Annotated in this window: 108 protein-coding genes, 1 tRNA gene and 2 pseudogenes (2 of these 111 only partly in view); 94 read left to right on the top strand and 17 right to left on the bottom strand. The window is 38.1% G+C overall.

Annotated features, from left to right (window positions below; translation table 11 throughout):
- Both IGJ14_RS11525 and IGJ14_RS11520 read left to right on the top strand, forming a co-directional pair.
- Nucleotides 1–625 carry the 3' portion of a DUF262 domain-containing protein gene (locus IGJ14_RS11525; RefSeq protein ID WP_195273314.1) on the top strand. It extends 434 nt beyond the left edge of the window, so the window shows 625 of its 1,059 coding nt (coding positions 435–1,059); its start codon lies beyond the left edge, outside the window; the stop codon is at nt 623–625.
- A gap of 13 nt (nt 626–638) precedes the next feature.
- Nucleotides 639–1,313 (top strand): hypothetical protein, encoded by a 675-nt coding sequence (locus tag IGJ14_RS11520; protein ID WP_195273313.1) that lies wholly within the window; start codon nt 639–641, stop codon nt 1,311–1,313.
- Nucleotides 1,314–2,937: 1,624 nt separating this feature from the next.
- Here IGJ14_RS11520 and IGJ14_RS11515 read toward each other — a convergent pair.
- Complete coding sequence (locus IGJ14_RS11515) at nt 2,938–3,828, bottom strand: ArsR/SmtB family transcription factor (RefSeq protein WP_065095924.1); 891 nt, start codon at nt 3,826–3,828, stop codon at nt 2,938–2,940.
- Between the two features lie 203 nt (nt 3,829–4,031).
- Here IGJ14_RS11515 and IGJ14_RS11510 point away from each other — a divergent pair, with 203 nt between their 5' ends.
- The 9 genes from IGJ14_RS11510 (at nt 4,032) to IGJ14_RS11470 (ending at nt 14,531) form a co-directional block, all read left to right on the top strand.
- Entirely contained in the window at nt 4,032–5,537 is a 1,506-nt protein-coding gene (locus IGJ14_RS11510) for an alpha-N-arabinofuranosidase (RefSeq protein WP_065095923.1), read from the top strand.
- A 13-nt stretch (nt 5,538–5,550) separates the two neighbouring features.
- Complete coding sequence (locus IGJ14_RS11505) at nt 5,551–6,822, top strand: ABC transporter substrate-binding protein (RefSeq protein WP_195273312.1); 1,272 nt, start codon at nt 5,551–5,553, stop codon at nt 6,820–6,822.
- A gap of 214 nt (nt 6,823–7,036) precedes the next feature.
- Complete coding sequence (locus IGJ14_RS11500; RefSeq protein ID WP_010736673.1) at nt 7,037–7,933, top strand: carbohydrate ABC transporter permease; 897 nt, start codon at nt 7,037–7,039, stop codon at nt 7,931–7,933.
- Nucleotides 7,934–7,947: 14 nt separating this feature from the next.
- Complete coding sequence (locus tag IGJ14_RS11495) at nt 7,948–8,811, top strand: carbohydrate ABC transporter permease (protein ID WP_010736672.1); 864 nt, start codon at nt 7,948–7,950, stop codon at nt 8,809–8,811.
- 4 nt (nt 8,812–8,815) lie between these two features.
- Nucleotides 8,816–9,391 (top strand): DUF624 domain-containing protein, encoded by a 576-nt coding sequence (locus IGJ14_RS11490; protein WP_065095921.1) that lies wholly within the window; start codon nt 8,816–8,818, stop codon nt 9,389–9,391.
- A complete protein-coding gene (locus IGJ14_RS11485) occupies nt 9,388–10,920 on the top strand; it encodes an alpha-N-arabinofuranosidase (protein WP_195273311.1) in 1,533 nt (510 codons plus the stop codon). Before IGJ14_RS11490 ends, IGJ14_RS11485 begins: the two co-directional genes overlap by 4 nt.
- On the top strand, nt 10,917–11,882 hold the full coding sequence (locus IGJ14_RS11480) for a glycoside hydrolase family 43 protein (RefSeq protein ID WP_019723600.1): 966 nt from the start codon (nt 10,917–10,919) through the stop codon (nt 11,880–11,882). Before IGJ14_RS11485 ends, IGJ14_RS11480 begins: the two co-directional genes overlap by 4 nt.
- A gap of 265 nt (nt 11,883–12,147) precedes the next feature.
- Complete coding sequence (locus IGJ14_RS11475) at nt 12,148–14,004, top strand: LTA synthase family protein (protein ID WP_195273310.1); 1,857 nt, start codon at nt 12,148–12,150, stop codon at nt 14,002–14,004.
- A gap of 95 nt (nt 14,005–14,099) precedes the next feature.
- Nucleotides 14,100–14,531: a hypothetical protein gene (locus tag IGJ14_RS11470; protein WP_010736667.1), complete on the top strand. Its 432-nt coding sequence runs from the start codon at nt 14,100–14,102 to the stop codon at nt 14,529–14,531.
- A gap of 65 nt (nt 14,532–14,596) precedes the next feature.
- On the opposite strand, the gene IGJ14_RS11465 is transcribed toward IGJ14_RS11470, so the two are convergent.
- Together IGJ14_RS11465 and IGJ14_RS11460 are read right to left on the bottom strand one after the other, a co-directional pair.
- Nucleotides 14,597–15,748, bottom strand: coding sequence for an AI-2E family transporter (locus IGJ14_RS11465; protein ID WP_195273309.1), 1,152 nt, complete (start codon nt 15,746–15,748; stop codon nt 14,597–14,599).
- Entirely contained in the window at nt 15,748–16,110 is a 363-nt protein-coding gene (locus tag IGJ14_RS11460) for a PTS glucitol/sorbitol transporter subunit IIA (RefSeq protein WP_104775795.1), read from the bottom strand. The genes IGJ14_RS11465 and IGJ14_RS11460 overlap by 1 nt, the downstream gene beginning before the upstream one ends.
- A gap of 136 nt (nt 16,111–16,246) precedes the next feature.
- On the opposite strand from IGJ14_RS11460, the gene IGJ14_RS11455 reads away from it, so the two are divergent.
- From IGJ14_RS11455 to IGJ14_RS11440, 4 genes are all read left to right on the top strand, one after another.
- The gene (locus IGJ14_RS11455) at nt 16,247–17,266 is read left to right on the top strand and encodes a lactonase family protein (RefSeq protein WP_104775796.1); all 1,020 of its coding nucleotides are present in this window, start codon (nt 16,247–16,249) and stop codon (nt 17,264–17,266) included.
- Nucleotides 17,267–17,277: 11 nt separating this feature from the next.
- Nucleotides 17,278–17,439 carry a hypothetical protein gene (locus IGJ14_RS11450; RefSeq protein ID WP_019724465.1) on the top strand — a complete coding sequence of 54 codons (162 nt, stop codon included), beginning with the start codon at nt 17,278–17,280 and terminating at the stop codon, nt 17,437–17,439.
- Nucleotides 17,440–17,520: 81 nt separating this feature from the next.
- Complete coding sequence (locus IGJ14_RS11445; protein ID WP_181264974.1) at nt 17,521–17,691, top strand: hypothetical protein; 171 nt, start codon at nt 17,521–17,523, stop codon at nt 17,689–17,691.
- Between the two features lie 80 nt (nt 17,692–17,771).
- Nucleotides 17,772–18,065: a bacteriocin immunity protein gene (locus IGJ14_RS11440; protein WP_195273308.1), complete on the top strand. Its 294-nt coding sequence runs from the start codon at nt 17,772–17,774 to the stop codon at nt 18,063–18,065.
- A 123-nt stretch (nt 18,066–18,188) separates the two neighbouring features.
- Here the strand turns inward: IGJ14_RS11440 and IGJ14_RS11435 are convergent, their stop codons facing one another.
- On the bottom strand, nt 18,189–18,809 hold the full coding sequence (locus IGJ14_RS11435) for an NAD(P)H-dependent oxidoreductase (protein WP_034686954.1): 621 nt from the start codon (nt 18,807–18,809) through the stop codon (nt 18,189–18,191).
- Nucleotides 18,810–18,926: 117 nt separating this feature from the next.
- Nucleotides 18,927–19,235, bottom strand: a complete 309-nt coding sequence (locus IGJ14_RS11430) for a rhodanese-like domain-containing protein (protein WP_010736660.1) — start codon at nt 19,233–19,235, stop codon at nt 18,927–18,929.
- A 193-nt stretch (nt 19,236–19,428) separates the two neighbouring features.
- Here IGJ14_RS11430 and IGJ14_RS11425 point away from each other — a divergent pair, with 193 nt between their 5' ends.
- From IGJ14_RS11425 to IGJ14_RS11310, 24 genes are all read left to right on the top strand, one after another.
- The gene (locus IGJ14_RS11425) at nt 19,429–20,073 is read left to right on the top strand and encodes a TetR/AcrR family transcriptional regulator (RefSeq protein WP_010736659.1); all 645 of its coding nucleotides are present in this window, start codon (nt 19,429–19,431) and stop codon (nt 20,071–20,073) included.
- Between the two features lie 15 nt (nt 20,074–20,088).
- Nucleotides 20,089–21,816: an ABC transporter ATP-binding protein gene (locus IGJ14_RS11420; protein WP_019724005.1), complete on the top strand. Its 1,728-nt coding sequence runs from the start codon at nt 20,089–20,091 to the stop codon at nt 21,814–21,816.
- The gene (locus tag IGJ14_RS11415) at nt 21,813–23,690 is read left to right on the top strand and encodes an ABC transporter ATP-binding protein (RefSeq protein ID WP_010736657.1); all 1,878 of its coding nucleotides are present in this window, start codon (nt 21,813–21,815) and stop codon (nt 23,688–23,690) included. The genes IGJ14_RS11420 and IGJ14_RS11415 overlap by 4 nt, the downstream gene beginning before the upstream one ends.
- 244 nt (nt 23,691–23,934) lie before the next feature.
- The gene (locus IGJ14_RS11410; RefSeq protein WP_019724004.1) at nt 23,935–24,789 is read left to right on the top strand and encodes a VOC family protein; all 855 of its coding nucleotides are present in this window, start codon (nt 23,935–23,937) and stop codon (nt 24,787–24,789) included.
- Nucleotides 24,790–24,983: 194 nt separating this feature from the next.
- Nucleotides 24,984–26,003, top strand: a complete 1,020-nt coding sequence (locus tag IGJ14_RS11405) for a serine hydrolase domain-containing protein (RefSeq protein WP_108145419.1) — start codon at nt 24,984–24,986, stop codon at nt 26,001–26,003.
- 45 nt (nt 26,004–26,048) lie between these two features.
- On the top strand, nt 26,049–27,002 hold the full coding sequence (gene manA, locus IGJ14_RS11400; protein ID WP_019723010.1) for a mannose-6-phosphate isomerase, class I: 954 nt from the start codon (nt 26,049–26,051) through the stop codon (nt 27,000–27,002).
- 410 nt (nt 27,003–27,412) lie between these two features.
- Complete coding sequence (gene rbsK / locus IGJ14_RS11395; protein ID WP_019723009.1) at nt 27,413–28,321, top strand: ribokinase; 909 nt, start codon at nt 27,413–27,415, stop codon at nt 28,319–28,321.
- A gap of 22 nt (nt 28,322–28,343) precedes the next feature.
- Entirely contained in the window at nt 28,344–28,739 is a 396-nt protein-coding gene (rbsD, locus tag IGJ14_RS11390) for a D-ribose pyranase (protein WP_010736652.1), read from the top strand.
- Nucleotides 28,740–28,756: 17 nt separating this feature from the next.
- A complete protein-coding gene (rbsU, locus tag IGJ14_RS11385) occupies nt 28,757–29,644 on the top strand; it encodes a ribose/proton symporter RbsU (protein ID WP_019723008.1) in 888 nt (295 codons plus the stop codon).
- 244 nt (nt 29,645–29,888) lie between these two features.
- On the top strand, nt 29,889–31,496 hold the full coding sequence (locus IGJ14_RS11380; RefSeq protein ID WP_374952891.1) for a PTS transporter subunit EIIC: 1,608 nt from the start codon (nt 29,889–29,891) through the stop codon (nt 31,494–31,496).
- Nucleotide 31,497: 1 nt separating this feature from the next.
- Nucleotides 31,498–33,528, top strand: coding sequence for a BglG family transcription antiterminator (locus tag IGJ14_RS11375; RefSeq protein ID WP_430607816.1), 2,031 nt, complete (start codon nt 31,498–31,500; stop codon nt 33,526–33,528).
- 14 nt (nt 33,529–33,542) lie between these two features.
- Nucleotides 33,543–33,986, top strand: a complete 444-nt coding sequence (locus tag IGJ14_RS11370; protein ID WP_019723005.1) for a PTS sugar transporter subunit IIA — start codon at nt 33,543–33,545, stop codon at nt 33,984–33,986.
- A gap of 217 nt (nt 33,987–34,203) precedes the next feature.
- A complete protein-coding gene (locus tag IGJ14_RS11365; RefSeq protein WP_029594005.1) occupies nt 34,204–37,314 on the top strand; it encodes a SpaA isopeptide-forming pilin-related protein in 3,111 nt (1,036 codons plus the stop codon).
- 5 nt (nt 37,315–37,319) lie between these two features.
- Nucleotides 37,320–38,957 carry an immunoglobulin-like domain-containing protein gene (locus IGJ14_RS11360; RefSeq protein WP_019723003.1) on the top strand — a complete coding sequence of 546 codons (1,638 nt, stop codon included), beginning with the start codon at nt 37,320–37,322 and terminating at the stop codon, nt 38,955–38,957.
- Nucleotides 38,958–38,961: 4 nt separating this feature from the next.
- Nucleotides 38,962–39,171 (top strand): hypothetical protein, encoded by a 210-nt coding sequence (locus IGJ14_RS11355; protein ID WP_373865796.1) that lies wholly within the window; start codon nt 38,962–38,964, stop codon nt 39,169–39,171.
- A gap of 13 nt (nt 39,172–39,184) precedes the next feature.
- On the top strand, nt 39,185–40,018 hold the full coding sequence (locus IGJ14_RS11350) for a hypothetical protein (protein ID WP_019723002.1): 834 nt from the start codon (nt 39,185–39,187) through the stop codon (nt 40,016–40,018).
- Nucleotides 40,019–40,038: 20 nt separating this feature from the next.
- On the top strand, nt 40,039–40,422 hold the full coding sequence (locus IGJ14_RS11345) for a PrgI family protein (RefSeq protein ID WP_019723001.1): 384 nt from the start codon (nt 40,039–40,041) through the stop codon (nt 40,420–40,422).
- Nucleotides 40,406–42,808: a VirB4-like conjugal transfer ATPase, CD1110 family gene (locus IGJ14_RS11340; RefSeq protein WP_430608488.1), complete on the top strand. Its 2,403-nt coding sequence runs from the start codon at nt 40,406–40,408 to the stop codon at nt 42,806–42,808. The genes IGJ14_RS11345 and IGJ14_RS11340 overlap by 17 nt, the downstream gene beginning before the upstream one ends.
- Nucleotides 42,805–44,730: a peptidoglycan amidohydrolase family protein gene (locus IGJ14_RS11335; protein WP_195475636.1), complete on the top strand. Its 1,926-nt coding sequence runs from the start codon at nt 42,805–42,807 to the stop codon at nt 44,728–44,730. The genes IGJ14_RS11340 and IGJ14_RS11335 overlap by 4 nt, the downstream gene beginning before the upstream one ends.
- The gene (locus IGJ14_RS11330; protein ID WP_071866879.1) at nt 44,727–45,242 is read left to right on the top strand and encodes a hypothetical protein; all 516 of its coding nucleotides are present in this window, start codon (nt 44,727–44,729) and stop codon (nt 45,240–45,242) included. The genes IGJ14_RS11335 and IGJ14_RS11330 overlap by 4 nt, the downstream gene beginning before the upstream one ends.
- Nucleotides 45,243–45,302: 60 nt before the next feature.
- A complete protein-coding gene (locus IGJ14_RS11325; protein ID WP_195475638.1) occupies nt 45,303–46,316 on the top strand; it encodes a hypothetical protein in 1,014 nt (337 codons plus the stop codon).
- Between the two features lie 256 nt (nt 46,317–46,572).
- The gene (locus IGJ14_RS11320) at nt 46,573–48,345 is read left to right on the top strand and encodes a PTS mannitol-specific transporter subunit IIBC (protein WP_195475640.1); all 1,773 of its coding nucleotides are present in this window, start codon (nt 46,573–46,575) and stop codon (nt 48,343–48,345) included.
- A 12-nt stretch (nt 48,346–48,357) separates the two neighbouring features.
- Nucleotides 48,358–48,795, top strand: coding sequence for a PTS sugar transporter subunit IIA (locus IGJ14_RS11315; protein WP_019723779.1), 438 nt, complete (start codon nt 48,358–48,360; stop codon nt 48,793–48,795).
- Nucleotides 48,796–48,808: 13 nt separating this feature from the next.
- A complete protein-coding gene (locus tag IGJ14_RS11310) occupies nt 48,809–49,960 on the top strand; it encodes a mannitol-1-phosphate 5-dehydrogenase (protein ID WP_195475642.1) in 1,152 nt (383 codons plus the stop codon).
- A gap of 86 nt (nt 49,961–50,046) precedes the next feature.
- On the opposite strand, the gene IGJ14_RS11305 is transcribed toward IGJ14_RS11310, so the two are convergent.
- The 3 genes from IGJ14_RS11305 to IGJ14_RS11295 form a co-directional block, all read right to left on the bottom strand.
- On the bottom strand, nt 50,047–50,748 hold the full coding sequence (locus IGJ14_RS11305) for a type 1 glutamine amidotransferase (protein WP_066025798.1): 702 nt from the start codon (nt 50,746–50,748) through the stop codon (nt 50,047–50,049).
- Nucleotides 50,741–52,093 carry a Mur ligase family protein gene (locus tag IGJ14_RS11300; RefSeq protein WP_019723471.1) on the bottom strand — a complete coding sequence of 451 codons (1,353 nt, stop codon included), beginning with the start codon at nt 52,091–52,093 and terminating at the stop codon, nt 50,741–50,743. The genes IGJ14_RS11305 and IGJ14_RS11300 overlap by 8 nt, the downstream gene beginning before the upstream one ends.
- 199 nt (nt 52,094–52,292) lie before the next feature.
- The gene (locus tag IGJ14_RS11295; RefSeq protein WP_066025797.1) at nt 52,293–53,693 is read right to left on the bottom strand and encodes a TrkH family potassium uptake protein; all 1,401 of its coding nucleotides are present in this window, start codon (nt 53,691–53,693) and stop codon (nt 52,293–52,295) included.
- Between the two features lie 360 nt (nt 53,694–54,053).
- On the opposite strand from IGJ14_RS11295, the gene IGJ14_RS11290 reads away from it, so the two are divergent.
- The 4 genes from IGJ14_RS11290 (at nt 54,054) to IGJ14_RS11275 (ending at nt 57,281) form a co-directional block, all read left to right on the top strand.
- Entirely contained in the window at nt 54,054–54,527 is a 474-nt protein-coding gene (locus IGJ14_RS11290) for a hypothetical protein (protein ID WP_023520277.1), read from the top strand.
- Nucleotides 54,524–55,303: a DUF6681 family protein gene (locus IGJ14_RS11285; RefSeq protein ID WP_115358223.1), complete on the top strand. Its 780-nt coding sequence runs from the start codon at nt 54,524–54,526 to the stop codon at nt 55,301–55,303. The genes IGJ14_RS11290 and IGJ14_RS11285 overlap by 4 nt, the downstream gene beginning before the upstream one ends.
- 205 nt (nt 55,304–55,508) lie before the next feature.
- Entirely contained in the window at nt 55,509–56,078 is a 570-nt protein-coding gene (lepB, locus tag IGJ14_RS11280; RefSeq protein WP_010736630.1) for a signal peptidase I, read from the top strand.
- Between the two features lie 237 nt (nt 56,079–56,315).
- Entirely contained in the window at nt 56,316–57,281 is a 966-nt protein-coding gene (locus IGJ14_RS11275) for a peptidylprolyl isomerase (RefSeq protein ID WP_071866886.1), read from the top strand.
- 123 nt (nt 57,282–57,404) lie between these two features.
- On the opposite strand, the gene IGJ14_RS11270 is transcribed toward IGJ14_RS11275, so the two are convergent.
- Nucleotides 57,405–58,004, bottom strand: coding sequence for a class I SAM-dependent methyltransferase (locus IGJ14_RS11270; RefSeq protein WP_195475644.1), 600 nt, complete (start codon nt 58,002–58,004; stop codon nt 57,405–57,407).
- Nucleotides 58,005–58,182: 178 nt separating this feature from the next.
- Here IGJ14_RS11270 and IGJ14_RS11265 point away from each other — a divergent pair, with 178 nt between their 5' ends.
- The 7 genes from IGJ14_RS11265 (at nt 58,183) to upp (ending at nt 65,766) form a co-directional block, all read left to right on the top strand.
- Complete coding sequence (locus IGJ14_RS11265) at nt 58,183–58,767, top strand: thymidine kinase (RefSeq protein ID WP_010736627.1); 585 nt, start codon at nt 58,183–58,185, stop codon at nt 58,765–58,767.
- A gap of 2 nt (nt 58,768–58,769) precedes the next feature.
- Entirely contained in the window at nt 58,770–59,843 is a 1,074-nt protein-coding gene (gene prfA, locus IGJ14_RS11260) for a peptide chain release factor 1 (RefSeq protein WP_071866888.1), read from the top strand.
- On the top strand, nt 59,836–60,672 hold the full coding sequence (prmC, locus tag IGJ14_RS11255) for a peptide chain release factor N(5)-glutamine methyltransferase (RefSeq protein WP_115358220.1): 837 nt from the start codon (nt 59,836–59,838) through the stop codon (nt 60,670–60,672). Before prfA ends, prmC begins: the two co-directional genes overlap by 8 nt.
- A gap of 192 nt (nt 60,673–60,864) precedes the next feature.
- Nucleotides 60,865–61,890 carry an L-threonylcarbamoyladenylate synthase gene (locus IGJ14_RS11250; protein ID WP_161643354.1) on the top strand — a complete coding sequence of 342 codons (1,026 nt, stop codon included), beginning with the start codon at nt 60,865–60,867 and terminating at the stop codon, nt 61,888–61,890.
- Between the two features lie 189 nt (nt 61,891–62,079).
- Nucleotides 62,080–63,324 carry a serine hydroxymethyltransferase gene (gene glyA / locus IGJ14_RS11245; protein ID WP_104775824.1) on the top strand — a complete coding sequence of 415 codons (1,245 nt, stop codon included), beginning with the start codon at nt 62,080–62,082 and terminating at the stop codon, nt 63,322–63,324.
- Between the two features lie 654 nt (nt 63,325–63,978).
- A complete protein-coding gene (locus IGJ14_RS11240; RefSeq protein ID WP_066025792.1) occupies nt 63,979–64,920 on the top strand; it encodes an alpha/beta hydrolase in 942 nt (313 codons plus the stop codon).
- 216 nt (nt 64,921–65,136) lie between these two features.
- Nucleotides 65,137–65,766, top strand: a complete 630-nt coding sequence (gene upp, locus IGJ14_RS11235; RefSeq protein ID WP_010736621.1) for a uracil phosphoribosyltransferase — start codon at nt 65,137–65,139, stop codon at nt 65,764–65,766.
- Between the two features lie 99 nt (nt 65,767–65,865).
- Here the strand turns inward: upp and IGJ14_RS11230 are convergent, their stop codons facing one another.
- Complete coding sequence (locus tag IGJ14_RS11230; protein ID WP_019723878.1) at nt 65,866–66,108, bottom strand: hypothetical protein; 243 nt, start codon at nt 66,106–66,108, stop codon at nt 65,866–65,868.
- A gap of 121 nt (nt 66,109–66,229) precedes the next feature.
- On the opposite strand from IGJ14_RS11230, the gene IGJ14_RS11225 reads away from it, so the two are divergent.
- From IGJ14_RS11225 to IGJ14_RS11205, 5 genes are all read left to right on the top strand, one after another.
- Nucleotides 66,230–66,302, top strand: a tRNA-Thr gene (locus tag IGJ14_RS11225).
- A gap of 456 nt (nt 66,303–66,758) precedes the next feature.
- A complete protein-coding gene (locus tag IGJ14_RS11220; RefSeq protein WP_195475646.1) occupies nt 66,759–67,469 on the top strand; it encodes a glucosamine-6-phosphate deaminase in 711 nt (236 codons plus the stop codon).
- A 191-nt stretch (nt 67,470–67,660) separates the two neighbouring features.
- Complete coding sequence (locus IGJ14_RS11215; protein WP_195475647.1) at nt 67,661–68,452, top strand: MurR/RpiR family transcriptional regulator; 792 nt, start codon at nt 67,661–67,663, stop codon at nt 68,450–68,452.
- 90 nt (nt 68,453–68,542) lie between these two features.
- A complete protein-coding gene (malX, locus tag IGJ14_RS11210; RefSeq protein WP_108146553.1) occupies nt 68,543–70,111 on the top strand; it encodes a maltose/glucose-specific PTS transporter subunit IIBC in 1,569 nt (522 codons plus the stop codon).
- A 19-nt stretch (nt 70,112–70,130) separates the two neighbouring features.
- Nucleotides 70,131–71,291 (top strand): MalY/PatB family protein, encoded by a 1,161-nt coding sequence (locus tag IGJ14_RS11205; protein WP_430607804.1) that lies wholly within the window; start codon nt 70,131–70,133, stop codon nt 71,289–71,291.
- A 550-nt stretch (nt 71,292–71,841) separates the two neighbouring features.
- Here IGJ14_RS11205 and IGJ14_RS11200 read toward each other — a convergent pair.
- Nucleotides 71,842–72,750 (bottom strand): ArsR/SmtB family transcription factor, encoded by a 909-nt coding sequence (locus IGJ14_RS11200; protein ID WP_065097046.1) that lies wholly within the window; start codon nt 72,748–72,750, stop codon nt 71,842–71,844.
- A gap of 246 nt (nt 72,751–72,996) precedes the next feature.
- Between IGJ14_RS11200 and IGJ14_RS11195 the strand changes: the two genes are divergently transcribed.
- The 7 genes from IGJ14_RS11195 to IGJ14_RS11165 all read left to right on the top strand — a co-directional run bounded on the left by IGJ14_RS11195 (nt 72,997) and on the right by IGJ14_RS11165 (nt 81,690).
- Nucleotides 72,997–74,238 carry an ABC transporter substrate-binding protein gene (locus tag IGJ14_RS11195; protein WP_195475650.1) on the top strand — a complete coding sequence of 414 codons (1,242 nt, stop codon included), beginning with the start codon at nt 72,997–72,999 and terminating at the stop codon, nt 74,236–74,238.
- Nucleotides 74,239–74,395: 157 nt separating this feature from the next.
- Nucleotides 74,396–75,271 (top strand): carbohydrate ABC transporter permease, encoded by an 876-nt coding sequence (locus IGJ14_RS11190; protein WP_065097048.1) that lies wholly within the window; start codon nt 74,396–74,398, stop codon nt 75,269–75,271.
- An 11-nt stretch (nt 75,272–75,282) separates the two neighbouring features.
- Nucleotides 75,283–76,116, top strand: a complete 834-nt coding sequence (locus tag IGJ14_RS11185) for a carbohydrate ABC transporter permease (protein WP_065097049.1) — start codon at nt 75,283–75,285, stop codon at nt 76,114–76,116.
- Nucleotides 76,117–76,135: 19 nt separating this feature from the next.
- Nucleotides 76,136–77,929 (top strand): glycoside hydrolase family 2 protein, encoded by a 1,794-nt coding sequence (locus IGJ14_RS11180; RefSeq protein WP_065097050.1) that lies wholly within the window; start codon nt 76,136–76,138, stop codon nt 77,927–77,929.
- Nucleotides 77,930–77,959: 30 nt separating this feature from the next.
- Nucleotides 77,960–79,360 carry a glycoside hydrolase family 43 protein gene (locus tag IGJ14_RS11175; RefSeq protein ID WP_065097051.1) on the top strand — a complete coding sequence of 467 codons (1,401 nt, stop codon included), beginning with the start codon at nt 77,960–77,962 and terminating at the stop codon, nt 79,358–79,360.
- Between the two features lie 667 nt (nt 79,361–80,027).
- Complete coding sequence (locus tag IGJ14_RS11170) at nt 80,028–81,023, top strand: hypothetical protein (RefSeq protein WP_065097052.1); 996 nt, start codon at nt 80,028–80,030, stop codon at nt 81,021–81,023.
- Nucleotides 81,024–81,147: 124 nt separating this feature from the next.
- Nucleotides 81,148–81,690: a hypothetical protein gene (locus IGJ14_RS11165; RefSeq protein ID WP_065097053.1), complete on the top strand. Its 543-nt coding sequence runs from the start codon at nt 81,148–81,150 to the stop codon at nt 81,688–81,690.
- A gap of 1,630 nt (nt 81,691–83,320) precedes the next feature.
- Here the strand turns inward: IGJ14_RS11165 and IGJ14_RS11160 are convergent.
- Complete coding sequence (locus tag IGJ14_RS11160) at nt 83,321–84,274, bottom strand: glycosyltransferase family 2 protein (RefSeq protein ID WP_029594155.1); 954 nt, start codon at nt 84,272–84,274, stop codon at nt 83,321–83,323.
- A 205-nt stretch (nt 84,275–84,479) separates the two neighbouring features.
- Between IGJ14_RS11160 and IGJ14_RS11155 the strand changes: the two genes are divergently transcribed.
- The gene (locus IGJ14_RS11155) at nt 84,480–84,944 is read left to right on the top strand and encodes a methylated-DNA--[protein]-cysteine S-methyltransferase (protein WP_010734626.1); all 465 of its coding nucleotides are present in this window, start codon (nt 84,480–84,482) and stop codon (nt 84,942–84,944) included.
- An 86-nt stretch (nt 84,945–85,030) separates the two neighbouring features.
- On the opposite strand, the gene IGJ14_RS11150 is transcribed toward IGJ14_RS11155, so the two are convergent.
- Together IGJ14_RS11150 and IGJ14_RS11145 are read right to left on the bottom strand one after the other, a co-directional pair.
- Nucleotides 85,031–86,074: a YeiH family protein gene (locus tag IGJ14_RS11150; RefSeq protein WP_065097056.1), complete on the bottom strand. Its 1,044-nt coding sequence runs from the start codon at nt 86,072–86,074 to the stop codon at nt 85,031–85,033.
- Between the two features lie 122 nt (nt 86,075–86,196).
- Entirely contained in the window at nt 86,197–87,165 is a 969-nt protein-coding gene (locus IGJ14_RS11145) for a TDT family transporter (RefSeq protein WP_195273283.1), read from the bottom strand.
- Nucleotides 87,166–87,454: 289 nt separating this feature from the next.
- On the opposite strand from IGJ14_RS11145, the gene IGJ14_RS11140 reads away from it, so the two are divergent.
- From IGJ14_RS11140 to sufB, 12 genes are all read left to right on the top strand, one after another.
- Complete coding sequence (locus tag IGJ14_RS11140) at nt 87,455–88,276, top strand: LysR family transcriptional regulator (protein ID WP_071866908.1); 822 nt, start codon at nt 87,455–87,457, stop codon at nt 88,274–88,276.
- 187 nt (nt 88,277–88,463) lie between these two features.
- Nucleotides 88,464–89,651, top strand: coding sequence for an FtsW/RodA/SpoVE family cell cycle protein (locus IGJ14_RS11135; RefSeq protein WP_195475655.1), 1,188 nt, complete (start codon nt 88,464–88,466; stop codon nt 89,649–89,651).
- Nucleotides 89,652–89,657: 6 nt separating this feature from the next.
- Entirely contained in the window at nt 89,658–90,014 is a 357-nt protein-coding gene (locus IGJ14_RS11130; RefSeq protein WP_010734631.1) for an arsenate reductase family protein, read from the top strand.
- 1 nt (nt 90,015) lies between these two features.
- Nucleotides 90,016–90,354, top strand: a complete 339-nt coding sequence (locus tag IGJ14_RS11125; RefSeq protein ID WP_086335104.1) for a glycine cleavage system protein H — start codon at nt 90,016–90,018, stop codon at nt 90,352–90,354.
- Between the two features lie 384 nt (nt 90,355–90,738).
- Nucleotides 90,739–91,773, top strand: a complete 1,035-nt coding sequence (locus tag IGJ14_RS11120; RefSeq protein ID WP_019723782.1) for a methionine ABC transporter ATP-binding protein — start codon at nt 90,739–90,741, stop codon at nt 91,771–91,773.
- Entirely contained in the window at nt 91,766–92,452 is a 687-nt protein-coding gene (locus tag IGJ14_RS11115) for a methionine ABC transporter permease (RefSeq protein WP_010734634.1), read from the top strand. Before IGJ14_RS11120 ends, IGJ14_RS11115 begins: the two co-directional genes overlap by 8 nt.
- 23 nt (nt 92,453–92,475) lie before the next feature.
- On the top strand, nt 92,476–93,324 hold the full coding sequence (locus IGJ14_RS11110; protein WP_065097060.1) for a MetQ/NlpA family ABC transporter substrate-binding protein: 849 nt from the start codon (nt 92,476–92,478) through the stop codon (nt 93,322–93,324).
- A 212-nt stretch (nt 93,325–93,536) separates the two neighbouring features.
- A complete protein-coding gene (gene sufC / locus IGJ14_RS11105) occupies nt 93,537–94,310 on the top strand; it encodes a Fe-S cluster assembly ATPase SufC (protein ID WP_019724376.1) in 774 nt (257 codons plus the stop codon).
- Between the two features lie 14 nt (nt 94,311–94,324).
- Complete coding sequence (gene sufD, locus IGJ14_RS11100) at nt 94,325–95,614, top strand: Fe-S cluster assembly protein SufD (protein ID WP_019724375.1); 1,290 nt, start codon at nt 94,325–94,327, stop codon at nt 95,612–95,614.
- Complete coding sequence (locus IGJ14_RS11095; RefSeq protein ID WP_195475657.1) at nt 95,611–96,846, top strand: cysteine desulfurase; 1,236 nt, start codon at nt 95,611–95,613, stop codon at nt 96,844–96,846. The genes sufD and IGJ14_RS11095 overlap by 4 nt, the downstream gene beginning before the upstream one ends.
- The gene (gene sufU, locus IGJ14_RS11090; RefSeq protein ID WP_071866912.1) at nt 96,833–97,303 is read left to right on the top strand and encodes a Fe-S cluster assembly sulfur transfer protein SufU; all 471 of its coding nucleotides are present in this window, start codon (nt 96,833–96,835) and stop codon (nt 97,301–97,303) included. Before IGJ14_RS11095 ends, sufU begins: the two co-directional genes overlap by 14 nt.
- A 4-nt stretch (nt 97,304–97,307) precedes the next feature.
- Complete coding sequence (gene sufB, locus IGJ14_RS11085; protein WP_019723680.1) at nt 97,308–98,699, top strand: Fe-S cluster assembly protein SufB; 1,392 nt, start codon at nt 97,308–97,310, stop codon at nt 98,697–98,699.
- Between the two features lie 97 nt (nt 98,700–98,796).
- Here sufB and IGJ14_RS11080 read toward each other — a convergent pair whose 3' ends face one another.
- Nucleotides 98,797–99,939, bottom strand: coding sequence for a tyrosine-type recombinase/integrase (locus IGJ14_RS11080; protein WP_086274636.1), 1,143 nt, complete (start codon nt 99,937–99,939; stop codon nt 98,797–98,799).
- A 50-nt stretch (nt 99,940–99,989) separates the two neighbouring features.
- Nucleotides 99,990–100,772 carry a helix-turn-helix domain-containing protein gene (locus tag IGJ14_RS11075; RefSeq protein WP_086274638.1) on the bottom strand — a complete coding sequence of 261 codons (783 nt, stop codon included), beginning with the start codon at nt 100,770–100,772 and terminating at the stop codon, nt 99,990–99,992.
- 156 nt (nt 100,773–100,928) lie between these two features.
- On the opposite strand from IGJ14_RS11075, the gene IGJ14_RS11070 reads away from it, so the two are divergent.
- The 15 genes from IGJ14_RS11070 to IGJ14_RS11000 all read left to right on the top strand — a co-directional run bounded on the left by IGJ14_RS11070 (nt 100,929) and on the right by IGJ14_RS11000 (nt 111,531).
- Entirely contained in the window at nt 100,929–101,228 is a 300-nt protein-coding gene (locus IGJ14_RS11070; RefSeq protein WP_086274640.1) for a helix-turn-helix domain-containing protein, read from the top strand.
- Entirely contained in the window at nt 101,218–101,394 is a 177-nt protein-coding gene (locus IGJ14_RS11065) for a hypothetical protein (RefSeq protein WP_225582109.1), read from the top strand. The genes IGJ14_RS11070 and IGJ14_RS11065 overlap by 11 nt, the downstream gene beginning before the upstream one ends.
- A 50-nt stretch (nt 101,395–101,444) precedes the next feature.
- Nucleotides 101,445–102,227: a helix-turn-helix domain-containing protein gene (locus tag IGJ14_RS11060; RefSeq protein ID WP_086274642.1), complete on the top strand. Its 783-nt coding sequence runs from the start codon at nt 101,445–101,447 to the stop codon at nt 102,225–102,227.
- Nucleotides 102,224–102,442 carry a hypothetical protein gene (locus IGJ14_RS11055; RefSeq protein WP_033704759.1) on the top strand — a complete coding sequence of 73 codons (219 nt, stop codon included), beginning with the start codon at nt 102,224–102,226 and terminating at the stop codon, nt 102,440–102,442. Before IGJ14_RS11060 ends, IGJ14_RS11055 begins: the two co-directional genes overlap by 4 nt.
- Nucleotides 102,429–105,089, top strand: a complete 2,661-nt coding sequence (locus IGJ14_RS11050; protein WP_370569802.1) for a pLS20_p028 family conjugation system transmembrane protein — start codon at nt 102,429–102,431, stop codon at nt 105,087–105,089. The genes IGJ14_RS11055 and IGJ14_RS11050 overlap by 14 nt, the downstream gene beginning before the upstream one ends.
- 14 nt (nt 105,090–105,103) lie before the next feature.
- A complete protein-coding gene (locus IGJ14_RS11045) occupies nt 105,104–105,289 on the top strand; it encodes a hypothetical protein (RefSeq protein WP_002322420.1) in 186 nt (61 codons plus the stop codon).
- A gap of 3 nt (nt 105,290–105,292) precedes the next feature.
- A complete protein-coding gene (locus IGJ14_RS11040; RefSeq protein ID WP_002332566.1) occupies nt 105,293–105,631 on the top strand; it encodes a hypothetical protein in 339 nt (112 codons plus the stop codon).
- A 148-nt stretch (nt 105,632–105,779) separates the two neighbouring features.
- Nucleotides 105,780–106,277, top strand: coding sequence for a plasmid mobilization protein (locus IGJ14_RS11035; RefSeq protein WP_086274646.1), 498 nt, complete (start codon nt 105,780–105,782; stop codon nt 106,275–106,277).
- Nucleotides 106,262–107,599, top strand: coding sequence for a relaxase/mobilization nuclease domain-containing protein (locus tag IGJ14_RS11030; RefSeq protein ID WP_086274648.1), 1,338 nt, complete (start codon nt 106,262–106,264; stop codon nt 107,597–107,599). The genes IGJ14_RS11035 and IGJ14_RS11030 overlap by 16 nt, the downstream gene beginning before the upstream one ends.
- A 20-nt stretch (nt 107,600–107,619) precedes the next feature.
- Nucleotides 107,620–107,934: a hypothetical protein gene (locus IGJ14_RS11025; RefSeq protein WP_086274650.1), complete on the top strand. Its 315-nt coding sequence runs from the start codon at nt 107,620–107,622 to the stop codon at nt 107,932–107,934.
- Nucleotides 107,927–108,421, top strand: a complete 495-nt coding sequence (locus IGJ14_RS11020; protein ID WP_086274651.1) for a hypothetical protein — start codon at nt 107,927–107,929, stop codon at nt 108,419–108,421. Before IGJ14_RS11025 ends, IGJ14_RS11020 begins: the two co-directional genes overlap by 8 nt.
- A gap of 76 nt (nt 108,422–108,497) precedes the next feature.
- Complete coding sequence (locus tag IGJ14_RS11015) at nt 108,498–108,812, top strand: hypothetical protein (protein ID WP_086274653.1); 315 nt, start codon at nt 108,498–108,500, stop codon at nt 108,810–108,812.
- A gap of 235 nt (nt 108,813–109,047) precedes the next feature.
- Nucleotides 109,048–109,911: a phosphoribosyltransferase gene (locus IGJ14_RS11010; protein WP_143351164.1), complete on the top strand. Its 864-nt coding sequence runs from the start codon at nt 109,048–109,050 to the stop codon at nt 109,909–109,911.
- A gap of 18 nt (nt 109,912–109,929) precedes the next feature.
- The gene (locus IGJ14_RS11005; protein ID WP_086274657.1) at nt 109,930–110,241 is read left to right on the top strand and encodes a hypothetical protein; all 312 of its coding nucleotides are present in this window, start codon (nt 109,930–109,932) and stop codon (nt 110,239–110,241) included.
- Between the two features lie 243 nt (nt 110,242–110,484).
- A complete protein-coding gene (locus IGJ14_RS11000) occupies nt 110,485–111,531 on the top strand; it encodes a reverse transcriptase family protein (RefSeq protein ID WP_086274659.1) in 1,047 nt (348 codons plus the stop codon).
- A 300-nt stretch (nt 111,532–111,831) separates the two neighbouring features.
- On the opposite strand, the pseudogene IGJ14_RS10995 reads toward IGJ14_RS11000, so the two are convergent.
- Nucleotides 111,832–113,162 (bottom strand): annotated as a pseudogene (locus IGJ14_RS10995) (ISL3 family transposase).
- Between the two features lie 439 nt (nt 113,163–113,601).
- Between IGJ14_RS10995 and IGJ14_RS10990 the strand changes: the two are divergent.
- The 4 genes and pseudogenes from IGJ14_RS10990 to IGJ14_RS10975 form a co-directional block, all read left to right on the top strand.
- A complete protein-coding gene (locus tag IGJ14_RS10990; protein ID WP_195475672.1) occupies nt 113,602–113,775 on the top strand; it encodes a hypothetical protein in 174 nt (57 codons plus the stop codon).
- 140 nt (nt 113,776–113,915) lie between these two features.
- Nucleotides 113,916–114,360: pseudogene (locus tag IGJ14_RS10985) on the top strand (protein adenylyltransferase Fic).
- Nucleotides 114,361–114,758: 398 nt separating this feature from the next.
- Nucleotides 114,759–115,088: a hypothetical protein gene (locus IGJ14_RS10980; protein WP_195475673.1), complete on the top strand. Its 330-nt coding sequence runs from the start codon at nt 114,759–114,761 to the stop codon at nt 115,086–115,088.
- Nucleotides 115,089–115,119: 31 nt separating this feature from the next.
- A protein-coding gene (locus IGJ14_RS10975) for an ADP-ribosylglycohydrolase family protein (RefSeq protein ID WP_229078364.1) crosses the window boundary here: on the top strand, nt 115,120–115,343 show its 5' portion. 112 nt of this gene lie beyond the right edge of the window; the window shows 224 of its 336 coding nt (coding positions 1–224); it begins with the start codon at nt 115,120–115,122; the stop codon falls past the right edge of the window.

The raw sequence follows: 115,343 nt of genomic DNA, 5'->3' as shown, positions 1-115,343 counted from the left end.
TTTACCACTGAACCCTCAAGAATTGAGACATGCTACGTATCAAGGAGAATTTAAGTGGTTTATATTTGACTTAGTCGAAAAGTATAGCGCAATGCTAATAAATACAAAGGTACTTTCCTTAAAAGAATCTTCTAGGATGAAAGATGGAGATTTATTGACTGAGATAGTTCAGTTGAAAATCGACGGGATAGTTGCTAGGCAGAAAAATAAATTAGATAATCTATACAAAAAATATGATGAATACCTTCCGGAAGAAGTGAAAACTAGTGTTATTTCTGTGTTAGATCTAATAAATAATGAACTAACAGATATACTTTCAGAAGATTCATTTAAACAGTACCTTCTTTATTCACTCTGTAGCGCCTTATTATATAATAAAGAAGGCATAAGGATTGATGGTGCCTTATCAGAATATCAATCAGATGGAGTCTATTATAATGATATTACAGTAGTCAAACAAAATATAAGAATCTTACTAGATAGTCTAGAAAACGAGGATGACTATTATAGAGAGGGGAACTTTAAAAAATTTATAGAGGCATCCTCTTCCACTACTCATTCTTTAAATAATAGGATAATAAGGTTTGAATGGTTTTTAAAAGCTTTACAAGAGAGACTGTACTAGAACGAGGTGCTTAATGAATTACTCTATAAGAAAAAAAATTATAAAATATTACAAAAATAAAGTAGCTCTTATGGATTATCTGTCTAAAATTGAAAAAAAACAAGAGGTGACTAAAAAGGATATAACTCAAATTATTGGTCTCACAAATGAAGTATGGCAAAGCTGGAATTATATTTTTAGATCATTTTGGTTAACCTATTATTTCGGTGGAGAAACATGTATAGGTAATATACATTCAAATACATTAAATATTTCAAATTTTTTAGATAGTGATAATGAATCTATAGCTTTTGCTAAGATTGGGAAGTTCAATAAACCAAAAATGCCTTATTATGCAGAAAAAACATGGGGATCTAACGAGATGCTTGCTAAAATTTCAAGCTATTATCCAAGTTTGGCAAGAGCGAATTTGGTCGGAGCTTCATTGTCTTCATATGGCGAGTACCTAAATGACCTTCAAAAAATTAGAAATACAATGATACATTTAACTGAAGCAAGTTTTTTAGATTTAAAAAACTATTTGATAAGTAGAAACTATACTTCTCCAAAGAATTACTATTCTCATAATCATCCTTTAAATTTTTTTTATTACAAAATTGGTATAAGTCCTAACTTAGTTTATGAAGATATTTTTGAGAATTTAGATTCCATGATTGAAGCTATATTTGTATACGGTCCAGATATATGAAGTAAACATATTTTAAAAATTTTATCGAAATGCAGAAATAGTTGTGACATAATCATTAAAAAAATAGATAATAAATATTTTTGATGAACAGTTAGGGTATATTTTTTAGGATTACTTTTATGTTAATATTTCCATAAGATAAATTGTTACCACGATAAAAAATATATTGAAAACAAATCATGAGTAACAACGAAAATAGCTAAATCAAAAATAATATAACATGATGTTTAGCTTGAATTCTTTTATAAGTATCTACGTACGTAAATTTTTATAAAAACTAGAAAACTTATAAATAAAATACTAAGTTCGCGGACAATGGATGTATATATGAATTGCCACAAATAGAGAATGGTGCAAAGAAGATGTTAATCTTTATGATTTGAAGGTTATTTTACGTAATTTAAAACCTTAATGGTAAAAAAACTTTTATTCGAGTTTTCTTAAATTTTTAAAGCTACAGGAAACACGATTTAGTGTAGTGATAAGGGAGTCTTTGCTTATAAAGTAAGGATAAATCAGAACTTTATGAATATTTCTTCATTGCTTAGACGTTTTTATAGTTTCAGACGAAATTCTTTATATAATTTTTCTGCCATCTGATGTAAGAAAATGAAAAACTTTGTCACGAAAGATATCTTTTAGTTCATGGAAAATGTGTTAAATACGTTCATGTCAATATAAGCGCCTAATAAGCGATTAAAATTATAGTTTCTGTCAAGTGATACTTAGCTTAGGTACGCGAAAAATGCCGTCAATTTTTTATATTCTGTATGGTTGATTTTCTTCCGTCTTTGTGTGACTAAGCGCTAATAGCTTTTTAAGTTCCTTGGCATTGTTGTTTGATCGCCTTAGACAATCAATCAATCGTTTCATTTCACGAATACGAAAATCTTAAAACACTTGATTTATGTGTTTGAACACATAAAAACGATCAATAATCATTTTGGCTTGAGAAAACAGCATCGTTTCAATGAATAATGTATTGTTTTGATAGATGATTTCACAATATAAACTCTGAATTATTTAAAAGTAATCTGTTAATAGGAGCAGAAATAAGTTCAGATTAATTCTTGATTGATTTTGGGAAATTAATCCTTAGTAAGAAAATACGGTTACAAATACGTTGAAAATTACGATAATCATAAGCTAGTCGATTGATAAGCTTGTTTTTATTGCCTGTTCCTTCCAATGCCTGTTACAAATAGGGAATTTGGAAGGTATTTTTGATCCCTTTCTATATTTATTTAAGGAAGTGAGTTTTACGAAATTACTTAGGGAGATATGTGCCAAAGATATTCACCACTATGAAAAAGTAGGTTTATATCTTTTTATTTATAGTGACAGAGAAGGATTTAATAGGTTTTATAGGTTATATTGATTGTGGAATCATAGCTTATAGTCCATCGCCAATGACTTTTTCAGTCATCAGTCGCTTGAAGGAATAATCATAACGTATTTCTTATGATAGGTGGTCATGAACTGAATAAGTAAGATACTATAGAATATAAAATGATTGTATATACATACTCTTCTGACAACATTAAGCTGAAAAATCAAAAAATATGGAAAGCTATTTTCTGATTTCCCAGCTTACTGCTCAGGTCAAACCGCTTTTTTCACAACCTTAACTATAATACACCTTCATCTTGATATCTTGGTCGTAGTTGCCGAAGCCTTTGCCGAATAGGGTGCAGCCACCGACGTTTTTGGCGTCTTCTTTGACTTCGATGCGGAAGGTCCAGACGTCTTCGTTTCTTGGGATGTCATTTATCGTAACTTCAGATAATGGTTCGCCGTTGATATTGGTCAAATGTTTAGTGATACGGATCGTTTTCAATAGTCCGTATTGGTTTAGATTATCTGGATACCAGTCTGGGGTATGTTTTCCACGAATGTCTGCGAAATCTCCTGGGCTTGTCCAGTTACCTAATTCCACACCGTTCAGGCTGAAAGTGATATCCGATGGCCAATTGTCGTTCGAAAAGGGAAACTCGGAAGATAGTTCAACGGACAATTCCAACATTTCCAAGGTATCTTCTTCGTTTAGAAAGTTTGGTGTTTGATATTCAACAAATCCGCTAGTAAACCACAGAATCCGTGCATCCATTCGTCGTGGATCGGCAAAGTATCGTGGTTCATCGACTTTGCCGATAAAATCATGGATCGTTGCCAGACCGCATGTCGGCTCGATCGAATAGCGGGTATAATGACCGATAGGGATCGATGTTTCTTTCGTATCAAAGGCATTGAAGATTTTTTCTGGAAACGTGATGTTGATTTTATCCACACGTAAGCTGGAAATTTTTTTTTGGCCTATTTTTTCAGATTTGATGATATTTGCTTCTTCAAGTTTTTTTACATGCATTGTTGTAATCGCACTACTGATACCGAGTGCTTGGGCAAGCTCTTTGATATTCATTTTGTTTTTTGAAAGTAACTGGATGATTTTTATCCTTGTTTTACTAGCTAAAGCTTCATAAACAGGTAATGATTCTTCATTGATTTGGAGTTGCATGATTTTTCACCTCTTATTTAGGTTTTTGTTTAACTATATATTAACATAAATATTAATTTATAGGTTAATATCATTAAAATAATATATGTAATTAATATTTAAGTTAATTATAATGTAAAAATATTTTTATATTTAATAATATTATTATTGACAACGCTTTCAAAGAAAGATATGATTCATGTATAAATTAAAGGAGGGGACTTATGGAAGCTGTAATGTCAGTTAGTCGTGTGCAAAAGATAGGGGAAATCGATCGTCGTTTGTATGGCTCGTTTATTGAACATATGGGACGTGCAGTGTATGGAGGGATCTATCAACCGGATCATCCGACTGCAAATGATAAGGGATTTCGCCAAGACGTCATGGAGCTAGTCAAAGAATTATCGGTACCATTGATCCGGTATCCAGGTGGGAATTTTGTTTCTGGGTTCAATTGGGAAGATAGCGTGGGGCCTATAGCGGAGCGGCCGAAAAGATTAGACCTTGCTTGGCGATCTTTAGAAACAAATCAAGTGGGTGTGCATGAATTTGCTGCGTGGTGTCAAGAAGTGGGCGCTGAGATCAATATGGCGGTCAATCTTGGAACACGTGGCTTAGATGCTGCAAGAAATCTAGTAGAATATTGCAATTATCCTAGTGGTACTTATTGGAGTGAGCAAAGAATAGCAAATGGACAAACCGAACCTTTTGCAATCAAGACGTGGTGTTTAGGCAATGAAATGGATGGTCCTTGGCAAATCGGCCATAAGACAGCAGCGGAGTACGGACGGCTGGCAGAAGAAACAGCGAAAGCAATGAAACTTGTCGATGAATCGATTGAAGTCGTTTTATGTGGCAGCTCGAATAGTCAAATGCCGACATTCGGTGAGTGGGAATTGACTGTATTGGATCAAGCCTATGAACAAATCGATTATCTTTCATTGCATCAGTATTATGGCAATCAAACAAATGATTTGAAAAATTATTTAGCTCGTTCAGTCGATATGGATCAGTTCATCTCTGGTGTTGTTGCGATGTGTGATGCAATCAAGGCGAAAAAACACAGCAAGAAACAAATCAATCTATCTTTTGATGAATGGAATATTTGGTATCATTCGACAGAACATGATCAAACAGTCAAGCCATGGCAAGTTGCCCCACCTTTATTAGAAGATCACTATAATTTTGAGGATGCTTTAGTATTGGGCTGTTTATTGATCACTTTGTTAAAACATTCTGATCGAGTAAAAATTGCTTGTCTGGCGCAGCTAGTCAACGTAATTGCGCCGATTATGACAGAAGAAGACGGTGAAGCATGGCGTCAAACAATCTATTATCCATTTATGCAAGTCGCGACTTTAGGACAAGGTATTGCTTTACGACCTGAAATCACTGTCGATACGTATGCAACGAGTGAATTTGATACAGTTCCATATTTAGAAAGTATCGCGGTGCTGAATGAAGAAAAAAATGAGTTGGTGATCTTTGCAGTGAATCGTGGAGAAGAAGAGATGAGTTTAGATCTACAATTTTCTGACTTAAAGATTGAGGAAGTCATCGAGTTTTCAGAGATGTCTGGCTATGAAATCAAAGCGGTCAATCAAGCAGGAAATGAGCAAATCAAACCTGTGTCTTCAAAAGCCTACGAACATAAAGAAAATCAGTTGAATTGCAAATTGAAACCGTTATCTTGGAATGTGATCCGTACAAGCTTGACCCCGAACAAATAAGGAGGAGATAGAGATGCGAGGAAAAAAATTGATTATTGGTTCATTGTTGTTAGCTGTGACTGGAATATTAGGTGCTTGTGGCGGTGGTGCTTCTTCTCAAAGTAAAAATGACGGAGAAGTCACACTCTCTTTTTGGAATGGGTTTACAGCTTCTGACGGGGAAATCTTACAAGAGATCGTCAATGATTTTAATAAGAATAATGACAAAAACATCACGATTGAGATGGATGTGATGACATGGGCTAATTTGAATGAAAAATTACCAACGGCTATTTCTTCAAGAAAAGCGCCAGATTTTGTTGCACTGAACTATGCTGATTTTGCTCAATATGTGGAGAATGGGGCTGTGCAGCCTGTAGATGATTTCTGGGACTACGACGGTGTGGATAAAGGAGATTTCAAAGATACTGCGGTAGATCTAGGAATGGTGGATGATCAGCAATATTTTATTCCGATGCAAGTACAAGGGATGTATATGTATTGGAACAAAGAATTATTCAAACAAGCTGGCTTGGATGAAACAACACCACCAACTACTTGGACAGAATTAACAGAGATGGCTCCGCAACTGACCGATAGTAGTAAAAATGTCTCAGGTTTTGTCTTCAATAAAGATGGTACTGCGCCACTTTATAACTGGATGAAGGCAAATGGAGGAAAACTTGTCAGCGATGATTATACAAAATCTGAGTTCGCTTCACCAGAAAATCTTGAAACACTAACAGCCATCCAAAAAATGATCCATGTCGATAAAGCAGGACCAGAATCGATTTCAGGAGCAGAGATGGATAACTTGATGAACGCTGGGCAATTATCGATCATCATCAACGGACCGTGGTTGAATAACGGCTTGAAAGCAAACGAAATCGATTATGGTGTAACGACATTACCGCAAGCAAGTACGGACGGTGAAAAAACAGCGATTTTAGATGGTGTTGGTTATGCCATCCCAGCAAGTACAGATAGTGATAAAAAAGAGGCAATCTATGAATTCCTAAAATACTGGAACACAAGTGAAATCGGTAAAAAATGGAGTATTGAAAATGGCTTCCCTGCCTACTTATCATCAGTTGCAGAAGATGAAGAAGTGAAGAATGATCCTATCGTATCGGAACTATCCAAACAAATGGAATATGCTGAACCTTATCTACCAGGATTCACGAAAATCGCAGCAATCAATAATGATATCATCAATCCATTGATCGAAAAATTGTTGGCTGGTGAAGATCCAGAGCAACTCATGAATGATGCAGATGATCAGATCAATGATCTATTGAAGGAATAATCGAGTAACAGTTCACAATGAAATCAAAACAATGAAAGAAATAGAAGGAATCTCGTAGAAGATAAGGCGAAAGTACTATAAATTGCAAAAACATATTTATTGCTTTCGCTTTCCTTTTTCGAGAAAAACTTCTTTCCTTTCTTGGGCTGATTTTTCATCGCTTGAACTGTTCATCAAGGAATCCATCGAATAAGAAAGAGGGGAAATAGACGAAATGAAAGCATTCACCAGATACTGGAACCGACCGGATCGAGCGGCTTATTTGTTTTTAGTGCCATCCTTTTTGATTCTACTGTTATTCACAGTGGTGCCACTGATTGGTACATTTGCGATCAGTTTTACTGATTTGAACATCTTTTTTACTTCAAGAGAGTTCGTAGGCATGGATAACTTTTTGCGGATCTTTGGGGATGAACGTGCGGTCAATTCACTTTTCCATACGTTGTATTTTACCTTACTTGAAACACCAACACAGATTATCGTTGGTTTATTAGCTGCGGTGATCTTGTCAAAGAATACTCGTTTCAATCGCTTTTGTCGCTCAACTTTTTATATCCCTGTTATTTGTTCCTTAACATCCATTGCAATCATCTTTTCAATGTTGCTTGACCCAAACGTTGGGGCTATCCCTTACCTTTTCTCACAAGTAGGTTTGCCGATTCCACAATTTTTCCGTGATCCAACATTAGCAATGCCAACAGTTGCGCTGATGACGGTTTGGAAAAATTTTGGTGTCACGATGACGATCCTGATCACTGCGATTCAAGGAATCTCCCCTTCGCTTTACGAATCAGCGCAAATGGATGGAGCAACCAATCGTCAACAATTCTTTAATATCACGTTACCGCAGATCGTCCCATCTCTTGGTTTTTGTATCTTGACCAACTTGATTGGTTCCATGCAAGTGTTTGACCAAGTATATGTGGCAACGAACGGCGGACCACAATTCAAAACGGAAACAGCTGTCCAATACATTTATAGTCGCGGCTTCACCGCTCCATATGAGTTAGGCTATGCTTCCGCATTATCTTCAGTACTGTTTGTCATTGTAGCTGTGCTGGCAATTTCGACCAATTTATATATGTCAAGAAAAGAAAAACAAATGAAATAGGGGGGAGTAATAATATGCTTTCGGAAAGTTATACAGCAGTTTCAACGAATCGTCGGAAAAAGTTTGATGGAAAGAAATGGTTGCGTGTCGTCGGAATGTTACTCGTATTATTGATTATCGCTTTTCCTTTTCTATGGTTGATCATTTCCTCATTCAAATATGAAAAAGACATTATTTCTTTTCCCCCGAGAATTTTTGCAGATGAATATACCTTTGAGAATTATATCAAGGTTTGGACGACTATTCCGTTGTTAGATTACATCAAAAACACAGTAATCTTTGCAGGTGGGACAGTGATCACTTCTGTTTTCTTTGATTCTCTTGCAGGATATGCTTTTGCTCGGATGCGCTTCAAAGGGAAATCGGTGTTGTTTTACTTTGTTTTGTTAACGATGATGATCCCTTTTCAAGTCTTCATGATCCCACTGTTCATCCAAGCAAACTTTTTAGGCATGTTAGATACGTATGCCGGATTGATCATTCCTCGAATGACTACTGCTTTTGGGATATTTATGATGCGGTCGTTTTTTGTGACTTTACCAGATTCATTGGAAGAAGCCGCACGTATTGACGGGTTAGGTGAATTCAAGATTTTCTTGAAGATCATGTTGCCTTTGAGCAAGCCAACACTTCTATCACTAGCAATCTTTACGTTGATGAACAGTTGGAATGATTTATTGTATCCACTGATTTTGACAACAAGTTCGAAAATGCGGACGTTACCTGCAGGATTAGCTTTATTCACTGGACAAAATATATCATTTTATGGACCGGTGATGGCAGGAACAGTTATTTCGATGTTGCCATTGTTGATCATTTATATTTTTGCTCAAAAATACTTTGTACAAGGAACTGCAATGTCTGGCATGAAAGAGTGAGAAGATGAAATTAGTCGAAACAAAATGGTATGGTCAATTGATCCAAATTTCCGATCATATCTTATTAGGGATTTTATGGGTCGTCGTTTCTTTGCCTTTAGTCACAGTAGTACCAGCCACAACAGGGGTCTTTACAGCGTTGAATAAATGGAAGAATGGTGAATCAGGGCATGTTTGCTATTCCTTTTTGCAGGGCTTTAAGCGTAAGTTTTTCCTTCAATTAGTGATGAGTGGTGTGACCATCATCAGTTATTTTGCGATGAATCTTATTTTGCAAGAATCTGCTATTTGGTTAGTGATTTGTGGGTATGTAACAATGTTGGTTTTTACGATGTTTTTACTTTCTTGGTGTAGTTCTCTTGCCCAAAATGACGCTCTTTCCGGAAAGGAACTTTTTCAAGAAAGTACGTTGTGGGTGTTGACCAACTTTTTGAAGAATCTTGTATGTTGTGGCATATTATTAGTTTTTCTTGTGCTTGTGTTTATGTTTCCGCCGATTATTTTTGTATTAGCAGGTGGGGTTTGGTGGTTGATCAATCATTTAGTGGGAAACATAAATAGGAAAGGAGTGTGGCAATGAAAAAAGTTGAATTAAAGGTACGTCAAGGATTTTCTAAAGGAGCTATCAGTCCACGACTCTTCGGTTCTTTTGTTGAACATATGGGAAGTGTCGTGTATAACGGAATATTTGAACCAGGACATCCGACCGCGGATAAGAATGGCTTTCGACAGGACGTGCTTTCTTATGTAAAAGAACTGTCTTTAGGGGTGATCCGTTATCCTGGAGGGAATTTCACTTCAGGATATGACTGGCAAGATACGATTGGTCCAGTCACCGAGCGTCCAAAAAAAATCGATCTTGCATGGCAAGGAATCGAACCAAATACATTTGGGCTACATGAATTTTTCAAATGGTTAGACATGGTAGAAGCTGAGCCAATCATGACGGTGAATCTAGGCACAAAAGGAATCGATGATGCGCGTAATCTAGTAGAGTATTGTAATTTTCCTCAAGGAACCTCTTGGAGTGAGTTACGCAAACAAAACGGACAAGAGCAACCTTTTAACGTGAAACTTTGGTGCTTAGGAAATGAGTTAGACGGTCCTTGGCAAATTGGCGCAAAAAGTGCCTATGATTATGGCAGGTTAGCCAGTGAATCTGCCAAAGCGATGAAATTAGTCGATGAATCGATCGAAACGATTTTAGTCGGTAGTTCGACGCCACGCTTAGCGTCTTATCCTGAATGGGACCGAATCGCCTTAGAAGAAGCATATGAAAACGTAGATTATATCGCTTTGCATAATTACATCGATAAATATGACGAAGAAGATTTGACTAAACCTCCAAAAAATGAGCGAGCAGATACCAAAACTTACTTAGCTAAAGCGGAACGGTTTGATCGACAAATCGAAGAGATCATTGCGACGTGTGACTATGTGAAAGGCTATCTATGCAGTGACAAGACGATGTACTTAGCTTTTGATGAATGGAATGTTCATAGCCAACCAGAACAAACCTATCAAAAATTCCAAGAGGGGTCACCAATCGATTGGTGCCAGTTCACCATGGAAGATACATTACTGTTCGGCACGTTAGGTCTTGCGATTTTACGGCATGCAGATCGTGTCAAAATTGCTTGCCAATCGCTCTTAGTCAATACCATCCCGCTTATCCTAACAGAGAAAAATGGGATCGCATGGGTAAATCCGACCTATTATGTGATGCAACATCTGGCAAAATATGCGAAAGGCACTGTATTAGATCAACAAACGTTTTGTCCCACTTATGACTGTGATACTGGAAAAGAAGTGCCGATCATTGATAGCGTAGTTGTCGAAAATGAGCAAGAAATCGTACTGTTTCTAGTGAATCGCACAGAAGAGAAAGTGTCCATTACGACAACGCATGATTTTGAGCTGGAGACTAAAGCAGTCCAACTAGTCGTAAAAAGTGATCATTTACTAGATAAAAATACGAAAGACGCTCCGAATACGATCCAGCCGATAGAACAAGTAATCGATGTAAATGAAAAGAACAAGATCCATATGGTGCTTGAAGCATATTCTTGGAATGTCATTAGACTAAAAAAATGTGAGGAACCTTTATGAAAAAAACAACTTATGCTAATCCAATCGTCCTTGAACGAGCCGATCCTTGGATCTACAAACATACGGACGGCTACTATTATTTTACGGGTTCTCTACCTGGTTATCAGTCCATCGAATTAAGACGTGCGAAAACGATCGATGGCTTGAAGCATGCAGAAAAGTTACTGGTTTGGCATGCACCTAAAACTGGACCCATGAGTCAGTTGATCTGGGCACCAGAAATCCATTATATCCAAGGAAAGTGGTATATCTATTTTGCAGCCAGTGATCATGCAGAGATTCGTGATCGGGATCATCACCATCGGATGTTCGTTCTTGAAAACACGTCCATTGACCCAATGAATACTGATTGGGAAGAAAAAGGGCAAATCATCACTGCTACAGACACGTTTAGTTTAGACGGCACGACTTTTACACATCAAGGAAAGTTGTATTATGTTTGGGCGCAATTAGACCCGCGTATTCCGGGAAACTCCAATCTCTATTTATCAGAAATGGCAAATCCTTGGACACTGACCGGAAAACAACTATTATTAGCCATCCCAGAATTTTCTTGGGAAAAGCAAGGATTTGCAGTCAATGAAGGACCAGCCGTACTGGTTCGTAACGGGAAAATATTCATCACTTACTCAGGGAGTGCCACGGATGAAAATTATGCGATGGGTTTGCTGTGGGCAGAAGAGTCAGCGGATCTACTTGACGGTTATTCTTGGCATAAAAATCCTGAACCTGTCTTTGTCTCTTCGGAGAAAAATAAGCAGTTTGGACCAGGACATAACTCCTTTACTCTCTCAGAAGATGGCAAAGAAGATGTCTTAGTTTACCATGCACGACCAGAAAAAAATGAAGGAATCGATCCTCTGAACAATCCCAATCGTCATGCCAACGCACAAGTATTTTCGTGGGACATAGAGGGATTCCCAGTTTTTGGTGAACCAGTTGCGTATTCGGCTGATATTTGAGCATCATTTCAATCAAAGTGACATAAAGCCCTTCAAGAAATAAGCGGTAATAGCCACAATTTGTTGTTCAAAATTGTGGCTATTACCGCTTATTCTTTGCGAGCTGGAGAGACTAAGACACAGTTTCATTCCTTTTGTTTTCTATTTATTTTTTTATAAAATTGGTCGTTCAGACTACTTGTTTTTTGAACTTTACTTTCATTTGTGAAGCGACTAGAATAAAATAGGCGTTAAAGTAGTTTAGAAAAAGTGAAGGAGCGCTCTCTTGAACAAACATTTAGATAAGCTTTCAACTAAACAACAAAAAATTCTACGAATCACTACTCTGGGGGTAGTAACAGTCTTAGTGATACTTATAAGTAATTTGTATTTACAATGGTGCCAGAATAATCTTTCAGTTGATTTAGCCTTGAAATTTGCTTTTTCATGGCACACAGAAAAATTTTTACTTGCTTGTTTCGTATTACTTACTGTCTTTTTATTTATGGTCGCTTTCGCGGGTTCTTACTTATTTGGTCTGCTTTTTTATCTCGTAAGTATCGGAATATTAGGTTTTGCGAATTACTTGAAAATGAGCTATCGTCAAGAACCAATCTATCCAGATGACTTAAAGATGATCACAGAGTTCAATTTACTCAAAGACATGACCGGAACACCGATTTTTATTGGGTTGATGCTACTAGCGATCCTTGCCTTTGGTGGAGTGGTCTGGGCAATTGTCCGTAGTTTCAAAAAAGATCGAACATTCCAAATCTATCGTATCTTGACTTTAGTCATGACCGTTGCAATGATGGGTTATTTCAGTAACTTCAATAATCCCAATAATTTGTTGCGTAAAGCTTATAATCAAACGGCTTTGTGGATTCCTTATAGTCAAAAAATGAATTATTATAATACAGGATTCATTGGTGGCTTTTTGTACAATCTAAAAGTTGAACCGATGGAACGGCCAGAAGGTTATTCAAAAGAAAAAATCAATGAAATCACTGAAAAATATCAAGCAATCGCAGACAAAAAAAATCAAACGGCAAGTGATGAGCAGCCAAATATCATTTATGTGATGAGTGAAAGCTTTTCTGATCCAAGTCATCTAAATGGTGTCACGGTGACCGGTGATCCCTTAGCTGACTATCGTGAAGTGGCAAATCAAACCTATAGTGGCCGAATGCTTTCGCAAAATTATGGTGGTGGAACAGCAAATATTGAGTTTGAAGCCTTAACGGGTCTATCCATGGCACTATTCAATGGTCAAATGACCACACCATATACGATGCTCGTTCCAAAGCTGGATCAATTACCATCGCTTGTTTCCACACTTAATGCACAAAACTATCGAACAACGGCGATCCATCCTTATAATACATCGATGTATAAACGCGAAGATGTCTATCAGACGCTAGGGTTTGATTCGTTTATCAGCGAGGGAAATATGACTTACACCGATACCATTGATAATAATCCATATATTTCAGATGAGTCTGCCTATAAAGAAATTTTAGACTTATTAAAAGATGAGGAAACGCCTCAGTTTGTCCATCTAGTCACGATGCAGACCCATATGCCTTATGCAGGGAAGTATTCGCAATTGGATTTTTCTGCTACAACAGAAGATGATACTGGAACAGACACACTCAACAATTATTTGCAAGATATTGCCTATAGTAGTCAAGCATTGAAAGCATTCACTGAAGCGCTGAAAGATACGCCAAGAAGAACGCTAGTCGTTTTTTGGGGGGATCATTTACCGGGGATCTATTCGGACGAGATCAAAAATAAAAATGAGAAACAAGCCTTACATCAGACAGAGTTTCTCATGTTCGATACAGCAGGTGAGTTAGAGAAACGTGAAACCAATGATGCTGTCACTAGCCCTTTTTATTTTGCAGCGAATCTTTTAGAACAAACGAATCAAAAGACCACTGGTTTTTATCAATTACTGCTTGAAATGGAGTCGGCTATTCCCGCGTTCGAACGAGAACTATATTTTCAAAATGGCCAATGGGGAAAAGAAGCTCAGTTGAATCAGGCGCAAGAGGAAGTATACGAGGCGTATCGCTTGATCCAATATGATCTAGTTTCAGGAGAACAATATAGTTTGGATGCAGGATTTTATGAAAAATAAACGATAAAAATAACATTTTATTGATGTAATGACTTGTTTTCTACTAGAATAAACAGGTAAAATAGAGAAAGAAAAAGAAGAAAGTAGGAAAACCTATGTTACCGAATCTCGGTTATTACGTGCAGACAGTCGATAAAATCGTGAAAGAAACAGAAGCAATCGGCGAAACGATGCACCCAAAATATGAAAAAATCAGAGAAGCAATCGATCAAAAGAAAACAGCTGAACTAACGCAAGCCGAGCTTGTTGAGACGGTTGAGTTATTTGACCAAGGTACTGAAAAATATCGCAATATGCTAAAGAAAATCAGTACGTTGCGTCCACCAGCCAAAGTAATGGGTATCCATAAGAACTTTGAAAAAGCCTACAAAAATTATGTAGCTGGTTGTGAAGAAATGACTCAAAGCATCCAACCAGAAAAAGGCATCAACGCTGAACAATTTGATGCGTCAGAAGCAAAACAAGACCAAGCGACAGATGATATTTCCGCAGCGATCCAAAAAATGACTAACTTATTGATGAAATAATCAAAAAGCCGAGACGACTGAAAATAGGGTTCCTATTCTCAATCATCTCGGCTTTTCATTTATTCTTATTGCTTTTCTTCATAAAGGGAAGAAATCGTAGTGTACCATTCAAAAATGTGAGAAATCAATACTTTCGCTGCGGCATAGACAGGTATCCCTAAAATCACACCGACCACACCAAATAATTTTCCGGATGTTAATAGGACAAGTAAAATCGTCACTGGATGAATCGACAACTGATTGCCAAGTACAAGTGGCGAGATCAAACGGCCTTCGATGGTTTGCTCTAAGGCGAAAACGATCAATACTTTGACCAACATGATTGGTCCTGCAACGATGGCTAAAAATACCGCAGGGATCATCGCTAAAAATGAACCTAAGTAAGGGATCAAGTTCAAGAAACCGGCAATGATTCCTAAAGTGACAGCATAATCTAACCCGATGATTGCAAATCCGATCATGAACATCACCGCAACTGCGAAAGCCACAGTCAGCTGTCCACGAATATAAGAAGAGACTTGACTGTTCATCTCACCTAAGACTTTTAACGTAGGCACTCTCATACGAGTGGGTAAGAACTTGACCAAATAAGGTGCTAATTGTTTTCCATCTTTCAACAGATAAAATAAAATAAACGGCATCGTCAATACGGCAACAACGATCGTAGCTACAGCGCCAACAAAACTCCCTAAGCTTTGAACGGTGCTTTTTGATAGATTCTGTAAAATATCGCCAGCAGAATTCATAAACTGATCGCCTGTATTTTCCAGTTGCTCTCTAAATTGACTGAATAGTGGATCACGAAAAATCTCGGTTAATTTGTCATCGATAGTCTCGACGTATTGTGGAAAATTGCTGACAAAGCTGACAGTCTGTTCCTGGATTTTCGGGATGATCACCACACTTCCCCAGACGATCAAAGCGACTACTAGTATAAATAAACCGATGATGCTGTAAAGCCTTGGGACTTTTCTCTTTTCAAGATAGTCTACAACAGGATTCATCAGGTAATACAGAATACCTGATAGAATGATCGGTAAACCAACGATTGCTAGAAACTGCCAAATCGGTTCAAAAAGATAAGAAACTTTCGTAAATAGGAAAACGATCAGTAAGACCAAAAGAACGACTAATAAAGCCGTCACTACTTGATTATTCAAAAACCAACGCCAAAACCATGAAACAGGTTTGATTTTTCTCTTTTTATCCTCTTCCATTAGTTCACCTGCTTATAGTTGATGGTCATGCCGACAGTGATTTCTGGTAGTTGATAGGGGGACAAATAGATTCCATTGACGATTTTGTCACCTGCTGGCGGTTCTTCAAAAACCAGAGTCACATGACCAACCGTAGTCAAGTTTTCATTGGCCAACGGACCAACATGTTCGATGGTATATTCTTGCTGATCAAAAGAAATTTGATCACCTTGTTCAAGTGAAAAATTCTCTTTTGTACTAAATTCTTGAATGATCGTATAGTCACGCAACGCGGATGTTGCCGACTGATCGAATAAAATCAGCATAGGTTCCTCTGAATTGATGGCTGACCTACCAATTTCTGTTATCGTTGCTTGAGTCATCTCATTTCTCTCCTTTACTCCTAAAAAATCAATGATTCTATGGTTACAAAAACAGTATAACATATTCTCTTTGATTAACGACATGAATGGATGTATGATAGAATAAATTAGAATTCTTAATTTGAGGAGGATCAAAATGATAAAAAAAATCATTCTAGGAACATATACAAGACGAAAAAGTGAAGGGATTTATCAAATCGAATTAGATACAGACAAAGGCACTTTAGAGAATCTAACATTAGTTGCTAAAGAAAATAGCCCAACGTATGTGGCAAAAAGTCAGGCAGGCAATCTGTATTCAGTAACTAGTGTTGATGGCTTAGGTGGGGTAGCTGCATATGATGATTCTTACAATTTTTTGAATGCGGTAACAGAAGCAGGTGCACCTTTGTGTTACGTAACAGTTGATGAGAAACGCCAACTGGTTTATGGCGCAAATTATCATAAAGGGGAAGTCAATGTTTACCGTATCACTGAAGACGGTAGTTTAGAGGCGACAGACGCAGTCTTTCATCAAGAACCGACTGGTCCACACAAAAACCAAGATCATGCCCATGTCCATTACACAGACTTAACACCTGATCAACGATTGGCAGTCTGTGATTTAGGAACTGATCGTGTGTACACATATGATGTGGATGCCCATGGTAAATTAGCTGTAAAAGCTGTATTAGAAGTAGAGCCAGGAACCGGCCCACGTCATTTAGTTTTTCATCCTAATAATCAATTCGCTTATTTGTTTGGTGAGTTAGATAGTACAGTTCGTGTTCTTTCCTATGATGAAACAACAGGCGAATTCAAAGAAGTACAAAAAATCAGTACATTGCCTGAAGGATTCACCGAGGAAAATGGTGGTGCTGCCATCCGTATTTCAAACGATGGACGTTTTGTCTACGCATCAAATCGTGGACATAATTCGATTGCTGTATTCGCTGTGAATGAAGAAGGTTCACATTTAGAACACGTACAGACGATCTCAACTGAAGGAGATTTCCCAAGAGATTTCGCCTTAGATCCAGAAAATGATTACGTGGTATGTGCCAACCAGAATACGGATAATCTTACCTTGTACAAACGTGATGCTACAACTGGAGAATTGACATTGATCCAAAAAGACATCTATGCACCTGAGTGTGTCTGTGTTTACTTTGATTAAGGAGTAGTGACATGAATAAAGAAGAAGTATTAGACCGTTTACGTGAAGAATTAGAGATTCCGTTTTTTCAAGGAAAAATCGAAGACAAAGAGTATAGTGAAGAAGAATACCAAAAGATCAAAAATGATTTGATCCAGTATTTTGATGACTATGTTCGTAATGTTGAGAATTAAAGAGGCAAATATAGTTTAAAAGAAAGTGTTTTTTTCTTATCTTGAACCAACCTGACCGTATATTATAAAACTGGAGGGCATATGAAAGAGTGGAAAATGATTTTTTGCGCTTTTCTTTTAACGCTGCTCTTAAACTTTGGGCTAGCTTATCTGTTTGATAGACCATTCAAATGGTGGATTACTTTAGGTATGTTCATAGGTTTCTCCATTGCCTATTTACTTGGTTCAAGAAGGAATAGCAAAAAGAATTAGTTCTGTTAGAAACACTTTATTTTAAGTATCAAAAATTACGATATTCTTCCTTGAAAAAGTTAGATAAGGAGCATAAGTAAATGAGTAATCTAAGCTGGTTTTCTGGTGGAGACGATCGACGCAAAAAAGCAGAAGCGTTAATAAAGGAATTAATCGGTGACTTAGAGGTAGATTCGGAAAACCAATCGCTTAGAGTGGTACTAAAATCCAATCTAAGAAATCTACAAAATGAAGGAGCGTCAGTGCTATTGCTACTAAGCCGTATGAATGTAGAAATAGCGAATGCAATAAAAAAAGATGGCGTATCTTTAGATGAAGCTTATTCTAAAAAGCTACAGGAACTGATCTCTATATCAAATATTAGATACGGTTAATCGTTTTTTAGATCAATCAACTCTATCTAACCAATAAAAAAGGACTTCATGAACATTCGCAATGAATGTTCATGAAGTCTTTTTTTCTCCACAAGTTCAAGAGAAACAGTTAATCGATCGCGACTAGAAGTCTTTACCGAATGCAGTTGCTTTATCTAAGGCAGCTTGCATCAATTCTTCTGCACGATCAGGTGTATAGTCGATCCCCTCGATAAATAATTGGTCGACTTGTTCGATGCCGACAAAGTTCAAGATTGCTTTTACATATTGAGAAGCAAAATCTTGTCCATTGTAGATTCCGCCATTTGATTGGATGTGTAGTGCTTTTTTACCAGTAACTAAGCCAACAGGACCATTTTCAGTATACTTGAAAGTTTTACCAGCAACATTGACTGTATCAAACCAAGCTTTTAATTTTGTAGGAATGTTCAAATTCCATAAAGCATTGGCAATAACGATTTTATCTGCTGCTAGGAATTGCTCTGTCAATTCGTTGAAACGAGCAATTTTTTGTTGTTGGTTTTCAGATAGACTAGAGAAATCTGCACCTGCACGAAGCGCTTCCCATCCAGAAAGCAATTCTTCATCAATTTCTGGGATATCATCACGATAAAGGTCTAAAACAGTTACCTCGTCGTTTGGATGATTTTCTTTGTAGCTAGTTAAAAAACTAGTTAATGCGTTAACTGAACGTGATTCTTGTGCAGTTAGTGGATGTCCTTTGATTACTAATACTGATGCCATAATCTCTCTCCTTTAGTCGTAATTGTTAACTTTACTGCTAACAATACCAGTTTACTTGAAACAGAAAAGGCTATCAAGTATTTTTACTGATAAAAAGTAAGTTATTTTCCAGTACGATCAAAGAGGACTAGTTAATTCACGACTTTCAAATAACTTCATGTTGTCGATCACATAAGTTGCTTGCAATCCGTTTTCTATTAGGTAACTAGTGATTTCTTGTGCCGAATGGTTAGATGCTCCGACAATGTAGTACTGTTTTTTTGTATCGAGATTATTTAATTGGGCTGGCAAACTGGTAATAGGGATGGATATCGAATGACTTAGGTGTTTTTTTATATACTCATTCGTTTTTCGGACATCTAGAATTACAACATCCTTCTTTTGATAGACGAAATAGAGTTCGTGGACGGTTATTGATTTGATCATGGCGTTCATCCTTTTTATATAATGATCCTATTTTAGATGTATAGAATAGAAGAAACAAATCTTTTTACTCGATTTATTCTTTTTTTAATAATTATGAAAAAAAATGTAAATGACTTGCAAAACAATCAGATGGTGTTATAATGACAAGGTGTCATATGACAGTGTGTCATTTTTATGTGGGGAGGAATCAACGATGCCGACACAGACTTTTTTTCATCTACCTGAAGAAAAACAGCAAAGACTTTTAGAAGCTGCCAGGGTCGAATTTTCAAGAGTACCATTGAATGAAGCTTCGATTGCACAAATCGTGAAACTTGCGGGGATCTCTAGAGGTAGTTTTTATCAATATTTTGAAGATAAAGAAGATCTTTATTTTTATTATTTTGAAACCGTTCGTAGCGATAGTACAAAAAATATGATCCAACTAATCAAAGAATCGAATGGAGACTTATTTATCGGTTTTGAACTTTATTTTGGGAAAATGATTCGAGATATTCTAGAAGGTGAAAATGCCGCGTTTTATAAACATCTTTTTATGCATATGGATTACCGTGCCTCACGAAAAGTCGTGCCGCATCCACAAGGACATCGTCCATCACCACATAAAAATCATAAAAAAGCGTCCAAAGAGTTGATTGGTTTGATTGATCGTTCCAATCTTAGAGTAAAAGATGACCATGAAATGGAATTATTGTTTCAGTTAGTCATGAGTACACTATTTACAACGATTGCTCATGCCTATAAATCATTTTCAACCTCTGAGGAGTATTCTGTTGAACAAGCCATTGCAGAATTCAATCTAAAACTGTCATGGATAAAAGATGGCGCTTATAAATAGAAAGAAGGGGAACGAATGCTAAAAATTGTCAAACGAATTTCATTGACCTCAGCAATTGCTGCAACGGTCTTTATGATTATTCAAGTGTTAGCAGATCTGTATTTGCCAACGTTAACATCTAATATTATTGACAAAGGCGTAGCAAAAGGTGACGTCGACTATATTTGGCAGACGGGATTTGTCATGATCGGATTTTCTTTGATCAGTATTTTAGCCGCCATTGCCAATACGTTTTTTGCTACACGAGAATCTCAAAAGTTAGGAAAACAATTACGAACAGAAGTCTATCAAAAAGCCGAAAATTTGACGAAAGACAAATTCGACAAGTATGGAACAGCTTCATTGATCACTCGTACAACGAATGATGTGACGCAGATCCAATTGGTGATGCAAATGTTTTTACGGATGATGATCAATGCACCGATCACTCTTGTTGGGGCAAGTATCCTTGCTTATCAAAAGGACCATCAACTGACAAGAATTTTCTTAGTCGTGATTCCTGTCATGATCATTTTGATCGGTGGTATTATGTATTTTGCTGTTCCACTATTCAAGAGCATGCAAAAGAAAACAGACCGCTTAAACCTTGTTTTTCGTGAAGGATTAACCGGTGTACGTGTCATCAGAGCGTTTGACAAAACACGTTTTGAAGAAAATCGTTTTGATTTAGCGAATAAGGATTATACAAATACGGCAATCAAAGTCAACACGATTGTTGCATTGATGATGCCATTGATGACGTTGATCATGAGTGGGACGAACGTAGCGATCACATGGTTTGGTGGGCATTACATAGCGGATATGACATTAGAGGTCGGAAATCTGATTGCCTTCATGACTTATGCGATGCAAATTTTGATTAGTTTCATGATGCTATCAGCAATCTTTATCATGGTTCCTCGTGCCCAAGCTTCGGCTGATCGGATCAATGAAGTACTAGAAGAAGACGCGGGTATCGTTGATCCAGAACAACCAGAAACGGTTGCTTTAGCTGGAAAAGACGCAAGTTTGTCATTCAAACAGGTGAATTACCGTTACCACGGCGCAGAAAAACTAGCGTTGGAAGATATCAACTTTGAAGCGTCATCCGGCGATATCGTAGCTATCATTGGTGGTACAGGTTCAGGAAAAACGACTTTAGTGAATCTGATCCCACGTTTGTATGATATTGAATCGGGTGAGATCGCGATCAATGGAACGAGCATCACTGATATGACGCAATATAACTTGCGTGAATTGATGGGATTTGTTCCCCAAAAAGCTGTCCTTTTTTCTGGAACGATTCGTGAGAATATGCAATATGGGAAAGAAGACGCAACAGATGAGATGATTTGGAAAGCATTAGAGATCGCCCAAGCAAAAGACTTTGTTTCTGAAACGGAAGATGGGTTAGATAGTCATGTCGAACAAGGCGGCGGAAATTTCTCTGGTGGACAAAGACAGCGATTAGCCATTGCGCGTGCCTTAGTAAAAGAAGCCGACATCTATGTCTTTGATGATTCATTCTCAGCACTAGACTTTAAAACAGATGCGAAACTCCGTCAAGCACTAAAAGAAAATATGACAGAAAGTATCACCGTTTTAGTGGCGCAACGAGTAAGTACCGTCATGGATGCAGATACGATCTTAGTATTAGATGAAGGAAAACTTGTTGGAAAAGGAACGCATAAAGAATTACTAGCAACAAATGAAACATATAAGGAAATCGTCAACTCACAATTGAGAGAGGAGGATTTAGCATGAGTAAAGGAAACAATCGACCTCCTCAAGGACCAATGGGTGGGGGACCAGGACGTAACATTGGTGCTAAAGGAGAAAAACCAAAAAACTTTTGGGGCACTGTTCGCCGGTTATTCGGCTATATGTCTAAGCGTTTAGTAGCGATCATTGCTGTATTTGTCTTAGCGATTGCAGCTGTCGTCTTCCAAATCCAGACACCAAAAGTATTAGGGAAAGCAACCACAGAAATTTTTAACGGTGTGATGCTTGGCGCAAGACAAATGCAAGAAGGGCAACAAGTCACGAAATTCCCAATCGATTTTGACAAAATTGGTCAAATCATTGCGACAGTGATTGTCATGTACTTGATTTCTGCCGTGTTCAACTTCTTGCAACAGTTCATTATGACTCGCGTATCGCAACGTACGGTATATGAGTTAAGACATGATTTAGAGACAAAAATGAATCGTGTGCCGATCTCTTATTATGATACACATACGAATGGGGATATCATGTCTCGAGCAATCAATGATATGGATAATATCGCCAGCACGTTACAACAAAACTTGACTCAATTTGTCACAAGTGCGGTCACACTGATCGGGGTCATCGTTATGATGCTATCCATCAGCTGGCAACTGACATTAGTGGCGTTGTTGATGATTCCATTGAGCTTGATCATCGTGATGATCATTGCACCGAAATCACAAGTGTTCTTTGCGGATCAACAAAAGAGTTTAGGATTATTGAACAACCAAGTCGAAGAAACCTATGCTGGACATACGATCGTCCAAACGTTCAACCATACAGCAAAAGACCAAGCAGTTTTTGAGATTGAAAACCAAAATTTATATGCCTCTGGTTGGAAAGCACAGTTTATTTCTGCGATCATCATGCCATTGATGAATTTCGTCAAAAATCTAGGGTACGTCTTTGTGGCTGTGCTTGGTGGGATCAAAGTAGCCAATGGGAATATGGCATTAGGGGATGTACAAGCATTCTTGCAATATACGACACAATTTTCTCAACCGATCACACAATTGGCAAGCTTGATGAATACGATCCAATCAACAGTGGCTTCGGCTGAACGTGTCTTTGAAGTCCTAGATGAAGAAGAGATGACAAATGAAAAATCTGGTTTACCAGTCGAAGAAAATACACCGTACAAAGTTCGTTTTGAAAATGTGCAGTTTGGTTATACGCCAGATCACTTATTGATGAAAGATTTCAATTTGGATGTGAAGCCAGGTGAAATGGTCGCTATTGTTGGTCCGACTGGGGCTGGTAAAACGACTTTGATCAATCTATTGGAACGTTTTTATGATGTTTCAGGCGGAAGCATTCGGTATGACGGTGTCGATACGAGAGATGTTTCTCGTGATGTATTACGTGCGCAATTTTCAATGGTACTACAAGATACATGGTTATTTACTGGAACGATCTATGACAATATCAAGTATGGAAATGATGATGCAACGGATGAACAAGTGATCGAAGCTGCGAAAGCTGCCCATGTCGATGAATTTGTCCGCAAATTACCTGACGGGTATGATACGATCTTAAATGAAGATGCAAGCAATATCTCACAAGGTCAACGTCAATTGATTACGATTGCCCGAGCATTCTTAGCGAATCCAGATGTCTTGATCTTGGATGAAGCAACCTCAAGTGTCGATACTCGTACGGAGATTTTGATTCAAAAAGCGATGAACCGTTTATTGAAAAATCGTACAAGTTTTGTAGTTGCGCATCGATTATCAACGATTCGTGATGCGGATAATATTATCGTGATGAACCAAGGATCGATCGTTGAAACAGGAAACCATGATACACTCATGGAAAAAGATGGGTTCTATGCTGATCTGTATAATAGTCAGTTTACAGAAGAAGCTTCATAATAAGATAAAATAAGTTATAATAATCTTTATAGGATTATGGGAAAGCGGCGTTTAAAAAGATAAAAAAGTTTTATCAAAGATTCGCCGCTTTTCTTACATATAGAATGATTTTCCCTTCCCATTCTGATAATTAGCTAAAAAATAAGACAATCTGAGAATTAATTCAACAAAAAATAAGATATTGCTTGAAAGAAAAGAGAAGCATCGTTAAAATAAAGCTTAACGTAGAGGGGAGCAAGAAATTATGAAAGTTTTTGATTTGGGGTCTACTACTTATTTGAAAAGTATTGCGATACGTGTAAAAGACCGTGATAAAATGATCGAGTTTTATAGAGACACGATTGGTTTCGATTTAAAGAGAGAAGAAAATGAATTAGCGATTTTCGGTACAGTAGAAAATGACAGCGAGATGTTATTATTAGAGGAAAGTCCACGAGCAAATGATCACTTTGGGGAAATCAAAAAGCTCAATCGCTTTTCTTTGATCATTCCAACATTAGAAGAAATGGCAGATGTGCTGTATCGCATTCGCCAAACGAATCAAACGATCGAAGAAGCACTGGAAAGTGATGGCAGAATCGGTATTTTATTGAAAGATCCTGAAGGCAATATGTTAGAGATCTATCATGAAGAGACTCATACTTCACAAGAACAAGCGGCGGAACAATTAGACCAAGAAGCACTATTAAGACAATCAAATGAACGCTTTAAGAAATTATCTGCTGGTACTTATTTCCAAAAAGTCCACCTAAATGTACTAGATATGGAAAAGGAACGAGAATTTTTATCAGAGCTTTTAGGTCTGACTGTGCATAAAGAGGAAGAAAAAGAATTTATCTTGAATAAAGGTGATTTTCATGTAGGACTGACTCAAGCTGAGAGTCCAGTGATTGCCTTACCGACTGATGAAATCTTAGGATTAGACTTTTTGAAATTTGTTGTTGACCCAGAGAGTATGCAACGTCTGATTGCACATTTGAACACAGAAACGATCGATTTTTACATTGACAAAAAACAAAAAGTTTTGACTTTGTATGATGCAATTGGCATCGAATGGTGGTTCGTGGACGAAACAAAAGCAACTAATGTTATCCAATGAACAGTGGCTAGGATCAATCGATTGCTCGACCGTTGGAAAAAGCAGGAAAAATTCAGCTGATGCTGAAAGTTTCCTGCTTTTTTATGTCAGCCACTAAATACTGGGATAAATGAGAAAAACAATTGATTCTTATGGAAGAAAGAATTATGCTTGGGGAGCAAACAAGCATATCCATAGATGAATAAGGAGAAACTATGTACGCTAAAACGAAAGAATATATACTAAAAAAAATGAATGAGGGATATTATCCAGGGGTCGTCGCTGCTTTTATGAAAGGGGATCAGATTGAAAAAGTGATCGCAGGTGATGCGCAGATCATTCCGATAATCAGACCAATGACCGAAGATTTGCTCTTTGATGCAGCCTCCCTGACAAAAGTGATTGTAACGACAAGTCTGGTCTTGCGATTGATCGAAGACGGGAAAGTTGAGTTAGATGAACCTTTGCATACGTACTTGCCGACTTTTGAGAATCAAACGATCACGATTCGCCACTTATTGACACATACCTCAGACATCCAGACATTTATTCCTGATCGAGATCGTCTATCACAAACAGAATTGATTGAAGCTTATTTGAAACTTCAACCAGGCGATCAATTAGGAATCGAAGTTCGCTATACGGATGCAGGCACGATTCTTTTAGGATTGATGCTAGAGGAGATTTTCCAGGAAGAGGCGGTCGAGCTTTTTGAAGAGCAAGTACTAGCACCGTTAGGAATGATGAATAGCTTATTCTTACCACGTCCTTCAGAACGGATCGTTCCGACTGAACAACTTCCTTCTGGTGAGGTGATCCATGGCTTGACCCATGATCCAAAAGCACGAGTGTTAGCAGAACATGCAGGTAATGCTGGTCTATTTATTGATCTTGCGGATTGTGAGAAGTTTGTCCGGATGTATCTTCAATACGGAAAGTTAGATTCTGGTCATTTTTTGGAAGAGGCAACCATCCGTTCCTTATTGGCTGATCATACGCCAACTGGTAAAGGTGGTCGCTCACTCGGATGGGATTTAAAACAAGATAAAAAGGATGGCCATCCATTACTATTCCATACAGGCTATACAGGGACATTTCTATTGATCGACCCAATCGATCAAGAAGCGTTCATCTTTCTATCCAATCGCCTGCATCCAAACGATCATCGTGAAGAATATCTAAAATGTCGGGATGAAATCATTGAAATTTATTTACAAGAGAAAGCGTTACACTAAAAATAATGCTATAATAGCAATTGAAAATCGAGAGGAGTTTTACGTATGCAAGAACCATTATTTTTAAAACCTGTTTTTCAAGAAAAAATCTGGGGAGGCAGTCGCTTACGTACTGTTTTTGGCTTTGATATCCCAAATGATAAAATTGGGGAAGATTGGGCGATCAGTGCGCATCCTCATGGCGTGAGTGTCGTTGAAAATGGCCCATTCAAAGGCTGGAAACTAGATGATCTATGGAAAGAACATAAAGAATTATTCGGCCATCCAACAGAACCAGTTTTTCCGTTATTGATCAAAATCTTAGATGCAGAAGATGATCTATCTGTTCAAGTTCATCCAGATGATGCTTATGGTATGGCACATGAAGGAGAGCTAGGAAAAACAGAGTGCTGGTACATCATTGATGCCGAACCAGGTGCAGAGATCATCTATGGTCATCATGCAAAAACACGTGAAGAATTAGCCGAAATGATCCAAGATAGTCGCTGGGATGACTTATTGAAAAAAGTTCCTGTCAAAAAAGGTGATTTTTTCTACGTACCAAGTGGAACGATCCATGCAATTGGGAAAGGGATCATGATTTTAGAAACACAACAAAGTTCAGACACAACTTATCGTGTTTATGATTATGATCGCAAAGACGACCAAGGAAACACTCGGGAATTACACATCCAACAATCAGTCGACGTAACAACAGTCCCAGCAAAAGCTCCTGAATTACAGATCAAAGAGATCCGTCAAGGGAACTCTTCGATCGTCACCTACGTAGAAACAGAATTTTTCAACGTCTACGAGTGGGACATCAAAGGGATCACATCCTTTAAAAAACAAGCACCGTATACATTGATGACAGTTATTGATGGTGCGGGAGAATTGGTGATAGGTAACCAAGCCTACTCACTAGAAAAAGGAACAAGTGCGATCTTACCAAGCGATATCACGGAGTGGAAAGTTCAAGGAGAACTTTCGATCATCGCTTCTGAGCCAGGAAAAAAATAATAAGATAAAACTGTCGTTGCTAGGTTCAGCGATAACAATAAAGCGTACCAACCGAAAATGGACTTGCTATTTTTGGTTGGCGCTTTTTTTTTTGTCTGGGACATTAGTCCTCTTGTACCACCTAAAACCGAATAAACGGCGGGAACAGAAGTAACCTCATCGGAAATAAGGCGCCATCCACAAAAATTTGAAAAACAATTTTCGTGGATGGCGCCTTATTTCTCGAGGCTGAACACTTCTGTCCCGACCTCAGTGATATAAGAACAAAGAAGGTACCAATTACAGTTAGTTTTATCGATGAAAAGTTGCTTGTTGAAATCACTTACAAAATATGTTATATTCTTCTCGTAGAGTTAAAACGTTTTAATAGAACGTTAAAATGATTTTCTTGTTAAAGGAGAGGGAAAACGATGAATACTGTTACAGTTATCGGAAGCATCAATTTAGATCGAACCATCCGTGTGACTTATATGCCAAAACCTGGAGAAACGATCCATACGAAAGAAACTTTTTCAGCTGGTGGAGGAAAAGGAGCCAACCAAGCGGTTGCTGCTAGACGTTCGGAGGCAAAAACTTACTTTATTGGTGGAGTGGGTAAAGACGAAGCAGGAAAAACGATGACAGAATTACTTGAACAAGAAGAAATTGATTTATCTGGTGTAGCGACATTAGAAAATAAAGCGACTGGACAAGCGTATATCATTGTTGATGACCAAGGTGAAAATAGTATCATGATCCATGCTGGTGCAAACAATGCGTTTACCGTAGCACAAGTACAAGAAAATAAAACAATCATCCAAAAAAGTGATTTTATTATTGCTCAGTTTGAAAGCGCTATAGAACCGACGATCGAAGCATTCAAAATCGCTCGAGAAGCTGGCGTGAAAACGATCTTGAATCCGGCACCGGCGCTAGAAAATGTTCCTGACGAGTTATTAGCAGTAACGGATATGATCATTCCAAATGAAACAGAAACGGAGATCTTAACAGGCATTACTATTACCGATGAAAAAAGTCTAAAAGAGGCGGCACAAGTCTTTCATGGATTAGGTATTGAAGCGGTGATCATCACGATCGGAAGTAAAGGTGCTTATTATGATATTGCTGACGGCGCTAGTGGGATCGTACCAGCTTTTAAAGTGCATGCAGTGGATACAACGGCTGCTGGCGATACCTTTATTGGTGCGATGAGCAGTGTATTAGCCAAAGACTTCAGCAACCTAGAAGAAGCGATCCGTTATGGCAATAAAGCCTCTTCTGTGACTGTTCAACGTTTTGGTGCTCAACCGTCTATTCCGTATAAACATGAATTAATCTGATTGAGGAAAGGATGAACAAATAATGAAAAAAACGAAAGTAATCAATTCTGATATCTCACGAGTGATAGCACAAATGGGACATTTTGATAAATTGAGTATTGGAGATGCAGGAATGCCTGTACCTATGACCACTGAAAAAATCGATTTAGCAGTCACGCAAGGGGTTCCTAGCTTTATGGAAGTTTTACGCAATGTGTTGTCAGAATTAGAGGTGCAACGTATTTATCTAGCAGAGGAAATCAAAAAAGAGAATCCTGACATTCTTTTAGAAATCCAAAAAGAAATGCCGGAGACACCGATCACGTTTATTCCGCATAGTGAAATGAAAACTGAGTTAAACAATTGTCACGCATTTATTCGTACAGGTGAGATGACTCCTTATGCGAATATCTTGTTAGAAAGTGGCGTCGTATTCTAAAAAAGGAGATGTAATAAATGAATGCAACAGCATTATTGATCGGATTAGGACCATTACTAGGTTGGGGACTTTATCCAACGATTGCTTCGAAGATCGGTGGACGTCCTGTGAACCAGATTTTAGGATCAACAATAGGAACTTTGATATTCGCACTTATTTTTGCCCTGATCAATGGCATAGCACTGCCATCTGGAATGGATCTTGTCTTTTCTATTCTTTCCGGTGTGGGCTGGGCGACTGCTCAAATCATTACTTTTCAATCTTTCACACTGATTGGCTCGTCACGTGCAATGCCTATCACCACAGCTTTTCAATTACTTGGGGCTTCATTATGGGGCGTTTTTGCGCTAGGTAACTGGCCAGGAACGACAGCGAAGGTTCTTGGTGGATTAGCATTGATCTTGATTATTTTAGGCGCATGGATGACTGTTTGGACTGAGAAAAAAACCAAAGAAAATAGCAGTCTACTGAAAAAAGCGGTTTTATTATTAGCAGTCGGAGAAATTGGGTATTGGGCATATTCCGCAGCACCTCAAGCAACAACCATCGACGGAATGCACGCTTTCTTGCCACAAGCAATGGGGATGGTCTTAGTGGCGATCATCTACACCGCTGTATTAAGTATGAAAGGGCATGAAAAATCAGCATTTACGGAAGTTGTTTCTTATAAACAAATTTTTTCTGGCTTCTTTTTTGCCTTTGCTGCATTGACCTATTTGATTTCTGCACAACCAAATATGAATGGTTTGGCAACGGGCTTCATCTTATCGCAAACTTCTGTTGTTCTAGCAACCTTGACTGGTATCTGGTTCTTAGGACAAAAGAAAACGAAAAAAGAAATGACGGTCACGATCATTGGCTTGGTCCTTATCTTAGCTGCCGCAACGATGACTGTTTTGATATAAGATATTTTGTTAGAAGCGTTATTTTAAAAAATTGGGAAGTAACTGCGGTTACTTGCCCAATTTTTTTTGTGGAAAATAGATAACGGAAACTGTTAGAATAGAGCTATCTGAAAAAAAGCATAAGCGCAGTCTGCTGAAGTAGAAAGGGCAGGTGATCAACGTGGGGGAGAATTTGAATGCGCTTCCTGCTGATGCAGTGGCGAAATTAACCTGGTTTCGTCAATTACTACATTATTTCAAACAAATGATCATGCCAAATCTAAGTATTTTTATTGCTTGGGGTTTGTTATCGATTGTATCAAATATCGTATCAGGTGATTTGCATCAAACGCTTGCACATGTCAGTGATTGGCTGATTTATCTGTTATTGCCTATTTTGATCAGTTACTCTGGAGCAAAGATTTTTGATCAAAAAGCAGCTGTAGCAGGTGGGATTGCTGTCATCGGTATGATAGTAGTTTCTGATCTTCCACAACTATTCGGAGCGATGATCATCGGTTTGATCACGGGAGGTATTTTTCACTGGGTGGATCGTTGGTTGACGCCGAAAATCAAACCTGGCTATGAGATGTTGCTGAATAACTTGATGATCGGTCTAATCGGTGGGGTTGTCTGTCTATTAGGCATACTGGTCATACAGCCACTTGTTGAAGGTAGTTTGTCTTATGTTGGACGCTTTGTTTATTGGCTCATCGAGCAACATCTGTTACCAGTGGTCAGTTTAGTGTTGGAACCGTTAAAGGTCTTATTTTTGAATAATGTCATCAATCACGGCATCTTGACAGCTTTAGGAATGGAGATGGCACAACATGCGGGGCATTCGATCTTATTTTTGATGGAAGCCAATCCTGGGCCAGGAATAGGGATTTTAAGTGCGTTCTTGTTTGCTGCCGATCGAGAAAAAAGTGTCAAAGCAGGTGGAGCATTGATGATCCAAGCTGTCGGAGGAATCCATGAGATTTATTTTCCTTTTGTCTTGATGCAGCCCGCTCTTTTTTTTGCAGTTATGATTGGAGGAGCAACAGGAACGTTTGTGTTCCAACTGTTTGCTAGTGGGTTGAATGCTCCGGTTTCCCCAGGTTCATTGGTGATTATTTTAGGGAATACACCACCTTCACAATTAGTAGGTGTCATTTTAGGCATTCTTCTCAGTGCGCTTACTACGTTTATTTGTGCCATTTTGTTAATGAAAAAGACAAAACCTGTAACATCGATCATCCCGGAAAGGAGCCAACCGATGAATCAAGAAATAGTCAACCAAATCATCTTTGCATGCGATGCTGGGATGGGTTCTAGTGCAATGGGTGCAGCCATTTTGAAGAAAAAGTTGAACGCACAAGGGATAACAATACCTGTCAGCTATACATCGATTTACGATCTGCCGAATCACAAGAAACAATTGGTGATCGTGCAAAGCGCCTTTCAATCTTTGGCGCAAGAAAAAGCCAAAGAGAGTCAGATCATCGCTGTTGAACATTTTTTAGAAGTTGAGTCGTATCTGCCATTGATCAAGCAGCAACTTCATGAAAGAAAAATTGAACCCCAAATCAAAAAGCAACAAGAAGTTGAACAACCTAGAACCAGAGTTGTGTTTTTATACCAAGGAAATCGACGAGGCTCACAAACGATGGGAATGACGATTTTAATGAATCTAGCCAAGGAATATCAGGTCGATCTATCTGTAGAAAAAGCAGCCGTCGAAGACCTAGTACCCGAAAAAGAAGTGGTATATCTTGCGAATGAAAGTATGGCAAAGGCGTATCAACTGGAACAACAAGTGGAGCATTTGTTGATCATTGATCATTTTGTCAGTACCAAAGCCTATCTATCATTAATAAAGGAAGTGGACTAAGATGTATTTGTCACCAAGGGAAAAAGAATTATTGACAGAACTCATCAATAGTCCAGCACCTGTATCTATACAAAAAATGGTCAATGTTTTACGTGTCAGCAAACGGACTGTATACCGCGAGTTGGAGCAATTAGAACGATCGCTCGAGGAAGTAAATGCTTCGCTGAAAAAAATAGCCCGAGGGTCATTTACGATTGAAGCAACACCTGAAACAATGATACAATTGCGCCAACTATTGAACGAAAAAGAGATGGAACTATCGACAACCGAAAGGCAACATGCGATTTTATTAGAACTATTACTCACGAAAGAACCGTTGTCTTTAAGTTATTTTTTAGAAAAGTATTTGATTAGTAATACGACTTTTTATGCTGATATCAAGCAACTTGAAACCAGTATGAAACAACTGCCATTGTCGATCACGCGTAACCGTGGCTATGAAATCACTGGACCGGAAAAATACCGCAGATTGCTGGTAGCGAATATCTTAGAGTTGGAGATCAATGCGTATGAAATATTTCACTTGCTGGAATTTGATACGACAACGAATTTCTTTTTTCAATTTATCACGACAGATAGTTTATTACTGGCGCGTCAAGTGGTACGAGAAGAGTTGATCCAGCAAAAGAAAGAATTAAGTGACCGGAAACTGGAACATTTAGTTTTGATACTCAGCATTACGATCGACCGTGTCAAAAAAAATCACGTGCTGACGAATGAAACCTACACTGGACTAGTGAATAAAGAGTTATTACGTATCGCCAAAGCTTTATTTTCTAAAATCGCTAAGGAAACGCAACAACTTTATCCAGTCAATGAGATCGTCTTTTTTGCTAGTCTATTAAATGACTTCTCGAATTCCTTCGATCAGGATTTCTTTGAAGAAACATTTGATACGCAACTCGCTTATCTTGTGAAACAGTTGATCCAAGTAGTCAGTGAAGCAACAAATAATCCATTCTACCAAGATGAAACACTCTACAAAATGTTGTTGACCCATTTATCAGGAGTATTCTCTCGAGCAGTACTTCAAGAAGAACAATTAACTAATCCAATTTTAGAAAAAATCATGGTTCAGTATCAAGAGATTGCTCAAGCCATCCGTCAAGGAATCGAGCAGATTTTTCAAGAAAAGAAACTATCCGAAGAAGAAATTGCTTATATGGTTCTCCACTTTGCGAACTCGTTAGAAAAAACACCAAAGGACAGCACGATCAAAATCGCTGGTTTTTCCCCTAGTGGATTAGCTTCGACAAGTATGCTTGAGTTAAAACTAAAGAGGTACTTCCCATTTGTTCAACATATCCATTTTTATCGAATTGCTGATCTAAAGAAAATAAATTTAGAAGAAGAGTATGATCTCGTCATTTCTACTTCGATCTTGAGTGGCTATGAGGGGAAATATCTATTAGTTTCACCATTACTTCTTGAGGAAGAAATCAAACAATTAAAAGCAGAATTTGCACGTTTGACCGAACACCGAACGACAAACGTCCGGTTAGGCGATCAGCCTTCGGTTATCGAAGATACGTATGAAGAGACGGTATTGATGATGAGTAAAATCAATCGATTACTCCAACATTTTTTCATTCAAGAGCTAGACAATCCAGCAACAGTCGAAGCGACTTTAAACAGTATTTTTGACTATTTACCTACAGGATTGGTGCAAGATAAGGACAAAGTTTTTCATCGTTTAATAAAAAGATATCAACAAGCGCCAATCGGATTACCTCATACCAACATGGGGCTTTTCCATACTTCTAGTTCTGAGGTCACAGAACCCTTCTTCTGTATTTTTCAATTGAAGCAAGTATTGGAGATCGAAGGAATGGACAAAACGAAAGTCGATTTATCAAGAATGTTAGTGATGCTAGCCCCGTCTCCAATTGATGAAGCTACTGGAAAATTACTTGGGAAAATAAGTGGTGCATTGATCATGAATGATTTGAATACTGAGATTTTTCGATCAGGAAATGAGACAATCATCTATCAGTTGTTATCTAAAATTTTGATCGATGAAATAAAAAAATAAAGGGGGCTCTATTGATGCTTGAGATTCCATCTGAACATATTTGGTTGAACCAACAGTTTGGTAGCTGGGAAGAAGCCATTAACCAGATTGGTGAGCAACTACTTGAAAAAGGAGTCATCCAAAAAGAATATATCGATGCGATGGTTGCTCGCCAAGAAGCAGCAAGTGTCTATATCGGTAACTTTGTGGCACTTCCTCATGGAAAAGCAAAAGATGAACAGATCGTTGAAGAGGGTATTTTTTTGTTCCAAGTACCTGATGGCGTTGACTTTGGTATCGACGAAGAAAAGAAAATCGCAACGATTTTATTTGCAGTGATCATGCGAGAAAACCAACAACTAACAAGTTTACAAGAACTCGCCTTTTTTTGTTCCGATGTCGATCAAGTAATGGCATTGAGCGATGCCCAAACAGTAGAGGAAATCCAAAAAATCTTAAAACAAGCTGAGGAGTTTTGACGTAAAATACGCAACGACCAATCAATTGATTGGTCGTTTTTTTTCTATTTTTTTTTGGGAGAATCTCGCCAAAATCGTAATTATATAGTGAAGGAGGTGCTCCGAAACGTGGTGAGATTTCTTACTTGATTTCAATAAGCAACAGCTGTGTGATTGAATCAACTTTCTCACTTTACAAGATCAAGCGACCACTTTATCAAATGAAAGGAGTTAAAAAATGAGGAGATACTCTAACTTGCTATTCTTGATTTTACCGCTCATCATTTTATTTTCCATGATGACTCAAGTAAAAGGCATACCAGTCTCAGCAGAAACGTTGACTGGTGTTCCCTCCTATCAACCAATCACTGCATCTTTCCCCAACTATATGACACGCACGAGCTTACAACCAACCGCACAAGAAGACACTTGGGAAAACTTCAAGAAAGACCACCAACTGATCCAAGGACCGAACGGAAAATTGACCACCATAGGCTCTACGAATTATATCGAAGAGGCGATTCATGAACGCTCGCCAAGATTGCTTGACCCATTTGCCAATGAAAGTGTCGTTGTTGATCCAGCGATCCATATCCCTAATATTGATATCCAGCTATCAAACGGTGGCAGAGAATACGGGTGGTATGGAAAACGAGTGAATGGTGAGATTGCTCTATGTTTGGAGCAGGGAGTGGCTCTCAATGTCGGTGAAAATAATGGCTACACTTCAAGTATCCAGAATACAGAATTATTAAAGAAAATCTCTTTGATCAAGTACTATGGCGTCATTGCGACAACTTACACGATGGAAAAAGAGTTGATGACTCAACTACTTGCTTGGGAGCAACAAGGGATCACACCTATCAATATCTCCGGCGTTTTGACCATGAGTGATTATCAAACATTCAAACGAACAGTGATGGAACAAGTGGAACGGTTCTATACCCAACCTAGTTTTCATGGATATATTATGAATGTAAAAGTCGGCGAAAGCCAAACATTCACCGATACGTCCGGAGCATTTTCAAATTATGCTTCATCTCCCGTGCAATCAATCAATGGAGTCACCATTGAAAAGCAAGGGAATCAAGTAACAGTTACTGCGACTAAAGAGGCACCAGAAACAAGCGAGATCGCATTTGATTATCATATCCCTAGTAGTTATCAAGGAGCAATCGTCGTGTACCAACATCCTTATACACAAAATATGGTGGTAGGCAGAGTGCCGCAGCTTACAAGAACTTCCTTTCAGCTTCGCGTACAAAAATATGGCCATGCAGCTATCCGAAAAGTCGATCAACAAACGAAACAACCATTAGCCGGAGCTGTTTTTCGTTTCACAACTTCAGAAGGACAGCAAAAAGAATTGACGACAGATGCCGAGGGAATTGCTATATGGCATGATTTGTTGGTCGATACGATCGTTACGATCCAAGAAATCAAAGCACCAGACGGCTATGTTTTAAATCCAACTCCCCAGACTATCACTGTAAAAGTGAATGAACTGACAAGTGTCACGCTAGAAAATCAAGAACAGACTGCTAATTTGATTGTCATCAAAGAAGATGAGGAAACCGGTGATCAGCCTCAAGGAGGTGCCCAATTGATTGGAGCTGTGTATCAATTAACGGACAAAGACGGAGAAACAGTTGCGCAACTGACGATGGAAGAGAGTGATGGCAGAGCATCAGCTGAGCTAAAAGGATTAAAACTAGGAACCTATTATTTACAAGAAACCGTTCCACCTCAAGGCTATAACTTAGATCCGACGATCTACCCCATACATCTGACGTATGCAGGACAAAATGAAACGGTGGCTGTTCATAGCAAAACAGTCACTGATCGCGTCATCAAGGGTCATGTCGAAGGATATAAATTTGGTTCAAAACCTCTTATCCCCACTTCTATCTTCGAAATTTTACACGCATTAACATTCAATCAAACGAATCATAAACCACCACTCGAAGGAATCGAACTAACCGCCACCGCTCATACCACAGGAAAAGAATATGTCCAAGTCACTGAAAAAAACGGCTACTTTAAATTTATCGATTTACCCTATGACACGTATACGATCGCTGAAACTAAAGGAACGGATGGCTATTTGATCATTGAACCATTTGAAGTGACGATCAGTGAGGAAGGCTACACACATTTCTTTTTATTAGAAGATGAAATCATCGAATCACGCGTACATCTTATCAAAATCGATCAAGAAACAGGTGACCAAATCCCTTATGCTGGCGCACAATTCAAGATTTTTGATACTTGGGCAAATGAAGGGCAAGGTGCATTCGTATTAATGACGCGTCCGAATGACACGGAAAAAACCGAGATTTTTGAAACGAATCAAAAAGGGGAATTAGTAACAACTGAGAGCCTACCTTGGGGCGTTGATCGCTATGAGCTTCACGAAGTTAAAGCGCCAGCAGGGTATCTTCCATTAGAAGAACCTTTGATTTTCAGTGTAACGGTAGAAAACCATCACGCGTTGATTCGTTTAGAAGTTCCGAATCGTTTAGCAAGACAATCGATTGAATTGATCAAACGAGATCGTTTAAATGAACATCCTTTATCGCATGTACCATTTGGCTTATATCAGTTAGGAAGAGCAGAAGATGGGGAAGAAATCCTTCATTTTATTGAGGAATATTTAACGGACGAAGAGGGACGAATCGAAGTAAGAGATTTACCTTATGGAACATATCGATTTATCGAAGGAAAACCATTAACAGGGTATTTACCACTAGAAGAACCTTTAGATTTTTCAGTAACTGTTGAAAAAGACGGTGAGTTGATCGTATTAGAAGCCTATAACGAACGAGAAAAATTAACATTGACGAGTTTATTCACAGCGATCGACGGAAGTAAGGAGCTTGATCCAACCAAAGACAATCAATTGAAAGACGTAGTCTGGATCAAAGGAGCAGCCATTGAAGTCGCTCATACGTATACAGTAGTGACGCAGTACCGAAAAGGTGACACCGGAGAACTCATCAACGAAGCAATCTCAACGTATACAGCAAAGGCTAAAGAAGATCAGTTTGAAGTGTTCTTTGACTTGAAAGCCAATACGTTAAAAGACAAGGACCAGTTGATTGCCACTCATATTTTATACTATGAGCCTGAGCAAGAAAATGAAGTTGCCCGTGAAGATGATTTAACCAATAAAGAACAGACCGTTCATTTCAATACACCAAAAGAGGAGAAAAAAGAAGAGATTAAGAAGCAAGAAAACATTCGAGAACTACCGAAGACAAACAGCAGTACCTCTTCGTTTCTCGTAGGGATAGGAACTCTATTTCTAGGAATAGGTGGAGTTGTATTCTATAAACAAAAAAAGGAGTGAAGTGAATGGCTAAGAAACATACACACATGAAATTCGGATTATTCCTATTAAGTTGTTCAATCGTATGGTTGGTCAGCGGCTGCAAACCAAGAGAAACAGAAGTTCCGCAAACAGCTGTCTCCACAGAAAGTAGAACGAATCAAGAAATCAGAGTGAAAGGATCAGAGTCAAGCGATCTAAAAAAAGAGGATAACTCTGCTCAGTTGTTTGAGTTTGCTTCGCAATTCAGAAGACCCATGAATGAACTCTCTGAAGCCACGATCAGAGATGAAACAAAGCGACTAAGGATCGCTTATCTTGAAACAACAACAGTACCACAAATCGTGGAAAGCACAGTTGTAAGAAGCAAACAAACGCATCAGTTGAGAGAATTCGAGCAAACACTTACTCCTAATATACCTGTCACTCCAGAGGCATTGGAGCAGTGGCAAGGGCCTATCGTTCGTGTCAATGAGCCATTGCACATTTTACCTAGAGGAACAGCGATTGATCCATTTGCTTATTTTACTTTCGTTCAAGGGAGCGATCCCAATCCGCAGATCCATTATACGCTCATCGATCCGAACCAAACGGGTTATCAAACCATGCAGATTTCAGCAATTGATTCAAAAGGAAACGTGAGCGTTGCGACTGTGACTTTTCTTTTTAATCACTCGCCAATCATTCAAAAGGAAAAGAAAAGTCAACACATAGCGATCGGTTCGAGTATTGATTTATTAGCAGGGGTTTCTGCTTACGATGAAGAAGATGGTGAATTGACCGCAGAAATCCAAGTAGAAACGACACTCCAAACAGAAAAAGAAGGAAGTTATGAAGTCATTTATTCTGTCACAGATCAATTTGGTGCAAGTACCAGTTTGACAACCAATGTGACGATCACGAATGAAGCTCCAATGATCGTTGGTCCCAATCAGCTCGTCTTTCCTGTCAATCAGTCATTCTCTTTATTGGATTATTTCTCAGCAAGTGATCAAGAAGATGGCGCGATCAATCTTACTTCGGAAAATATCTTGGCATCTGATTTTGATCCTCAGGTACCGGGAAACTACTCTATAAGAATCGGGAATGTGGTGGATCGTTATGGCAAAAGAGCAATTGAGCGCACCGTCCATATTCAATTGACGAATGAAGCGCCCACAGTCACAAATACGCATATGACGCTCCCTGTTTTTAGTGAATGGAATAAAGAAAGTTATTTGGCAACACTGATTCTTGGAGATCGTGAAGATTCGGTGGATCAATTACAAGTGATGATCGATGTGCCATTTTGGCAGAAAATCGACACTTCACGATTAGGTATCTATCGTTTTCCTCTTCAGGTCCAAGATACACATGGAAAAATCACTCGAACTTTTGGGAGCGTCCACGTAGTCAATGAGCCCCCTGTATTTTCTGGGATAGAGGATAAGAGATTCCTTGTAGGCGAAGAGAAATTAGATTTATTAGCAGGAATCTCTGTGACTGATCGTGAAGAGAAATTAAGCATAGCAGATGTTGAAGTCATAGAAGAAATCACTTGGGACACACCTGGAAGCTATCCTGTTTATTTGACGGTCAAAGATACATTTACAGAAACGACAGTATCTTTTCATGTCATTATTCAAGACAACAATCCAGAAATGCCAGAGAAATTGGGAGAATAAGGAGATGCAAATGGATTATTTCAATCAAGCAATGTCTTTATTTTCCAACGGGGTGATTACTGCAGGAAGCTTACTGACCGTTTGGGGCATTATCCAATTAGGCGTTGCAATCAAAGAGCATAATGGGCCAGGGATGCAACATGCCATTTTTCAAATCGTTGGGGGTGCAGTGATTTTAGCTGCTGGTGCGTGGATCACGAATATTTCAATGTGAGGAGCGAAAAAGAATGGACGGTGCGATCGAATTTTTGCTACAAACGATTGCAGAACAATTAAGTTTATCGACGAATCATAAAAATAGTCTTTTACAAAACCTCGAACATTATCTGCCGGAAATCTATCGTTACAGTGTGACGATCATGGAAAGTGTCGTCAAACCTATCGCTTATTCATTATTAGGTTTTCTACTGCTGATCGAATTTCAACAACTCACACATCGGCTATACGGCAAGCAGTCAGAGTTTGGTGGGTTGGATATGTTTTTACCATTATTCATCAAAATCGGCTTGACCGTATTGCTTTTACGACATTTGATGGTTTTTCTCAATGCCATTATGGATGTGGGTATTTTTGTTAGTCAAGGAATCAATCAATTGGAGATTCGAGGTGTGACGGATCAGACAATGGATATCTTCAACGTGATGGAGCAGATCGATCAGCTAGGTTTTTTTGAAAAAATGGTGTTGTTGATGATCTTACTCGTTCCCTTGATTCTATCGATCATTGTTAGCGTCCTTGCTCAAGTGCTGATCTTTTTACGCTTTTTGGAAATGTATCTTTATTTGAGTATCTCACCTTTACCGATTGTCGCTTTAGTGAATACAGAAATCGGGCATGTCGGAAAGAATTTTTTAAAACTATTTGGTGCGGCATCTTTACAAGGGGTATTGCTATTTATCGTGTTGAACATCTATCCGCTTCTAGTGAGTACTGTTTTTTCATTTGATGAGAAGCAAGGAATGATTGCCGTGATCAGCGCAATCGTTGGCAATTGCCTGGCACTATCTATGTGTTTGTTCTATACATTGAAATGGTCTAAAGCGATCATTGTTGCAGCATGAGTTAAGAAAGGCGTGGAATTATGGCAGTAGAAGTAGTAATTAGAAAAGAAATCAAAGAATACCAAGAAAAAATCTTTTTTGGTTTCTCACTAAGGCAGATCATCGTGATCGCTTTAACACTAGTAGTGATTTTGCCGATCGGTCTGCTCAATCATTTTGTTTGGGGATATTCTATCGATGATCTGGGCTTTGTATTGATGTTTTTTACCAGTCCGATTCTATCTGTTGGTTGGATCAAAAAAAATCAGTTACCTTTGGAAAAATATCTCTTTGTTCGTTGGCGTCATTTTATCGCAACAAAGCACTATCTTTATCAAAATGCTCGTTTGGAGGAAGAACATGAGGGGATTTCAACGAGGAAAAATAGTAAAACAGAGAAATATCGAAGTGAACAAGGGAATTAAAAAGTCTTCCTTAACCAAACTATTACACAAGCAAAAGAAAAAAAGAGGAAAAAAAGAACGAAAATCAGCACCAGCCAAACATGCACAAAGGAAGATTCGTTATGAAAAAATGTATGAAAGTGGAATTTGTGAACTTGCTTCCGGATATTATTCAAAAAGTATCCAGTTTTCAGATGTCAATTACCAAATTGCACCTGTAGAAGACCAACAAGCTATTTTTCAAGGGTATTGTACCTTACTAGATAGTTGTGATGAACGAACGCATCTAACGATTACCTTGAAAAAAAAGCGAATGGAACAAGAGGAACTTGAAAAGCAATTGTTCTATAAAGAAACAGGTGAGAGACAGGACATTTACCGTCGAGAATTGAATGAAATGCTGCGGCGAACCATGACAGAAGGAGGAACGAATTTTAGCAAACAAAATCTATTGACCTTCAGCACGCAGGCTACTGATTATGACCAAGCCAAGCATTCCTTGACGCGTATCGAACAACAACTTAGTCATAGTCTTTCGGAAATCGAATCAAGTAGTCAAACACTTTCTGGCAAAGAACGGTTGCAACTGCTCCATGAATTGATCAAACCTAATGAATGGTTCCAGTTCAATTATACAGATTTAGTTTATAGCCGTTTGTCGACAAAAGCAGTTGTTACCCCTGCAAGTTTCAGCTTTAAAGCAAAAGACTATATCGAAATTGGCTCAGAGTATGCCCAAGTCCTATATTTGAAAGATTACCCCACCAAACTTTCAGATAGATTGATCTTAGAATTAATGGATATTGGCGAAGAGTTGTGTTTATCGATCCACATTGAACCAGTGGATTCTGAAAAAGCAAATCAGTTGGTTCAAATTAAAAAAGCTTATATGGAAGGGGACAGAACAACTGCTGAAAGAAAAGCGACACAAAAAGGCTATGATCCTTATTCAAGTATTCCGTATGAATTGACCAATAGTATCAAGGAAGCCGAAGCTTTATTAGACGATCTAGTCAAAACCGGTCAAAAATTATATTTTGTTACCTTCCTCGTTTATTTCCGATCTCAGACCAAAGAAAAACTTGCTGATATTGCGGAACAAGTCCAACATGTTGGGCGTAAAAATCGTTGTCATTTCAATGCATTAGACTATCTACAAGATGAAGGATTCAATTCGGTCTTACCTTTAGGCAAAAATTGGATCGAACAACAACGGACGTTGACGACAGAAAGTACAGCGATTTTTATTCCATTTTCAGCGCAAGATCTTGATCATATAGATGGCAAATATTATGGGCAAAATGAAATGACCAAAAATAGTGTAAGGATCGATCGTAAGCAACTAAACACGCCGAGTGGCATGATTTTAGGTAGCTCTGGTTCAGGCAAAGGTGTAGCAAAAAAATATGAAGAAATCACGACGTTACTTAAAAATCCCGAAGATGAAGTCATTTCGATTGATCCGGAAGATGAGGATACGATCATCGGCAATGATTTTGAAGCTCAAATCATCAATATCGCCCCTAATACCAATACATTCATCAACTTACTAGATATTTCAGAAGACTTGAGAGGAGAGGCAGATCCAGTAAAATTGAAATCTGACTTTTTGTTGACTGCTTGTGAAGCTTTGATCGGTGGTCCAACTGGTTTAAACTCAGCACAACGATCGATCATTGACCGTGTCACGCGATTGACGTATTTCAATTTTCAAAAAAACTCAGAAAAATCAGCTCCGACATTGGCGGAAGATTGGTTTCCGCTTTTAAAAGAACAACCGGAAAAAGAGGCGCAGACATTGGCGTTAGATTTAGAGTTATACATCGATGGTTCACTTTCGATGTTTTCTAAACCAACTAATGTTTCTTTAAATAAACGTTTTGTGATTTACAATACGAAACAACTAGGGAACCAATTGAAAACTTTTGGGATGATGGTTGTTTTGGAACAAGTGTGGAATCGGGTCGTTCGCAATCGAGACAGAGGAATCACTACTTGGATCTATATTGATGAAATGCAACTCCTGTTAAATGATCCCTACTGTGAAAATTATTTTTTTGAACTATGGAGCCGAATCCGTAAATGGGGCGCGATTGCCACTGGTATTACCCAAAATGTCGAAACCTTATTATTATCAGATAAAGCACGCCGAATGTTAAGTAATACGGAATTTATCATTATGTTGAAACAAGCGAAAAGTGATCTAGATGAGCTGTCTTCTTTGTTCAATCTTTCGTATCAGCAACAAAAACAATTGCTCAATCCTATCAAAGGGGCAGGGCTGATACGCGCAGGCAACGCCATCGTTCCTTTCTCCAATACTGTTGATCCAACAACAAAACTTTATGAGTTGATCACCACTGATCCTGTCGAACGCCACAGATTACGACAGGATGTATCGCCATGAAAAAAAACGATGTAGGCATTGAAGAGATCGTGAAATCACGAAATAAACGAAGGAGTAACAGACATTTTCTGCGTAGAAACACCAAAGATCCTCGCAGAGTCATGCTTGACTATCAGAAAAAAATAGTTGATTTCTCTTTACTTGGAAATAAAACTTCGATCAGTAGTAAAGTCAGCCTTTACCTATTTGTTGGTGTTAGCATTCTCATATTTTTTCTCTTTTTCAGTATGATCGGCTTCGTTTCGTCTGCTACGATCAAAATCAATGAGCTTGAATTGACGAAGGTCTGGAAATATTTGACCGAATTGGATGCGGAATTGACACTAGAATTAAACTCAACTAAGAGTTCGATTCTAGTAAATGAACGAGTAGTGGCTGCAAATGAAGTCGTGATCAGGACTGACATTGAAGAGGTGCTGATTTATTTAGATATGGTTTATGGCGATGACCAATTAGGAAATCCAGATGTTCTCAAAGAAACGATCCAAGGATTGCATGAGCAGATGTGGCAAGTAGACAGTGACGGGAGACAAATCAAAGTAACATCACAGCCATTGTCGCAAGTGATCACTTGGACGCCAGAGTGGAAAGAACGTAGACAGCTGTTAGCAGAAATTGGTCTTTATGCAAGTTTGACTGAATTAAGCAATCCATTGAAAGAAACAGACTCTTTACGCATAAAACAACGCTTTGGGTATTACGTAAGCAATCAAGAAAAAAGCTTACTTGAAGGACTGCTCATCCAGACAGAACCGAAAGAAAGTATAGTCGCTGTGATCGCTGGAGAAATTACAAGAGACCGAGAGAACGTAACCATCACAATGGACGATCAAACCATTACTTATCATGATGTAGATCTAACAGCTACTGAAGGACAGATGGTATCGGTGGGTACAGAGATTGGGCGAGTAAAACAAGAGGAACTGCATCTGTCTTACCAGAAAAAAGGTGAAACCGTCAATCCAGCTTTTTATCTCCCCAATGTAGTCGATAACAATGAGACACAGCTTGATCCCATTGAAACAGATACTGCATTCAATGAACAGAAATTTCGAGAAGTGATTCTACTACATTGTCACGCATTTAGTGATCATGCAGAAACAATCATCCAAGAAGCTAAAAAGAATAATATCTCCCCCATTGTTCTAGCAGCCATCATGATCCACGAAACTGCTTGGGGGACGAGCGAAGGAATTCGAGAAAAGAACAACCCCGGTGGCTTGATGCGAGAAAATGAGTTGCTTTCCTACGCCACACTTGAAGAAGGGATTGCCGCCACCGCTCGAACACTAAACCAATTGATCGTGAACCAAAGACTGCTGACAGTCGAGCAACTCGGAAGTGTGTATTGTCCTGTAGGTGCAAGTAATGATCCCCTGGGATTAAACCAATACTGGGTACCGGCGATCAAAGAATTATTTGTGCAACTAGGTGGCAGTAAAGAGATGAGCTTACTCTGGCAATCGGATCATACAGTGGGGCAAGAGGTGTTGACACAAGCCAGAACATTGTATCGTCAAAACGTTCAATACTCACAAGGCTTTGAACGAGGCACCTTTCCTTATCATGATTGCTCTTCTTTTGTTCTGTGGGCGATGAGAAGTGTTGGCTTGCCTGTGCCACTAGGTAGCACGGAGACATTGTATTCTTTGGAAGGGACACTCCTGATACCGATCAATCGAGAAGATGTCAGAGCCGGTGATTTGTTTGTATGGGGGAAGAAAGGCCACTCTTTAGGTAGTTATGGCCATACAGGGCTATTTTTAGATGATGGTGGTAAAACGATCCTTCATTGCACACCTGCTACTGCACGAGGGTATGGTCAAGAAGGCGATATCGTCATCACTCCATTTGAAGGCTATGCGGGTGATCTCCAGCTGGCGCCTGTTTATTTCTATCGATTGTTGGGAGAAAACAAATGAACCCGAAATCCAGATTTCTTTATCTTATTATTGTTTTCTTACTGTTTAGCAGTGTGACTTTTAGTGTTGGCCGGTCTATAGGCTTTCGTTCACAAGAGTCTGAACAGAAAGCTGGCCCAGTTTCGGAAGCACAAGTCAGAGAGTTTTTACAAGCTTATTATACGTTTGAAACAGTCGGCGACAATTACTCTGCATATGTTGATGCTCTTTCTAACAAGATGAAAGATAAAGTAAAAACAGAACAAGGTAAAAAAACGCATAGTCCGCAGCGTTTTGGCTTCAGTCGCTGGCTCAAAAGCGAGCATTATTTTAAACAAACGAACGAGGAAATGGTTGAAGTCCTCTGTTTGGTTGATTTTACAACGTCTTTATTGAATGAAGAAGGCGGAGTTGTAAAAAAAGATATTCGCCATCGTGAGGGTGTCAAACTGACTTATCTCTACGACACTAAAAATCATCGCTATGTCTTGGATGATCTCGAACAGCTGTCTTCTTTTATGGAAATACAATGATTGAGTAAGGAAGACCTTACAAATGGACGCAACAAAAATGAATGAGGGGAGTGACAACGTATGGCAAAAGAAACTGTAATCATCGATCAAATCCATCACTTACAAGTAAAAGAGACTCAGTTGGATTTGTTTCAGGCTTTGGAAGATTTAGAGACTGAAAATCGACGAGTCTTGCTGGCAAACACACAAGGACAATGTCGCATACGTATTTATGATCGTAAGGGAGAAATGATGATAGAAAAAGTGCTGCAATTTCCTTTGACAGAGGAGATTGAAGAGATCTTAAGTCAACACTGGGAGCAAGAAACAGCCAATACAAAAAAGAAGAGTCAGTTCCCTCATTCAAGCAACACGCTGAAAAAAAATCAGTTGTTACAAATCGATTGGAAAAAAATCATCAAGCGATTACTTCTTAGTGGAGTAATCGTTTTTGCTGTGGTTCAAGGCAACATGTGGATCGAACAAAGAACGAATAATGAGCAAGTGACAACCAAAGAAAATCAGAAAAGTTCATGGCAGTCATTGGTAGAACTAGGTGCATATGAAGAAGCAGCTGAAGAATATCCCGCTCGGTATCAGCAATTGATCGATCACTTAGTAGAAGAACAGGAATTTTCTTGGGTAGAGAAGTTGAATGAGCAAAAGCCAACAGGAAATGCCACCTTTGATTTGGCTTTTTATCAAAACGATTGGGAAACAGTAATTGTGACCCACGTGGAACAATTGACGGAAAAGCGCCAAGTCAAGTTAGCGATTGCTTATTTGAAGCTAGAACAAGTACAAGAAGTCGTTGTCTTGAATCGCCACTTAAAACATCCGGAGGTCACGTTAGCACTGGATCAGTTTTATTTTGAAAAAAGTCTTGATTGGTTGAAAGTAAAAGAAATGGAAAAAGCGAAAGACGCATTTGAACAGATCCAAACGGAAGAATTAAAAGCGGTGATGGCGGCATACATAGAGCAAGGAACGATTATTTTAGATTTCATTACATTCTATGAGGCATCGTCCAACACGTCTGAAAATGTAGCGCTTTGGGAAGAGCGACTGGCTCGATTAGGAGAATCAACGGAATAAAAAACTCACTTTGCAAAAAAGAGTCTAAAAGATCACGAGGATGCGCTTTTTCGTAGGTATCTACAAATAAAAAGCTCCCTTAAATGAAGGAAATAATTGTTTCAGCGTCTCTAATCGGTACCAGAAGCCTTTCATCAAATCACTCATTTTGCTCACTCCATGTTTTGGCACAAATGATTGTGCCAAAATCCGACTATTTATCTAAACGGTAAGCGGATACAATTTGGTTAAAGAAAGAGATAAAGGAGCGATTGAAGTGGAAGAGACGATACCAAAAAATAAAATTTCATTCAAAGCAAAAGTACAAAAGTTAGGAAGTACCTTATCTAGTATGGTGATGCCAAATATCGGCGCGCTGATTGCTTGGGGTGTATTGACAGCATTATTTATTCCAGATGGCTATTTACCAAATGAAGCATTCGCTACGATGGTCGGCCCGATGTTGACGTATTTGATTCCTTTATTGATCGGCTACACCGGAGGGAAAGTCATCGGAGGTGATCGTGGGTCAGTTGTCGGGGCAATTGCAACGATGGGTGTGATCGTTGGGACAGATATTCCAATGATGCTAGGTGCCATGATCATGGGTCCGTTAGGTGGCTTTGCCATCAAGAAATTCGACCAAGTGTTTCAAAAACATATCAAATCAGGCTTTGAAATGTTGGTCAATAATTTCTCCGCAGGATTGATCGGTTTTGCGTTAGCATTGATCGGATTTTCTGCAATTGGTCCAGTAGTGGACACACTGACACAAGCGATGGCAACAGGTGTTGAAGCAATTTTAAATGCAAATTTGATTCCATTGACGAGTATCTTTATCGAACCAGCGAAAATCTTGTTTTTGAATAATGCGATCAACCACGGTATTTTGACTCCCTTAGGAACAGAACAAGTGGCTACAGCCGGTCAATCGATCCTGTTCTTATTGGAAGCAAATCCTGGACCAGGTCTAGGTGTATTGTTAGCTTTCACATTATTTGGCAAAGGCGCGGCAAAATCATCTGCACCGGGTGCAATGATCATCCATTTCTTAGGTGGAATCCATGAAATCTATTTCCCATACGTAATGATGAAACCGTTATTATTCTTATCAGTGATTTTTGGTGGGATGACTGGTAGTTTCGTTTTCCAATTGATGGATGCAGGCTTACGTGCCCCAGCTTCACCGGGTTCGATCATTGCCATTTTAGCAATGGCACCATTGAGTGCTTACTTACCAGTTATTCTAGGGATCGTGGCTGCAACAGCCGTTTCTTTCGGGATCTCTGCGGTCATTCTAAAAGCTGATGCGAAAGAAACAAGTGAAGATTTTGAAAAATCAGTAGAAGCGACTCGTCAAGCGAAACAACAAGCGAAAGGAACTGGAACAACTAGTCAAGGACAACCAGCCTTATCAGCAATCAAAAAAATCATTTTCGCCTGTGATGCTGGGATGGGCTCAAGTGCAATGGGTGCTTCCTTGTTAAGAAAAAAAGTCCAAGAGCATCATTTACCTCAAGTCGTGACGAATCAAGCCATCAGTCAATTGTCTGATGAAGCGGACGTATTGATCGTGACCCAAGTCGAGTTACAGGAACGGGCAAAACAAAAAGCGCCACATGCTCATTTCGTTGCAGTAGAAAACTTCTTGAATTCACCAAAGTATGAGGAAATCATTCAAGCATTAGGAAGTAAGGAAGAAACACAGCCAAACCAACCAGTCTCTACTACTCCAACGGATGATTTGGATTTATCTGAATTAAAAGATATCAAAGAGATTTTACTTGTTCATGACGATCGTGCAGGATCAGCGACAATGGGATTGTCCTTATTGAAAGATATTTTGAAGAAAAATCAACTGGAGATCCCTCTGAAAAAAATCAATATTGATGAGTTGACGGAGCAACCGAATACACTGATCGTTTCAAGAGAATCCTTGTCTGAGGAAGCACGTTCAGTGGCACCGCATTCACTTCATTTTTCAGTGGCGACGATGGTCAGTCCACAAAAATATGAAACGATTGCTCACTATTTGAAAAAAGTAGCGTAAGGAGGAAATAAAATGTCTGAATTAGCATTTGATATGATCGAGTTGAATAAGGCTTTTGCCACAAAGGAAGAGGCCATCCGATACTGTGGAAGAAAATTAGTGGAAGCCGGTTGTGTCGAAGAACCCTACATTGACGCAATGGTGGAACGTGATGCGATGTTATCCGTTTATATGGGGAATTTTATCGCGATCCCTCATGGAACAGATGAAGCCAAAGCATTCGTAAAAAAATCAGGGATCTGTGTGATCCAAGTGCCAGATGGTGTCAATTTCGGCACTGAACAAGAAGAGAAGATTGCGACAGTCTTGTTTGGTATCGCTGGCGTAGGTGAAGAACATTTGCAATTAGTGCAACAAATCGCTCTTTATTGTAGCGACATGGACAATGTTGTCCAGTTAGCAGATGCACTAAGTAAAGAAGAAGTCACACACAATCTAGCAATTGCCTAAGGAGAGAAGACGAATGAGAGCAGTACACTTTGGTGCCGGAAATATCGGCAGAGGATTTATTGGAGAAGTTTTAGCTGAGAATGGGTTTGACATCACTTTTGTTGATGTCAACGAACAGATCATCGATTCATTAAATGAAAAAAGACGGTATACGATCGAACTAGCTGACGAATCGAAAAAACAACTTGTCGTTGAACGCGTTCGCGGATTGAACAACCAAAAACAGCCTGAACAAGTGATCAAAGAAATAGCACAAGCAGATCTTGTGACCACAGCGATCGGTCCCAATATCTTACCATTCATTGCTGAACTGATTGCAAAAGGGATCGAGCAAAGAGAACAAGAGGGCAATCAGCAACCCCTAGACATCATCGCTTGTGAAAATATGATTGGTGGCTCTGAGCATCTAAAAATGGAAGTCTATAAATATCTGTCAGATACTCGCTTTGCAGATCAATCCATCGGATTTCCGAATGCAGCAGTGGATCGCATCGTGCCGATGCAACAACATGAAGATCCTTTGTTTGTGCAAGTGGAACCTTTTAAAGAATGGGTCATTGATGATAAGCAACGAAAAAATAAAGAGATTTCGTTAAATGGCGTACTATACGTCAAAGATTTGGAACCATATATTGAACGAAAACTATTTAGTGTGAACACAGGACACGCGACTGTAGCTTACACCGGTGCATTATTGGGATATGCAACGATCGATGAGGCAATGCAAGATTCGTTAGTCGTTGCCCAACTAAAATCAGTGCTACAAGAAACAGGAAGTTTACTGGAAGCAAAATGGGGCTTTGATAATAAACAACATGAAGCTTATATTGAGAAAATCATCCAACGTTTCCAAAATAAATATATCTCAGATGCCATCACTCGGGTAGCTCGAACGCCTTTACGTAAGTTAGGCTATCAAGAACGCTTTACTCGTCCGGTTCGGGAATTGCAAGAATACAATTTGACTTGTCCACATTTGACAGCTACGATGGGGATCATTTTCAACTACTATGATCCTGAAGATGAGCAAAGTCGTGAACTGCAAGAGATGAAAGTGCGAGAAAATATGGATCAGTTGATCCAAGAAGTCACAGGTATCCATGATCCGACAACGATCAGTAACATCAAGCAAAACGTGATGCGTTATGCGAAACAAGTGGCTTGATTCTTGATATGATCAATGGAATAAAGAAGTGGATTGTAAAAAAACCTCTAAAAATATCTAAGATATTTTTAGAGGTTTTTCGCTGTTTACTTGATTGGAGCTGCGGCAACTGTTGGTAGATCAAGTTCTTTTCCATAACGTTTCTCTAATGCTAAGCGAACGAGACGCTCCGCTAAATGTTCATTACGTGCTAAGATCGGACCATGGAAATAGGAGCCGTAAACGTTGCGGTAAATGACACCTTCTGATTGATCTTCCCCATTGTTTCCTTGACCTTTGACGATTTTTCCCAGCGGGCGTTCGCCTTCGCCAAGAAATGTGCGACCATTATGATTTTCAAATCCATAATAGGTTTCGTTGAACTCTTCGTTGTGGATCACGATGTCACCGATGAAGCGATTATTCTCTTGGCTTAAGGTGTAATGATCCAACGCACCGATTCCTTGGATTTTTTCACCGTTTGCGCCCATATAATAATGACCAAGTAGTTGGTAACCGCCACAAATCGCAAGTACGACACCATCATTTTCAATGTAATTAGTCAATGATTCTTTCTTTTCTTGAATGTCTTTTGAAATGATCATTTGTTCAAAATCTTGACCACCTCCAAAGAAAACTAAGTCATATTTCTCTGCCTCAAAGGGTTCATGGATGCTGACGATCTCAGTATGAGAAGTGACCCCCATTTTTTTGGCGATATATTGGAGCATCAAGAGATTGCCATTGTCACCATAAGTATTCATCAGATTCCCATAGAGATGGGCAATGCGTAATTCGTAGTTAGCCACGATTCATGCCTCCTTTGATAAAGCCTTGACTCGCTAATTCTTTTCGTAATTGTAAGACAGCTGTATAGGTCGCTAAAATATAGACATGATCTGTCGGTAGTTGCTTGATTTTCTCAATGACATCAGTCAATTCTTTTGATTGAGTCAATTTATCTTCAGCGATACCCGCTACTTTCAAACGTAGTGCCATATCTGTGTGGCGATCGCCACCAGCAATCACAGCAGGGATCTCCATATCTGCAAAGCGTTCAAATTCTCCGTCCCAGATCCAACTCACATCGATGCCATCTGCGTAGTTCGCATTCAAGAGGGCAACTAGTGAAAATGGATACGGTGCATGTCCCATCATGTCGATGACTTGGTTGATCCCTACAGGATTTTTGACTAGGACTAAGGTACAGGACTTGCCATCGATTTCGATGACTTCTTGACGACCAAATACTTTTTCGTCATACCCTAAGCCTTGTCTGATTTTTTCAGGAACAACACCATAATATTCAGCCACCGCAGTAGCTGCTAAAGCATTATAGACATTGTACATGCCACCAACTTCGATGCCATATTCATTGCCATCAATGACGAAATCAGCTGATTTGTTGTCCATTCGTTTCATTTCTGTCAAACGATAATCCAATTCTGGACGTTTAAAGTCACAATTTGGACAATAGTATTTACCTAAGTTTGCATAAGTGATCATTTTGTAGTGCAAGATGTGATGACATTTCGGACACAACACACCATCTGTATTGTAGTGGGCCATCTGTTCATGGTCTTCTTCGTGATCAAATCCATAATATCTTCTAGGGTTGACGGTCTCAACTGAATTGAAGATCGGTGAATCGCCATTACTGATGATTGTAGCATCTGGCGATTTTGCGGCACCGTCAACGATCATTTTATACGTGGTATAGATTTCACCGTAACGGTCCATTTGGTCACGGAAAATGTTTGTAAACAAAAATAGTTCAGGTTTGATGTATTCAGTCACTCTACTTAGACTGGCTTCATCGATTTCTAACACCGCAAATTTCTTTTGCCCTTTTCCGGCTTTTGCTTGTAAAAAAGTCGAAACGATTCCTTGGACCATGTTGGCGCCAGTAGGGTTCGTCAAGACTTCATCAAATTGTTGTCGTAAGATATTGACGGTCAAAGCGGTCGTCAATGTTTTTCCATTTGTTCCAGTTACGACGACGACTTGATAGTCTTTTGCTAATGTATCTAAAATATGAGGATCGATCGATAAAGCAAGTTTACCAGGTAAACTTGATCCTCCTTTAAAAAAGGTTTTTAGTCCCCATTGTGCGGTTTTACCAACTGCAATCGCAAATTGACTGCGTATTCCCATTATGTAACCTCCAAAACGTCATAATTACAAATAAATTCAACTAATCATACCATATGTTGAAAAAAAGGTTAAATTGCTTTGTCTTATTTTACAAAAGTTTATATTGTTCGCAAAACAAAAAAGAAAGAAGCGAGAAAACGAATAACCATCGTTTCCTTGCTTCTTAACATCGTTCTTTTTAGGGTAACGATAGACTAGCTTACCCGATAATGATTTTCTCAGTAGGATATTCATAACCTAAATCTCGTGTTTCTTTTGGCACAAATAACATTAATGTATACAACATCCCGATACGTCCAATAAACATCAACGCACCGATCGTGATTTTACCGACTGTTGATAGATCACCGGTAATTCCTAGCGATAACCCCGTTGTACCAAAAGCAGAAGTCACTTCCACGATGATTGAGATCAGCGGTTGTTTCTCCGTGGCAGATAAAAAAAGAATACAGAAGAAGCACATCCCTAAGGAGAGCATAAAAACGACCACTGATTTTCGGACATCATCTTCATCAATTCGACGACCAAAAATATTAATGTTATCTTCACTTTTCAAAAACGAATAAAGATAAAGACCAATGATCGCCACAGTCGTGGTTCGGATACCACCACCGACAGAACTGGGACTACAACCAATGAACATCAATAAGGAAAAGACGATCAAGGTCGTGATTTGAAAATCTCCTAGATCATGGATCTGTAAACCCGCATTACGAGTTGTCATGGAATAAAACATTGAATTGATCCACTGGACACTAGGATGGAGATCTTTGAACAAGTGATTTTTTTCAAGTAAAAAAATCAAGACAGTCCCGCTGACAAATAAAATGACAAAGGCGAGGACGGCTAATTTGGTAAACAAAGAGAACCGAAAAGGAATCTTGGCTTTCGTTTTTCGATACAAGCGCCATTCTCGAAACTCCATCAATACCGGAAAACCGATTCCACCAATGAAAATCAGGAACATGATCATAAATAAAAAAGGATAGTCATGTTCAAATGGCTTGATCGACTCACCAGTAATATCGAATCCCGAATTTGTGACCGCGGAAATAGCTTGATAAAATCCATGAAAAACGGCTTCGTGCCAATGATCGAAATAGCCGCGAATATAGAAATAAACGGAGAACAAGGCACCAAATAGCAATTGGAACCAGAGCAATATGACAAAAGTGATCCGAATCAAACGAACGATACCAGATAAACGTGGTTGGTTCATATCTGTCATGATCAATTGTCTTTGACGTAAGGTGATCCGTCGCTTAGAAAAGATAATAAATGCCGTTGAGATCATCATGATCCCTAAACCACCCACTTGAAACAACACTTCGAGTAAAATAATGCCATTGTTATTAAAAATCGCGTGGATGTCAAATGTCGAAAGACCAGTGACACTGATCGTACTGATCGCCATAAAAAGCATGTCAATAAATGAAGCATGACTACCCGGATTTCGGAAAAATGGGATGTAAAACAAGCCCAAAGAAATCATAGTCATTAAAATATAATAAAATACGATAATTTGAATAGAAGAAAAGTGACTAGAAGCATATCTTGCACTACGCCTTCGCCATTTCCGAAAAAAAAGATTCAATTGCACAAATTCGATCCTCCTTGTTAGATGTTTCTTCCAGTATACCGACAATAAAATAAATACACAAAGAAATAATAAAACTAAAATTTACTAGGATTTTAGTTATTGGAAAAGTGTCTTATAATAAAGATGACTTTGCGAAAGAACTTGGAGGGAGATCCATGATAAAATGAAGTGTATCAACCAGTCATAGTCTGTCTGATTACGACTAAAACAACATTCGAGTAAATCTACACAAAAGTTTCATGAAAAAATAAGAAAAAAATAAGAAATTTATGGTAAAACTAAAGAATACGTGTGAGAAAAACCAATTTTTGCCAAACGGATCAAGACTTCAAGCGGCAACAAGGAAAAGGATGAGAGAATATGCGAAAAGTAGCACCTATATTAAAGCCAATCGCTGTATTGACGATTTCGACGATTGTTGCTACCACAACAGGCATTGTTAATAGTTCTAGCTATCGTGCACCAAGTCGTTCCACAGAGACTACGACGACTTCTACCAATGAAGGAACAGGGCAAACGAATGACACGGTAGAAACAACACCAACGACTGTAGAACAAGACACAACCAATTCTACATACAACCAAAACTCAATACCAGAAAGTTCCGTGGATGAAGGGAATACAGGATATACGACCGATTCGACTAGTCAAAATCAAGGGGACGACAGCGGTTCAAGTACGACGCCAAGTGCCACTACACCAAGCAGTACGACGCCTAATACAACGCCAAGTACTTCTACGCCAAGTGAAGGCAATCTAAATGAAAATAATGCACCTACAGAGCAATCCGCTGAAACACAGATGTATAATCAACAGGCAGGTGATGAAGAATGACATTTATATTAGATATCATCAATGGGATACACAAGTTTTTAGGATACTTAGATATCAGTCCTAAATATTTGAACCGAGGCTATACTATATTAAGTGTGATTCCGACCGTTTACCTTTTACGGATTGTTTATGGATTATGGCAAAATCAAAACTATTTACAGTTCTTTTTATACGGATTAGGCTTTTTAGTTCTTTTATATTTCACTGTTCTAAATGTGTTTTATTACTTTTTTGATAAAAATTCAAAAGCCGATGTGACCCAAGTGATCGTGAAATATCTACCTGATGAAGCATTCAATATTGAAGGAGAAACGGTTCGCGGGAACAACGGCAATATCGACAAAGTCAATACAGAAAAAGCCAATGTTCTATTCGATGAAGACTACCAATTGAAACTAGCAGATAATATGCGCTATTTGATTGAAAAAGGGGAAATCAAGGTCAATGAACTTGGTCGAATGGACGGGTTCTTGATTGATCGAAATACACTTTATCCGTACTATTATGTGAAAAAAATCTCCGACAAAACTTATCAATTAAGTATCGGTCGTAATTATTCCAGCATGGAAAAAGTAGGGACGATCAAAGTCGACTCGCCAGAAGATCATATTGAACCCGTAGGCTTATTCCTTGCAGGCGGTGATTTTGTCAAAGATGGTCTTAGATACCATGAACCCTATCGTTTGAAGTTGATCATCAAGAAAAATCAACCAAAAGAACAAGAAGGTGAAGTGACATACAGTCGAAGCCAACGAAGAAAAAAATCAAAAGTGTAGGATAAATCTTCTCCATCGAGTATTTATTTAGCTCTAATATTAAAGATACATGAAGTTCAAAAAACATTTCTAAAAAAAAACGGATTATTCCCAACACGATCCGACACTTATTCTTTCTTTTAATCGATAAAAAATGTAAAATAAAGAATAGCTAACAAATAAATAAAAAATAACATAAAAATGTTTGGTTAATAGGAGGTATAAAGTGAAAAACTTTTTAAAAAATTGGGGAATCTTGATCGTTGTTTTAGCCGCCATCATTTTGGCAAGAGTCTATGTATTCACACCAGTCACAGTGAGTGGTCATTCCATGGACCCTTCGTTACATGATGGACAACGTTTGATCTCATCTAAAATCTCAGATTTTGACCGCTGGGATATCATTACAACAAAAGAACCTGGGGACGAAGAACGGATGATCGTCAAACGAATCATTGGGATGCCAGGCGATACTGTCAAAATGGAAGATGATCAACTATACATCAATGGGGAAAAGCAAGATGAACCCTACTTAGATGAGTATAAAAAAGAATTTTCAGAAGACAAACTACAAGAGGAATATTCTTATAATTCAGCCTTCCAATCGCAAGCTGAAAATGCTGAAACGTTCACCAGTGATTTTGAATTCACTGTTCCTGAGGGACAATACTTGGTACTGGGCGACAATCGTTTGATCTCAAAAGACAGCCGCATGTTTGGTTTAGTCGATGAAGATTTGATCCAAGGCAAAGTCGTTTTCCGTTACTGGCCGTTGAATAAGATCAATATCATTTAATCGATGATCCGTAATGTGATAGCGATATAACTCTAAACAGTAAAGATATACCTAAAAAAAAACCTCAACATTCGTTTGGAATGTTCGAGGTTTTTTTGTTATATAAACTACATCAAAAATTGATCAATTATAATTTTTTTATAAAATTACGTTATTTTCAAAGTTTGTTCATAAAGTAAGGCTAAAGTGAAAAGCACATAGATATAAATAACTATTAAAATATATAGGAGTGACAGCATGAAAAAATTTATCTCAATATTAGCTGTATCATCAGGACTGGTTTTGTTTTCTGCATGTTCAACAAATCCGTCAGATCAAGCTGCAGTGACGTATAAAGGTGGTACGATCTCAGAGCAGGAATTAGTGGACCACCTGAAAAAAATCAAGGGTGCGGAGACCGCTGTCCAAGATTTGATCATCTTCCAGATTTTTGAAGAAAATTACGGCGATAAAATTTCAGCTGAAGATGTAGATAAAGAATACAACGCTAGCAAAGAAGCACTCGGTGATTCTTTCGATTCGCAATTGAAATTAGCGGGCTATACGACTGAATCTTATAAAGAAGAAATAAAAAGAGGGTTAGCTTACAAAGCAGGTTTACGAGCGAATGTCGAATTGACGGATGAAGATCTTAAAACAGCGTGGGAAAACTTCCATCCAGAAGTAGAGGCACAATTGATCAAAGTAAGTAGCGAAGATGAAGCCAAGGAAATCAAAAAGTCACTCGATGAAGGGGGCGACTTTGCTAAAATCGCCAAAGAAAAATCGACCGATGAAGCGACAAAAGAAAAGGGTGGAGAAATCACCTTTGACTCGCAATCTACAAGTGTGCCAGCAGAAGTCAAACAAGCAGCGTTCAAGCTTAAAAATGAGGAAGTATCTGATGTTATCACAGCGACTAATTCCTCTACGAATGCAACCGAATATTATCTTGTGAAAATGGTCAAACAACAAGAAAAAGGCAATGATATGTCGAAATATAAAGATGAATTAGAAAAAATAGCAACAGAGACAAAAATAGCAGATCCAACATTCCAACAAGAAGCTGTGCGTAATGAATTGAAAAAAGCAAATGTAAAAATCAAAGATGAAGATTTCAAAAACGTACTAAGTGGCTTGATGACGGAACCATCCACAAGCGAAAGTTCGACCGATGCTTCAACTGAAGCTTCGACAAGTACTTCGACAGATAGTTCAAACTAATTGATCAGTGGAAGAACTAAACAAATACGAACTCAATTAAAATAAGCAAAAACCCGAGAATAATTTTTTTATTCTCGGGTTTTGCGTATTTATGAAAGGTTTTTTTATAGAAATAGAAAATGCTTATTCTTTGATTGCTATAGCCAAAAACAAAGAAGCATCTTGTTTCATGAACAAGTTTTTTCCGTGATGGAATGTTTCAATTGAGAGTGGTTTAAATCCAGCAAGCTTCAATTGTTCTCTTAGCTCCTCGTGGTTAAAACCATTATGGACTTTTGGATGCTGGATCTTTTCGTTCTTATCGAAGTCAACGATATAAAGTTTTCCGCTTGGATGAAGCATTTGCGAAAGTTGTTTTAAAATGACTTTCGTTTCTGGAATATGCAACAAGACTAAAGATAGTAAGATGATGTCGGCTTTCTCTGCCGGCAAATCCCTTGTAGCATCCAATTCAAGTGTTCGTACATTTGCTTGTTTTGCTTCTTTGATTTTTTTATCAGCCATCGCCAGCATTCCTGCGGCTGAATCTATGATGATTACTTCGTTAAAACGTGAGGCAAAGGGTAACGTGACAAGACCAGTTCCCCCACCGTAATCGATCAATTTCTGGTCATGAGTCTGTGCAGAAAATTCTTTTTCAACAGCTGAACGAATCGTTGCTGCTAATTGGATTCGCTCGGGGGTGTCATAATGGTTCGCCATTTGGTGGAATATTTCGGACATAAGTGCCCTCCTTCATTTTTCATTCGATTATACCAAAAGAAGTGCGGGTAGTTTATTGTTTTGTAACAAAAATAGCAGCATATTCACTAAGGAAATCTCGCTTCGAAAATTCTCACTGTAAAAATGATTAAAAATCAAGTATAATACCATAGGAACAAACTGGAAGGTGAATGAGGACATGGCACAACTATTTTTTAAGTACGGCGCAATGAACAGCGGCAAGACAATCGAGATCTTAAAAGTCGCACATAATTATGAAGAACAAAACAAACCGGTTGTTTTGATGACCAGCGGAATCGATACAAGAGATGGTGTTGGCGTAGTTTCAAGCAGAATCGGGCTGAAACGTGAAGCAATTCCCATTTTTGAAACGACCGATGTATTTGAAGTCATCCAGCAGATGGAACATCCACCATTCTGTGTATTGATCGATGAAGCGCAGTTCTTAACAAAAGAACATGTCTTAGCATTCACGAGAATCGTTGATGAACTCAATATTCCGGTGATGGCGTTCGGATTAAAAAATGATTTTAGAAATGAATTATTTGAAGGATCGAAATATTTATTGCTTTATGCAGACAAAATCGAAGAAATGAAAACGATCTGTTGGTTCTGCCATAAAAAAGCAATGATGAATTTACATTATATAGACGGAACACCGGTGTACGAAGGAGATCAAGTCCAAATTGGTGGCAATGAAGCCTATTATCCCGTATGTCGAAAACACTATTTTCATCCATTGATGATCACAGAAGGAGATTAAGCATGTACGATCAATTACAATCAATCGAAGACCGTTACGAAGAGCTTGGGGAACTACTGAGTGACCCAGAAGTGATTTCAGATACGAAACGTTTCATGCAGCTTTCAAAAGAAGAAGCAAGTACACGTGAAACGGTCGAAGTTTATCGTCGTTACAAGGAAGTTGTTCAAGGAATCAAAGATACAGAAGAATTACTCGGCGAAAAGTTAGATGACGAAATGGCAGAGATGGCTAAAGAAGAATTAGCTGATTTGAAAAAAGAAAAAGAAGAACTAGAAGAAAAAATCAAGATTTTATTGCTTCCCAAAGATCCAAACGATGACAAAAATATCATCATGGAAATTCGCGGAGCCGCTGGTGGTGACGAAGCTGCACTATTTGCAGGGGATCTTTTCTCAATGTATCAACGATATGCAGAGGGTCAAGGCTGGAAGACAGAAGTCTTGGAAGCAAGTGTGACAGGGATCGGTGGCTATAAAGAAGTCATCATGATGATCTCAGGTGAAAATGTCTACTCGAAATTAAAATATGAAAGTGGCGCACATCGAGTTCAACGTGTCCCTTCAACAGAATCTCAAGGACGTATCCATACATCAACGGCAACCGTCGTTGTCATGCCTGAAGCAGAAGAAGTAGAGATTGATTTGGCTGACAAGGATATCCGCGTCGATATTTACCACGCTTCTGGAGCCGGTGGACAGCATGTCAATAAGACAGCTTCTGCGGTACGTTTGACTCACTTACCAACTGGAATCGTGGTGGCAATGCAAGATGAACGTTCACAATTGAAAAACCGTGAGAAAGCGATGAAAGTCTTACGTGCGCGCGTCTACGACAAGATCCAACAAGAAGCACAAAGCGAATATGATGCGAACCGTAAATCTGCGGTAGGGACTGGGGATCGTTCAGAGCGTATCCGTACGTATAACTTCCCTCAAAATCGCGTAACTGACCACCGTATTGGCTTGACGATCCAAAAATTGGATCAGATTCTAGCAGGAAAACTAGATGAGATCGTCGACGCATTGATCGTGTACGACCAAACATCTAAGTTGGAAGAGATGCAAAATGGATAAAACCTATCGAGAAGTCCTCACACGGGCTTCTTCTTTTTTAGAAGAACAAGGAGTAGAAGGGTATAATATCCAGTTTGTTTTTCTTGAACGAAAGCAGTGGACGAAACTGGATTGGCTCATGCGAATGAATGAACCGATCACAGCCGAGGATGAAGCCATGATCGATGCAGATATGCAACGACTAGTACAACATTATCCGCCTCATTATTTATTAGGTTATGCTGAATTTTTTGATCACCGCTTGAAAGTCACGGAAGCAACCTTGATTCCTCGGCCAGAAACCGAAGAATTAGTCGCACTATGTTTGGCAGAAACAAGCGAAGAAACTTTAAATGTCGTGGATATTGGTACAGGAACAGGGGCAATCGCCATCAGCTTGAAAGCCGCTAGAAAAAATTGGCGGGTCTCAGCAATTGATTTATCTTTAGAAGCACTAGCTGTTGCTAGGGAAAATGCAGAATATGAACAAACGACGATCAACTTTTATCATGGCGATACGTTGGAACCTGTCATGGATCAAACCTTTGATGTCATTATTTCTAATCCACCATATATCAGTCGAGCAGAATGGTCGGTGATGGATCAGAGCGTACGGACCTACGAACCGAAAATGGCATTATTTGCTGAAGAAGATGGTTTAGCGATCTATCAGAAAATCGCAAAGGAAGCTTCACAACTATTAGCTAGCGATGGACAACTTTTTTTAGAGATTGGTTTCCAACAAGGAGCAACTGTCAAAGCAATCATGGAGCAAGCCTTTCCCACAAAAAAAGTACTGATCAAAAAAGATATGGCAGGCAATGATCGGATGATTTTTGTTACCAATTAGTTTGTGGATGAAAAAATTTTTTTCTGTTTTTTTATAATAAAAAAACACTGATTTGATAAGGATGAAAACGAATATTTTAGTTATCAACATACTTATCCACTATTGACAAACTAGTTATCAACAGATTGTGTATAACTGCCGAAAGAAATGGAATGAAACAAGGATTTTGAAAAAAGAGGATGTGGATAGACTGTGGAAACAATTAAATATGATGAAACACAACTGAATGAAGCTGCGAAGGAATTAGCAGTAGGGAATCTAGTGGCTTTTCCAACGGAAACTGTCTATGGATTAGGGGCTAATGCCCTTTTGCCAGAGGCTGTCAAACAGGTCTTTACAGTGAAAGGTCGACCACAAGACAACCCATTGATCGTCCATGTCGCCTCCTTCGAGCAAGTAAAAGAGTATGTGGACAACTTTCACCCACTAACAGAACAAATTGTGAAAAACTTTTGGCCAGGACCACTGACTTTGATTTTTCACATCAAAAAAGGTAGTTTACCAGGGATTGTCACTGGTGGTTTATCCACAGCTGCTTTTCGCATGCCAGATAACAAGAAAACGTTAGAATTAATCCAATTAGCAGGTGTACCACTTGTCGGGCCAAGTGCCAACACTTCAGGTAAACCGAGTCCAACAACAGCAGACCATGTCTTTCATGATCTAAAGGGGAAAATCACAGGAATCATTGACGATGGTGCGACGAGGATCGGTGTGGAATCAACGGTACTTGATCTGAGTGACCCATCTGCACCGCCGATGATCTTACGACCAGGAGCAATCACGAAAGAGCAACTAGAAGCTGTCATTGAAAGTCCAGTGGCGACAGACCGCCATTTGGTCAAAGAATCTGAAACACCGAAATCTCCGGGGATGAAATACAAACATTACTCACCTGATACTCGAGTACTGATGGTTGAAAAAACGGATTGGCCAGAGGCGATCATCTGGACAAAAGAACAAAAACTACGTACCGGTGTTTTAGCTGGACCAACAATTGCTGATCAAGTACGCAAGGATGTCGCCGCGGTGTATATGTATTACGATGATTCAGTAGAGGCAGCAACGAAAGGGTTGTTTGCGGGGTTACGCGGCTTAGATGATGATCGATTAGCTCTTGATTTGATTTTAGTACAAGTTGCACCCGAAGAAGGTCTGGGCATTGCGTATATGAATCGGTTGAAAAAAGCCGCAGGACAAAATTATTATAAAAAATGATCCAGAAGTGATTGCTGCAAAATCATTCTGTGATACAATCTAGGAAACAAACTAAAATAGCTATTTATGAAATAATGTTCGTATTCTTAGCTAGTAATGTTTGGTCAACATCAAAAAAAGACAAGTAAGCTGAACAATCATTTGAAATTTAGAGAAGTTGACACATAAATAAATAAGGAGTTGTTGTTTGTGGTAGACTACAAAACGTTTGACCCTGATTTATGGGCAGCAATCGCAAAAGAAGAGGAAAGACAAGAAAACAATCTGGAGCTGATCGCTTCTGAAAACTTTGTCTCTGAAGCTGTGATGGCAGCACAAGGAAGTATTTTGACGAATAAGTACGCAGAAGGGTATCCAGGACGTCGCTATTATGGTGGGTGTGAATTTGTGGATATCGTTGAAAATCTGGCGATCGATCGTGCCAAAGAATTATTTGGTGCCGATTTTGTCAATGTTCAACCACACTCTGGATCACAAGCCAATACAGCTGCATATCTTGCGTTAGTTGAACCGGGGGATACGATCTTAGGAATGGATCTTTCTGCTGGCGGACATTTGACACATGGCTCTCCAGTCAATTTTAGTGGAAAAACGTATCACTTCGTTGCTTATGGCGTAGATCCGACAACAGAAGTCATTGATTATAATGTCGTACGCATCTTAGCGAGAAAACATCAACCAAAACTGATCGTAGCAGGAGCAAGTGCCTATGGTCGAACGATCGATTTTGCAAAATTCAGAGAAATCGCGGATGAAGTCGGGGCAAAATTGATGGTCGATATGGCACACATTGCAGGTTTAGTTGCAGCGGGTGTTCATCCAAGCCCAATCCCTTATGCCGATATCACAACAACTACTACTCACAAAACATTACGAGGACCTCGTGGTGGGATGATCTTAACGAATAATGAAGAACTGGCGAAAAAAATCAATAGCGCAGTCTTCCCAGGCATCCAAGGTGGCCCCTTGGAGCATGTGATTGCCGGAAAAGCTGCTGCCTTTAAAGAAGCATTGACTCCTGAATTTAAGGAATATAGCGAACAAGTCATTGCCAATGCAAAAGCCATGGCAAAAGTATTCAATCAATCGATTGGTACCCGAGTGATTTCAGGTGCCACAGATAACCATTTGATTTTGATCGATGTACGTGACTTAGAATTGAACGGAAAAGAAGCAGAAGCGATTTTGGACAGTGTTCATATCACCGTCAATAAAAACTCGATTCCTTTTGAAACACTAAGCCCATTCAAAACAAGCGGTATCCGTATCGGGACACCAGCAATCACGACTCGTGGCTTCCGCGAAGAAGATGCGGCAAAAGTAGCTGAATTGATCGTCAAAGCTTTACAGGCAAAAGATGACGAAGCACAATTAGAAGAAGTTCGTGCAGGCGTCCGTGAATTAACAGAGCAATTTCCATTATATAAAAAATAAAAATTTTATAACTAAGAGTTATCAATAAGAAGGTAAGAGAATAGAAAAAGGTGAGACAATCAGGCATGTAGCTGTTTGGTTGTCTCACCTTTTTTCTGGTTGTTGCGAAGTGTTAGGTGGCTCTCTGGAAACTCAAAAAATATGAAAAGCTATTTTCTGATTCCATCTTACTGCTCAGGTCAAAGCGCTTCTTTCACAACTTAAGATTAACGGTGTTCGAAAGTCAACTCCTTCAATAATAAGCCAAAACTTGAAAAAATATGGGGAAGCTATTTTCTCAAGTTCTGTCTTATTATTCGGAGCTGAGCGACTTTCTCACAACCAAGATAAACGGTGTTCGCAAGCCAGCTCCTTCAATATCAAGGCAAATATTGAAAAAATATAAGAAGCTATTTTCTCAATTTCTGCCTTAATACTTGGAGCTGAACGGCTTGCTCACAACCTAGATAAACGGTGTTCAAGAAGCAACACTTCGGTCATAAGCCAAAAAAATAAAAAATGAAATAGCCATTTTTAATTTTTCTGTCTTATGCCTTAGTGCTGAGCGCTTCTTTCACAACCTCTTTCAATCTGATTTTTTGACTTTTGTCTGGTTGCTCTCTAGTATATGAGGTGTAATTTTATTTGTTGCATTCAATTTAGGGAGGAATCCGTATGACTGATCGAATTTCATTAGAAAAAGAAGCAATTGAGTTTAGTGATGCTAATGCACCGCACCCGCGTATCTATGAATTACCTCCGGAAGAAGGGCGTGATCTTCTAGAAGAAGTTCAAAGTTCTTCTGTGGAAAAATTACCTGTGGATATCGAGGATTTGAAAATGGATACCAATGATTGGGGACAAATCAATGTACGTTTTATCCGTCCTGAAGGAAATGTAGAAAAATTACCTGTCATTTTTTATATACATGGTGCTGGTTGGGTATTTGGTAGTGCCAAAACACATGACAAATTGATTCGGGAATTGGCTGTTCGTACAAATTCGATCGTGATTTTTCCTGAGTATAGTCGTTCACCAGAAGCAAAATATCCTACTGCCATCGAGCAAAACTACGCGATTTTGCAAAAACTTGCGGAGCTTTCTGAGTCGAAAGGCTTGGATCTTGAGAACTTGACAGTCGCTGGGGATTCCGTAGGTGGGAATATGGCAACGGTGATGACGATCCTTACAAAGCAACGTCAAGGATTACCAATCAAAAAACAATTACTATATTATCCTGTAACTGATGCAAATTTCGATACAGATTCGTATAACCAATTTGCAGAGAATTACTTCTTAACAAAAGAAGGGATGCAATGGTTCTGGGATCAGTATACGACAGATGAAAAGAAACGAGCAGAAATCACTGCCTCACCTCTACGTGCAAGTAAAGAAGAATTGACAGGTTTACCACCTGCAATGATCTTGACTGGTGAAGCGGACGTGTTAAGAGATGAAGGAGAAGCATACGCTAGAAAACTTCGTGAAGCTGGTGTGGAAGTTACGCAAGTACGTTTCCAAGGGATCATCCATGATTTTGTCATGGTAAATGCGATGGACCAAACCAATGCGACACGAGCAGCAATGACTCTTTCCACAGAATGGCTAAAAAACTAGTTGTTTTTTGTCATCTTTATCCATTAATAAACTAGAAAAATAACAAAAAACGTCTGATTTTCAGGCGTTTTTGTTATTTTTTGCTGATTTTAAAAAGAACACCGCTTTGTTTTTTTATTTCTTTGATTTTCTTTAGGAAAATGACGGGTTAGACTAGTCAAGTCAGTGATTTTGTTTTACAATTAAAAAGAAACGAGAGAAAAAGGAGACAAAAAAATGGGCAAATTTCAAGTAATCGACCATCCATTGATCCAACACAAATTAACGATTATTCGCGACAAAAATTGTGGTACAAAAGTTTTCCGTGAGGTTGTTGATGAAATCGCTATGCTGATGGCATATGAAGTGTCACGTGATATGCCACTTGAAGACATTGTCATCGAAACACCGATCACAGAAACAACACAAAAAACATTGTCTGGTAAAAAAGTAGCCATTATCCCAATCTTGCGCGCAGGTATTGGAATGGTTGACGGAATATTAGAATTGATCCCAGCAGCTAAAGTTGGCCACATCGGATTATACAGAGATGAAGAAACATTGGCACCGCACGAGTATTTCGTTAAATTACCGGAAGATATCGACGCACGTCAATTATTCGTAGTTGATCCAATGTTAGCGACAGGTGGCTCAGCGATCATGGCGATCGATGCTCTGAAAGCACGTGGCGCTTCAAACATTAAATTTGTTTGCCTTGTTGCAGCTCCAGAAGGTGTTAAAGCCTTACAAGAAGCACATCCAGATATTGATATCTATACTGCTTCATTAGATGAAAAATTAAATGACAAAGGCTATATCGTTCCTGGTCTAGGCGATGCTGGCGACCGTTTATTTGGTACTAAATAGGAAAAATCAGCTATACAAAAAAATCTGGGGTCTTCCCAGATTTTTTTTATTTCATTCAGTCAAAATAAAAACCATCCACTTGATGGATGGTTGAAAAAACTAAATCTTACTCATATCTTTGTAATTGATAATGACGACGCCTTTACTTTGGGTCATCAAATCGGCATTCTCATTAGTTTCATCAATTGCAACAACAGCAGAGTTTTTCAATTGCTTGGAAATCGTTCCGGTTTGCGTTTTTCCGTGAATCATAAAGGTAACATGTGTATCAGTGGTAAATTTTTCTCCAAATTCTGACGGTTCGACCTTTGTTTCAAATTTTCCAAAAGTTGCCATTTTCATAAAACCTGCCTTTCATTTATAATTATAGCACATTTGTTGAAAAAAATCATGAAAGCAGAAAAAACTTCCACATTACCCCTTTACATTTCTTAACATAACGACTATAATTTCTCTTGGAAACGCCAGCTTAGCTCAGTTGGTAGAGCAACGCACTCGTAACGCGTAGGTCGTAGGTTCGATCCCTATAGCTGGCATACTAGATAAACACCGTCATATCAAGGTTTATACCGAGATATTGACGGTGTTTTTTTAATAGTTTTCGTTTTCGTGGGCAGAGATTTTAAAAAACGGAAAAATAATTAACAAGTAGATATTGGACTAGGATTGAAAATAATCACTTACAATCTTTACTTTTTTGCAATTAGGTTAAAATTTTTAATACACGACAATTTGTTGACAGTCGTTTTTTTAGTGATAAAATTTAGATAATCATAAAGAAGAGCTGCTGTGCGGCTAACCAAAAGAGTCTGTCATTTATTTGATAGACTCTTTTGTGTTATAAGGAAGAGAAATCATTGAAATTACTAAGGAAGTTTGAAAAGTAACTAGTATTTATATTTCGAAATTTTTTTCACATGTAAGAAAACGCTATCAAAAACATCCTGACACTGTTACACTTTAACTAAATGAGTGAAAGGAAGTGGACAGCAATGGATTTAGTGATTGCGAAGGATTATGAAACGCTTAGTAAAGTGACGGCGGGGATTGTCTTGGGAAAAATGTTGAAGAAAAAACGTGTGAATTTGTCTTTGACGACAGGAAATTCGCCTAAGATGGCCTACGAGATTTTAGTGGAGACGCTTAGTAAATTACAGATGGATACATCGATGATCCATTATTATAATTTTGATGAAGTGGCATTAAAGGACAAGCAGTATGGTCTGACTATGTCAGGACTGAAAGAAGCCCTTTATGATCCTATCGGGGTCGCTACTGAAAATATCCATGAACTGACTATTGATAATTATCAAGGTGTGGATAAACGAATGGCGCAAGCGGGTGGCTTGGATCTAGTTTTGATGGGGCTTGGAGAAGATGGTCATTTTTGTGGAAACATGCCTGGATATACGGATTTTAGTAAGGAGACTTATAGCATTCCAGTCATTCCAGGAGATCAGATGTATGAATCGTTAAAAGAACATCTGGGAGAAGAACCTGGTGATTACTTTGTGACATTTGGGCCAAAGACGGTCATGACAGCGAAACAGTTAGTATTGATCGTTAACGGGGAGCATAAAGCAGAGATCATCAAACAAGTGATCGAAGGACCAGTAACAGAGGAGATTCCTGCATCGATCTTGATGACTCATCCCGATATCACAGTGATTTTAGATGAAGCAGCTGCAAAATTATTAAAATAAATAGTCATATCAATGGATTGTTTCAAAGAACAACACAGAATCCACGAAAATCATATTACCGATTTTTGTGGATTTTTTTGCATGTCTGAATTTATCTGTAGACTCGTTTTCCATCGTATTCTCCGGTAGAATAGATAAGAAAACAAACCATATTGTTCATTGGCGAAAAACTGCCAGAATAGGAGAAAGAAATGAATCAGTTTTATAAGAGAATCCAATATAAATTTTCTGAATTAAATCAAGTGGAAAAAAATATCTTAGATTATTGTTTGCATCAATCAAGAAAAGTTTCCTCCATGACAGCCGAAGAATTAGCGAGTGAAACATTTACCAGCCAATCGACTATTACTCGAATGGCAAAAAAGCTTGGCTTTAAAGGATTTCAAGAATTTAAGTTTGCCCTTAAAAGTTATCGGTCATTAGAAGAAACGAGTGGTTCTACTGATGTGTCGGATGAATTCAAACCATTGATCAATGAAATCCTTCGTCAGTTTACAGAGACGTTAGAAAAAATCGAGCCGAAACAAATCGATCGCGCAGTCAATATGATTAAAGAAGCACAACGTATTGAACTGTTTGCTGTAGGGCAAAGTATACCGGTCGCGGTTTCTCTCAATCGTAAATTACATTTTCTTGGAAAAAATGTGGGTCATTCGACCGATTGGGATGAGTTGCGGGCAGTGAGTAAACAGCTAAAAAAAGACGACCTCGCTATTTTTATCAGTCATAGTGGGGAAACATTAGGGATGCTCGATTATGCCAAACGATTAAAGGAGCGAAATGTTCCTCTGCTGTCTTTTATTGGTCAATCGATAAGTTCTTTAGAAGAATTGTCGACGGTCGCATTTATTGCAGAAATGTTGACGATCTATCATCAGAATATTGATTTGAGTCCAAGAGTTTCAATGGATATCTTATTAGATATTTTGATGATCCATTATGCGAAACAAGTCACTTCTCAGAATGGAGATTCTAATTTATGAATGCCCATTCTACATGGACAGGAAGTATTGCAACCGCCTTTGTCATCGCTTACATTTTAAGGGTAAGAAATAGAGTAAGGGGGAAAAGGGATGCAAAAAGGGAAGAAAGCAAGTTGGATGGAGATCTTCCAAGGGTTAGGCAAAACGTTCATGTTACCAGTCGCACTGTTAGCTTTCATGGGATTGTTCTTAGGAATCGGGAGTGCCTTCTCCGCTGAATCAGCAATTACGGCTTTTCCATTTTTAGGTGCTGCTTGGTTACAGGTGATGTTTCGCTTTATGTCGACGATCGGCGGTTTTGCTTTTAGCTATTTACCTGTGATGTTTGCCATGGCGATTCCTTTAGGCTTAGCACGTAAAGAAAAAGGCGTGGCTGCTTTTTCAGGATTTGTTGGGTATGTAGTGATGCAATTATCGATCAATTTTTATTTGCAAGAAACGAATCAATTGGCAGCAAGTGAACAATTACGTGAAGCTGGTCAAGAAATGGTTTTTGGTATCCAAACATTATCCATGGGTGTTCTGGGAGGGATCATTGTCGGGCTGATCGTTTATCAGCTCCATACGCGATTCTATCAATTCCAATTACCAGATAGTTTTGCCTTTTTTTCAGGGACACGTTTTGTACCCATCATTACTTCAGTAACTTTAGCAATTGTTGGCGTGTTGATTCCGATGGTTTGGCCACTTTTTGCCATGTTGATCACTGGGATCGGAAATTTGATCCAACGCTCTGGTGCATTTGGCCCATTCTTATTCGGTTCTGGAGAACGGCTCTTATTGCCATTTGGCTTGCATCATATTTTAGTATCGATGATCCGGTTTACAGAAGCTGGAGGAAGTCAGGTCATCAATGGGCAAGAAGTCTTTGGCGCACTAAATATTTTTTATAATGAATTGCAACAAGGATTGGCGATTTCACCTAGCGCCACTGCTTTTCTTTCACAAGGAAAAATGCCGACATTTATGTTTGGTCTTCCCGCAGCGGCTTTAGCGATGTATCAAACCGCAAAACCAGAGAATCGTGCGAAAATCAAAGGATTATTGATTTCAGGTGTGATTGCTACTTTTGTAACAGGAATCACTGAACCGATCGAATTTCTCTTCTTATTTGTCAGTCCTCTTTTATGGGGGTTCCATGTGTTGATGACTGGTGCCGGATTTATGGTCATGAGTTTGTTGGGCGTAACGATCGGGAATACCGATGGCGGAATCTTAGATTTTATTATTTTCGGGGTCATGCAGGGGACTTATACTAAATGGTGGTTGGTTTTACTTGTGGGTGCCTGTTGGTTTGGTATCTATTACTTTACATTTAAAACGGTGATTTTACGCAAAAACTTAAAGACCCCAGGACGTGAAGAAATGACTGATGAGACAGAATATACAGACGAAGAAGTAACATATAAAGGAAAAGGCACAGTTGATGCACGAGGAATCTTGGCTGCTTTAGGCGGTGCTGAAAATATCACTTCTTTAGATAATTGTATCACGCGTCTAAGGTTAGTAGTGAATGACGGATCGATCGTTGATGATGACCGACTGAAAAAATTAGGTGCATTAGGCGTGGTCCATTTGGATGATACGAATGTTCAAGTCATTATAGGAACAAAAGTGACGACTGTTAGAAATCAACTGGATGACATCTTGTCGTTCTGAAATCGGGAGAGTGTAGAAGATGTCTTTCAATGAACAAATTGATCGTAAAGGGACGTATTGTACGCAATGGGATTATATTGAAGACCGCTTCGGTAAAAATGATCTCTTGCCATTTACGATTTCTGATACAGATTTTAAAGTACCAACAGGCGTCGAAGTTGCGCTCCAAGAAAGGTTAAGACATCCAATTTTTGGCTATACTCGTTGGAATCACACAGATTTCAAATCAGCAGTCACTCACTGGTACAAAGAACGTTTTGAACACCGGATCGACGAGGACTGGTTGGTTTACAGTCCTTCCGTCATCTATAGCATCAAGCAATTGATTTGTTTGTTAAGTGAATCGGGAGAAGGTGTGATTATCCAAACGCCTGCTTATGATGCTTTTTATAAATTGATTGCTGGAAATGGACGCAAACTGGTAAGCAATGAATTGATTTATCAAGAAGGTACCTATCAATTGGATTTTGAGGACTTGAGGCGCCAATTTGAGCAACCGGAGAATAAAATTTTGTTATTGTGTAGTCCCCACAATCCAACAGGTAGAGTGTGGACCAAAAAAGAATTAGTAAACATCATCGAGCTTGCCCAAAAAAACGAAGTGTTCATCATTTCGGATGAGATCCACATGGATATTTTCAGAAAGGGACAACAGCATCAACCACTGACAGAATTGATCCAAAAAAATGTCGCTGTCGTTACTTCAGGAAGTAAAACATTTAATTTTCCTGGATTGATTTTTTCTTACGGATTGATTCCAGATTCGTCCTTGCGCCAGCGGTTTGTGCAACAGATGAAAGAAGCCGATGGACTCGGTTCTACGAGTATTTTTGGATTAGTTGCTACGATTTCGGCGTATGAAAAAGAAAGTAACTGGGTCACTGAACTCAACCAGTACATTGATGATAATATTGTTTTTGTCACTGCGTACCTCAAACAACATCATCCAGAAATCATCGTAACAAAAAGCGAAGCCACCTACTTGATGTGGCTCGATTGCGCCCGACTCCCATTCACTATGGAAGAACTTCAGCAACGAATGATCGAACGAGGCAAGGTTGCAATCATGTCAGGTGAAGTGTATGGGAAAACTAGTCGCAATTTTTTGCGATTGAACGTGGGATGCCCACGTAAGAAATTGGAAGAAGGATTGCGGCGATTGACGAAGAGTTTGGGCTAGATAGGATAGTAACAAATACAAATAAATGGAACTTAGTATAATAAACGAGATAAAAAGTTAAAGGTAAACGGGTATCTGGCTTATGTTTAGAAGTTCACGCGAATAGCTTATATGTATAGGTTCAAGAAGTTGAAAAAATATGGAGAAAGTGCGTTTCCTGAAAAAAGGAGCGCACTTTTTGGCATCCATGATGAAATAAAGAAACTAGAACAAGGAAGTCGTTACCTATCAGAGGAACTAGATTTATAAAAAGATTCAGGACTTCTTGAACCCAAACGAGAAGTCCTGTTTCTATTCTTAAAAGAACAGAAATGAAGGGCTTGCCAAGCATTGGTCGTTTCAAGCAATAGAATTGGCTAGGAGAGATCATTTACATTCTTTTAATTAACCGTTTATTCGGTTTAGGTGGTGCAAGAGGACAAATGTCCCAGACACGTTTCTTCGTTGATATACATTTAATAAGTAGATATTTTTTTATTTTATCTCGGCTTATTAGGTCAGTTCTGATCACTTTGCTGAGTCCTTTTTTGTTGAATAAAGAAAAAATAGGTCATTCAGATACGTAAAAATTAAACAATAAATCTTGAGGATAGTTCCCCCAGCGATCGCCGAAAATAGTCAAACCACCAGCATTTTCAGCAGTAGCAGGCGCAGCGATTTTAAAGGTGAAAAAATCACTATGATCTAAGTCGATTTCATTCAGGTTGTGATCTGTTAATTTCTCTCCATCGAGGGAAGTGTCATAGCGATTGATGCGTAAATGCTTAAGTAATCCATATTGACTAAATTCATCGATCCACCATTTCGGAGTCAAGGAACCTCTAACATCTGAAAAGTTCCCTGGAATGGTGTATTTACCAATGCAGTGGTTGTTTAAGTAAAATGAAAGATCACTTGGCCAATAGTTATTAGAGATTGGGAACTCAGAAGCGATTTCCATGCTGATTTCCAATAACTCGATTTTTTCACCAGTTTTCAAAGGATTTGGAATTTTGTATTCTAGAAACCCATTATTTAGCCAGATGATGCTCGCATCAACACGATCTTGGTCAAGAAAAGACTTAGGGTCGTCTAACGCGCCAATCAATCGATCTTTCGTCGCCATACCACAGGAAGGCGTAGCTTCAAAATCGGTAAAGTGACCTATTTTCACTGATTGGGAGGTTAAATTCATTTGCGGAAACACTTTTGCGGGGAAATTGATATTGATGAAATCAGTTTTTAGAGATAAGTATTTTTTCTTCCAGTCTTGCCCCGATCCTTTTTCTGTTTTGATCAACTGTGCTTGTTCAAGTTTTCGGATGTGCTTTGTCATCAAAGCATTGCTGATCGCTAATTTTTGCCCAATTTCACTGATGCTTTTCTTACTATCTCCTAATTCTCTTAAAATCGCTAAGCGAGTTTCATTTGCGAGTGCTTCGTAGATCGGTAAAGATGCTTTCGTTAAATCCAATTCCATAGCTATCACCTCGTTATACTAATTAGTTTAATGAAAAGATGGATTAATTATATCACATGCTTTTGGATTTACAAAATTGTAAAATGATGGAATTTACCGTAATAAGCTTGTTAAAATAATATTGACAGCGCTTTATTTTTATAGTAACTTTACGGTGTAAACATTGGTGGACGATAGTCTAACAATTATGTTTATTGATAATCAGGCATCATTTTACTTTTTAGTTAAATAAAAGGGGTGTGGAAATTGAAAGTAAAAAAATTAATTGTTTTAGTTGGAACAAGCTTATTATGTACGGTGTTGTTAGCTGCTTGTGGTGGAAGTAATAGTTCAAGCAATGATTCGGAAATTTTGCTTTGGTCTTCGACGACGGGACCGGACGGTGAAAAAATCCAAAAAACGGTTGATCAATACAATAAAACAAATCCAGACTTTAAAGTAAAGTTAGTTAGTATGCAAGGTGACACCTTTACTTCAAAGTTGACGACTGCTGGAAAATCTGGCAAAGGCGTCCCAGATTTAGCTTTGATTGCATCGGAAGCTTTACCCACGTATAAGAACCAAGAGATGCTTGAGACTTGGGATGACATGATCGAAGGAACTGAATTGACACGTGGAAATTATGTAGAAGCTGCTTGGGACACTGGTGTGGTGGAGGATAGTCAATATGGGATTCCAGCAACGATGGGTTCGTGGGTGATGTATTACAACCAAGATTTGGTGGATAAATATGTTCCAGGAGCATTGGATGATGGCGTAGTGACATATGAAGAAATCAGACAGGCTGGGGAAAAAGCAAAAGCAGATGGTATTTATAGTTTTGGCTATACATGGGGCATGCAAAATTATTCTAATCTTTACCAGCAAATGGGTGGAGAATGGCAAGATGCACAAGGAAACATCGCTATCGATAATGATATTTCTTACAATGCCGTTCAAGAGTTTAAAACGCTATATGATGCCGGCTATATGGTCCCAGATGGCGAAGATGCAAACAAACTTTTTGCAAACCAACAGCTGATTTTTCTTCCAGAAGGAACATGGATGTTAAGTAATATGGAAGGAATAAGTGACTTCACTTGGGGTCAGACATTTACGCCGCAATGGGATGCTGGACATATCGTTCAAGGTTCAGGCGTCGATCAGTTTGCGATGCTTAAAACGAGCCAAGAACGTTCGGATGAAAAGAAAAATGGTATGATCGACTTTCTCACTTGGTTACAAGCAAACCAACTAGAGTGGGTCAAATCTGGCGCAAATCCAACTTCCTTAGCAATGCTAGACAATGAAGAATATGTGGAGATGCCACAATCATTCTTGTTGAAAACAGAAAAAGGACAAGCGGCAATTTCTGTCAACACGGTTGATGGCTTATCTTACATTTTTAGTGAATATGATAATCGTTCATGGGATATGATCACAGGAAAAGCAGATATCCAAACAACTTTTGGTGAGATCCAAAAAGTCGTAGAAGAAAAGATGAAATAATATTCTCACTTGGAGACTGTGGCAGAAGGAAGTGTGACCGTAAAAAGAATTCAGTCGGTTTTTTGATGGCTAGGAATTCTGATGGGTAGGCTAAATTGCTGTCACAGTCGTTTCTTGTTGAAGGGTTGACTAGAAATACAGAGAAGGATGTGTATTGATGAAAAAAAGATTAAATGCCTGGCCAGTCGTTTTTATTGGTCCGCATATGCTCCTTTTTCTTTTATTCTTTTTAGTTCCGGCAGTTATTGGGATTTATGTTTCTTTTACCGAATGGGATTTGTTCAGTACGCCGATTTTTATCGGATTTGATAATTTTAAAACGATTTTATTTGATCAAGACTCGTTATATCATACGCAATTTTTTAATGGAATGAAAAATACGCTGTTTTTTGCGGCAATCTCAGTCCCACTATGTATCGCGATCCCTTTATTGTTAGCAGTTGCATTGTCTACTAAACCAAAATTGATGCGTTTTTTTCAATCGATTCTTTATTTGCCTACATTATTTGCAATCTCTGCGGTCATGATCATTTGGGGATTTCTTTTGAGTAAATCATTCGGACCAATCAAAGAAGTATTCGGCATCGATATCAATTTTGTGGGCACTCAACCATGGGCTTGGATCGCTATTTTGATCGTGACGATTTGGTGGACATTAGGTGGGAATCTGATTATTTATGTGGCTGCATTAAATGGCGTCTCAAAAGAACAGTTAGAAGCAGCGGAATTAGATGGTGCGAATAGTGTGACTAAATTTTTCCGTATTTCTTTACCTAGTATTCGCAACCAACTCATCTTTACAACGGTCATGACGACCATCGCTCAGTTTAATATCTATGGTCAGCCACTAATGTTGACAGGAGGCGGACCCAATAATTCCACTCGGGTGTTGATGATGTATATCCAAGAAAATGCCTTTGGTAGTAGCACCTCGGTTGCAGGCATTTCTTCAGCGATGGCCATTCTATTAGGTTTTGTGATCATGGCAGTTTCGATTGTGCAATTTCTGGTCATCAAAAAAATGGAAAGATAGGAGGGAAGAAGATGCGAGAAAACAAACTAGGGAAAAGGATTGCCTTTATTTTACTAGCAATCGTGTGCGTCATTTGGATCTTTCCTTTGATATGGGCGATTTTCACCTCATTTAAATCAGAGGCAGAGATTCAAAAGGTTGGGTTCAGTTTGATTCCACAAGATTGGACACTTGCTAACTTTTTGAGCTTGTTACAGGGCAATGATTCTTCTCCTGTGTTCCGCTGGTTTGTGAATTCCATGATTATTTCAACTTCACATACCCTATTAGTTATGGTGATCGTCTCGTTTGCGGCCTATGGCTATACACGACTCACCTTTAAGGGAAGAGATATTATTTTTGCTTTATTGTTAGGAACCATGATGTTTCCCGGAGTGGTCAATTTGATCCCGAACTTCAAAATCGTTGATACTCTAGGTTGGACAAATACATTTCTAGCAGTCATCGTACCTGGAGCAGCAGGTGTTTATAACATTTTCCTCGTTCGACAGTTCATTTTAGGAATTCCCAAAGAATTGGATGAATCGGCTGTGATCGATGGGGCAAATGAGTTTCAAATTTTTTATTATATCATTTTACCGCTGATCAAACCTGTATTGACTGTGGTTGCATTGTTTAGTTTTACTGGCTCATGGAATGACTTCTTGTGGCCATCGATCGTGATCAACGATATTGATAAATTACCGATCACACCGGGGCTGCAATTGCTGCAAGGACAATACATGACCTATCCAGGAATTGGAACTGCTGGTGCAATCTTGGCGTTGATCCCTACCTTTTTATTGTATTTGGTGGCGCAAAAGAGCTTTATGGCGTCGATGTCGTTGCAAAGTGGTATAAAATAATTTGTTTTTTGGAGGAAATATGATTAGAGAAGAATACCCGAGACCGCAATTTGAGAGAGGGAATTGGTTAAGCCTAAATGGTGAATGGCAATTTGCCTTTGATGACCAAAATCTTGGTTTGAAAGAAAAGTGGTACACAAATGAAGCAAATTATGCTTACAAGATCAATGTTCCTTTTGTCTATCAAAGTGCATTAAGTGGCATTGATCAGCGAGAAGTTCATGATGTTGTATGGTATTATCGGACCTTCAATGTACAGGTTCCTGAAGAAAGCCGTGTCCTTTTACATTTTGGTGCAGTGGACTATGAGGCCGATGTATTTGTCAATGGACATCATGTGAAAAATCATTGCGGAGGGCACACCTCTTTTGATATCGACATTACGGATGCTCTTGTGGCGGGAGAAGAGCAGATACTAAGTGTGCGAGCATTCGATCCGCATTTTGATGAAAGCATTCCACGTGGGAAACAATTTTGGGAAGAAGAATCAGCAGGGATCTGGTACACAAACTCAACGGGGATCTGGCAGCCGGTCTGGCTAGAAGTAGTTGCTGCGACCCACTTGCAACAAGTGAAATTTACTAGTGATTTTGATGCTGGCGCCGTGATGATCGATGTTGAATTGAATCAGTTAAAGCCACATTTAGTGTTAGAATATCAAATCTATTTTAAAGGTGCTTTAGTCATCAGTGGGGCTGCAGAGTTTGTGACTTCTAAGTTAAGTTTTGCAGTCGATATTTTTCAACAACAAATTTTCCGGACCAATTTTCATCACGAAGGCTGGTCTTGGACGCCCGAAAATCCGCAATTATTCGATGTGGAATTGACTCTTAAGGAAGCGGGAAATGCAATCGATCAATTAAAAAGTTATTTTGGTATGCGTAAAATACAGACAAAAAATGGCATGATCTACTTAAACAACAAACCTTACTATCAGAAGTTGGTTCTTGATCAAGGCTATTGGCCTAATGGCTTGTTGACTGCCCCTACGGATGAGGCATTTAAACAAGATATCTTATTAGCAAAAGAAATGGGTTTTAACGGTTGTCGTAAACACCAAAAAACAGAAGACCCGCGCTTTTTATACTGGGCAGATAAATTGGGATTTCTGGTTTGGGGCGAGTGTGCAGCACCGGCGATCTATACCGACCTTTCTGTGACGCGCTTGATGCAGGAGTGGGCAGAGATCATTACTCGTGACTATAGCCATCCTTCGATTGTCACTTGGGTACCGATCAACGAGAGCTGGGGTGTACCAAAAATCTCTTTTGATCGCCAACAACAGCATTTTTCTCAAGCAATGTATCACTTCATCCATTCACTAGACCAGCAACGATTGGTTATTTCAAATGATGGTTGGGCGATGACGGAGACAGATATTTGTGCGATTCATAATTATGCTCATGGACAAGAATCTGAACAGCAAAAATATCTGTACTTTAAAGACAGTCTCAGTACGAGAGAAAAATTGGTGAATCGAGTATCAACACCATGGCCGATTTTCGCTGGAGGATTTTCTTATCAGGATCAGCCTATTTTATTAACCGAGTTTGGCGGTATTGGCTTTGATGTTTCTGGGCAACCAGGTTGGGGTTATACCTCAGTGGAGAATAAACAAGATTTCTTGAAGGATTATCAACGAATAATGGCGGCTGTTTATGATTCTGTCGGACTTTGGGGTTATTGCTATACCCAATTGACAGATGTTGAGCAAGAAATCAATGGGCTACTGACCTATGACCGACAACAGAAAGTTGATTTAGCAGCTATTAAAGAAATCAATGATCAATTCCACCCAACGCAGGTGGAATAATCCGATTGTTGTGGAAAGGGGCGATGTCTGATGGGAAAATCAGTGGTTTGGCTCAGTAGTGTAAGTGTCCTGTTTGCTGCACTTGTGATAACAGGTTGTGGGGCTGGAACTGATGCGGGGGAAGAAGTGTCCGATTTTACTTCTATTATCGATAATGATGGAGCGGATCCTTGGATCTTGCAAACGGAGTCTTACTTTTATTATACCAAAACGACTGGGAATAATTTAACGCTATGGCGTGCTGAAAACCTCTCTCTCGTGGCAACCGGTGAAAAAAAGATCATCTGGGAAATGCCAGAAGAATTTGAAAGCATCTGGGCACCGGAGCTTCATTACTTAGATGACCGTTGGGTGATGTATTTTGCAGCGAATCGCCCTTCAGAAACCCACCGAATGTTTGCATTAGTTAATCATCAAACAGATCCATATATGGGTGACTGGCAATTGGAAGAGATCAAAGGAATGGATGATAAATTTGCGATTGATGGCACCGTCTTAGAGATAAGTGACAAACGCTATTTTCTTTGGTCTGGTTGGGAAGGATATGAAAATATTGCTCAAAATCTTTATTTAGCGGAAATGGTTTCTCCTACGGAAGTAGTTGGTGAAAAACGGCTTATCTCAAAACCAGAATATGAATGGGAAATGCGTCAAACGCCATTGATCAATGAAGCCCCTCAAGTGATCATCAAAGATAAGACAGTCAATTTAGTATATTCTGCGAGTGGGAGCTGGGACAACGATTACGCGCTAGGTCTTATGACCCTAGATGTAGCTGATGATCCGCTAGAAAAAGCCAATTGGCAAAAGAAACCAGAGCCAATTTTCCAACAGACGAACACTGTCTATGGACCGGGGCATAATGGATTTGCTAAATCAAAAGATGGCTCTGAAGACTGGTTGATTTATCACGCTGCTCGATGGGATCATTCCGGCTGGGAACGTTCGATCCGCTTGCAAAAGTTTGGTTGGGATCAAGAGGATAAGATCCTGCTGGAACCTCCCTTGGATGAATGGTGCGTTCAATCGTTGCCAAAAGGTGAGCCGAATCGGATGAGATTACCCGCCAGTCGTGCGTTGCTTGAAGGTGATTTAGCGATTGTCGAGGATGATGCGGCACTCTCTAAGAAAGTCGTACAAGGATTTGAGTCAATTACTGACAAAATCATTTTTACCCCGCAGATCGAGAAAGCAACTGAATCTCTAGTGATTGTCTATGTCAAAACGAACGATCCTCTTATCATGAATGAACCGATCCGGATCAAGATCGAAACGAAACAAGCAAGTCAGTTGGTGGATGTGTATCCTTCCGAATATTATCAACCGCTACAAGTCCGCATGAAATTACCAAAGGGAGAGCAGGAAATCATGATTTCGTCCGAAATTGGGGTTGATACCCTGAGTATTGATCGTTTAGAAATCGTAAAATAAAGAATATTGAGAAATTCTTCCAACTAACAACGATTGGTGACACTCATTTGGTTCATACTAATTTGTCTTTATATGATCTAGCATGAGTCTTAGACTGTAGACAAACTCTTAAAGCTTGAGTTTTGTTTATAGTCTTTTTACGTTAGTTGTATAAATAAGTTGGGTTCTTTGTCAAACGATGTAAAGAGAAATCTTAGAATGATTGGTTGATCTGAGACAAAAGCAAAAATTAACTTTTGTCTTTCACCTTAAAACCGAATAAATGACAGAAACAGAAGTGACCTCTTTTTCATTTCATTAAAAATCCTTTCCTGTGCCGTATCATGATTCGCAAGTTAAAGTGATGAAAACTTCGAAAACCATTGGTATTTTTTTGATTTAGGAAATATGAGTGAGAAATTTCTATATCAGTATCAAAAGCCATTATTTTTTATACTGATACTAGGCAGTGTGTTTACATAAAAGTAAAATAAATGAGCAAAAACGAACGGAGAACAGATAAATTTTAAATAACTAACATCACATATTTATATTTATATAAATATGCCCAATAACAAGTTAGATTACATTTGGATACTCTATTCTATTGATGAAGCTATCCTCTGAAATAAAAAATATAAACATGCTAGGCAATGCATCATAAGTCTAGATTAAGGAGAAAATCAAAATGAAAAAAATTCTATTATTCGTTGGGGTGTTTGGAATAGTAACATTAGGTGATGCCGTTTCTGCGCAAGAAATCAATCCATTGAGCGAGCGAGAAAGGGAAATTGCTAATAAGGTAGTTAATTCAGTCGATTTTTACGATAAGGTAAGTATATCCTTTCGGGAAAAATATGGAAATTTATCTGACAGGGAGTATCAAGTACAAGCAAAAATGGACTTTTCTAAAGGGATTTTGGATGAAGAATTCGTTGAGGTATTTGAAAATGAAACAACAGGTGAGCAAAAAGCAATCATCTATGATAAGTCTAAGAATAAAAATTTAGTTGATGTAAATTTTAAAGAAAACGATTACTTTGTAAGTCAATATACTGTTGCTATTGATCGAGCCAATAAGGGGAAATCAATTGAAAGCCGATTAACAAAAAATGGTTTAGGAGAAACGGTTTTGAATCAACGAGATTCTGTTTTACCGCTATCTATGTCAGCAGATGCTGTCTTTTCACAACTTTATGGTGCCCAACTTTTTTCTCTCTATAATCATTGGGAAATCATTCAGACAGAAAAGCTACTGGGAAGGGATGTTGTTTTGCTTGAAGGAGAGTATCCAGAGGAATTTGGGTCAAAAGTAAACGCTCAAACTTTTAAAGCATGGATCGATGAAGCAACAGGAATTATTCTTAAGTTTGAAGGTTTTGTTGATTCCACAATAACCAATTATTTAATTGTGGATACGATTGATTTTGATTCGGAAGTAACGATCAGAAACATAGAGGAAATAAAAAAAGACAATTTAGATGAATACAAATTTCCAATAGAAAAACAGTATTCCGGAGATGGAACTTTAATTAGTGTAAAAAAACCTAATTTAGCTGAGCAACCACTGATTGATTTATTTGTTCTTGATAATGACCACTTAACCGGTCAAGGAACAGTCACTAATGAAGGCTTCAATTGGATTTCAAATGCATCTATATTTTACGGGAAGAAAGATATGTGAGTAGCGATAGTCAAGCCTGATACTTTTATGAAATGGTGGACATACAAATTATTCGCGCATGTTCAACAAATCATATGATAATCCTTTTTATTTTTTGAAAAGATAGGAGAGTGAACAAACTAGAATGAAGAAACGGATAGTATCTATCTTGTTGTTTGTATTACTAATTGCTGGTTGTAGTAACGAGTCAAGGACAGGACAATCTCAAACAAGAGACAGTATGGAGGAAACAATAGAAAGTACTTCTTTACAGGAAATAACTGATTCAGACGAGTTGACATTCGAGGAATATAAAAAAGCCTTTCCTGGTCCGGGAAAACTCGATGAAGCATATCAGAAATTAAAAATAAAAAGCGATATCTCCCACGACCAGTTACAAGATCTCTTGATCAAGTATTCTTGGAAACTAGAAGGTGGAGGTATCTTGATCTTCAATGAATCAGGTGAAGTACAGCGAATCAACCTGTCTGGGCAGATAGAGTATGCTGGAATATATTCTGTTACTCAAGATAACTTCTATTTAGAGCCAGATCCAGCAAGTGTGAACCATGTGAATGTGATCAAAGATCATAAGTACAGGATCGAAGCAGATAAATTGTTTTTATTCAGCGAGGAAGTGAAAGAACATCAAGTCATTATGTATCCTATGAAAAAATTAGTTCCATAAGCAACTGTTTTTTATGGGTATATGCCTCAATCGTTTATACTTATTGGTTAGGAAACGAATAAGTATAAGCAATTTTTCATTGGATGGATTGGAAGTTTAATCGATTGGATGAGGAGAGTTATTTAAATTAGTAGATCTAAGGATAAGCATAGTGGGGAAGATATTCGTTAAACTATCTTTCTCTCTAATTTTTTGTATTTTATTCAATCATATCAACTTAGTCAAATATCCAGTAATCAATGCAATAATGGCAAAACAAATTGTTATGTAGACTAAATAAATCATTTTAATCTGCCAACTTAAAACTTTGGATTGTTCTTTTAAGTCAGTAAGAGAATATGTTTTGAATTTATTATTTTTATTAAGAATTAGGTAGTTATTAAGTATCATTTCTTTTATGTAGTACCATTTTTTTAGACCAAGAAGACATATGGTTAATTGAGATAGTACGGAAAAAAAGGAATACAGTAGCTGTCCGCTATATAAAAAATATACTGTTACAATCCCTATTGTTAATCCTAAAAAGATACAAAAGTTGGTGTATTTTAATATACGTTTATAGTGTTCTAAGGCTCTGTACTCAGGGGAAGGCAAATCTTTTTTGAATATTGTTTTTTTGAATTTCTCCATCTTATAAACAAAAAAACCTAAAGAAACAAAAGAGATGTAGGTTAAAAATAGAAAAAAGGAAGCAAAAACTACAAGTAAATTATGCATAGGAACAGAACCTTTCTTGTTAATATTTTTCGGGAAAAGAATGTATAAATAAAAGTCAAAGTACGAAGTAGCTATAAGTAAAATTGTTATGTAAGAATCAAACATAATTTTTATTCTAAGTTTGGTTTTATATGCTATAAAAAAATGATATCTATCGTAAAAAAACGCTAGAGCCATCAATAAAGGAAATATCACTATATTGTTTTCATCAGTAAAGTTGAGATCAAGAGTAACATATAAAAGAATAAAGTGAGATAAAGTGAAGAAATCATTTTATTTTGCCAAGATAAAATGAGGTTTTGCTGTTTTTGATTCTTAAAGTAGTATATCAAATATGATTTATTTTTAGCTATAACCAGATATCCTTGGCTAATGCTCTCTTTAGAGTAGAAACATGTAGTTAAACTCAACAACAAGAAGAAGATTCCTGAAATTAAAAAAAAGTAAGAAAGATTCAAGATGTTCTTTGAAACTAGCACATTTGAAAGGATAAATGAAATTGAAGTCAAAAAAATGTATTGATTACTTTTTTTTAACATACGAATATATATTTCTGTTTCATCAGAAGCTGCAGAGAAAATTTTTTTTGAATATATGTATTGTTTAAATAATTCTATTCGATTACTGATTAATATCAAAGATACAAGTGAGATTAACATAAGACCTAGAATACCGAAGTTAAGTATGTCTAAGTAATGATACATGGTATTGCCCCCTTTAGTATTTATGTAGTTTAAAAATGCTATCAGATATAATTAACAGATAGAAACATTATCATCTATAAGTATACGCAATTAATGGATAGATAAAACGCAATCAGTTAAAATATTTTTTTATAATGAGAGTTATTTTAACTGGCTATCATAAAAGAAAAAGCTACCCTCTAATTTTAAAGGATAGCTTTATTCATTGATTATTTGTCTGTTTGCTCACCAATTTGGTGGGCTTTTAGTTTTTCAGTTTCCCGGACGATATAGACTGGGCGTTTTTTCGTTTCTAGGAAGATTTTTCCGATATATTTCCCAATGATGCCAAGAGAAAGGAGTTGGATTCCGCCGATGAATAGGACGATTGAGACGAGTGAAGGCCAGCCGGATGTTGGATCACCAAATAATAACGCACGTAAAATAATAAATAAGATAGCGATTCCTGAACCGATACATGATAATGCGCCCACAAATGAGGCGATGTTCAATGGCGTGTCAGAAAAATTGACGATCCCATCGATTGAATAGTTGAATAATTTCCAAAATGACCAAGACGTTTCACCGGCAACGCGTTCGCGATTTTCAAATGAGAGATACTCTGTTTTGAATCCTACCCAACTGAATAGTCCTTTTGAAAAGCGATTGTATTCCGCTAATTCTAAGACCGCATCCACCATTTGGCGAGTCATCATGCGATAATCTCTTGCACCGTCAACCATTTCAGTATCACTGATTTTATTGATCAATTGGTAAAATTTCTTCGCAAAGAAACTACGGATAGCTGGTTCACCTTCACGAGTAGAACGGCGTGTACCGATACAATCGATATCGGAGTTGATGACTTTATCGATCATCACTGGTAATAATTCAGGCGGATCTTGTAAATCGACGTCCATGACAGTGACAAGGTCTCCTGTAGAGGCTTGCAGGCCGGCATATAGTGCGGCTTCTTTTCCGAAATTTCGTGAAAAAGCGACAAAACGAACGGATTCATGTACATTCGCTAATTTTTTGATGGCAGCCAAGGTACCATCACTGGACCCATCATCGATAAAAAGATACTCGAACTCGTAATCGCCACGAAATTTTTCGACTTCATCAAAAAAAAGTGGGACAGTTTTTTCTTCATTAAAACAAGGGATAACAATTGATATTTTCATGTTTTCGTTCCTTTCAAGCATGTTTTCTCCTATAACTAGTATAAATAAAAGTATGTTTAAATAACAATGATATAAGATAATTATCTTTATTATAAGGGCCGTATACAGTGTACCATCTCTATGTCATTAAATAAACTTTTAGGTTGATTTTTTTCTAAGAATCATAGATGATAAATAAAATAAGTGATGAGGAAGGCGGACAAAAATGAAAATTGAAACACCAATCGGTCCTTTATGGCTTGATGCCGATCAAAAAGGATTAACAGCTGTCTCTTTTGAACGAATTTCTGAAAATGAAGAAGCAAATGCTCAGATTTTATCCTTGGCAAAACAACAGCTGGAAGAATATTTTTCAGGTGAAAGACACGTTTTTGATGTACCTTTATCTTTCCAAAGAGGAACAGCCTTTCAACAAAAGGTTTGGCGAGTGCTCACAAGAATCCCTTATGGACAAAGTCGCACATATAAACAAGTGGCACAGGCAATCGGACAACCAAAGGCAGCTCGTGCGATTGGTCAAGCCAATCGTTTGAATCCTCTACCAATCGTTATTCCTTGTCACCGAGTGATTGGGCAAAATGGACAATTGACTGGGTATATGGGGAAAGCTGAAAATGGGTTAGTGATCAAACGGCAACTATTAGTGCTTGAAAATATTTTAGCTCATTAGGCTGTACTACTAGCTGACAGTACAGATAAATAAGCACCAACACCTCGAAATAGAAGATCTTTCCGAGATGTTGGTGCTTATTTTACTTATAGTTTGATCAACCAAATAAAGAATAAAGCCATGATCGTTTGTAGAAGTCCCACAGTCAATCCATACGTCAAGAATCGCTTTCCTTCTTTCATGAACTTTGCAAAATCCAAACGTAAGCCAATCGCGGCTAATGCAGTGACCTCAAACCAACCACTAATAAAACTAGCGCTTTGATCGATCACATGGGGAATGGTGAAGAAGCTGTTGATTAAACACACGATCAAGAAGCCTAAAACGTACCAAGGAAGTGGCATTTTTCGTTTGTGGTTTTTTGGCGTATAAGTAGACGAGACGGCCGGCTGTTTTTTTGTCATAAATTTTTCAAAGAGGAATACCACGACCACAAGCATCATGATCCGCATGATTTTAAACAGCATCGCAAATTGCACGACTGAAGCATCTAATAGACTTGCTCCAGCAACAACTTGTCCAACGGATTGTAAAGTACCACCTATAAGCGCACTTTTTTCGATCAGTTGATCACCAAATAGTTGGAGACCTAAAAAGGGAAGGGTCAACATCATCACTGTTCCTAAAAGATTGACCAAGGTAATGACTTGGCCCTTTTCTTCTTCATCTGCATGGATCACTGGAGCAATCGAAGCAATGGCTGAAGAACCGCAAATGGCGTTTCCACCTGCCATCATCAAGGCAAAGGTATCGCTGAACAATAGTTTTTTTCCGATGAAATAGGCACCAAGAATCGTGACAGTCATTTGGAGTAACACGAAAGTTACACCTTTGATACCAATCTGTGCAATCGTTTGGATCGTCACAGTTGCACCAAGCAAGAAAACGGAACATTCTAATAGTTTACTTTCGGCAAATTTGGTGCCCACCGCAAGTTCAGGTTGTTTAAACAATGTGTTTCCTAAAACGATGCCAAGTAAAATCGCAATCGTTCCTGCACCGAGTTGTGGGACGAAGGGTGCCAGTAGCCGACTAATGACTGCGACGGAAAAGGCGAGTAGTAGTCCGGGTAAGATTTTTCGGCCACCAAATTTTTTCAACGTTTTTATATAAGTGAATAAAGCATTCATTTGATTCTTTCCTTTCATGTAAGAAAAAGTTTATCTAAAATATAGTATCATTTAATTGTTTCCTCGTGAATACAAAAAAAACTTCTGCCTTTTTACTAAGTGAAAAAGACAGAAGGTGGAGTCTATTCTATCAATCCCTTTGAAAGGTGATGTTTATGTTGACTATGTTCTTTGATCAAGTAGATGGCATAGTGTCCTAAGATGTAAGCGATCATGCCACAGGCAATCAAACACTCGATGACTTTCAATCCATCTAAGATCCCTGTAGCAAAACCTAATTGATGGAAATAAGCAGTGACAGTAGAGATTGCTGTAGCAGAGATCACCAATGGGAAAGTAAAGGCTGCAAAGCTTGGATAAAAATCAAGCAATAACAGACGTGGTAACATGGCTAAAACGATAAAGTAAAGTACTTGCGAAACAAGGAACAACGTCATGACTAAGGCCAAATTTGGGTCTTCAAAGTTTTTTAAGTACCCTGTCAGGCACAAAGAACCAGGTGCTGCAAGAATCGCAATCAATGGCAAGGTTGGTTGCGCCATATTTTTGACAAAGAAAATCCGATGGATGATGATTGGTAGTAGTACTACATAACAAGCTAACGAAAGCCAGAAGAAGATCTTTCCAAGGAGCGGAGAAAAGTTTCCAGCAGTTACTGTGATGACACCAAAACCAACATACACGATAAACCAGCTTGGAAAAATTGCTTCTATTGACAAGTCTGCTTTAACTACATGATGGTAATTAAAGTACAGAACCAAGATGATTTGGAAGATCACTGCGGCTAACCAAATCAATTTGACGATTGGCGCAATTGATTTGAAAGAAACAAAATACGTACAGATGACCATCAAAGACATCGTAAAGGTCGGCGAGACGGAAGCGACGATTGGATCATATAGATGTTGCTTCGTGTGTTCAAATAAAAGGATCAGTTTGCCGATGATCAACAGCATCAAAAGCATACCGATCGCGCCTACAAAATTTCCTAAATGCGTCAAATGATAGTCTTTTAAAAGATTCCCTAAAGAAGTCAATCCAAGGATCAACCCACAAATCGGGATCGGAACAATCTTCAAGAAATGCTTCATACATTACTCTCCTTTTTATTGATAATAAAGGACAGACTCGTTGCAACGATAAGTAGCCAACGATGAAAACTGCTTGTTACGAAGAATAGTAAAGTTTTTCAATGGGAAAAAACAAATCGCATGGATGCTTCTCCTTATCGTTGCAGTAAGCTGTCTGGAAGGTTGTGAGGTGTGTGTAACTGAAGGTCCACAACCTGTTCCTTACACTTTTCATTATAGAGTCTTTTTGATATATTTAAATCAAATAGTTATTATAGTTACTATAAAAAAAGATAATGGAAGTGGTTAGATGTTTAAGTTATTAACAACCTTTCGTGTCGTTTATGAAACAAGAAATTTTTCGCGAACCGCTGAATTACTCTATTTGTCTCAACCTGCGGTGTCCAATCAAATCAAACAATTGGAGCGGGATCTTGGAGTTGAACTTTTCCAACGCAATGGACGACAAGAGATGAAACCGACAAAACAAGCAGATTTGCTTTATGAACGAACATTGGTTTTATTGGAAGAATGGGAAACAACACAACAACAATTAGCGGATGAAAAAAATGAAGAAGAAGTGTGCCGGATCGTCGCTTCCCATACATTTGCTGTGTATTTATTGCCTCAATTGATGAAAGAGTTGATCGTGCGTTTTCCAAAAATCAAGTTTTCGATTGCTTTTGCGAATTCTCATGAGAGTTTGGAGCAAGTGGCAAAACATGAAGCTGATTTTGGCTTTATCGAAAAACCTTTAGAAACAACCGGCGTACAACGCTTTTCTTTACTTGAAGATGCGTTGGTCGTTGCAGGTGATCCTAAGAGTGAGCTATGGCTAGTCAGGGAATCTTCTTCAGGTGTGTTCCATTACACGCAACGTTATTTTGAAGAAAAGAATATCCAAGGGAAGAAAATGCTTGTAAAAAGTAATGAGGTCATCGTGGCGATGTTGAAAGAAGGAATCGGACGATCCATATTATCCAAACGAGCAGTACCAAAAGGGATACACGTTGAACCTTTAGCTGAATCTCGTCAGTTCTATTTGATCCAACGGACCCATTTGACCTCTGAACGGTTATTAGAAGTAGGAAATGAGATCTTGGATTTCTATAAAAAGGAAAAGAAAAATTGAAAAATATCAGACGGAATCAATAGAACTTCTCCCTTGAATCAGCGTTTTTTTCGTTTTTATCTTAAGAAAGGATAAAGAGAAATGAATAAGATTAATTTTTCGCAAATCTCATTTGCTTTGGCTTTCATTTATAGAAGGAGACAGCTATAATATAGGGCAGTATGGTTTTTAGGAAAAGGGATGAAAAATGGAAAAAAAAATAAAAACTTCGAATGATAACCGCATCGATTACGGAGTCATTCTACCAGTATTTTTATTATGTTTGATTGGGATTTTATCCTTATATGTTGCATTGACACATGATCCAAACGGTCCTTCTGTGACAAGAGGTGTCGGGATGCAGATCATTTGGTACCTTGTAGGAGCAGTAGCGATTGCAATCGTCATGCGGATCAATTCAAAATGGATCTGGAAATTGACACCTTATCTCTATGGACTAGGATTGCTTGTCATGGGGTTGCTCTTACGATTTTACGACCAGAATCTGGCGGCAAGTACCGGTTCAAAAAACTGGTTCCGTTTTGGAAGTGTCACATTTCAACCAGCCGAGCTGATGAAGATCGCTTATATTTTGATGCTGGCGTTGATCGTAACGAAGCACAATACGCAAGTCAAAGTTCGAACAATCAAATCTGATTTTTGGCTGATTGCAAAGATGTTGATCATTTCGATTCCTGTGATTGCGTTAGTCATGGCGCAAAAAGACTTTGGGACGATGCTCGTCTTTCTGGCGATCTTTGGTGGCGTCTTTTTGATGTCAGGGATTTCTTGGAAAATCATTGGCCCGATCTTTGCTTCAGCATTTATTGTGGGGGCAGGAACGATTTTCCTTGTGACCACAGAATCAGGAAGAGAATTCCTGTATACTGTTGGGTTCAAATCTTACCAATTTGCCCGAATCGATTCTTGGCTCGATCCATTTCATGATACGTCGGGCTTTAGCTTCCAACCCGCCCAAGGGATTTTAGCAATCGGAACAGGTGGGATGTTCGGAAAAGGCTTTAACGTCAGCAACATTTACGTGCCAGTCCGAGAATCGGATATGATATTCACTGTCATTGGCGAGAATTTTGGCTTTATTGGTGGCGCATTTGTCATTTTCTTGTATTTTGTATTGATTTATCGTATGATACGTGTCTGCTTCGATACAAACAATGAGTTTTATGCCTATATCGCAAGTGGATTGATTATGATGCTCTTATTCCATGTCTTTGAAAACATTGGCGCAAATATCGGCTTACTTCCATTAACTGGGATTCCATTGCCGTTTATCAGTCAAGGGGGTTCATCGATCTTAGGGAATATGATTGGGATCGGATTGATCTTATCTATGCGTTATCAAAATGAAGCACCGGTAAAAAATTCTAGGAGGTAACGCAAGTTGTTTACTTTTTATGAGTACCCAAAGTGTTCCACTTGTCGAAAAGCCAAGGCTTGGCTCGACAATCATCAAGTAACGTATCAAGCGGTCGATATGGTCAAAGATACGCCTACGGCAGAAACGATCGAATCATGGTTGAAGCATTCAGATGTGCCGCTTCGCCGTGTCTTTAATACAAGCGGGATGAAATATCGTGAACTTGGTCTAAAAGATCAAATCGATGAATTATCCCTCACAGAAGCAAGTCAGCTGTTATCTACGGACGGCATGTTGATCAAACGACCATTGATCGTCAAAGACAATCAACTGGTCACAATCGGTTTTAATGAAAAAATATACGAAGGAGCATTCAATTAAAATGGCTGGGAAACACTTAAAGAAGAAAGATAACCTTTGGATTTTATTTAATGGAAAAGAATACTGTGTAGGTTTGACAAAAGAAGCGCAAGAAGATCTAGGTGAGATCACGTTTGCCAACTTACCAAAAATCGGTAAAGCGTATCAAGCAGGCGATGCACTAGTTGAAGTAGAAGCAGAAAAAGCAGTCACTGAATTTGCAAGTCCATTATCTGGAACAGTCTCATCTGTGAATGAAAAAATCAGTGAGAATATCGCTGTTTTGAACGATGAAGATGAAATGACTGCGTGGTTATTGAGTTTTAAAGATGTCGATGCAACAGAATTCGACGCACTTTAAGAAACACGATGTTCAAATAAACGTTTGACACTGATTCTTGTAACTGCTATAATCATAAACAATCATATTGAAAGCTTTGATAAGAAGAGTACATGTCACAGATGTTTCAAGAGAGCCCGGTTTGCTGTGAAAGGGTAACGGAAATGAGATGGAAGATGGTCTTAGAGCAGAGTGAGTGAGCGCAAGCAAACTGACTACGGGCGTGCCCGTTATAGCACAGCAGTATGCGACTAGCGTCAAGTACTGAACGAGGTTGTTATTGTGAAATAGCAGCGAATCAAGGTGGTCACACGGAAGTCTAAACTTTCGTCCTTTTGCTAAACGCAAAGGACGAAAGTTTTTTTGTTGTCTAAGAGAAAATAAGTAAAGAAAGATGTGAACGATATGTCATTGATCCAATTGACGAATGTCAAGAAAACATTTGGCGGAAAACATGGGACGATCCACGCTATCAACGACGTTTCACTACAAGTGGAACAAGGCGACATTTACGGCATCGTCGGTTATTCCGGTGCTGGTAAGAGTACGTTAGTTCGTTTGTTGAATGGCTTGGAATTACCTACAGATGGTCAAGTAATTGTCAACGACCAAGACATTACTAAATTAAAAAATAAAGAATTACGCGTTTTTCGTAAAAAAATCGGTATGATTTTTCAACATTTCAATCTATTGTGGTCACGTACCGTACTAGAAAATATCCAACTACCTTTGGAATTAGCCGGTGTACCGAAACAACAACGGAAAGAAAGAGCAGAAGAATTGCTCCGTTTAGTCGGTTTAGAAGGACGAGGACAAGCTTATCCGTCCCAATTATCTGGTGGACAAAAGCAAAGAGTCGGGATTGCCCGTGCGTTAGCCAATGAGCCAGAAATCCTCCTTTGCGATGAAGCGACAAGTGCATTGGACCCACAAACGACGGAAGAGGTCTTAGATCTATTATTGGCAATCAATAAAAAATTGAACTTGACGATCGTTTTGATCACACATGAAATGAACGTTATCCGTAAAATCTGTAACAAAGTGGCAGTGATGGAACGTGGGCAAGTCGTGGAAGAAGGCGATGCGTTGACCGTTTTTCGCAATCCACAACAAGAAGTCACGAAACGCTTCGTCCAACAAGATATCGAACCAGAAGCTGAGTCCACTGAATTATTGGCAGAGTTGATCAAAGAAAATCCAGACGGTCGCTTAGTGACATTGACCTTCAACGAAACAAACGCCAACGAACCAGTGATTTCTCAAGCCATTCGTCGTTACAATGTCGATATCAATGTCGTATATGGGAAAATCAAGCAAACCAAAGAAGGCTCGTTTGGTTCGCTGACTACCTTGATGATCGGAGAGGAAAACGAATTGGACCAAGCAGAAAACTTTATCAAAGAGCAAGGCGTCGGAGTGGAGGTGATCCATCATGGATAAAAGCTTCACAGAAACCTACCTTGATTTCAGCCAAATCAACATGGAGACGATGCAACAAGCCATTATGGACACGTTATACATGACGTTGATCTCCATGGTCTTAGTAACCATTATCGGTTTGATCCTTGGTTTGATCCTTTACTCGATTGGTCGCAAAAACAAACCGTATGCGCGGATCATTTACGGCATCGTTTCGATCATTAGTAATATTTTCCGATCGACACCATTCATGATCTTGATGGTCTTGATCATTCCCTTTACCAAAGCAATCGTGGGAACGATGTTAGGCGCACAAGCAGCGATTCCAGCTCTCGTGTTGTCCGCTGCTCCTTTTTACGCTCGACTTGTAGAAATCGCGTTTCGCGAAGTCAGCCCTGGGGTCTTAGAAGCCGCAGATGCGATGGGCGCTAGCTATTGGGAAATCATTTGGAAAGTCTTGATCCCTGAAAGTGTCCCAGCTTTGATCTCAGGCTTGACTGTAACAACGATCTCGATGATCGGTTTTACTGCCATGGCAGGAGCAATCGGTGCCGGCGGTCTAGGTGGCTTGGCTTGGCAAGAAGGCTATCAACGTGGTAATTTAACAGTGACTTTTGTCGCTACTTTGATTATTTTAGTTATTGTATTTATTGTTCAAGGAATCGGGGATTTCTTAACGAAGAAAACAGATAAAAGATAGTAGGAAATAGGAGGATATAGGATATGAAAAAGAAAATTTTTGGATTTGCAGCAACGCTTTTACTGACAGTTGGATTAGCCGCATGTGGAAACGGCGGAAGCAGTAGTGACTCATCAAATGCATCAGACGATACAACCTTGAAAATCGGCGCATCACCAACGCCACATGCGGAAATCTTAGAACATGTGAAACCTCTTTTGAAAGACGAAGGCATTGATTTGGAAATCGTCAAATTTGACGACTATGTCTTGCCAAACCAAGCATTATCAGAAGGTGACATTGATGCGAACTATTTCCAACACATCCCTTACTTGAACAAAGAAATCGACGAAAAAGGCTATGATTTTGTCAATGCGGGTGCTGTCCATATCGAACCAATGGGCTTGTATTCACAAAAAATCAAAGACATCTCTGAATTAGAAGATGGCGCAACGATCATTACTTCAAACTCAGAATCTGACTGGGGACGGATCATCACGATCTTGAAAGACGCTGGTTTAGTGACAGTCAAAGACGGTGTGGATTTAGAAACAGCCACATTTGATGATATCGATGAAAATCCTAAAAACTTGAAGTTCAATCACACGATCGATCCAGCATTATTGGCTTCTACTTACCAAAATGACGAAGGCGATCTAGTGGCTATCAATGCCAACTTTGCTTACGGCGCTGGATTGAATCCATTAGAAGATGCGGTATTACTAGAAAAAGATAACTCACCATATGTCAACATCATTGCGACACGTAAAGGTGACGAAGACAGCGACAAGATCAAAAAATTGATCGAAGTCTTGCATCAAGAAGATGTTCGTCAATGGATCGAAGAACAATGGGAAGGCTCCGTGAAATCTGTTGATGCGGATGCAAAATAAAACCTGTAAAGTCTGGGAATGATTCCCAGACTTTTTTTGAGAAAAAACGAACAGAAATTATTTTATTTAGTTTATAAAGATTATCAATTGAAAATGATGTTTTATTTGAAATAAATCGAAATTATGACATTTTTAACTGGTCGGGGCGTTGCGCTTCATTCTCAATTAGTCTAAAATGAGTGAGAACGAATCAGAATATGGAGGGGAACTACATGTCTGTCTTAGAAATAAAAAACCTACATGTGTCGATTGAGGACAAGAAAATCCTTAAAGGCGTGAATTTAACAATGAAAACAGGAGAAATCCATGCCATCATGGGACCAAACGGAACAGGTAAATCGACCTTGTCTGCTGCAATTATGGGAAATCCGAATTACGAAGTAACTGAAGGAGAAATCCTTTTTGATGGGCAAAATGTGTTAGAGCTAGAAGTAGATGAACGTGCGCGTTTAGGTCTGTTTTTAGCCATGCAATACCCAAGTGAGATTCCAGGAATCACGAATGCCGAATTTATGCGTGCAGCGATCAATGCGACACGTCCGGAAGATGACAAGATTTCTGTCATGTCATTCTTGAAAAAGTTAGATGAAAAGATGGGACTCTTGAATATGCCAGAAGAAATGGCTGAACGTTATTTGAACGAAGGCTTTTCTGGTGGAGAGAAAAAACGTAATGAGATCTTACAACTCTTGATGTTAGAACCAACTTTTGCGATTTTAGATGAAATCGATTCTGGTTTAGATATCGATGCACTGAAAGTCGTGGCAAAAGGCGTGAACGAAATGCGCGGCGACAACTTTGGTGCCTTGATCATCACTCACTACCAACGCTTGTTAAACTACATCACACCTGACGTAGTCCACATCATGATGGAAGGTCGTGTCGTGATGACTGGCAGTGCAGATCTAGCAAAACGCCTAGAAGCCGAAGGATATGCAGGCATCAGTAAAGAATTAGGAATCGACTACAAAGAAGAAGAAGCGTAAGGAGGAGCACATCTATGAAAGACATTAAATGGCTCGATCATCTTGACGCTGTTACAGATTTTTCATTCAGTAAAGGTGAACCGGAATGGATGACGACGCTTCGTCAAGAGGCGCTGAAAAAAGCAGATGAACTACCATTGCCCCATATCGAACGTGTGAAATTCCACCGTTGGCCATTGTTTTCAATCAATGAGTTGACTGATCAGACACCTGAATCTGGAAATGTTGCGGCATTTGATGCGATGAAAGACAATCCATTAGTCGTGCAACAAGGCACCTTGACTGTCTTTGAGCAATTATCCGCAGACCTTGCAGAACAAGGAGTGATCTTTACAGATCTATTTACTGCAATGCAAGAATACCCTGAATTAGTCCAAGAATATTACATGACGAAAGCTGTTGAAATGGACGAAGACCAATTGACTGCGCTCCATGCGGCATTCATGAATAGTGGCTTGTTCTTATACGTACCAAAAAACGTGGTCATCAAAGAACCGATCGAATCCCTGTTTATCCAAGAAGGAGCATTCTCGCAACACTTCTTTAAACACGTCTTGATCGTCGCAGATGAACACAGTGAATTCTCTTACTTGGAACGATTCCAAACAACTGGAGAAGAGTTACAGAAAGTCTCTGGGAATATCATTGTTGAAGTCATCGCCAAAGCCGGTGCCAAAGTCAAATATGCAGCAGTCGACCAATTAGGCGAAAATGTCACAGCATATATGAACCGTCGTGGACATATCTTACGGGATGCTTTTGTGGACTGGGCAATCGGAGTGATGAACGATGGGAATATCGTCGCTGATTTTGATTCAGATCTAGTCGGTGAAGGCGGACATGCGGAAGTCAAGATCGTGGCAATCAGTTCAGGAAAACAAACCCAAGGAATCGATACCCGGGTGACAAATAAAGCTCCACACACGATCGGACATATCTTGCAACATGGTGTGATCCGCGAACGTGGTACGTTGACATTCAACGGTATTGGGCACATCTTGAAAAAAGCCAAAGGTGCAGATGCCCAACAAGAAAGTCGTGTCTTGATGCTTTCAGATAAAGCCAGAGGCGATGCCAATCCGATCCTATTGATCGATGAACACGAAGTTACAGCAGGACATGCCGCAAGTGTTGGACGTGTCGATCCGGAAGAAATGTATTATTTGATGAGTCGAGGTTTACGAAAAGAAGAAGCAGAACGTTTAGTCATTCGTGGCTTCTTAGGGTCTGTCTTAACTGCGATTCCAGTAGAAGCGGTGCGCAAAGAACTAGTGGCAGTTATTGAAGGGAAGTTAAATGTATGATTTCTCCAGAAAAAATCCGTCAAGATTTCCCGATCTTATTTCAGGAAGTCAATGACGAACCCCTGGTGTATTTAGACAATGCAGCGACTACGCAAAAACCCAAACAAGTGTTAGCGACTATGACGCATTATTATTCCGCAAACAATGCCAACGTCCATCGAGGCGTGCATACGTTAGCCGAACGAGCAACCCATGATTACGAAGCTTCCAGAGAAAAAGTTCGTCGTTTTTTAAATGCCCAAGAGACCGCTGAGATTATTTTCACACGTGGAACGACCACAAGTTTGAATTGGGTAGCGCAAAGCTATGGCGATGCCTTTGTCAAAGCCGGTGATGAGATCGTGATCTCTTATATGGAGCATCATTCGAACATCATCCCTTGGCAACAGTTGGCAAAACGAACTGGCGCCATTTTGAAATACATCGAATTGACCGAAGAAGGATTTCTTGATCTAGAGCATGCCACTTCGATCATCACAGAAAAAACGAAGATCGTATCGGTCGCCCATGCCTCTAATGTATTAGGTGTCATCAATCCGATCCAAGAATTGGCAGCGATCGTTCATGAAAAAGGCGGAATTTTGGTAGTGGACGGTGCGCAATCTGCCCCACACATCAAAATCGATGTCCAATCACTAGACTGTGATTTCTTTGCCTTTAGCGGACATAAGATGTGCGCAACGACCGGAACAGGTGTATTATATGGAAAACGGAAATGGTTGGAACAAATGGAACCCGTTGAATTCGGTGGAGAAATGATCGACTTTGTTGGCCTACAAGACAGCACATGGAAAGAACTTCCCTGGAAATTCGAAGCAGGTACACCAAACATTGCCGGTGTGATCGCACTCGGCGCTGCCATTGATTATCTTGAATCGATTGGTTTAGCAGGCATTCATCAATATGAAGAAGAACTTGTTGGTTATGTCTTACCAAAACTCCAAGCAATCGAAGGCTTGACGATCTATGGCCCAAAAGACCCGACCCAACGTACAGGTGTGATTTCCTTCAACTTAGAGAATCTACATCCCCATGATGTAGCGACTGCTCTTGATATGGAAGGCGTCGCCGTTCGTGCCGGTCATCATTGTGCCCAACCATTATTGAAGTATCTAGGGGTTGCTGCGACAGCTCGTGCCAGCTTTTACATTTATAACACAAAAGCAGATGCCGATCGTTTCGTCCAAGCAATTCTCGCAACAAAGGAGTTTTTCCAACATGGCACTATCTAAATTAGACAATCTTTACCGTCACGTGATCTTGGACCACTCATCCCATCCACATCATCGTGGTACGTTGACGGAATCAACCAATAAGATTGAAATGAACAATCCCACCTGTGGGGATGTCATTGAGTTACAAGTCGAGATCAAAGATGGCAAAATCAACAATATCGCCTTTGACGGCAGTGGTTGCTCCATCAGCACAGCCAGTGCCTCAATGATGACCGATGCTGTCATCGGCAAAACAATTGCAGAAGCAGAGCAATTGACGGACGACTTTTTACTGCTGGTCCAAGGAAAAGAAGTCGCAGATCTTGAACCACTAGGGGACGCTGCCATGTTAAGTGGTGTCGCAAAATTCCCCGCGCGCATCAAATGCGCAACGCTTGCCTGGAAAGCACTAGGCAAAGCAATGGAAGAAGACGGTACTGCAACCGTCCATCATGAGCACAAGGAAAAGGAGTGAGCAAATGGGCGTACCAGAATTAGAAGAATATAAATTTGGCTTCCACGACGACGTGGAACCCGTTTTTAGTACAGGAGAAGGCTTGACTGAAGAAGTCGTTCGGGAAATGTCGCGGATCAAAGAAGAACCAGAATGGATGTTGGAGTTCCGTTTGAAATCCCTAGAAGCATTCAACAAAATGCCCATGCAAGACTGGGGACCAGACTTATCTGACATTGATTTCAATGCCATCAAATATTACCAAAAACCAAGTGACCGACCTGCTCGCGATTGGGATGACGTACCAGAAAAAATCAAAGAAACCTTTGAACGAATCGGTATTCCAGAAGCCGAACGTGCTTATTTAGCCGGCGCTTCAGCCCAATACGAATCAGAAGTCGTATACCACAACATGAAAGATGAATTCGAAAAACTCGGCATCGTCTTTACCGACACAGATTCTGCATTGAAAGAGTATCCTGAACTATTCAAAGAATACTTTTCAAAACTCGTGCCACCAACAGATAACAAACTAGCCGCACTAAACTCAGCCGTTTGGTCTGGGGGTACGTTTATCTATGTACCAAAAGGCGTCAAAGTCGATGTCCCATTACAAACCTACTTCCGAATCAACGCCGAAAACACCGGTCAATTCGAACGTACGTTGATCATCGTGGACGAAGGCGCCAGCATCCACTATGTCGAAGGCTGTACTGCACCAACCTATTCAACCAACAGCCTACACGCAGCCATCGTGGAAATCTTTACCCGCAAAGACGGCTACTGCCGCTATACAACGATCCAAAACTGGTCCGACAACGTCTATAACCTTGTAACCAAACGAGCAAAAGCCTACGAAGGCGCAACTGTTGAATGGATCGACGGCAACTTAGGAGCCAAAACAACCATGAAATACCCAAGTGTCTACTTAGACGGACGAGGCGCACGAGGCACTATGCTATCCATCGCATTTGCCGGAGCCAACCAAATCCAAGACACAGGCGCAAAAATGATCCACAACGCACCAAACACTTCAAGCTCGATCGTCTCAAAATCAATTTCAAAAGACGGCGGCGAAGTAAACTACCGAGGCCAAGTCACCTTTGCAAAAGACAGTGCCGGCTCGATCTCTCACATCGAATGCGATACCATCATCATGGACGAATGGTCCAAATCAGATACCATCCCATTCAACGAGATCCACAATAGCCAAGTCTCGTTAGAACACGAAGCAAAAGTCTCCAAAATCTCAGAAGAACAACTCTACTACCTCATGAGTCGCGGTTTGACCGAATCCGAAGCCACAGAAATGATCGTCATGGGCTTCGTCGAACCATTCACAAAAGAACTACCGATGGAATACGCGGTAGAGTTGAACCGGTTGATTAGTTATGAGATGGAAGGGTCTGTTGGATAACAACTAATTCATTGCTCGAAACGTTGATATTAAAGCGTTTCGAGCCTTTTTTTATTTGCATTTTAATAGTTGGCTACGTGTTTGGCTACGTTTGGAATTATTCGCCCATAAATTTTGCAAATCGGTCACCTGTTTTCTTAACAGATTGTGGTGTGACATGAGCATAGATATTCATGGTAGTTTTAATATCTTTGTGACCTAATCGTTCTTGTACTTCTTTTATCGAAGCACCACTTTCAAACAATAAGCTACAGTGGGTATGCCTAAATCCATGTGGAGTAATTTGAGGCTCCATCGGTGTCTTTTTGTAAATCCAGTCTAACCAATCGTTTACTACTTGGGGGTAGTACAGCTTGTTTGTGTTTGTAGTGAAAAGAAACTGCTTTGGTGAATTCGTGTTATAGCCATATATGATCATTATTTTCATTTGCTCTTGTTGCCAAATACGCAGTTGTTTAAGTGTAAAATCATCAAGCTGAATCGTTCTTGATGAATTTTTAGTTTTAGGTACTTGTAGAACTACTTGATTAAACTCGTCTTGAGCGATAGTTTTACCAATTGTTATTGTTTTATTGAAATAATCTATATCTTCCCATTGAAGCGCCAATGCCTCGCTTTTACGCATTCCTGTATAAGCTAATAAACGGAAAAAAGTGTACAGTTTAACCGAATTATTTTCTTTAGTATTCTGTAAAAATAGTTGCAATTGATCTTTCGTGTAAAACTTCAAGGGTTGTTCTTCTTCAATTTTTCTTGGAAGCAATGTTTTAGACATAGGGTTATCCTTACAGACTTCCATTGCTACTCCAAATTTAAATATTTGAGCAGTTGTTTTTCTCAAGAAACCATATTGTTTTAATGTTTTGTGCCATTCATTAACCTGTTTTTGACAATAACTAACACTTATTTTATCCAATCGTAATTCCCCAAAAGCAGGTAATATATGGTTCTTGCAAAAACGTTGAGCAACGGCAACAGAAGACGGTTTTACTCTTGTTCTGTAGTTATCAATCCATAATTCATACAACTCTTGAAAAGTTGTAACATTTATTTTAAACTCTTGTTTTTCTTTAAAGTCTACAAGTAGTCTATTAAGTGCTGTTTGCGCCTCAGATTTTGACTTGAATCTTCTACGCTTTGTACGTATATCTTTTCCAGTCTTGGGATCTTTTCCTAAATAAGTTTCAAATCCCCAATATTTTTCGCCATTTTGTAATTTATAACTAAAAAATGTTGCCATGTGATTCTCTCCTTACTTCATGATTGCAGGTAGAGAAGTTATTTGAAGAATCAATTGTTTTTAAATTTATCGTGATTATTAGTTAGAAATTTTGCGATTATACTATTTTTCTCATATGGGAAATTGTATTTTTTACTAAGATCAGAAATGAATTTTTCTATTTCAAATTGGTCTTTAGTAATTTTATAAAAGAAATCCTCAACTGATGAATACTTTTTTTTTGTAACTGAAGTATCATAAATACGTAAATGGTTTAAACATATTTTTTTGACCTTGTTTATATCATCTATATCAATTTTATTTGTTAAAACATCATCATAGAAATTATTAAATATTTTTTTTCTTTGTACATCCGATAGCTCTCCTAAATAATTATCATGTATTAAATCATCAAAAATAGTACGTAATATTTTTAATAACTCCTCCAAATATAATTTTTTGAATTTCATTTCAATTGATCTGTTAAATTTTGAGTAATCCTCATCTAAAGAATATTGGGTAAAATCTATAGAGTGACTTTTTTGAATGTCTTTTGAAATAATATCAGCGATATATTGCCTATTACTAATGTAATTGGAATAACCAAGAAAAGAAATATACTCATTTATATACTCCTCAAAATCTCCCCATTTTATCCAATCTTCATTCACTTGCCCTAACTTCGCTATCTGGCTCATCTTTTCTTTTGAAGGCAGGTTACCACCATGTTCCCATGTTGACACAGTGCTTCTAGGAGAATTAGAAACCTTGCGCCCAAATTCCTGCATAGTAAGTCCTAATTTTTTTCTGATGAAATTAATTCTTGAGCCAACTTTAATTGCATCTGGTTTCATTTTATTTCACCTCGTCTCTTAAGTCATAGTATATCATATTATATTTAGTTTTGTACGGTTTTTGTATTGACAAAAAAAGACTCTATGATAGACTGTTGTTGTACGGTATTTGTACGGGTAGAGAAGTTATAGAACAATCAAAAAGGAGAGGTTTTTATGGAAGCAATAAAATTAATGATCTCAGAAGAACAGGAGGAAATGTTTCTAAAACAGTTTTATCAAATTGCTACAAAGGCAATTGAAAAGGCTCAAGAAAATGCGGGTATGACAAGGGAATATCTTAATCAAAAAGAAATGGCAGAATATTTAAATGTGAGCGAAAACTTTTTAAAAAATGCTGTAAGAAACGAAGGTTTACCTGTTGTGGAATTGGGTGCAAGAAAGTTTTATTCGAAAAAGGCAGTTAATGAGTTTATGTTTGCTCGAATGAAAAGAGGGGTAAATATTGAAAGATGATGAAGTATCAGAGTTGTTTTTTAAAGAAATCGAGATTTATCTTCAATTCGATTTAATGCGACGTGACTATGCAGAACAAGCTGTTAAACAAGTTTTGAAAAAAATGAAAAAGAGTGCTCCCGATAGTTTTGCAGACAAAGGGGAACACTCGACAATAAAGTTCTGAGAAAACTTTATATGAATTCATTTTAACATAAAAATGAATTAGGTGATTATATGACAAAAATACGAAGAGGAAAGATAGATAGCCATTTTACCATTCTATCAAATGAAGTTCTTCGTGATAGTAGACTTTCATACAAAGCAAGAGGTTTGCTAGCTTATATGCTTTCTTTTTCAGAGGATTGGATTTTTTATACTAAAAAGCTTACTGATGATAGTGAAAAAGATGGAAGAGAATCAGTAAACACGGGAATTAAAGAGTTGATAAAATATGGATATTTGATCAAAGAGCAGAAACGAAATAGTGATGGGCGCTTTGATACTGTCGAATGGGTATTGTTTGAAACACCGCAAACGGGTTTTCCGTTTACGGATAAACCGTTTGCGGGAAATCAGCAACTAAGAAGTAACAAATTAAAGAAGAACAATTTTAAGAAAGAGGAAGAGGACATATTTAAAGATATTTACGATAAGATAATTGTTCTTTATGAAAAAAATAATGAAAATGGTCGAAAATTATTGCAAGTGTATCAATATTTGAAAAACGCTAATGTAGATATAAAAGATATCAGAAAAATCATTGAATTTTTATATGAAAATACCCAGTATCTTAACGCTCAATGCATTATAACACAACATAAAGCATGCGTTTTTCAAGCAAAAACAGATGAAGGACTATTCGATTACGCAAAATTTTTTCTAAATGGACTTCAAATTAGATATAAAAATCAGCTTTTAGAAAATATAGAGACTACAGATCAATTCAATTATGCATTCGGAATTAAAGAGTTACCTAAAATCCCTATGCATAATTGGTTAGAAGGAGAAAAAACGTGATTAAAAATCGTCTAATAGATCAAATATGGTGTCTTGATCAAAACACTGATACTCTCGAACTAATCGAGAGTATCTGCTTCAACACAGTGGTTCTCGATTTAAGATCTGAAAATGACAAATGTGTAACTCATATCATAATTGACAGAAAAATAGCTCAGAAACTCTCTGAGAGTCTCAGAAAATGGGCTGAGGGAGGTAACAATGAAAGTAATTAAGAGAAAAATTAATTGGTTGTCGATTAGTTTTCTTGTTCTCATAGCTATGATTATTTTTACGAGTAACGTTGCAGAAGGCAGTATTTTCAATTGGTTTGATGATACTGAGAGTCAAACTGACTTTTTAACTAATCCGCTTTACCAGAATTATTTGAAAAAATACAACGGAAATTTTTACAGCCAGTTCGGTATGTGGATAGGCTGGTCAGTTATAAAATCAATGTTCGCTGTTGTCGATGGCATTCAAAATATGATTCCCGAGGTTTTAGATTTGTTTAGCTTTGTAGAAAGTACCGGATTGAACAAAGTCTATCAGTCAGTTTTAAGTACCATTGTTGTTGGCTTAATGATACTTTCACTAGTGATTATTGGTTATAAAATGATTACAGGTAAAGGAACGGTTGATCTAAAATCTGTTGGAATGAATGTTGTAATGTCAATTTCATTGATTCTTTTAATGCCAACTTTGATTCACAGCGGAATAGAGTTTTCTAAAACATTTTATAATGATACGACTACGATTACAAATTCGGACGAAGGCGTGGCGTGGTCGCTGATTGAACAAGGGGTCACTGATTTAGCTTATATCAATAAAACAGATCAGTATTCAATGATTAACAAAACGAATGACCGGAATAATCTAACAAAAGAAAATTTTTGGAAAACGGATCTTACGCAAGTATTGACAGATAATGTAATTGATAAAATGGAAAAAGAGAACCCAACAGCTGATAACCTGCGTTATGAATTAGTTGAAAATTCTGATAATGAATTTGTTGCTACTAAATTTTCAGATAATTTTTTGTCAACCTTTGTTGATGGTATCAAATCAGGATATTATCGCTATCAAGCGAACCTGTGGGGAATTTCAGTTGGATTGATTGCTTTAGCGGTAGCGTATGTTTTTAGTGCTTTCATTATAATTACAGCAATACTCGAGCTAGCATTTAAACGTGTGTTAGGTGTTATTGTTTTTGCTACTGATTTAGAGACAGGTCAACGATCAAAACAAGTTTTGTCAGATATTTTACAGTGTTATTTGACAGTCGGATTGCAAGGATTCGGATTGTCTATGTTTGCAATGTTCATAAATTATCTAAACGCTGGCGAAGGTATCTCAACAAATATTTTTATAAAAACAATTGCTTATATCTGTGCCGTGTTCGTTCTAATAAAGGGTAGTGGAACAGTCATGCGTTACTTTGGCGTGGATATTGGTTTAAAAGAAGGCTATGGCCAGATTGCTTCAGCATTCGGCATGGGCGCTATGCTGTTTAGAAAAGGATCAAATGGATTTAATCGTGCCAAAGGAAGTGGAAACGGAAATGGATCAGACAGCGGAGAAGGAGAAGATCGAAAACCAGAAAAGAATTTCGGCGAAACTCTATCAAAAAAAGCTGGCAAAACTGGAAGAGTTTTGGGATATGCCCATGAACGTGGATTATCAGGTTTAGCTTCAGATGGAGCTACAATGGCTAGTGAAAGAGCAACAAAACCATTTAAGAGTATGCGTGATATGGCTAATGATACCAAGAGTAAGTTCAAAGAAGGTTTAGATGATGGTACTGTGTCCGCTATTAATAAAAATAGCAAACCTATGCTAGCTAAAAATAAAGAAGATGAAACTGGAAAATATGCTGATTCCATGCCAACACGTCTTTCGGATAGAAAAGATGGTGCTAAGGTTGAAAATGCTGATAGAATTATGTCTAGTTCTGAACGTATGCGTGAAGCAATGAAAAATAATGCTGAATCGAATAATAATTCTGCAAGTGCAATTCAGCAAAAAGTTCAACAAGATATTGAAGAACGTAAAAATGCTATGCACGGTCAAGCTAAGTCTGCTGAAGAATTAATTAATCAGAAGCGACAAGAAGCGAAATACACGCCTGAAGCAATAAATCGTGAGGGAATGTTAAGGAAACGTGTAGAAGGATGTACAGGCGCTAATATGGACGAAAAAGAAGCATTGACCAAAGAAAGAATCCAAGAAGCTAAAAATTCAAATACCGGATTAGAAAAATTGGTCAAAGAAAATCTACAAAATTCTACAAGTAGTCAAGGTGGTCGATCAGTAGATGTCCGAGAAAATATTCAAGGTTCATTGAATGGTCATGTCGGACGGAATGTTGATGTAAGAGAGAATTTACAAAGTTCTCCAAATGGTCAAGGTACTAAGACAATTGATGTTCGAGAAATTCTGCAAAGTAGCAGTACAAGTCAACCAAAAACAGTAGATGTTCGAGAAAATGTACAAAATTATACAAGTAGTCAAGGGTTTAAATCAGTGGACGTCCGAGAGAATGTGCAAGTCAGCAGTGCAGGTCAACCAAAAACAGTAGATGTCCGAGAAAATGTACAAAGTTCTACAAGTAGTCAAGGATTCAAAACAGTAGATGTTCGGGAGAACGTTCAAAAAGATAGTGGAGAAATGAAAGAAAAAACACAAAAAATCAATATCGTTGAAGACAGAAAGTCAGCGAAAAAATTTGATTCAAATCATGAAACAGTGATTATTGATAGTGAAATTCGTGAAAATGATAAGGGATCAAAACCAAGACGAAGATTCACTTATGAAGATAACGAATTATTCAGAGATACACTTAATGATCCTAATCCGCTTTTCGATAATCTATTAAAAAAATAAAAGGGGGGATTGTCATGCAATTAATTCTAAAGATTAGTACGCATGATTTCTTAGAACTTGACGAATTATGTGAATCAGTAAAGAATGCAACAAATGAAAAAATCACGGTCACTAATTATATTGAACTGATGATTCAAGAAGAATTAAAGATGAAAAATGAGCTTATGAATGAACTTAGTCACATACAAAAAGGAGCATGAAAAATGGCAAGGAAAAAACAAAAATCAATTGCAGATTTGAAAAAAGAACTCGCCGAGTTGGAGAGAAAGCTTTATCCCGAACTGGGAAAGTTTACCTATGAAAAAACAGGAATTTCATCAGTAAAAGAGTTTGAAGAAACTTTTGAGATTAATCAAAAAGGTACTCGAGAAAAATGGCAAAAGGCGGTAAATTTCGCGAATAGCGAATTTACCCTAGTGCATGAATTTCTTGCAAGCGATCAATTGTTGGAAACGAAGTTCCAACAATTTTTGAGAAGAAAAGGAGAGACAGCGTATCGAATTTTCTATCGAGAAGAGGCGCAAGAAGAAAGTGTTAGGTAGCTGATTTATCGGCTATCTAATCTCGATAAAATGCGGAGCATGAGGGTGCTCGTAGGGAGTTTACTCCCTCGACAAGCGGGGAAGGGTTCCCTTTCCCCTCGCTTGCTTCTTTTGAACTTAAAAATAATATTGGAAAGGAGAAGTGCATATGGCAATTGATGTCAGTAAACTACCATTAGAAGAAAGGCGAAAGCGATATAAACGTAATGAAGATAGTCGACGACAAAATAGGCCGATAAAGTTTCGAGTAGACGATTATCAGTACCAAGAGCTAGAAAAAACAGCAGACATTTTTGGTTTATCTGTTCCAATGTACGTGAAGAAAATCGCAGTAGACAACGCAGGAAAAAGTCTAAAATATACCGATCGACAATATAAAGAAATTAATTTTCATTTACTAGCAATAGGAAGAAATTTGAATCAATTAGTGAAAACAGCAAATTATTTGCGTGTTCAGTTAAATAAAAAAGATACCGAGATACAAAAAGAAGAACATCAGAGTATTTACTTATCTTTTACAACTAAGCAAGAGCGATTAAAGCGGCTATATGCTGAAAAAAATGACTTAATGATACAAATAAAATCAATAAGTGATCCATTGAATCGCTTGGAAAAAGAGTTGAATAAGTTATGGGCTCGATTATAAAAATTGCTTCAAAAAGTAGGAGTATTCATAATACAATTTCATATATGTTAAATAAACAAGAAGATTCTGAACTCGTGTCAGGAATTGGCGTATCGAATGATTTAAATGCTATTGAGGAATTTAAACGAACCAATGAAATTTTTGGTGATAAAGGGAAAATAAAGCTTTGGCATTTTACACAAAGCTTTGATCCACTAGAAGATATTTCCGCTGGAAAAGCACATGAGTTGGGTGTTAAGTGGGCAGAAAAAATGTTTCCTAACCAGTCAATTTTGGTCGTCACACACACAGACAAAGGGCATGTTCACAATCACTTTGGTATTTCACCAAACGATCAGCGAACAGGAAAGAAAATGGATATTCGAAAGAATGATATTCGAGTTTTGCAGGCTTGGAATGATAATATACTTATTGATAATGGAATTAGCCCACTTGATATGTATAAGTATAATCATTTAGTTGCAGATCGTGAAAATTGGAAAGAACGTGAATTTAGAACTGAAAATAAGATTTCAAATCGAGAAAAAATAAAACTAGCTGTTTCTGAAGTTGCTCAGTATGCGAAAAATTATGATGACTTTCATGCGGAATTGAAGAAAAAACATTCTATTGAGACCTATCGATTTGCCAAAAATCAGCGTATTGGGTACAAACTCTTAGATTCTGAAGGTGAGTTAATCTTAAAGATTGGCGGAAAGCGTTTAGGGCAAAACTATGATATGAATTATCTTGATGATTTGTTCACAGAAAATAAAAAAGCGGAGCAAATTCAATCTGAAGAGGTACTTACTGAAATTGCTATTCGACATCTTGGTAAATCGTTAAATGGTAGAGCGGATAGTAGAATTAATTGGCAAGAACGAGCGCAACGCTTTGAATTAGATAATGAGAATATACCATTTCTTAGATCACCAAAAGCTTATGAAAAATTTTATGACAAATATAAATTTGAAATAGAGGACAGAATAGAAATTTTATTAGATGTTTTTGGTGAGAATAAAGACCAATTCTTTGGATTTGCAGTGGAAGAGGAGCCTTTAAAGTATAAGAAGAAATGTGTAGATTTGGTGTATAAAAAAGTTGTTTATGATATCTCAGAGAGTTTATCAACTGATTATGACCAATTTAACGTTCATGATACTAAACCCGCTTTAGAACGTAATTTTAAGAAGCGTTATATTCAAGAAACAAAACGTGTTCTTTATTTATTTAATCGTGCAATTGATGATGGTACGATTGAAAAAGCTCGGAGAGAGTATGAAGAAACAGCAAGAGAAATTGATTATCAAAAACGACAAAATCAATATGATATGGACTTTTGAGTAAACAAGGAGAGGGAAAAATGAACTATCCATATTTTAAAGTCTCGGCTTCAGAAGAAACTAAAGAAATATTCAACAATTTTTACAACCAAAACAAAGGAGTTTTTGGTTCCAAGGCAAATATGTTTCGTGTTATGGTTTCAAATTTACCAGTGTTAGCTAGTCCATCAAATAATAAATTTAATGATCCTGAAAGCATTAAATTTGAACAAAAAATTTCAGAACTAGAATCAATGATAAGCAATGAAGTAATTGAAAAGCTGGATGACATTGCTCAAAAGTTATCGTATTCTCTGAAAAACAAATACAAAACGGAGGAGAAAAAAGATGTTTAAAGTTTACTTCCCGTTTCAGTGGCTCGTCAAAGGAATTCTTTTAGTGCTACTAGGATTGATTCTTTTTGGAAGTTATCTAACAATTAAAGCCAGATATTTTCCAGAAGAAAAGCCAATAAAAATTGTAACAAAAGATTTAAAAATAGGTGTAACTTACCAGGCAGATGGGGTTGAACTAACATTTAAAAATATTGAATTGACCGAAAAAAGAAATGAATTTGCACAACATGACCGTGTATTACAAGTGACCTATACACTTAAAAATGATACAGAAAATCCGATACATCCACAACAATGGTCGATTGAAAATAAGGATGGTGAAGAACTTTATGAGTATGCTATGATATTAGATAATCCAGAGTATATTGAAAGTGGTAAATCAGAAACAATAAATTACTATTATGAATTACCGAATGAAAGGCAGGAATACCAAATCGTAGTACGTAGGGCGAATGGTTATTTTGTTGGGGTACCCTTTACTTTGTAAGTCTTAATTTGTTAGTGGCTTTTAAGTTAATATCATTTTTGTGAATTTTGAAAACGAAAGTGAGGAAATTGGAAGAATGGCTGAAGAAAATAAAGTTAATCCGCTTGAAACACTAGTGATAAATAAGGAAGAGTTTGAACAACTTTTTCTTGATTTTTTTGTTCAATATGACAGGATTTATGATTTTAGTTCGTCCCTAGATTTATTTGAATTAGAAGCAGAAATAATAAAAAACAGCCAAGAGGAAGATGGTAACATTATCATTTCAGTAGAAAAGTTCCTTGAATTGTTTTCGGAAATATTTGAAATAGATACAGATTATTATCAACCACAAGAAGTTTTTCGAGAGTTTAGAAATCAGATTATTCGTTCAAGTAATATAGCAAATTGAATCAATAAAAGAAGCGTTGAAGAAAAGTTCCTTCTTTCAACGCTTCTTTTTAAAAGATTTTACAAATGTCTTATGGAGGTTTGCTTCAATGACTACTTGTAGTCATTTCGTTTAAAATAATTATGTTACACCCTTATGTGTCACAGAGAAATACTGATATAATAAGAAATAAGGTATGTAACAATAGAGTATACTTTAACGTTACACTGTCTGCCAGAAATACGAGACAGAATGATTGAATTTAGAAGGTGCTATGATTATGAAGGGAAATATTAACATTCAGACGTTCAGTCAGTTGGTTCAAATTTTTGAAATGAAATCATGGAAAGTTAACGATACAGAATCATCAAGTCTGTTTAATAGAATTTCAAGAACTTTAGCCTTACTGGATAGTAAAGAACAAGAAACTTTTTTACAGTTATTAAATATGATGGAATACTATACAATTTTTGATTATGAGACACTTTTGGCAGACGTCTTAAAAAAAATGCTTAAAAAAATGGATACTAAAAATTTTTGGTTTTCACCCATAATATCAGATAGAAGCAATCCTGATATTAAAAGTTCAATGTTAGTTACTTATTTGTTAAAATCAAATACTATACAATATGATTCAACTCTTTCAGAAATAAACATGACTTTACAAATGGATTTAAAAGAGGCGCAAATAAAAAATATAAACAATAAAAAACGATATTTGGTTTTAATTGATGACTTTATTGGCACGGGGGCGTCAGCTGTTAAGGCAGCTGAATACTTTATTAATAAAGGTGTTTTAAAAGAAAAAATTGTAATTCTTTCTCTTGTAACGATGACCAAAGGAATAGAGTTGATTATAGAAAAAGATTTTAATTTTTTCTATGCTACAACAAGTTTATCTTTATCAGAAAAAATTGAGTCATTCATTGAAGAAGATAAAATAGTATTCGAAAAAAATGTTGAAGCTATATCAAAAAGAATCGGTATTAAAGCAGAGGATTTTTGGGGATTTGAAGGGAGTAAAGCAGTTTTAAGTATGATTAGAGTACCTAATAATACTATTGGGGCTTTTTGGAAAGCAAAAAATAAATTAAATGTTCCATTTCCGAGATTTAGTTGAGTGAAAGAAGGAATGAATATGAAGAAATCAAAAGAACGCTTGGAACAAATAAGCTTTAGCATTTTACGAACTGTAAAAGCTAATGCAAATATTGAAATTTTGATAAATGATGAGTTTACTTACTTTGACTTAATGAAAGCTTTAGAGGATCTCAAAAGAAATCAATTACTACGAGACTATTTGGGTAAATTAGAATTAACAAAGCATGGTATGGAAGAATTAATTAACTTGGAAGCAACTATGGAAATCGGGAATGTGGGTAATTTAATAATTCCTGACTTCAGATATTTTATTGAAAAAATTGGTGTAAATGATGTATACTTACCATGACCTCCCACTAGTTTAATACTCCATATGGAGCATGGTTTAGTGAGTTCGCTAAGCTAAAAAGAACTGATTTACAAGCTTACAGCTTAAAGAATTTTCCCTTCGGAGAAGAAAAAAATCCTTTAAGCTGATGGAAATTTGCAAGCAAATTATCCATTCTCAAAGTGGCCCGTAATTTTGACTGCATCAAAATTACAGTCCATTTGAGGGTAAATAGAAAGAATTAGGTAGCGGGAGGTCTTTTTTATGAATAACGATGAATGGGAAAATTATAAGAAGATTTTCGAAAAAATAGCACGTAAAAATGGAAAATCTCAGAATTATATCAATAAGAATCTACAATATGCTGAAATGTTAGTGAAAAATAACATGCCAATCATTTACAATGCTGATCATTTGGGGCTATTGATAGGAATAAAATCTAGCTATTTCTATAAAGTCACCAATGAAGATAAATTATTTTATAGAAAGTTTTCAATAAAAAAGAAAAATGGTGACAGCCGAATCATCCATGAACCACTACCTAATCTAAAGATCATTCAGAAATGGATTTTAGAGAATATTTTATATAAACTAGAAGTTAGTAAGTTTGCTAAAGCATACATACCGACTATATCGGTCAAAGATAATGTTCGCTTTCATAGAAAGCAAAAGTACGTTTTAAAGCTAGACATAAAGGATTTTTTTAGTTCCCTCTCAGAAATACATGTTTATAAAATCTTTAAAAAAATAGGGTATACAGATAGTTTATCGGTTTTACTGAGTAAACTATGTACTTTGAAGGGTGTCTTACCTCAGGGCGCAAGCACTAGTGCATATCTCTCTAATTTAATTCTTCTTGATTTTGATAAATCTGTAAGTTTATATTGTTTAGAAAGAAGTATACGATATACGAGATATGCAGATGATTTGACTTTTTCTGGGGAATTTGATCATAAAGCGCTCTTAAATTTTATTGATTATAAGTTGAAAGCGTTGGGTTTGAAACTTAATCAAAGTAAAACAAGATTATTGAGACAAAATCAAGCTCAAGTAATTACTGGTATTGTAGTAAATGAAAAAATCCAAGTCCCTAGAGATTATCGAAAAAGAATAAGGTTAGAAGTTTATTATATTAAAAAGTTTGGTATATACAATCATTTGAAAAGTAATCACTCTAAAGTTGATGCTAAAACCTATCTTAAGGCTTTAAATGGAAAGATTAATTATTGTCTATTTATAAATCCTAATGATTTGGATATGAAAAATTATAGAGATATAATAGAAGATGCTTATCAAAAACTCTCTATTTAAAAATCATTGAATAGTAACTATGACTAACTATCGTTAGTAAAATTAATTTAATGGCTGAAACAGAATAACTTGAATCCTCAAATAACTTCTCTACCTGCTGTTTTGGCTACGATATTGGCTACGTTCTCGATGATAGTACCTGATAATATACACTGTCAGTCTATGGCAATTTATTAAATGAAATATCTATATAAAGACTATTCCTTTCCTTTGATTCCCAAAAGAGTCATTGGAAGGGTCTGTGGGGTAAAAAATAGGCTCTTCGACAAGTAGTGTTGGTGAATTCAAATTGAAAGAATTTCATCGAGAATCAATCAAAGCAGAAAGAAGCTTAGATTGATTCTTTTTTGTATTGGATTGGTCTTGAAAAACTAATCCTTGAATCAAGTAAATTCGGTCACGAAAATGGAGAAAGTTACGGTAACCATAAGCAACGCGTTTGATCACCTTGATTTTATTGTTTGCCCCTTCTAACGCCCCGTTACTATAGGGTGTTTGAAAGGCATTCTCGATGCCTGTTCTATATTTATTGAAGAAAGTGAGTTTCTTACGAAACCACTCAGGAAGTTGTGTATCTAAGGTGTTCACCACTTCGAAAAGTAGTTCGTATCCTTTTGTTTATAATGATAAAGAAGGAGTTGGCAGGTGTCATAAGCCAGCTTCAAGGTGGAATCATAGCTTAGTAGTTCATCGACAATCGCTTTTTCAGTCATTGGTCGCTTAAAGGAATAATCATAACGGTAATGAGAACTATTTAATAGATAAGAATCCTTTAGAAGCAACTTCCAGAAACGTTTGAATCGTTTGTACTTCAGGCGATCATTCTTGCGAGAAGTGTTCATGATTTGAATCCGTAAATGGTTCAATGACCGGTGGATATGTTGGATAATATGAAACCGATCCGTGACAATTTGTGCATGGGGAACAATACTTTTCGCTAATTCAAAATAAGGAGCGTTCATATCCATGACGATATATTGGACGTTTTCTCTTGCTTGACGGGTGTAGCGAGAGAAATAGGTACGTAAATAAGCAAGTTTACGACTTTCAAGAAGACCTAGAATCTGATTGGTTTGGCCATCCATGAAGATAAAGCTCATTTTCCCAACACAAGATTTCATCGCTTTAAATTCATCAAAGCAAAGAACAGAAGGCAAGTAGTCAAAGCAGACTTTCACGTTCTTCACGGCTACTTTCATGATACGTAAAATCGTTACGTCCGATACGAAGTACAGGATGGCAATGTTTTTTCTACTGGAGTTGAACGCTAATTCTGCCATGATTTTTCATTTCATGTCGACAGAAATCGAACAATTTCGATCGACTAAAGAAGTTTCAGCGGAGAAAGTTGCGCCACACTCTTTACATAGAAAGCGAGTTTTTTTAAGACTTAAGACAGTTTTGTTTGAACGAATCGGCAGTAATTGAATCGTGGTTTTGTGAGTACCATACTTAATTACTTGTCCTTCGTTTTTAATCCCACATCTTGTACAACAAGAGGGAGTGTAATCTAAGCGACCATGAATCACATGGAAGGTAATCCCTCCTTGTTTCTTTTCAGAAAGCCAATCTGTAGGGAAAATGATATTTTCATCTGTTAAACCGAGTAATTTTTTAGTATGATAGTCCATGGAGATATCCTTTCTTGATGAGTTGGTTTTGGTCGACTTAATTCTATCAATTTGGATATCTCTTTTTCTATCTTTTTTTACAAAAAATAATGTTGATGGAAAACAAAATTGTTTTCCATCAACACTAGATATTTATAGGACCAAATTATGGAGAAGATGTTTGAATTGATTGTCACTGATTTTGATGTATAGCATATTTTTTAATAAGGATAGATAATGATGAAAAAAACAATTCGTTATGATGCAGATACTGCAAAGAAATTAGATGAAATTCAGATTTATTGTAAAGAAAATTTCGTTAGCAAACTTATAGTGGAATGATCAAAGTTTTAGCGGATACTTTTTATGATTTGTTTATCCGAAGTTCAAATAACGATTATCAATCCAGATTGGATCAGTTAAAAAGTAAAAAAAGATACTAGCATTAAAAAAAACAATCATGAATACTAATATCTTACGAAAGCAAAATGATTTAACGCTGTATGTCTTACTGACGATCTTCAATCTAGTTTTTGCTGAAAAGTATATGCAATCAGGGGCTGATATTGAATCGCTTATGAACAATGATCCTAACACTCCACAGGCAAAACTATTGAATGAAGTTATGCAGTAAATCGTAAAAGATGCAGAAAGAAATAAGACTGTTAAAAACAAGCAAAAAATGAAATAATAGCACTAGGAAACCTATAGAGTAAAGAGGTGAAAGGATTGGCCGTACTATAAAATTTACTTGGAAGAGACAACCAAGCGGAATTGGCGAAAGCCGAAGAAAAATTAAGCAAGGTTCGTGCAAAGGGACTTGTTGAAGCAGGCGTGATTGATACGTTTGAAATCGGAACCTTCAAAGGTTTATCACAAATTCATGTCTATCCTTTTGCAGGGTAGATCCGGACGGTCGATTTGGCGAAAGGTTAATTAGGGTTTGAGCTGATCGTTTATCTGAAGCAGGCGTGCCACCAGAATTTGGATCGATCAAATTTTGAAAGTAGAACTGCAAAAAGTTGTCGATTGGAATTTAGTTGATAAAGACGAATATCTAACGGCTATGATCCTTAGTCCAGTCAGCGATTTTCAAATCAAAGAATTGCTGAAAGGTGCTTTGACCGATAAAGTCAACGATCATGAAACATTCTTCAAAGGAATTGACGCTAGTTATTACTATGAAGGTTACACTGAGTTTAAAACAAGTGATCTCTAAAGGAGTGAGTTTGATTGAAAAAAAGATTGCGTAAAAAGATGGCTAAAAAAATTCTTCGCTAGATCAATCAATGCAAGAATTAATGGATTATGCAGACGGTAAAACTGACGGTTTTTGATTAATAGTTATAATGACGGTCATGTAGCGCAGGCGCTGAACGAATTGGGATCAGGCGATGTGACTCGATTTGATTCTTATGAGGATCTTCTTGAAGATTTGAATAAAGAGGATCCAACCGAAAAGAATTGCTAAGCTTGCGAAGGAAACCTCAAACGTGAGGGCTATAGATAGAAATGAAAAATTTAATGAATGGTTAAATGAGGATGAATAGCTTTATTTTCTTTTCCTGGTATAATAACCGTTTAACATAACTATAAAGTGAACAGAGATGGGTCATGATGACGAGAAAACAGTATCAAATTGAGGATTACAAGGAACTTATTGATATTTTACAGGAGGACGTTGGCGTACCTTTAGAGTACGATTTAACAAGAAATGTATTGAATGTAAATGCAAGCGGTGTACCAACTGAAGCTATGGTTAAATGCAATATTCCGAATCGTATTGCGATTGCTAAATTGGCTTTGAATTATAAAAGAGTAGGATATGTCACTAGAGTTCTTGATGCCAGTATCCGATTTGCCGAAAAGCATGAATTGAAGAAAATTGAGATTGAAGAGGAGCTTCCTTGGGTTAAAGAACTTGAAGTAAATAGCAAAAAATTATAATGTGTTGCAGGGAAACATCCCAAACAGTGTTTTGAAGAAAGTTCAAACGGACTTTGTATCCGATTTTCGCAACTATTTGAAATTTTTTTTGGGGTATCAAATTTATTATCGAGATTTGTTTGCTGCGGATTTCGTTAGGCTTATACCGGCGTCTTTCGGATATATTGTGGATGCGTTGAAAGCGGTAGTTTGGTGTCTTTTGGCGAAGGGTGATTATCGTGAGGCGATGCTGACGGCGGTTAATCTTGGTAGTGA

Origin of the sequence: Enterococcus sp. DIV1304_2 (assembly GCF_050555445.1) — a bacterium.
Classification (GTDB): Bacteria; Bacillota; Bacilli; order Lactobacillales; family Enterococcaceae; genus Enterococcus_B; species Enterococcus_B pernyi.
This window is presented reverse-complemented; position numbering and strand designations above follow the sequence as displayed.

What these genes read in the sequence shown, in the direction of transcription:
- IGJ14_RS11520 (WP_195273313.1), top strand. Translation starts at nt 639, where the DNA reads ATGAATTACTCTATAAGAAAAAAAATTATAAAATATTACAAAAATAAA.
- IGJ14_RS11515 (WP_065095924.1), bottom strand. Translation starts at nt 3,828, where the DNA reads ATGCAACTCCAAATCAATGAAGAATCATTACCTGTTTATGAAGCTTTA.
- IGJ14_RS11510 (WP_065095923.1), top strand. Translation starts at nt 4,032, where the DNA reads ATGGAAGCTGTAATGTCAGTTAGTCGTGTGCAAAAGATAGGGGAAATC.
- IGJ14_RS11505 (WP_195273312.1), top strand. Translation starts at nt 5,551, where the DNA reads ATGCGAGGAAAAAAATTGATTATTGGTTCATTGTTGTTAGCTGTGACT.
- IGJ14_RS11500 (WP_010736673.1), top strand. Translation starts at nt 7,037, where the DNA reads ATGAAAGCATTCACCAGATACTGGAACCGACCGGATCGAGCGGCTTAT.
- IGJ14_RS11495 (WP_010736672.1), top strand. Translation starts at nt 7,948, where the DNA reads ATGCTTTCGGAAAGTTATACAGCAGTTTCAACGAATCGTCGGAAAAAG.
- IGJ14_RS11490 (WP_065095921.1), top strand. Translation starts at nt 8,816, where the DNA reads ATGAAATTAGTCGAAACAAAATGGTATGGTCAATTGATCCAAATTTCC.
- IGJ14_RS11485 (WP_195273311.1), top strand. Translation starts at nt 9,388, where the DNA reads ATGAAAAAAGTTGAATTAAAGGTACGTCAAGGATTTTCTAAAGGAGCT.
- IGJ14_RS11480 (WP_019723600.1), top strand. Translation starts at nt 10,917, where the DNA reads ATGAAAAAAACAACTTATGCTAATCCAATCGTCCTTGAACGAGCCGAT.
- IGJ14_RS11470 (WP_010736667.1), top strand. Translation starts at nt 14,100, where the DNA reads ATGTTACCGAATCTCGGTTATTACGTGCAGACAGTCGATAAAATCGTG.
- IGJ14_RS11465 (WP_195273309.1), bottom strand. Translation starts at nt 15,748, where the DNA reads ATGGAAGAGGATAAAAAGAGAAAAATCAAACCTGTTTCATGGTTTTGG.
- IGJ14_RS11460 (WP_104775795.1), bottom strand. Translation starts at nt 16,110, where the DNA reads ATGACTCAAGCAACGATAACAGAAATTGGTAGGTCAGCCATCAATTCA.
- IGJ14_RS11455 (WP_104775796.1), top strand. Translation starts at nt 16,247, where the DNA reads ATGATAAAAAAAATCATTCTAGGAACATATACAAGACGAAAAAGTGAA.
- IGJ14_RS11450 (WP_019724465.1), top strand. Translation starts at nt 17,278, where the DNA reads ATGAATAAAGAAGAAGTATTAGACCGTTTACGTGAAGAATTAGAGATT.
- IGJ14_RS11445 (WP_181264974.1), top strand. Translation starts at nt 17,521, where the DNA reads ATGAAAGAGTGGAAAATGATTTTTTGCGCTTTTCTTTTAACGCTGCTC.
- IGJ14_RS11440 (WP_195273308.1), top strand. Translation starts at nt 17,772, where the DNA reads ATGAGTAATCTAAGCTGGTTTTCTGGTGGAGACGATCGACGCAAAAAA.
- IGJ14_RS11435 (WP_034686954.1), bottom strand. Translation starts at nt 18,809, where the DNA reads ATGGCATCAGTATTAGTAATCAAAGGACATCCACTAACTGCACAAGAA.
- IGJ14_RS11430 (WP_010736660.1), bottom strand. Translation starts at nt 19,235, where the DNA reads ATGATCAAATCAATAACCGTCCACGAACTCTATTTCGTCTATCAAAAG.
- IGJ14_RS11425 (WP_010736659.1), top strand. Translation starts at nt 19,429, where the DNA reads ATGCCGACACAGACTTTTTTTCATCTACCTGAAGAAAAACAGCAAAGA.
- IGJ14_RS11420 (WP_019724005.1), top strand. Translation starts at nt 20,089, where the DNA reads ATGCTAAAAATTGTCAAACGAATTTCATTGACCTCAGCAATTGCTGCA.
- IGJ14_RS11415 (WP_010736657.1), top strand. Translation starts at nt 21,813, where the DNA reads ATGAGTAAAGGAAACAATCGACCTCCTCAAGGACCAATGGGTGGGGGA.
- IGJ14_RS11410 (WP_019724004.1), top strand. Translation starts at nt 23,935, where the DNA reads ATGAAAGTTTTTGATTTGGGGTCTACTACTTATTTGAAAAGTATTGCG.
- IGJ14_RS11405 (WP_108145419.1), top strand. Translation starts at nt 24,984, where the DNA reads ATGTACGCTAAAACGAAAGAATATATACTAAAAAAAATGAATGAGGGA.
- manA (WP_019723010.1), top strand. Translation starts at nt 26,049, where the DNA reads ATGCAAGAACCATTATTTTTAAAACCTGTTTTTCAAGAAAAAATCTGG.
- rbsK (WP_019723009.1), top strand. Translation starts at nt 27,413, where the DNA reads ATGAATACTGTTACAGTTATCGGAAGCATCAATTTAGATCGAACCATC.
- rbsD (WP_010736652.1), top strand. Translation starts at nt 28,344, where the DNA reads ATGAAAAAAACGAAAGTAATCAATTCTGATATCTCACGAGTGATAGCA.
- rbsU (WP_019723008.1), top strand. Translation starts at nt 28,757, where the DNA reads ATGAATGCAACAGCATTATTGATCGGATTAGGACCATTACTAGGTTGG.
- IGJ14_RS11380 (WP_374952891.1), top strand. Translation starts at nt 29,889, where the DNA reads ATGATCATGCCAAATCTAAGTATTTTTATTGCTTGGGGTTTGTTATCG.
- IGJ14_RS11375 (WP_430607816.1), top strand. Translation starts at nt 31,498, where the DNA reads ATGTATTTGTCACCAAGGGAAAAAGAATTATTGACAGAACTCATCAAT.
- IGJ14_RS11370 (WP_019723005.1), top strand. Translation starts at nt 33,543, where the DNA reads ATGCTTGAGATTCCATCTGAACATATTTGGTTGAACCAACAGTTTGGT.
- IGJ14_RS11365 (WP_029594005.1), top strand. Translation starts at nt 34,204, where the DNA reads ATGAGGAGATACTCTAACTTGCTATTCTTGATTTTACCGCTCATCATT.
- IGJ14_RS11360 (WP_019723003.1), top strand. Translation starts at nt 37,320, where the DNA reads ATGGCTAAGAAACATACACACATGAAATTCGGATTATTCCTATTAAGT.
- IGJ14_RS11355 (WP_373865796.1), top strand. Translation starts at nt 38,962, where the DNA reads ATGCAAATGGATTATTTCAATCAAGCAATGTCTTTATTTTCCAACGGG.
- IGJ14_RS11350 (WP_019723002.1), top strand. Translation starts at nt 39,185, where the DNA reads ATGGACGGTGCGATCGAATTTTTGCTACAAACGATTGCAGAACAATTA.
- IGJ14_RS11345 (WP_019723001.1), top strand. Translation starts at nt 40,039, where the DNA reads ATGGCAGTAGAAGTAGTAATTAGAAAAGAAATCAAAGAATACCAAGAA.
- IGJ14_RS11335 (WP_195475636.1), top strand. Translation starts at nt 42,805, where the DNA reads ATGAAAAAAAACGATGTAGGCATTGAAGAGATCGTGAAATCACGAAAT.
- IGJ14_RS11330 (WP_071866879.1), top strand. Translation starts at nt 44,727, where the DNA reads ATGAACCCGAAATCCAGATTTCTTTATCTTATTATTGTTTTCTTACTG.
- IGJ14_RS11325 (WP_195475638.1), top strand. Translation starts at nt 45,303, where the DNA reads ATGGCAAAAGAAACTGTAATCATCGATCAAATCCATCACTTACAAGTA.
- IGJ14_RS11315 (WP_019723779.1), top strand. Translation starts at nt 48,358, where the DNA reads ATGTCTGAATTAGCATTTGATATGATCGAGTTGAATAAGGCTTTTGCC.
- IGJ14_RS11310 (WP_195475642.1), top strand. Translation starts at nt 48,809, where the DNA reads ATGAGAGCAGTACACTTTGGTGCCGGAAATATCGGCAGAGGATTTATT.
- IGJ14_RS11300 (WP_019723471.1), bottom strand. Translation starts at nt 52,093, where the DNA reads ATGGGAATACGCAGTCAATTTGCGATTGCAGTTGGTAAAACCGCACAA.
- IGJ14_RS11290 (WP_023520277.1), top strand. Translation starts at nt 54,054, where the DNA reads ATGCGAAAAGTAGCACCTATATTAAAGCCAATCGCTGTATTGACGATT.
- IGJ14_RS11285 (WP_115358223.1), top strand. Translation starts at nt 54,524, where the DNA reads ATGACATTTATATTAGATATCATCAATGGGATACACAAGTTTTTAGGA.
- IGJ14_RS11275 (WP_071866886.1), top strand. Translation starts at nt 56,316, where the DNA reads ATGAAAAAATTTATCTCAATATTAGCTGTATCATCAGGACTGGTTTTG.
- IGJ14_RS11270 (WP_195475644.1), bottom strand. Translation starts at nt 58,004, where the DNA reads ATGTCCGAAATATTCCACCAAATGGCGAACCATTATGACACCCCCGAG.
- IGJ14_RS11265 (WP_010736627.1), top strand. Translation starts at nt 58,183, where the DNA reads ATGGCACAACTATTTTTTAAGTACGGCGCAATGAACAGCGGCAAGACA.
- prfA (WP_071866888.1), top strand. Translation starts at nt 58,770, where the DNA reads ATGTACGATCAATTACAATCAATCGAAGACCGTTACGAAGAGCTTGGG.
- prmC (WP_115358220.1), top strand. Translation starts at nt 59,836, where the DNA reads ATGGATAAAACCTATCGAGAAGTCCTCACACGGGCTTCTTCTTTTTTA.
- IGJ14_RS11240 (WP_066025792.1), top strand. Translation starts at nt 63,979, where the DNA reads ATGACTGATCGAATTTCATTAGAAAAAGAAGCAATTGAGTTTAGTGAT.
- upp (WP_010736621.1), top strand. Translation starts at nt 65,137, where the DNA reads ATGGGCAAATTTCAAGTAATCGACCATCCATTGATCCAACACAAATTA.
- IGJ14_RS11230 (WP_019723878.1), bottom strand. Translation starts at nt 66,108, where the DNA reads ATGAAAATGGCAACTTTTGGAAAATTTGAAACAAAGGTCGAACCGTCA.
- IGJ14_RS11220 (WP_195475646.1), top strand. Translation starts at nt 66,759, where the DNA reads ATGGATTTAGTGATTGCGAAGGATTATGAAACGCTTAGTAAAGTGACG.
- IGJ14_RS11215 (WP_195475647.1), top strand. Translation starts at nt 67,661, where the DNA reads ATGAATCAGTTTTATAAGAGAATCCAATATAAATTTTCTGAATTAAAT.
- malX (WP_108146553.1), top strand. Translation starts at nt 68,543, where the DNA reads ATGCAAAAAGGGAAGAAAGCAAGTTGGATGGAGATCTTCCAAGGGTTA.
- IGJ14_RS11205 (WP_430607804.1), top strand. Translation starts at nt 70,131, where the DNA reads ATGTCTTTCAATGAACAAATTGATCGTAAAGGGACGTATTGTACGCAA.
- IGJ14_RS11200 (WP_065097046.1), bottom strand. Translation starts at nt 72,750, where the DNA reads ATGGAATTGGATTTAACGAAAGCATCTTTACCGATCTACGAAGCACTC.
- IGJ14_RS11190 (WP_065097048.1), top strand. Translation starts at nt 74,396, where the DNA reads ATGAAAAAAAGATTAAATGCCTGGCCAGTCGTTTTTATTGGTCCGCAT.
- IGJ14_RS11185 (WP_065097049.1), top strand. Translation starts at nt 75,283, where the DNA reads ATGCGAGAAAACAAACTAGGGAAAAGGATTGCCTTTATTTTACTAGCA.
- IGJ14_RS11180 (WP_065097050.1), top strand. Translation starts at nt 76,136, where the DNA reads ATGATTAGAGAAGAATACCCGAGACCGCAATTTGAGAGAGGGAATTGG.
- IGJ14_RS11175 (WP_065097051.1), top strand. Translation starts at nt 77,960, where the DNA reads ATGGGAAAATCAGTGGTTTGGCTCAGTAGTGTAAGTGTCCTGTTTGCT.
- IGJ14_RS11170 (WP_065097052.1), top strand. Translation starts at nt 80,028, where the DNA reads ATGAAAAAAATTCTATTATTCGTTGGGGTGTTTGGAATAGTAACATTA.
- IGJ14_RS11165 (WP_065097053.1), top strand. Translation starts at nt 81,148, where the DNA reads ATGAAGAAACGGATAGTATCTATCTTGTTGTTTGTATTACTAATTGCT.
- IGJ14_RS11160 (WP_029594155.1), bottom strand. Translation starts at nt 84,274, where the DNA reads ATGAAAATATCAATTGTTATCCCTTGTTTTAATGAAGAAAAAACTGTC.
- IGJ14_RS11155 (WP_010734626.1), top strand. Translation starts at nt 84,480, where the DNA reads ATGAAAATTGAAACACCAATCGGTCCTTTATGGCTTGATGCCGATCAA.
- IGJ14_RS11150 (WP_065097056.1), bottom strand. Translation starts at nt 86,074, where the DNA reads ATGAATGCTTTATTCACTTATATAAAAACGTTGAAAAAATTTGGTGGC.
- IGJ14_RS11145 (WP_195273283.1), bottom strand. Translation starts at nt 87,165, where the DNA reads ATGAAGCATTTCTTGAAGATTGTTCCGATCCCGATTTGTGGGTTGATC.
- IGJ14_RS11140 (WP_071866908.1), top strand. Translation starts at nt 87,455, where the DNA reads ATGTTTAAGTTATTAACAACCTTTCGTGTCGTTTATGAAACAAGAAAT.
- IGJ14_RS11135 (WP_195475655.1), top strand. Translation starts at nt 88,464, where the DNA reads ATGGAAAAAAAAATAAAAACTTCGAATGATAACCGCATCGATTACGGA.
- IGJ14_RS11125 (WP_086335104.1), top strand. Translation starts at nt 90,016, where the DNA reads ATGGCTGGGAAACACTTAAAGAAGAAAGATAACCTTTGGATTTTATTT.
- IGJ14_RS11120 (WP_019723782.1), top strand. Translation starts at nt 90,739, where the DNA reads ATGTCATTGATCCAATTGACGAATGTCAAGAAAACATTTGGCGGAAAA.
- IGJ14_RS11115 (WP_010734634.1), top strand. Translation starts at nt 91,766, where the DNA reads ATGGATAAAAGCTTCACAGAAACCTACCTTGATTTCAGCCAAATCAAC.
- IGJ14_RS11110 (WP_065097060.1), top strand. Translation starts at nt 92,476, where the DNA reads ATGAAAAAGAAAATTTTTGGATTTGCAGCAACGCTTTTACTGACAGTT.
- sufC (WP_019724376.1), top strand. Translation starts at nt 93,537, where the DNA reads ATGTCTGTCTTAGAAATAAAAAACCTACATGTGTCGATTGAGGACAAG.
- sufD (WP_019724375.1), top strand. Translation starts at nt 94,325, where the DNA reads ATGAAAGACATTAAATGGCTCGATCATCTTGACGCTGTTACAGATTTT.
- IGJ14_RS11095 (WP_195475657.1), top strand. Translation starts at nt 95,611, where the DNA reads ATGATTTCTCCAGAAAAAATCCGTCAAGATTTCCCGATCTTATTTCAG.
- sufU (WP_071866912.1), top strand. Translation starts at nt 96,833, where the DNA reads ATGGCACTATCTAAATTAGACAATCTTTACCGTCACGTGATCTTGGAC.
- sufB (WP_019723680.1), top strand. Translation starts at nt 97,308, where the DNA reads ATGGGCGTACCAGAATTAGAAGAATATAAATTTGGCTTCCACGACGAC.
- IGJ14_RS11080 (WP_086274636.1), bottom strand. Translation starts at nt 99,939, where the DNA reads ATGGCAACATTTTTTAGTTATAAATTACAAAATGGCGAAAAATATTGG.
- IGJ14_RS11075 (WP_086274638.1), bottom strand. Translation starts at nt 100,772, where the DNA reads ATGAAACCAGATGCAATTAAAGTTGGCTCAAGAATTAATTTCATCAGA.
- IGJ14_RS11070 (WP_086274640.1), top strand. Translation starts at nt 100,929, where the DNA reads ATGGAAGCAATAAAATTAATGATCTCAGAAGAACAGGAGGAAATGTTT.
- IGJ14_RS11060 (WP_086274642.1), top strand. Translation starts at nt 101,445, where the DNA reads ATGACAAAAATACGAAGAGGAAAGATAGATAGCCATTTTACCATTCTA.
- IGJ14_RS11050 (WP_370569802.1), top strand. Translation starts at nt 102,429, where the DNA reads ATGAAAGTAATTAAGAGAAAAATTAATTGGTTGTCGATTAGTTTTCTT.
- IGJ14_RS11045 (WP_002322420.1), top strand. Translation starts at nt 105,104, where the DNA reads ATGCAATTAATTCTAAAGATTAGTACGCATGATTTCTTAGAACTTGAC.
- IGJ14_RS11040 (WP_002332566.1), top strand. Translation starts at nt 105,293, where the DNA reads ATGGCAAGGAAAAAACAAAAATCAATTGCAGATTTGAAAAAAGAACTC.
- IGJ14_RS11035 (WP_086274646.1), top strand. Translation starts at nt 105,780, where the DNA reads ATGGCAATTGATGTCAGTAAACTACCATTAGAAGAAAGGCGAAAGCGA.
- IGJ14_RS11030 (WP_086274648.1), top strand. Translation starts at nt 106,262, where the DNA reads ATGGGCTCGATTATAAAAATTGCTTCAAAAAGTAGGAGTATTCATAAT.
- IGJ14_RS11025 (WP_086274650.1), top strand. Translation starts at nt 107,620, where the DNA reads ATGAACTATCCATATTTTAAAGTCTCGGCTTCAGAAGAAACTAAAGAA.
- IGJ14_RS11020 (WP_086274651.1), top strand. Translation starts at nt 107,927, where the DNA reads ATGTTTAAAGTTTACTTCCCGTTTCAGTGGCTCGTCAAAGGAATTCTT.
- IGJ14_RS11015 (WP_086274653.1), top strand. Translation starts at nt 108,498, where the DNA reads ATGGCTGAAGAAAATAAAGTTAATCCGCTTGAAACACTAGTGATAAAT.
- IGJ14_RS11005 (WP_086274657.1), top strand. Translation starts at nt 109,930, where the DNA reads ATGAAGAAATCAAAAGAACGCTTGGAACAAATAAGCTTTAGCATTTTA.
- IGJ14_RS11000 (WP_086274659.1), top strand. Translation starts at nt 110,485, where the DNA reads ATGAATAACGATGAATGGGAAAATTATAAGAAGATTTTCGAAAAAATA.
- IGJ14_RS10990 (WP_195475672.1), top strand. Translation starts at nt 113,602, where the DNA reads ATGAATACTAATATCTTACGAAAGCAAAATGATTTAACGCTGTATGTC.
- IGJ14_RS10980 (WP_195475673.1), top strand. Translation starts at nt 114,759, where the DNA reads ATGACGAGAAAACAGTATCAAATTGAGGATTACAAGGAACTTATTGAT.